The 115343-nt window shown below is 38.7% G+C and carries 100 protein-coding genes and 1 pseudogene (2 of these 101 cut by a window edge); 53 read left to right on the top strand and 48 right to left on the bottom strand.

What is annotated here, in order from left to right:
* Together GQR54_RS00480 and GQR54_RS00485 are read left to right on the top strand one after the other, a co-directional pair.
* Window positions 1-180: the 3' portion of an HU family DNA-binding protein gene (locus tag GQR54_RS00480; protein WP_007375441.1), read on the top strand. It extends 90 nt beyond the left edge of the window; the window shows 180 of its 270 coding nt (coding positions 91-270); its start codon lies beyond the left edge, outside the window; it ends in the stop codon at window positions 178-180.
* Between the two features lie 373 nt (window positions 181-553).
* On the top strand, window positions 554-1132 hold the full coding sequence (locus GQR54_RS00485; protein ID WP_007582489.1) for a type 1 glutamine amidotransferase domain-containing protein: 579 nt from the start codon (window positions 554-556) through the stop codon (window positions 1130-1132).
* Window positions 1133-1250: 118 nt separating this feature from the next.
* Here the strand turns inward: GQR54_RS00485 and trpA are convergent, their stop codons facing one another.
* The 6 genes from trpA to GQR54_RS00515 are packed head-to-tail and all read right to left on the bottom strand — an operon-like array spanning window position 1251 to window position 7839.
* Window positions 1251-2072, bottom strand: a complete 822-nt coding sequence (gene trpA, locus GQR54_RS00490; RefSeq protein WP_166376205.1) for a tryptophan synthase subunit alpha — start codon at window positions 2070-2072, stop codon at window positions 1251-1253.
* Window positions 2069-3253, bottom strand: coding sequence for a tryptophan synthase subunit beta (trpB, locus tag GQR54_RS00495; RefSeq protein WP_166376206.1), 1185 nt, complete (start codon window positions 3251-3253; stop codon window positions 2069-2071). The genes trpA and trpB overlap by 4 nt, the downstream gene beginning before the upstream one ends.
* Window positions 3254-3260: 7 nt before the next feature.
* Window positions 3261-4625 carry a bifunctional indole-3-glycerol-phosphate synthase TrpC/phosphoribosylanthranilate isomerase TrpF gene (trpCF, locus tag GQR54_RS00500; RefSeq protein WP_166376207.1) on the bottom strand — a complete coding sequence of 455 codons (1365 nt, stop codon included), beginning with the start codon at window positions 4623-4625 and terminating at the stop codon, window positions 3261-3263.
* On the bottom strand, window positions 4618-5655 hold the full coding sequence (trpD, locus tag GQR54_RS00505) for an anthranilate phosphoribosyltransferase (protein ID WP_166376208.1): 1038 nt from the start codon (window positions 5653-5655) through the stop codon (window positions 4618-4620). The genes trpCF and trpD overlap by 8 nt, the downstream gene beginning before the upstream one ends.
* 11 nt (window positions 5656-5666) lie before the next feature.
* Complete coding sequence (locus GQR54_RS00510; RefSeq protein ID WP_166376209.1) at window positions 5667-6269, bottom strand: aminodeoxychorismate/anthranilate synthase component II; 603 nt, start codon at window positions 6267-6269, stop codon at window positions 5667-5669.
* A gap of 1 nt (window position 6270) precedes the next feature.
* Window positions 6271-7839 (bottom strand): anthranilate synthase component 1, encoded by a 1569-nt coding sequence (locus GQR54_RS00515; RefSeq protein ID WP_166376210.1) that lies wholly within the window; start codon window positions 7837-7839, stop codon window positions 6271-6273.
* A 464-nt stretch (window positions 7840-8303) separates the two neighbouring features.
* Between GQR54_RS00515 and GQR54_RS00520 the strand changes: the two genes are divergently transcribed.
* From GQR54_RS00520 to GQR54_RS00540, 5 genes are all read left to right on the top strand, one after another.
* Window positions 8304-9158, top strand: coding sequence for a PHP domain-containing protein (locus GQR54_RS00520; protein WP_166376211.1), 855 nt, complete (start codon window positions 8304-8306; stop codon window positions 9156-9158).
* The gene (locus GQR54_RS00525; RefSeq protein ID WP_166376212.1) at window positions 9155-9775 is read left to right on the top strand and encodes an L-threonylcarbamoyladenylate synthase; all 621 of its coding nucleotides are present in this window, start codon (window positions 9155-9157) and stop codon (window positions 9773-9775) included. Before GQR54_RS00520 ends, GQR54_RS00525 begins: the two co-directional genes overlap by 4 nt.
* A gap of 6 nt (window positions 9776-9781) precedes the next feature.
* Window positions 9782-10618 (top strand): ScpA family protein, encoded by an 837-nt coding sequence (locus GQR54_RS00530; RefSeq protein WP_166376213.1) that lies wholly within the window; start codon window positions 9782-9784, stop codon window positions 10616-10618.
* 362 nt (window positions 10619-10980) lie between these two features.
* Complete coding sequence (locus GQR54_RS00535; RefSeq protein ID WP_002961572.1) at window positions 10981-11532, top strand: cytochrome b; 552 nt, start codon at window positions 10981-10983, stop codon at window positions 11530-11532.
* 1 nt (window position 11533) lies between these two features.
* Window positions 11534-12115 carry a YceI family protein gene (locus tag GQR54_RS00540; protein ID WP_166376214.1) on the top strand — a complete coding sequence of 194 codons (582 nt, stop codon included), beginning with the start codon at window positions 11534-11536 and terminating at the stop codon, window positions 12113-12115.
* 83 nt (window positions 12116-12198) lie between these two features.
* On the opposite strand, the gene GQR54_RS00545 is transcribed toward GQR54_RS00540, so the two are convergent.
* Together GQR54_RS00545 and GQR54_RS00550 are read right to left on the bottom strand one after the other, a co-directional pair.
* On the bottom strand, window positions 12199-13041 hold the full coding sequence (locus GQR54_RS00545) for a transporter substrate-binding domain-containing protein (RefSeq protein ID WP_166376215.1): 843 nt from the start codon (window positions 13039-13041) through the stop codon (window positions 12199-12201).
* Between the two features lie 139 nt (window positions 13042-13180).
* Window positions 13181-13348 carry a hypothetical protein gene (locus tag GQR54_RS00550; RefSeq protein WP_002961566.1) on the bottom strand — a complete coding sequence of 56 codons (168 nt, stop codon included), beginning with the start codon at window positions 13346-13348 and terminating at the stop codon, window positions 13181-13183.
* Between the two features lie 370 nt (window positions 13349-13718).
* On the opposite strand from GQR54_RS00550, the gene GQR54_RS00555 reads away from it, so the two are divergent.
* Window positions 13719-14270, top strand: coding sequence for a hypothetical protein (locus GQR54_RS00555; RefSeq protein WP_166376216.1), 552 nt, complete (start codon window positions 13719-13721; stop codon window positions 14268-14270).
* Here GQR54_RS00555 and GQR54_RS00560 read toward each other — a convergent pair.
* Window positions 14267-15067: a hypothetical protein gene (locus GQR54_RS00560; RefSeq protein WP_166376217.1), complete on the bottom strand. Its 801-nt coding sequence runs from the start codon at window positions 15065-15067 to the stop codon at window positions 14267-14269. The genes GQR54_RS00555 and GQR54_RS00560 overlap by 4 nt on opposite strands.
* A gap of 277 nt (window positions 15068-15344) precedes the next feature.
* Between GQR54_RS00560 and GQR54_RS00565 the strand changes: the two genes are divergently transcribed.
* Window positions 15345-16085 carry a glycosyltransferase family 2 protein gene (locus GQR54_RS00565; RefSeq protein WP_166376218.1) on the top strand — a complete coding sequence of 247 codons (741 nt, stop codon included), beginning with the start codon at window positions 15345-15347 and terminating at the stop codon, window positions 16083-16085.
* Window positions 16086-16196: 111 nt separating this feature from the next.
* Window positions 16197-17465: an NADP-dependent isocitrate dehydrogenase gene (gene icd / locus GQR54_RS00570; protein WP_166376219.1), complete on the top strand. Its 1269-nt coding sequence runs from the start codon at window positions 16197-16199 to the stop codon at window positions 17463-17465.
* A 12-nt stretch (window positions 17466-17477) separates the two neighbouring features.
* Here the strand turns inward: icd and GQR54_RS00575 are convergent, their stop codons facing one another.
* From GQR54_RS00575 to GQR54_RS00595, 5 genes are all read right to left on the bottom strand, one after another.
* Window positions 17478-17909: a hypothetical protein gene (locus GQR54_RS00575; RefSeq protein WP_166376220.1), complete on the bottom strand. Its 432-nt coding sequence runs from the start codon at window positions 17907-17909 to the stop codon at window positions 17478-17480.
* A gap of 417 nt (window positions 17910-18326) precedes the next feature.
* Window positions 18327-18533, bottom strand: coding sequence for a hypothetical protein (locus tag GQR54_RS00580; RefSeq protein WP_008169332.1), 207 nt, complete (start codon window positions 18531-18533; stop codon window positions 18327-18329).
* Between the two features lie 29 nt (window positions 18534-18562).
* Window positions 18563-19006 carry an N-acetyltransferase gene (locus tag GQR54_RS00585; RefSeq protein WP_166376348.1) on the bottom strand — a complete coding sequence of 148 codons (444 nt, stop codon included), beginning with the start codon at window positions 19004-19006 and terminating at the stop codon, window positions 18563-18565.
* A gap of 519 nt (window positions 19007-19525) precedes the next feature.
* Window positions 19526-19858, bottom strand: coding sequence for a hypothetical protein (locus tag GQR54_RS00590; RefSeq protein WP_133120254.1), 333 nt, complete (start codon window positions 19856-19858; stop codon window positions 19526-19528).
* A 306-nt stretch (window positions 19859-20164) separates the two neighbouring features.
* Window positions 20165-21112, bottom strand: coding sequence for a LysR family transcriptional regulator (locus GQR54_RS00595; RefSeq protein WP_166376221.1), 948 nt, complete (start codon window positions 21110-21112; stop codon window positions 20165-20167).
* A 476-nt stretch (window positions 21113-21588) separates the two neighbouring features.
* Between GQR54_RS00595 and aceK the strand changes: the two genes are divergently transcribed.
* The 3 genes from aceK to GQR54_RS00610 all read left to right on the top strand — a co-directional run bounded on the left by aceK (window position 21589) and on the right by GQR54_RS00610 (window position 24744).
* Complete coding sequence (gene aceK, locus GQR54_RS00600; protein WP_166376222.1) at window positions 21589-23361, top strand: bifunctional isocitrate dehydrogenase kinase/phosphatase; 1773 nt, start codon at window positions 21589-21591, stop codon at window positions 23359-23361.
* A 64-nt stretch (window positions 23362-23425) separates the two neighbouring features.
* Window positions 23426-24388: a zinc-binding dehydrogenase gene (locus GQR54_RS00605; RefSeq protein WP_166376223.1), complete on the top strand. Its 963-nt coding sequence runs from the start codon at window positions 23426-23428 to the stop codon at window positions 24386-24388.
* Window positions 24389-24492: 104 nt separating this feature from the next.
* Window positions 24493-24744 (top strand): DUF2999 family protein, encoded by a 252-nt coding sequence (locus tag GQR54_RS00610; protein WP_008131476.1) that lies wholly within the window; start codon window positions 24493-24495, stop codon window positions 24742-24744.
* A gap of 81 nt (window positions 24745-24825) precedes the next feature.
* Here the strand turns inward: GQR54_RS00610 and GQR54_RS00615 are convergent, their stop codons facing one another.
* Window positions 24826-25326 carry a fasciclin domain-containing protein gene (locus tag GQR54_RS00615; protein ID WP_166376224.1) on the bottom strand — a complete coding sequence of 167 codons (501 nt, stop codon included), beginning with the start codon at window positions 25324-25326 and terminating at the stop codon, window positions 24826-24828.
* Window positions 25327-25510: 184 nt separating this feature from the next.
* Here GQR54_RS00615 and lepB point away from each other — a divergent pair, with 184 nt between their 5' ends.
* Window positions 25511-26161, top strand: a complete 651-nt coding sequence (gene lepB, locus GQR54_RS00620; protein ID WP_166376225.1) for a signal peptidase I — start codon at window positions 25511-25513, stop codon at window positions 26159-26161.
* Window positions 26162-26185: 24 nt separating this feature from the next.
* Here lepB and GQR54_RS00625 read toward each other — a convergent pair whose 3' ends face one another.
* On the bottom strand, window positions 26186-26866 hold the full coding sequence (locus tag GQR54_RS00625) for a flagellar brake protein (RefSeq protein WP_166376226.1): 681 nt from the start codon (window positions 26864-26866) through the stop codon (window positions 26186-26188).
* 319 nt (window positions 26867-27185) lie between these two features.
* On the bottom strand, window positions 27186-29207 hold the full coding sequence (metG, locus tag GQR54_RS00630; protein WP_166376227.1) for a methionine--tRNA ligase: 2022 nt from the start codon (window positions 29205-29207) through the stop codon (window positions 27186-27188).
* A gap of 187 nt (window positions 29208-29394) precedes the next feature.
* Between metG and apbC the strand changes: the two genes are divergently transcribed.
* Window positions 29395-30471 carry an iron-sulfur cluster carrier protein ApbC gene (gene apbC / locus GQR54_RS00635; protein WP_166376228.1) on the top strand — a complete coding sequence of 359 codons (1077 nt, stop codon included), beginning with the start codon at window positions 29395-29397 and terminating at the stop codon, window positions 30469-30471.
* Between the two features lie 6 nt (window positions 30472-30477).
* The gene (gene dcd, locus GQR54_RS00640; RefSeq protein WP_007582539.1) at window positions 30478-31062 is read left to right on the top strand and encodes a dCTP deaminase; all 585 of its coding nucleotides are present in this window, start codon (window positions 30478-30480) and stop codon (window positions 31060-31062) included.
* 229 nt (window positions 31063-31291) lie between these two features.
* Here the strand turns inward: dcd and GQR54_RS00645 are convergent, their stop codons facing one another.
* The gene (locus tag GQR54_RS00645; RefSeq protein ID WP_166376229.1) at window positions 31292-32215 is read right to left on the bottom strand and encodes a helix-turn-helix domain-containing protein; all 924 of its coding nucleotides are present in this window, start codon (window positions 32213-32215) and stop codon (window positions 31292-31294) included.
* A gap of 99 nt (window positions 32216-32314) precedes the next feature.
* On the opposite strand from GQR54_RS00645, the gene GQR54_RS00650 reads away from it, so the two are divergent.
* Window positions 32315-32878, top strand: coding sequence for a cysteine hydrolase family protein (locus GQR54_RS00650; RefSeq protein ID WP_010554235.1), 564 nt, complete (start codon window positions 32315-32317; stop codon window positions 32876-32878).
* Between the two features lie 48 nt (window positions 32879-32926).
* Here GQR54_RS00650 and GQR54_RS00655 read toward each other — a convergent pair whose 3' ends face one another.
* Together GQR54_RS00655 and GQR54_RS00660 are read right to left on the bottom strand one after the other, a co-directional pair.
* Window positions 32927-33709, bottom strand: coding sequence for a CLCA_X family protein (locus GQR54_RS00655; RefSeq protein WP_166376349.1), 783 nt, complete (start codon window positions 33707-33709; stop codon window positions 32927-32929).
* A 24-nt stretch (window positions 33710-33733) separates the two neighbouring features.
* On the bottom strand, window positions 33734-34330 hold the full coding sequence (locus tag GQR54_RS00660) for a tRNA-uridine aminocarboxypropyltransferase (protein ID WP_024590433.1): 597 nt from the start codon (window positions 34328-34330) through the stop codon (window positions 33734-33736).
* A 137-nt stretch (window positions 34331-34467) separates the two neighbouring features.
* Here GQR54_RS00660 and GQR54_RS00665 point away from each other — a divergent pair, with 137 nt between their 5' ends.
* Entirely contained in the window at window positions 34468-34812 is a 345-nt protein-coding gene (locus GQR54_RS00665) for an Hpt domain-containing protein (RefSeq protein WP_007582543.1), read from the top strand.
* Between the two features lie 105 nt (window positions 34813-34917).
* Window positions 34918-36135 carry a pyridoxal phosphate-dependent aminotransferase gene (locus tag GQR54_RS00670; RefSeq protein WP_166376230.1) on the top strand — a complete coding sequence of 406 codons (1218 nt, stop codon included), beginning with the start codon at window positions 34918-34920 and terminating at the stop codon, window positions 36133-36135.
* A 73-nt stretch (window positions 36136-36208) separates the two neighbouring features.
* Here the strand turns inward: GQR54_RS00670 and GQR54_RS00675 are convergent, their stop codons facing one another.
* The 4 genes from GQR54_RS00675 to GQR54_RS00690 all read right to left on the bottom strand — a co-directional run bounded on the left by GQR54_RS00675 (window position 36209) and on the right by GQR54_RS00690 (window position 39285).
* Complete coding sequence (locus tag GQR54_RS00675) at window positions 36209-36676, bottom strand: glycine zipper 2TM domain-containing protein (RefSeq protein WP_166376231.1); 468 nt, start codon at window positions 36674-36676, stop codon at window positions 36209-36211.
* 178 nt (window positions 36677-36854) lie between these two features.
* A complete protein-coding gene (gene lpoB / locus GQR54_RS00680) occupies window positions 36855-37475 on the bottom strand; it encodes a penicillin-binding protein activator LpoB (protein WP_166376232.1) in 621 nt (206 codons plus the stop codon).
* 11 nt (window positions 37476-37486) lie between these two features.
* Window positions 37487-37912: a YcfL family protein gene (locus GQR54_RS00685; protein WP_007582549.1), complete on the bottom strand. Its 426-nt coding sequence runs from the start codon at window positions 37910-37912 to the stop codon at window positions 37487-37489.
* 8 nt (window positions 37913-37920) lie between these two features.
* Window positions 37921-39285 carry an adenine DNA methylase gene (locus GQR54_RS00690; protein WP_166376233.1) on the bottom strand — a complete coding sequence of 455 codons (1365 nt, stop codon included), beginning with the start codon at window positions 39283-39285 and terminating at the stop codon, window positions 37921-37923.
* Window positions 39286-39793: 508 nt separating this feature from the next.
* On the opposite strand from GQR54_RS00690, the gene GQR54_RS00695 reads away from it, so the two are divergent.
* Entirely contained in the window at window positions 39794-40663 is an 870-nt protein-coding gene (locus tag GQR54_RS00695) for a DMT family transporter (RefSeq protein WP_166376234.1), read from the top strand.
* 23 nt (window positions 40664-40686) lie between these two features.
* Here the strand turns inward: GQR54_RS00695 and GQR54_RS00700 are convergent, their stop codons facing one another.
* From GQR54_RS00700 to GQR54_RS00730, 7 genes are all read right to left on the bottom strand, one after another.
* A complete protein-coding gene (locus GQR54_RS00700; protein WP_166376235.1) occupies window positions 40687-41373 on the bottom strand; it encodes a M15 family metallopeptidase in 687 nt (228 codons plus the stop codon).
* Entirely contained in the window at window positions 41373-42503 is a 1131-nt protein-coding gene (gene dapE / locus GQR54_RS00705; RefSeq protein ID WP_166376236.1) for a succinyl-diaminopimelate desuccinylase, read from the bottom strand. The genes GQR54_RS00700 and dapE overlap by 1 nt, the downstream gene beginning before the upstream one ends.
* Window positions 42503-42847 carry an ArsC family reductase gene (locus GQR54_RS00710; RefSeq protein ID WP_024590441.1) on the bottom strand — a complete coding sequence of 115 codons (345 nt, stop codon included), beginning with the start codon at window positions 42845-42847 and terminating at the stop codon, window positions 42503-42505. The genes dapE and GQR54_RS00710 overlap by 1 nt, the downstream gene beginning before the upstream one ends.
* A gap of 4 nt (window positions 42848-42851) precedes the next feature.
* Window positions 42852-43349: a PTS glucose transporter subunit IIA gene (locus tag GQR54_RS00715; protein WP_166376237.1), complete on the bottom strand. Its 498-nt coding sequence runs from the start codon at window positions 43347-43349 to the stop codon at window positions 42852-42854.
* A 3-nt stretch (window positions 43350-43352) separates the two neighbouring features.
* On the bottom strand, window positions 43353-43739 hold the full coding sequence (locus GQR54_RS00720) for an ACT domain-containing protein (protein WP_007582563.1): 387 nt from the start codon (window positions 43737-43739) through the stop codon (window positions 43353-43355).
* A gap of 226 nt (window positions 43740-43965) precedes the next feature.
* A complete protein-coding gene (gene pta, locus GQR54_RS00725; RefSeq protein WP_166376238.1) occupies window positions 43966-46125 on the bottom strand; it encodes a phosphate acetyltransferase in 2160 nt (719 codons plus the stop codon).
* A gap of 1 nt (window position 46126) precedes the next feature.
* Window positions 46127-47341, bottom strand: a complete 1215-nt coding sequence (locus tag GQR54_RS00730) for an acetate kinase (protein WP_166376239.1) — start codon at window positions 47339-47341, stop codon at window positions 46127-46129.
* 284 nt (window positions 47342-47625) lie between these two features.
* On the opposite strand from GQR54_RS00730, the gene yfbV reads away from it, so the two are divergent.
* Entirely contained in the window at window positions 47626-48072 is a 447-nt protein-coding gene (gene yfbV / locus GQR54_RS00735) for a terminus macrodomain insulation protein YfbV (RefSeq protein WP_007582569.1), read from the top strand.
* Here yfbV and GQR54_RS00740 read toward each other — a convergent pair.
* From GQR54_RS00740 to xthA, 3 genes are read right to left on the bottom strand one after another with little or no spacing between them, the layout of a single operon-like run.
* Entirely contained in the window at window positions 48069-48884 is an 816-nt protein-coding gene (locus GQR54_RS00740; protein WP_166376240.1) for a putative RNA methyltransferase, read from the bottom strand. The genes yfbV and GQR54_RS00740 overlap by 4 nt on opposite strands.
* Window positions 48881-49528 carry an energy-coupling factor ABC transporter permease gene (locus GQR54_RS00745; RefSeq protein WP_166376241.1) on the bottom strand — a complete coding sequence of 216 codons (648 nt, stop codon included), beginning with the start codon at window positions 49526-49528 and terminating at the stop codon, window positions 48881-48883. The genes GQR54_RS00740 and GQR54_RS00745 overlap by 4 nt, the downstream gene beginning before the upstream one ends.
* A 5-nt stretch (window positions 49529-49533) precedes the next feature.
* Window positions 49534-50340 (bottom strand): exodeoxyribonuclease III, encoded by an 807-nt coding sequence (gene xthA / locus GQR54_RS00750; protein WP_010554249.1) that lies wholly within the window; start codon window positions 50338-50340, stop codon window positions 49534-49536.
* Between the two features lie 240 nt (window positions 50341-50580).
* On the opposite strand from xthA, the gene GQR54_RS00755 reads away from it, so the two are divergent.
* The 4 genes from GQR54_RS00755 (at window position 50581) to rluB (ending at window position 53372) form a co-directional block, all read left to right on the top strand.
* Window positions 50581-51012: an exonuclease III gene (locus tag GQR54_RS00755; RefSeq protein WP_166376242.1), complete on the top strand. Its 432-nt coding sequence runs from the start codon at window positions 50581-50583 to the stop codon at window positions 51010-51012.
* 227 nt (window positions 51013-51239) lie between these two features.
* Entirely contained in the window at window positions 51240-51761 is a 522-nt protein-coding gene (locus GQR54_RS00760) for an EF-hand domain-containing protein (protein WP_166376243.1), read from the top strand.
* Window positions 51762-51912: 151 nt separating this feature from the next.
* A complete protein-coding gene (gene scpB / locus GQR54_RS00765) occupies window positions 51913-52503 on the top strand; it encodes an SMC-Scp complex subunit ScpB (protein WP_166376244.1) in 591 nt (196 codons plus the stop codon).
* Complete coding sequence (rluB, locus tag GQR54_RS00770; protein ID WP_007582584.1) at window positions 52500-53372, top strand: 23S rRNA pseudouridine(2605) synthase RluB; 873 nt, start codon at window positions 52500-52502, stop codon at window positions 53370-53372. Before scpB ends, rluB begins: the two co-directional genes overlap by 4 nt.
* 81 nt (window positions 53373-53453) lie before the next feature.
* On the opposite strand, the gene GQR54_RS00775 is transcribed toward rluB, so the two are convergent.
* Window positions 53454-54200, bottom strand: a complete 747-nt coding sequence (locus tag GQR54_RS00775; RefSeq protein ID WP_166376245.1) for a YciK family oxidoreductase — start codon at window positions 54198-54200, stop codon at window positions 53454-53456.
* 206 nt (window positions 54201-54406) lie between these two features.
* Between GQR54_RS00775 and GQR54_RS00780 the strand changes: the two genes are divergently transcribed.
* Both GQR54_RS00780 and sohB read left to right on the top strand, forming a co-directional pair.
* A complete protein-coding gene (locus GQR54_RS00780) occupies window positions 54407-56863 on the top strand; it encodes a VolA/Pla-1 family phospholipase (protein WP_166376246.1) in 2457 nt (818 codons plus the stop codon).
* Between the two features lie 100 nt (window positions 56864-56963).
* Window positions 56964-57980: a protease SohB gene (gene sohB, locus GQR54_RS00785; protein WP_166376247.1), complete on the top strand. Its 1017-nt coding sequence runs from the start codon at window positions 56964-56966 to the stop codon at window positions 57978-57980.
* A gap of 96 nt (window positions 57981-58076) precedes the next feature.
* Here sohB and GQR54_RS00790 read toward each other — a convergent pair whose 3' ends face one another.
* Window positions 58077-59411: a dicarboxylate/amino acid:cation symporter gene (locus GQR54_RS00790; RefSeq protein ID WP_166376248.1), complete on the bottom strand. Its 1335-nt coding sequence runs from the start codon at window positions 59409-59411 to the stop codon at window positions 58077-58079.
* 193 nt (window positions 59412-59604) lie between these two features.
* On the opposite strand from GQR54_RS00790, the gene GQR54_RS00795 reads away from it, so the two are divergent.
* Window positions 59605-62316, top strand: coding sequence for a hypothetical protein (locus GQR54_RS00795; protein ID WP_166376249.1), 2712 nt, complete (start codon window positions 59605-59607; stop codon window positions 62314-62316).
* Between the two features lie 252 nt (window positions 62317-62568).
* A complete protein-coding gene (topA, locus tag GQR54_RS00800; protein ID WP_166376250.1) occupies window positions 62569-65289 on the top strand; it encodes a type I DNA topoisomerase in 2721 nt (906 codons plus the stop codon).
* Between the two features lie 225 nt (window positions 65290-65514).
* Here topA and GQR54_RS00805 read toward each other — a convergent pair whose 3' ends face one another.
* Complete coding sequence (locus GQR54_RS00805) at window positions 65515-65757, bottom strand: hypothetical protein (protein ID WP_007582596.1); 243 nt, start codon at window positions 65755-65757, stop codon at window positions 65515-65517.
* A 198-nt stretch (window positions 65758-65955) separates the two neighbouring features.
* On the opposite strand from GQR54_RS00805, the pseudogene GQR54_RS00810 reads away from it, so the two are divergent.
* Window positions 65956-66153: pseudogene (locus tag GQR54_RS00810) on the top strand (TIGR00645 family protein); the annotation flags it as partial.
* Window positions 66154-66245: 92 nt separating this feature from the next.
* Here the strand turns inward: GQR54_RS00810 and GQR54_RS00815 are convergent.
* A complete protein-coding gene (locus tag GQR54_RS00815; protein ID WP_166376251.1) occupies window positions 66246-67868 on the bottom strand; it encodes an alpha-glucosidase family protein in 1623 nt (540 codons plus the stop codon).
* Window positions 67869-68530: 662 nt separating this feature from the next.
* Here GQR54_RS00815 and GQR54_RS00820 point away from each other — a divergent pair.
* The 6 genes from GQR54_RS00820 to GQR54_RS00845 all read left to right on the top strand — a co-directional run bounded on the left by GQR54_RS00820 (window position 68531) and on the right by GQR54_RS00845 (window position 80637).
* On the top strand, window positions 68531-71314 hold the full coding sequence (locus tag GQR54_RS00820) for a TonB-dependent receptor (protein ID WP_166376252.1): 2784 nt from the start codon (window positions 68531-68533) through the stop codon (window positions 71312-71314).
* Between the two features lie 109 nt (window positions 71315-71423).
* A complete protein-coding gene (locus GQR54_RS00825; RefSeq protein ID WP_166376253.1) occupies window positions 71424-72917 on the top strand; it encodes a tryptophan halogenase family protein in 1494 nt (497 codons plus the stop codon).
* A 2-nt stretch (window positions 72918-72919) separates the two neighbouring features.
* Window positions 72920-74770, top strand: coding sequence for a glycoside hydrolase family 13 protein (locus tag GQR54_RS00830; protein ID WP_166376254.1), 1851 nt, complete (start codon window positions 72920-72922; stop codon window positions 74768-74770).
* 90 nt (window positions 74771-74860) lie between these two features.
* A complete protein-coding gene (locus tag GQR54_RS00835) occupies window positions 74861-76720 on the top strand; it encodes an alpha-amylase family glycosyl hydrolase (protein WP_166376255.1) in 1860 nt (619 codons plus the stop codon).
* Window positions 76713-78218, top strand: a complete 1506-nt coding sequence (locus GQR54_RS00840; RefSeq protein ID WP_166376256.1) for an MFS transporter — start codon at window positions 76713-76715, stop codon at window positions 78216-78218. The genes GQR54_RS00835 and GQR54_RS00840 overlap by 8 nt, the downstream gene beginning before the upstream one ends.
* Before the next feature lie 10 nt (window positions 78219-78228).
* Window positions 78229-80637: a glycoside hydrolase family 15 protein gene (locus GQR54_RS00845; protein WP_166376257.1), complete on the top strand. Its 2409-nt coding sequence runs from the start codon at window positions 78229-78231 to the stop codon at window positions 80635-80637.
* A 254-nt stretch (window positions 80638-80891) separates the two neighbouring features.
* Here GQR54_RS00845 and GQR54_RS00850 read toward each other — a convergent pair whose 3' ends face one another.
* Window positions 80892-81911 carry a LacI family DNA-binding transcriptional regulator gene (locus GQR54_RS00850; RefSeq protein ID WP_166376258.1) on the bottom strand — a complete coding sequence of 340 codons (1020 nt, stop codon included), beginning with the start codon at window positions 81909-81911 and terminating at the stop codon, window positions 80892-80894.
* Window positions 81912-82202: 291 nt separating this feature from the next.
* Between GQR54_RS00850 and glk the strand changes: the two genes are divergently transcribed.
* The 6 genes from glk to GQR54_RS00880 all read left to right on the top strand — a co-directional run bounded on the left by glk (window position 82203) and on the right by GQR54_RS00880 (window position 89418).
* The gene (glk, locus tag GQR54_RS00855) at window positions 82203-83195 is read left to right on the top strand and encodes a glucokinase (protein ID WP_166376259.1); all 993 of its coding nucleotides are present in this window, start codon (window positions 82203-82205) and stop codon (window positions 83193-83195) included.
* 38 nt (window positions 83196-83233) lie between these two features.
* Complete coding sequence (locus GQR54_RS00860; protein ID WP_165740595.1) at window positions 83234-84247, top strand: LacI family DNA-binding transcriptional regulator; 1014 nt, start codon at window positions 83234-83236, stop codon at window positions 84245-84247.
* 336 nt (window positions 84248-84583) lie between these two features.
* Window positions 84584-86434 carry a phosphogluconate dehydratase gene (gene edd / locus GQR54_RS00865; RefSeq protein WP_166376260.1) on the top strand — a complete coding sequence of 617 codons (1851 nt, stop codon included), beginning with the start codon at window positions 84584-84586 and terminating at the stop codon, window positions 86432-86434.
* Between the two features lie 33 nt (window positions 86435-86467).
* Window positions 86468-87088 (top strand): bifunctional 4-hydroxy-2-oxoglutarate aldolase/2-dehydro-3-deoxy-phosphogluconate aldolase, encoded by a 621-nt coding sequence (gene eda, locus GQR54_RS00870; RefSeq protein WP_002959756.1) that lies wholly within the window; start codon window positions 86468-86470, stop codon window positions 87086-87088.
* 9 nt (window positions 87089-87097) lie between these two features.
* A complete protein-coding gene (gene gap, locus GQR54_RS00875) occupies window positions 87098-88102 on the top strand; it encodes a type I glyceraldehyde-3-phosphate dehydrogenase (protein ID WP_165727417.1) in 1005 nt (334 codons plus the stop codon).
* Window positions 88103-88293: 191 nt separating this feature from the next.
* A complete protein-coding gene (locus GQR54_RS00880; RefSeq protein ID WP_166376261.1) occupies window positions 88294-89418 on the top strand; it encodes a sterol desaturase family protein in 1125 nt (374 codons plus the stop codon).
* Window positions 89419-89511: 93 nt separating this feature from the next.
* Here the strand turns inward: GQR54_RS00880 and GQR54_RS00885 are convergent, their stop codons facing one another.
* The 5 genes from GQR54_RS00885 to GQR54_RS00905 form a co-directional block, all read right to left on the bottom strand.
* Complete coding sequence (locus GQR54_RS00885) at window positions 89512-90801, bottom strand: leucine-rich repeat-containing protein kinase family protein (RefSeq protein WP_166376262.1); 1290 nt, start codon at window positions 90799-90801, stop codon at window positions 89512-89514.
* Between the two features lie 79 nt (window positions 90802-90880).
* Entirely contained in the window at window positions 90881-91594 is a 714-nt protein-coding gene (locus GQR54_RS00890; protein WP_024592923.1) for a YebC/PmpR family DNA-binding transcriptional regulator, read from the bottom strand.
* A gap of 266 nt (window positions 91595-91860) precedes the next feature.
* The gene (locus tag GQR54_RS00895) at window positions 91861-93939 is read right to left on the bottom strand and encodes a M13 family metallopeptidase (RefSeq protein WP_166376263.1); all 2079 of its coding nucleotides are present in this window, start codon (window positions 93937-93939) and stop codon (window positions 91861-91863) included.
* Between the two features lie 240 nt (window positions 93940-94179).
* Complete coding sequence (locus GQR54_RS00900; protein ID WP_166376264.1) at window positions 94180-95958, bottom strand: ABC transporter ATP-binding protein/permease; 1779 nt, start codon at window positions 95956-95958, stop codon at window positions 94180-94182.
* 118 nt (window positions 95959-96076) lie between these two features.
* Entirely contained in the window at window positions 96077-98140 is a 2064-nt protein-coding gene (locus tag GQR54_RS00905) for a hypothetical protein (protein WP_166376265.1), read from the bottom strand.
* A gap of 464 nt (window positions 98141-98604) precedes the next feature.
* On the opposite strand from GQR54_RS00905, the gene GQR54_RS00910 reads away from it, so the two are divergent.
* The 6 genes from GQR54_RS00910 (at window position 98605) to GQR54_RS00940 (ending at window position 106126) form a co-directional block, all read left to right on the top strand.
* Window positions 98605-99066 carry a hypothetical protein gene (locus GQR54_RS00910; protein ID WP_165721524.1) on the top strand — a complete coding sequence of 154 codons (462 nt, stop codon included), beginning with the start codon at window positions 98605-98607 and terminating at the stop codon, window positions 99064-99066.
* Between the two features lie 108 nt (window positions 99067-99174).
* A complete protein-coding gene (gene secD, locus GQR54_RS00915) occupies window positions 99175-101013 on the top strand; it encodes a protein translocase subunit SecD (RefSeq protein WP_165727422.1) in 1839 nt (612 codons plus the stop codon).
* Entirely contained in the window at window positions 101006-101941 is a 936-nt protein-coding gene (secF, locus tag GQR54_RS00920; protein ID WP_166376266.1) for a protein translocase subunit SecF, read from the top strand. The genes secD and secF overlap by 8 nt, the downstream gene beginning before the upstream one ends.
* Window positions 101942-102127: 186 nt before the next feature.
* Window positions 102128-102604 carry a GreA/GreB family elongation factor gene (locus tag GQR54_RS00925; protein WP_166376267.1) on the top strand — a complete coding sequence of 159 codons (477 nt, stop codon included), beginning with the start codon at window positions 102128-102130 and terminating at the stop codon, window positions 102602-102604.
* Window positions 102605-102933: 329 nt separating this feature from the next.
* A complete protein-coding gene (locus tag GQR54_RS00930; protein ID WP_166376268.1) occupies window positions 102934-103941 on the top strand; it encodes a DUF4238 domain-containing protein in 1008 nt (335 codons plus the stop codon).
* 679 nt (window positions 103942-104620) lie between these two features.
* Window positions 104621-106126, top strand: coding sequence for an oleate hydratase (locus GQR54_RS00940; protein ID WP_277344591.1), 1506 nt, complete (start codon window positions 104621-104623; stop codon window positions 106124-106126).
* A 188-nt stretch (window positions 106127-106314) separates the two neighbouring features.
* Here GQR54_RS00940 and GQR54_RS00945 read toward each other — a convergent pair whose 3' ends face one another.
* Entirely contained in the window at window positions 106315-106653 is a 339-nt protein-coding gene (locus GQR54_RS00945) for a zinc ribbon domain-containing protein YjdM (protein WP_166376271.1), read from the bottom strand.
* Window positions 106654-106959: 306 nt separating this feature from the next.
* Between GQR54_RS00945 and GQR54_RS00950 the strand changes: the two genes are divergently transcribed.
* From GQR54_RS00950 to GQR54_RS00960, 3 genes are read left to right on the top strand one after another with little or no spacing between them, the layout of a single operon-like run.
* On the top strand, window positions 106960-108354 hold the full coding sequence (locus GQR54_RS00950) for a RimK family protein (protein WP_166376272.1): 1395 nt from the start codon (window positions 106960-106962) through the stop codon (window positions 108352-108354).
* Window positions 108355-108358: 4 nt separating this feature from the next.
* The gene (locus GQR54_RS00955; RefSeq protein ID WP_166376273.1) at window positions 108359-109471 is read left to right on the top strand and encodes a GNAT family N-acetyltransferase/peptidase C39 family protein; all 1113 of its coding nucleotides are present in this window, start codon (window positions 108359-108361) and stop codon (window positions 109469-109471) included.
* Between the two features lie 8 nt (window positions 109472-109479).
* Entirely contained in the window at window positions 109480-109992 is a 513-nt protein-coding gene (locus GQR54_RS00960) for an MgtC/SapB family protein (RefSeq protein WP_002960746.1), read from the top strand.
* 140 nt (window positions 109993-110132) lie between these two features.
* Here GQR54_RS00960 and GQR54_RS00965 read toward each other — a convergent pair whose 3' ends face one another.
* Window positions 110133-110669: a hypothetical protein gene (locus GQR54_RS00965; protein ID WP_166376274.1), complete on the bottom strand. Its 537-nt coding sequence runs from the start codon at window positions 110667-110669 to the stop codon at window positions 110133-110135.
* 149 nt (window positions 110670-110818) lie between these two features.
* Complete coding sequence (locus GQR54_RS00970) at window positions 110819-111829, bottom strand: helix-turn-helix domain-containing protein (RefSeq protein ID WP_166376275.1); 1011 nt, start codon at window positions 111827-111829, stop codon at window positions 110819-110821.
* Window positions 111830-111955: 126 nt separating this feature from the next.
* On the opposite strand from GQR54_RS00970, the gene GQR54_RS00975 reads away from it, so the two are divergent.
* Both GQR54_RS00975 and GQR54_RS00980 read left to right on the top strand, forming a co-directional pair.
* Window positions 111956-113863 carry a beta-ketoacyl synthase gene (locus tag GQR54_RS00975; RefSeq protein ID WP_166376276.1) on the top strand — a complete coding sequence of 636 codons (1908 nt, stop codon included), beginning with the start codon at window positions 111956-111958 and terminating at the stop codon, window positions 113861-113863.
* A 181-nt stretch (window positions 113864-114044) separates the two neighbouring features.
* The gene (locus GQR54_RS00980; RefSeq protein WP_166376277.1) at window positions 114045-115070 is read left to right on the top strand and encodes an energy transducer TonB; all 1026 of its coding nucleotides are present in this window, start codon (window positions 114045-114047) and stop codon (window positions 115068-115070) included.
* A 107-nt stretch (window positions 115071-115177) separates the two neighbouring features.
* On the opposite strand, the gene GQR54_RS00985 is transcribed toward GQR54_RS00980, so the two are convergent.
* On the bottom strand, window positions 115178-115343 hold the end of the coding sequence (locus GQR54_RS00985) for an MgtC/SapB family protein (protein WP_024590122.1). Its footprint extends 251 nt past the window's final position; the window shows 166 of its 417 coding nt (coding positions 252-417); the start codon falls outside the window, past its right edge; the stop codon is at window positions 115178-115180.

Raw genomic sequence — 115343 nt, forward strand, 5'->3', positions numbered from 1 at the left:
GTAATTACTAAATCGCTCTCTGAGGGTGATCAGGTTCAAATTAATGGCTTTGGTACGTTTGCACTAAGTTACTATCCAGCGCGTACTGGGCGTAACCCGCAAACAGGCGCAGCAATTGAAATAGAAGGCGCAAATAAAGCGGTTTTTAAACCGGCTAAAGCGTTAAAAGATCTGCTTTAATTTTATTTAAGGCTTTAAACCCCGTATTGATAGATAAGTTACATGAGCCCGAAGTAAATTCGCACCTACGGGTATATGTTGTAGGTGAGGTTTTATACCTCGCTTTTGGTGGCGTTAAATTACATGAGTTGGAAATCGATTCGCACTTATGTACATTATTCATAATCTCTAAATAATTTACATAGCATCATAAACTCTATTCTAATTTACTCCTTAATTTTCAACCGCTTGTAATAGGCATGCATTATGCTGTTTAACTGTGTGTTTCGAACATATTTTTAAACAATACCAGTCCGCTTATATATGGGGTCTATTTAACGACGTTAAATTGCTCAAAGATTTATGCAGGTTGGTATAATATAAGGAGATCTCAATGAGTACATTACAAACAAGCACACGTTTACAAGGCAAAAAAATTGCAATTTTAGCCACTGATGGGTTTGAGCAAAGTGAGCTTTTATCTCCACGCAGCGCATTACTTGATGCCGGTGCAAACATCGAAATAGTATCAATTAAAGAAGGCCAAATTACGGGCTGGGATGAAGACAAGTGGGGCGATAAAGTAACAGTAGATAAACTAGTTACAAACGCAGACCCTGCTGATTACGACGCGCTTATGCTTCCTGGTGGTTTATTTAACCCAGACAGTTTACGCCAAGATAAAGATGCTAAAGCCTTTATTGATGGCTTTTTTGGGGCAGAAAAAAACAAACCCGTTGCTGCTATTTGCCATGCGCCGTGGTTGTTAGCTGAAATTAATAAATTGCGCGACCGTACCATTACCTCTTTTCCAAGTATTAAAAGCGATTTAATTAATGCAGGCGCTAATTGGGTTGACCAAGAAGTATGTGTAGATAAAGGCTTAGTAACAAGCCGAAGTCCCGCCGATTTAGAAGCATTTAATGCTAAATTTATTGAAGAGATTTTAGAGGGTAAACACCAAGCTCACTAATTTTTTTAAAACGTTTGGATATTGATACAGCGTTTGATTTTAAAAAACAAAAAAGGGCATTTTAAATGCCCTTTTTTAATGCGTATAAAACACGCCCTAGTTAGCTTATAGCGATGGCTTAAAGCGATGTAGCTGCTTTCATATCGGCTACAAATGCTTTTAGTTGCGCGGTCATTGTTGGTAAATCATTAAGGTTAGCTTCAATAATTTTAACCACAGCAGAGCCTGAAATAGCACCGGCTGCACCTGCATTAAGAGCCGCTTTTACATCATCTGGCGTTGAAATACCAAACCCTAAAAGAGCAGGGGCTGCATGGTATTCTTTTAATTTAGTAACAATATTACCCGCAGGCATTTGTGCCTTAGTATCGGTACCGGTAACACCTGCGCGCGATAGTAAATACGTGTAACCACGACCGTAAGAGGCGCATTGGCGAAGTGTGTCGTCATCTGCATTTGGTGTTGCAATAAAAATTGGGTCTACACCGTTATCCATAGCTGACTTTCTAAACATTTTAGATTCATGTAAAGGTACATCAGCCACTAAAATTGAGTCTACGCCTACCGCTTTTGCATCTTTATAAAATGCTTCTATACCGCGCTTAAACACAAGGTTTGAATACAATAATAAGCCAATTGGAATATCGGCATTATACTCACGTATTTCTTTAATAATATCAAAGCAATCTTGTGTGTTAATGTGCACATTGAGTGCGCGAATATTAGCTTTTTGAATTACTGGGCCATCTGCAATTGGGTCAGAAAACGGAATACCAAGCTCAAGCGCATCAGCGCCGCCGTCAATCAGACTTTTTATAATCGCAATACTTTGCTCTTTACCTGGGTCGCCAATCGTTACAAATGGTACAAACGCACCTTGTTTTTGCTCGTTAAGCGCTGCAAACATTTTGCCGTAACGATCCGTTTTTACTTGGCTCATAGCTGACCTCTTTCAGTTAGTACATTGTGAACGTGTGCTAAATCTTTATCGCCACGACCACTTAAATTAATCACTATAACACTTTCCTCGGTTAGCTCCTCTGCGTACTTAAGCGCATAAGCTAACGCATGGCTTGATTCAAGTGCCGGAATAATCCCTTCATTTTTAGCAAGCGACTGAAACGCATCAAGCGCTTCTGTATCGGTAATAGCTACATATTGAGCGCGACCAGTTTCGTGTAAAAATGCATGCTGAGGACCAACAGCTGGGTAATCAAGACCCGCTGATACAGAGTAAGACTCTTCAATTTGGCCATCGTCATTTTGCATAATATACGTATAAGTACCGTGTAATATGCCTTTAGTGCCTTTACAAATTGTTGCACCGTGCTCATTTGTATCAAGACCTTTACCAGCAGGCTCAACACCAATTAATTTAACGCCTGGCTCGTCAATAAAGTCAGTAAACATACCAATTGCGTTTGAACCACCACCAACACAGGCAATAACAGCGTCAGGTAAACGACCTTCTGCTTTAAGTACTTGTTGCTTAGCTTCTTCACCAATAATTTTTTGATACTCGCGTACAATTGTTGGGAATGGGTGAGGACCCGCAGCTGTACCTAGTAGGTAGTGCGCGTCTTGGTAATTTGCTGACCAGTCACGCAGCGCTTCATTTACGGCATCTTTTAATGTGCCAGAACCTGCTGTTACCGGAATGACTTCTGCGCCCATTAACTTCATTCTAAATACGTTAGGTTGCTGACGTTCAACGTCTTTTGCGCCCATATAAATACGACATTTTAAACCCAGTAGTGCACATGCAAGCGCGGTTGCAACGCCGTGTTGACCGGCACCTGTTTCAGCAATGACTTGTTTTTTACCCATACGCTTAGTAAGTAACGCTTGGCCAAGTACTTGGTTCGTTTTATGTGCGCCGCCGTGTAATAAGTCTTCACGCTTTAGATACAATTTTACTTTTGGGTTTTTAACTAAATTGCGCGTTAAAGTAAGTGGGGTAGGACGACCCGCATACTCGTTTAATAATTTACTTAGCTCTGCCTGAAACTCAGGATCTTTTTGTGCTTTGTTAAATTCGTTTTCTAACTGCTTAAGCGCAGGGACAAGTAACTCGGGTACAAACATACCGCCAAACTCGCCAAAATAAGCTGGATTTTGCATTTTAACCTCAATAATTTCTGATGCTTGTAAAAGCATTATGTAATTTGTTAGGGCACTTTTTACCCGCAGATTCTTCAACGCCTGAGTTTAAATCAAGGCCTAAGGCACCTTTAAAAAGCGCATCTTTAATATTGTCTGGATTTAAGCCTCCAGCGAGCATAAATGGTGTAGTTGCATTACCAAGCACTGACCAATCAAATACTATACCTGTACCGCCAGCTTGTGTATCGCTGTGCGTATCGTAAAGGTGTCGATCAACCCCATTTACAGGCGTTGGCAATGCATCTTTTATTGCTTGGGCTTTCCAAATTTCGCAATTAGTTGGTAACTGTGTACGCAAGTCAGCAATGTAATCGTCACTTTCTTGGCCATGTAATTGAACTGCCGCTAATTTTAACACACTTGCGTATTGAGCAACTTGCTCAATGGGGGCGTCTACAAATACACCAACAAAGTTAAGTGGTGCGCTTTGGCTCAGCTCCCTTGCACAATCTAAATCGACATAGCGCGGCGATTTAGGATGAAAAATTAAACCACCATAAACAGCACCATTTTGATATGCCGTGAGTACATCTTGGCTACGTGTTAAACCACATACTTTATTGTCGCCTAAAATAACACGGCGACATGCTTGCTCTAAATCACGCTCGCTCATAAGTGAGCTGCCAATTAAAAAGCCATCGCATAATGGAGCTAAACGTTTTACGTCTTGATGGGTGTAAATACCCGATTCCGAAATAACCACTTTATCAGCCGGAATAAGCTTTCGTAGTTTTTCAGTAGTGGCTAAATCGGTGCTTAAATCGCGTAAATCGCGGTTATTAATACCAATAATTTGTGCATCAAGTGCAAGTGCGCGGTGTACTTCTTCTTCATTACTTACTTCGGTTAACACCGACATATTAAGTGAATCGGCAACAGCATGCAGTGCTTTATAGCTTTCGTCATCGAGTACCGAAAGCATCAGTAATATAGCGTCACCACCATAAATACGTGCCATATACACTTGGTACTCGTCTATAAAAAAGTCTTTACAGATAAGCGGTTGTTCTACTTGGCTGCGCACAAATTCAAGATAGTCAAAGCTGCCTTGAAAATATTTAGCATCAGTTAACACACTCATGCAGGTAGCATATTTTTTATAAACTGAAGTAATTTCGGTTAAATCAAACGGCTCTCTAATTAACCCTTTTGAAGGCGATGCTTTTTTACACTCTAAAATAAACTGTGTGCCAGGTGCTGCAAGTGCTTTATAAAAGCTACGGCTTGTAGGCACTGCAAGGTGCTTAAAGCTTTCAAGCGGACGCGCAGCTTTACGCTCAATTAGCTCTAATTTTTTATCAGCAACAATTTTGTCTAATACATTAGCCATTACTTACCTCAATAATTGCACTTAGTGTGTTCATGGCTTGCCCTGAACTTAATAATGTTTGTACTTGTTTTGCCCCTTCTTTTAACGTTTCTGCTTTACCTGTTAGGTATAAAAGGGCAGCTACGTTAACCACAATAGCAGCATTATGTGCATCTGTGCCTTTGCCTTGCAAGATGGCGAGGCTGGCATTTGCGTTGTATTGTGGGCCTTCACCAGCGAGTTGTTCAAGTGAATAGTTTGCAAGGTCAAAGTCGCTTGGGTTTAGTGTGTACTGCGTAATCTCGCCATTATTTAGCCCAACTACCGTTGTTGGGCCGTGTAGGGCTATTTCGTCAGTGCCCGAGCCGTGAACAATCATAGCGCGCTTTGTGCCAAGGGTTTTAAGTGTTTGTGCCATTGGCATACACAACGCTTCGTTATAGACGCCGAGTAATTGCACTTCAGGTGCTGCAGGGTTAGCAAGCGGACCTAAAATATTAAAAATAGTGCGTGTTTTAAGCGATGTTCGTACGCCCATCGCATGGCGTACGCCACTGTGATAGTGCGGTGCAAACAAAAAGGTAAAATTGGTTTGCTCAAGACATTTTGCTGCTTGCTCTGGGCTCATATCTATATTAATGCCCAGGGCTTTGAGTAAATCGGCTGAGCCTGAATTACTCGATACACTGCGATTACCATGTTTTACCATGTTAATACCGGCAGCAGCGGCAACAATTGCAGCCGTTGTACTTATATTAATTGTGTTTGAACCATCGCCACCAGTACCACAGCTATCGGCAAGTTGCGTACTGCTGGTAGTAAAAGCAACGGCGTTTTCGCGCATTGAGGCTGCAGCGCCTGCAATCTCGTCGCTTACTTCGCCTTTAATTTTAAGGCTTATAAGTAGGGCGGTTAGCTCAATTTCACTCATATTACCTTGCATTATTTCATCAAAAAGCGCTTTGGCGTCTGCGTAGCTTAATGATTGCCCAGTAATTAGTTGCTCAATAGCGTGTTGAACATTTATGGGTTGTTTTGGTTGTGTACTCATAATGTCCTCTTTTATTTAGCGCGTGTTAAGTAAGCGACACTTTGCTGGAGTAGCATTGCGCCGTTTGGCGTTAGTATTGATTCTGGATGAAACTGATAACCTAACGCATTGTCATCATGATGATAAATAGCCATAGGGATATCTTCGTACTGGGCAATTACTTCAATATTGTCAGGTACTTTTGTTGCCATTAATGAATGATAACGCGCAACTGGCATTGTATTGCCCATACCATCAAATACAGGATGCTCGCCTAAATTAATAATTGAAGACTTACCATGTACGGTTTCACCCGCGTGACCGATTACTCCGCCATAGCTTTGTGTTAATGCTTGTTGACCTAAACAAATGCCTAGCATTGGGAAGTGGCCTTTAGAGATCTCAATAAGCTCCATTAAACAGCCTGCATCGCTTGGTGTTCCAGGACCAGGCGAAAGTACTAATAGTACTTGGCCTTGCTCTTGGCGCATTTTGTTAAAGATAACCTCAGCGCTAATGTTGTTTCTGTAAACAACCAGTTCGCAGCCAAGCATCGTCAGCTCATCAACAAGGTTATATGTAAATGAGTCAAAGTTATCTAAAAAATAGATTTTGATAGGATTCGCTTTACTCATTTTATACCGCCTTATACGTAGATTTTATGGCGGTGATAACCGCTTGTGCTTTAGCGCGAGTTTCGTTTGCTTCTGAAATAGGATCTGAGTCAAACACTACACCGGCACCTGCTTGCACATATGCTTTATTATTTTTAACAAAAGCTGAGCGAATAACAATACAGCTATCCATTGCGCCATCGCCCGTTAAGTAACCTACAGCGCCGCCATAGCTGCCACGGCGTTTGCCTTCTGTTTGACGAACAAGCTCAGCAGCACGCACTTTTGGTGCACCAACAAGCGTGCCCATGTTCATACATGCTTGGTAAGCGTGTAGTGCATCAAGCTCAGGTTTAAGAGTACCTACAACGCGCGATACTAAATGCATTACCTGTGAATAGCGGTCTACTTTTAATAGCTCTTTGGCAAAACGAGTACCAGCAACACTAATGCGGGCTACGTCGTTACGCGCTAAATCAACAAGCATTAAATGCTCGGCGCGCTCTTTTTGATCGTTTCTAAGTTCAAGTTCAATGCGGCTGTCTAGGTCTGGGTTTATTTGCCCATTAGCAAATTTGCCACGTGGGCGAGTGCCAGCAATTGGGTATACTTCTACTTGCTGAGATTGCACTGTGTATTTAAGTGCTGATTCAGGCGATGCGCCAAATAAAGCAAAGTCTTCATCGCGCATATAAAACATATACGGACTTGGATTTTGCTTTTTAAGCTGGCTATAAGCGTGCAGAGGGTCAGGGCAAGGTAGTGAAAATGTACGCGACGGCACTACCTGAAAAATATCACCATCTACAATATTCTTTTTAAGCTTAACCACTTGCTCGCAGTAAGTGTCATCGTCAATATCAACGCTTACATCACATTCGCCACTTTGCATATCCGCACTAAATTCTGAAGCGTTATCGCACAGCGTATTTAAGCGCTCTAGTTCTTTACCTACTTCAAAGCAGTTAGCGTGTACGTCTGGGCCATTAAATACATTACCAATGAGTTCGGTTGTTTGTTTTTGATGATCAATAACAACTAAGGTTTCGGCTAAATAAAATACGTAATCTGGGCAGGTATTTTCGCCATCTGGTACATCACTTAACTGCTCAAAGTTTGCTACCATATCGTAGGCAAATACACCGCCTAAAAATAACGAAAATGGATTGTTAGTTGTGCTTTTAATACTGTTAATACAAGTACGAAGGGCGCTAAATGCATTATCTGCAACTAGTTTACTCGCTTCGTCAGTATCGCCGCTTGTGTCTAAATAACACAGGGTAAGCGTTGCGCCGTCTAAAGTGGCATCACAGCTTTTAACATTTTCCTGCAAGTAGCTAAGTAGTTGTTGCCCATTATTAGATTGAGCAGTGATAGTAACTGTTTTACCTTGGCATACGATGCGCAGGGCACAGTCGACTAAAATTAAACTTTTAACACTGTCTTTAGAATCAATCTCAGCCGATTCAAGCAGTAGTGAGTTAGGCTTATCAAGTGCCGCGTATAATGCAAGTGGACTACTTATATAGTCGCGTACTTGCGTAATGCTTGTTACTTCGCCTGGTGTGGTAGTTATATGACTAAAAATCAAACCTCATTCCCTCAAAAAATTAAACCCCGCAATGCTTTAGCAATGCGGGGTTTGAATAACGATATCTAAATTACAAACAGATCATTACCGTCCCGCTATATCAGGCGCCACCACCAACGATGTGTAAGAGTAAGACCGTTATTCATGTTTTTCTGCCTCAAAATTTATTAAATATTTTTAACGTATACGTTTCGTAAAATTTAGTTATAAAAAAACCCGCATAGTTGCGGGTTTTGAATTTTTGTTAGACACGACAATTCATCACCCGATAATTACGAGTGCCACCACCAAATAGTGTTTAAGTTTGAATTGATCATTATTGTTAATTCTTAATGTGTCTGAAAGTGGCTACAGTAAAACGTATCTTATGCTTTTGTGTCAAGTGTTTATTTAAAACAATTTAGTCAAAAAACTTGTTATACTTACATAAACACCATTAACCCTTAATTTTAAGCAGTTTTCTTTTGATAAAATACGATTTACATAGCCACACCACACACTCAGACGGGCGTTTAACGGTTGAAGAATTATTGCATCGCGCTGTTGATAAAAATATTGATGTGTTTGCTATTACCGATCACGACACTGTGGCAGCCATTAAACCTGCCCAGCAATTTATTGAAGCTGAAAAATTACCGCTTTCATTAATAACGGGTACAGAAGTGTCGACTAAATGGGAAAGCTTCGAAATTCATATTGTTGGTTTAAATATTGATATTGAGAATATTGACCTTACCTCTTTATTATCTGCTCAGCAGCAAAAGCGAGAAGAGCGCGCGCTAGAAATTGGCGCACGTCTTACAAAAAACGGTTTTGATGGCATTTATGAGCAGGCTAAAGAGCTTGCAAAAAACGCGCAAATCACACGCGCACATTTTGCACGTGCATTAATTGAGCGCGGCGTAGCAAAAAACTTTCCCGGTGTATTTAAAAAGTATTTAGGTCGTGGCAAAACAGGTTATGTACCAAGTTGTTGGTGCACCATGCAAACTGCTATTGAGGCTATTCATGCCGCTGGTGGAGTTGCTGTACTTGCGCACCCAAGTAGTTATCAAATGTCGAACAAATGGTTACGCAAGCTATTAGTAGAATTTAAAAGTGTAGGAGGAGACGCAATGGAAGTTGCACAACCTCAGCAGGCGCCAAGCGAACGTCAATTTTTAGGTGAACTCAGCCGTGAGTACGGGCTACTTTGCTCGCAAGGGTCTGATTTTCATTTTCCGACAAGCTATTTAGAGCTTGGCAAAAATTTATACTTACCGAAAGACTGCCAAGGTGTTTGGCAAGCCTGGGAAGGACAAGAAGGGGCATTATTATGAGTCAATTATTTCACATTCATCCTGAAAATCCGCAACCGAGATTGATTAGTCAAGCCGTTGATATTATTAAACAAGGCGGCGTTGTTGTTTACCCAACAGATTCTGGCTATGCAATTGGCTGTAACATTGGTAACAAGCAAGCCAAAGAGCGCATAGAGCGAATTCGTGGCATTGAAAAAAACGATAATTTTACGCTAGTTTGTCGTGATTTATCGGAGTTATCTACTTATGCACGCGTAGATAACCAGCTATTTAGATTAATTAAAAATAATACGCCAGGGCCTTATACCTTTATTTTTAAAGGCACAAAAGAAGTCCCTAAACGTTTATTAAACGACAAGAAAAAAACCATTGGCATGCGTGTAATTGAGCACCCAATAGCCTGTGCGTTACTTGCCGAACTTGGCGAGCCGTTAATGTCGTGTTCTTTAATTTTACCAGGTGAGCAGTTTACAGAATCAGATCCTGATGAAATATTAGAGCGTTTAGATAAACACGTTGATTTAATTATTCACGGTGGCCACTTAGCCGAGCAAGCAACCACGGTAATCGATTTGTCGGAAGATGAAGTCAAGATTTTGCGTGTTGGCTGTGGTGATACAAGCCCATTTGAATAATAAGTAATGAGCGAAAGCACTGCAAATACAAAAAATAGTGAAAAGCCAGTGCAGCAAAAGCTGCCACTGGCTTTTTTGCATGGTAAAGCGGTTGTAGACAAACCAGAAGATTTATACATTCCACCTGACGCGCTCGAAATAATATTAGAAACCTTTGAAGGCCCGCTCGATTTACTGCTCTATTTAATTAAAAAGCATAAGCTTGATGTACTCGAACTTTCTATTTTTAGTATTACAGAGCAGTACGTAAGTTATGTAGAAATGATGACCGAGTTTCAACTCGAACTTGCTGGCGAATATTTAGTAATGGCTGCGTTACTTGCGCAAATTAAGTCTCGCTTATTATTACCTGTACACGAAGAGCTTCAAGAGGAAGAAGATCCTCGTGCTGAGCTTATTAAACGTTTGCAAGAGTATGAGCTGTTTAAACAAGCCGCCGAAAACCTCGACGATATTCCTCGTGTTGGTCGTGATATTTTTATAGCGCATGCCGCTATGCCAATAAGTGAAGATACAAGTCAAAATCTCCCCGATATTGAACTTAAAGACTTAATGCTGGCGCTGAGTGATGTAATGGCGCGAGCAAAAACGTTTGAGCATCATCAAATTACTGCCGAAGTACTCTCAACCCGAGAGAGAATGAGCCAAATATTACAGCAACTATCGCAAGCAAACTCGGCAGTGGTATTTAATGCGCTTTTTACCCCAAATGAAGGGCGAAGTGGTGTAGTGGTTAGTTTTATAGCTATGCTTGAGCTTATTAAAGAAGGGCTTGTTACCTGTTTGCAAGTAAGCCCTGAGAGCTTAATTTATGTCAGCTTAAGCGAACAATCTACCCTATAAAACTATCTGTTTAATCATCTCATACCAACCTGCATGAATATTTGAGCAATTTAACGAATTAAATTGCACTATTACGTTGTTAAAATTTTTTATTTACGACTGCATGGATGCAGGAGGTAGGAGGTAGAGCAATGCAGGGAGCAATTGCCGAGAACAACTAGATACAAAAATTTCTGCCTAGTTCTAGCGTAATTTTCTTAACGTTAAATAGACTCCATATACAAGCAGAACTTTATTATTTGCAAAACTGACTTTAAATAATAAAGTTCTGTGCGTATACGCACGTAAAGTGTTTGTAAATGTTATTTTCATTTATGGCTGTGCACTATATTGTAACGTCATAGCATTATAGGAAGTTACACATGTTTAAAAATACACCTTCATCCTACGGACTTGTCGCCATTATTTTACATTGGCTCATGGCGCTGACTATTTTTGGCCTGTTTGGTTTAGGTTTATATATGGTTGAGCTTACTTATTACGATAGCTGGTATAAAGGTTCACTCGATTTACATAAGAGTATTGGTATTACGCTTGTGGCCGTATTTTTATTTAGAATTTTATGGCGTGCTTTATCTACACAACCTAAACCATTAGGTGAGAGTAAAGGCATGAACCAATTAGCACATACTGCGCATATTGCTATGTATATTATTTTGGCCGTTATTGTTGTTGCTGGGTATTTAATATCAACCGCAGACGGACGTCCAATAGAAGTGTTTACCTTATTTAACGTATCAGCGCTTGATTTTGCTTTTGATGACCAAGCCGATATTGCAGGAAAAGTACATTATTATGGCGCGTGCACATTAATCGGGTTTGCAGTATTGCATGCACTAGGGGCGTTAAAACATCACTTTATCGATAAAGATAAAACCTTAATTAGAATGATCAAACCATTAAAGGATGATTAAAATGAAAAAATTATTAGTAAGCACAGCCGTTTCGGCTGCAATGATGTTATCGGCAACAGTCGCCAATGCAGCTGATTATGTAATTGATACAAAAGGTGGGCACGCATCTGTTAATTTTAAAATTAAACACTTAGGTTACAGCTGGTTATATGGTCGTTTTAATACTTTTGACGGCACATTTAGTTACGATGCTAAAAACCCTGATGCGTCAAAAATTATGGTAAACATTGATATCACAAGTCTTGACTCTAACCATGCAGAGCGCGATAAGCATTTACATGGTAAAGATTTTTTAAATGTAGATAAATACCCAAAAGCGACATTTAAAAGCACGAGTATTAAATTTGATGAAGACGGCGAAGAGGCTGATGTAACCGGTGAGTTTACGCTGCACGGCGTAACTAACACTATTACCTTTGAAATAGATAAAGTGGGCGAAGGTAAAGATCCGTGGGGCGGCTACCGCGTAGGTTTTGAGGGCGAAACCAGCCTTAAACTTACCGACTACGGTATTGATTACAACTTAGGACCTGCATCTACTCATGTTGATATTATTTTATCAATAGAAGGCGTTCGTCAGTAATACCATTATTAAATATAAAAACGCCACTTACTGTGGCGTTTTTTTGCTTAACAGAAACTCAAATTAAGCGACTTCGAATTTGCTTATTTTGCGCTATTAATACGTGACTGTAATAGCGGCCTTAAATGCTCGGGTAACCAGCGCATGAGTAAATCATTATAAGCCTGCGTTTTTTTAATAACTTTGAGCTGCTCATTAAGAATAGCAATGTCTTCTGCGCCTTGCTCGTTTTTAGTACAGCCAATAAAACCATAACTTAACGCGGGTGATTCGGTTAATGGACGCTGCGTTAAGTTTTCTTCAAAGTGCATTGATTTAGCTAAATAGTAATGCTCGCTTGGGTAACCCAGCAAAATATCAATTCGTTTTAGGTTAAGCATATATGTGAGGCTCGCTAGGCTATCGCGAGTGGGTCTAATTACTAAATCTATATTAGGCGTACTGTTTATCAATGTATCTATCTCTTGGCCATAAGATCGGCTCATAGAGATCCCAATAGTTAGTTTTTTATCTTGTATTAAATCTAATAGTGATACTTCTTTTGATTCCGCTATATTTAGTGCTTTGGCGAGTCTTTTGTGCATTGCTATTGAAGGCGAGAGGCCCGTTGTTGAGCTTTCGTCTGTAAAATAAATATGCTCTTTTCTGTAATCATTTTTATAAAGCGATAACGCACAAACATTATTTGAAGTATTAGATAGCTCTTGGATTACTTTACCTGAAGGGATAAGCATGCGGTTAAAGGTAATATTAGGAAGTTGTTTTTCAAGTAATGAAATTATGCTTTCGTCACGGCCTTGGTGTTGATATTGACCATTTAAAATATAATAGGGTGCAAAGTCGTGCGCTAGCCAGTTTATGGTTCTAGCATTGCCTATTGAACTCAGACAGAAAAAAAGTAAGAAAGTTAAAAATATACGGAGCATTACAACAGCTGCCAGTAATTATTATTGTAAAACTATTGTAACCAATAAAGAGCTAAAAAGTAAAATGCCAGCAACAAGGCTGGCATAATATCTTATCAATAATTGCAATAATAAAAGGGCAATTAAAGTTATGTGTTGCTTAGTTAGCTTTTAGCCACTTAACAAACTGGCGTGCATCACTCGCTTTTTGAAACAATGCATTTTTTAAACCTTGTGTATCACTAAAGATTACACGATGTTTGTTTACTGAAATTGATTGCACTGGATGTGCGATTTGGATCATAGACCCATTATATTTATAAGACATAATAAAACTCACTTTATTCTTGTTATTTATTCTGCGCTATATTTTTATAGCAAATTGCAGTTAATAAATTAACGATGTTGTGTTTAGCTTCATTACAGTGTTGACGATCTTTATGACACTTTTGCGATGATAGTAAAAAATCATCTCGGTATTATTCAAGGGGTTCTCGCCGTACAATAACTTAGCTTTCAAATATACGTTTTGCGGGGCTTACTGGATCAGGGTAAATGGTTAACCGCGGCGGTTTCTTTAAACCAGAGAGGGAAGGTAACTTATATATAAATTGTGCGCAAGCTATTTTTGTAAAAATATTTATAATAAATCTTATCAACTGCTTACAAAGCCCATTTTTAGTTACCAAAGGATAAGTATGAATTACCTAATAGTGAGTGATATTTATGGTTTAACCCCTGCTTTAAGGAGGTTATCACAGGCAATTAGTTCAAATTTAGTGATTGTTGACCCTTACAATAACAAGTTTCAAGCTATTGAAAGTGAACAAGATAGTTACAACAATTTTATACAGCAGTGTGGCCATGATAAATACACCGACAAAGTTCAAAAATGCTTTGAGAGTTTAAAATTGCCAACGACGTGTATTGCTTTTAGTGCAGGGGCAAGTGCAGCATGGCGGGCACAGTTATTAACAGGCAATACACACCTTAAAAAGTTAATTGGCTTTTACCCGTCGCAAATTAGACATAATTTAAATTTAAGCGCAAAAGTACCCTGTGAGTTCATATTTCCAGCAAGTGAGAGTCACTTTAATGTTGATGAAGTTATTAAAGCTTTAAGCACCAAAGCGGATGTTAAGTGCTATAAAACCAATTTTTTGCATAGTTTTATGAACGAGTACTCAACCAATTTTAACGCGCAAGGGCTTGTTGAATATAGTAACTATATAAAACAGAGCAGCCGTTAAAGCGTGTTTAGCTGCTCTTTACTAATATCAGGAAAATCGGTGCGGGTATTATATTTTGCATACAGCGTTGTAAAAACGCTACTACCGGATAGCTTATCTAACTCTTTTATAAAGGTTTTAGCACTAGAGCGAGCGGGTCTACAGCATACTTGATACTGTTTTATTATACCCGCGACAGATAAACCTTGTTTTTGTAGCTTCAAATCGGCCTGTGCAAAAAAAGCCGCACCCGTCCAATAAACACGTTGCTGGGCTCGTTGTTTCCACATATCGGCAGAGAGCTTATTAAGTGGCTGTGTTTTAGTTTTAGTTTGCAGGCGGGCACGATCAAATCCTGCATTTAAACGTTGTACAAATTGCGGCTGGGTAATTATACCGCTGTCACGCATTATTACGTTTTGCATGTAACTGGCAAAACCTTCGCTTAGCCAAAAACCGGAGTAGGGAAGTAGCGGCAAATATATATGCGAAAGTTCATGGTATAGCGTCCAATCTTTAGTTAATGCATTTAAACTGGCGTAGCGATCTATATGTAGTTCAAGCCCATCGGGGTTATTGCGCTTAACTGTAGCCCAAGGTACAGGCTCAAAAGCAAAGTATTGCGGTTTTAAATAAATAGGCAATGTAGCTTGTTTTAAAGGTCCCAGTGTATTTTGTGTTTTTTCAACACTTTGATTAACCCATGTAGACACTGTATTTTGAGCATTACTTGAGAGCGAGCTAAGATTATGTATGACTACTTCAGCTGCATTTATGTTACACGTAATAAATAGTGGCAATATCAATAATATCTTCATGTTATTTAATCTATTTTTTAACTAATCATAAAGACTATACCAATAAAAGTTAAATATTGAATGATCGGAATTAAGCGTGTGATTAACGGGAATAATTGAGTTGTGGTTTAGCCGTTATGAATTTTTAATGCGATTAAATTACGTATAGGTTTCACTGTTTTTTTGCAAAAAATAGGTTTGTTAGATTTAAAATCAGTAAAAATTCAACAATTGCATTATTTAGCTATCTAATCAGTTTATAATGATGGCGCTATGTTAATTAATAAAAGGAAAGTCCGTGAAATTATCTGTTTGTATTATTTGTAAAAATGAAGAAAGTACACTTGAACGATGCTTAGAGTCGGTAAAGTGGGCTGATGAAATTATTGTACTTGATTCAGGCAGTACAGATGAAACATTGGCAATAGCTAAAAAATACACAGATAAAGTATTCATTCGTGCCGACTGGAAAGGGTTTGGTGAGCAACGCCAAAGAGCAGAAGCTTTAGCAAGTAACGACTGGATTTTTGCAATTGATTGTGACGAAGTTGTTAGTGATGAATTAGGTGCTGAGATACGAGATAATCTTGCTAAATGTAAAGAGAAAGACGTACTAGTACTTAATAGATTAACGCACTTTTGTGGTCAATTTATTCGTCATAGTGGGTGGTATCCAAGTTGTATTTCTCGTATCTACAATAAAAACACAACGAGTTACAATAATAATTTAGTACACGAATCGGTAGTAGTTAAAAGCTGTAACTTGATTAACTTAAAGGCTGATTTATTACACTTTCAATACGAAGATATTTTTGCATATATAAATAAAAGAAATAACTATGCCAATATTGGTGCAGATCAAATGATTAGGAAAGGCAAAAAATCGTCCATATTAAAAGCAATAAGCTCAGCAACATTTGCTTTTATTCGCCATTACTTTTTACGACTTGGCTTTTTAGATGGAAAAGCTGGTTTTGTAATTGCAGTAATACAAAGCCAATACAGTTTTAATAAATATTTATTTGCTACTTATAGATAAAAATAAAAGCTCTATATTTTTTAAACTAATAGTAACTATAAAAAAGTGAATACAGACACACCAAACTGATCATGCTTTAATGATATTAATAAAGCTTTGTAGGTGTTAGCAATGCAGTACCAACATATAAACGTACCAGAGCAAGGTCAAAACATAACAATAGATGAGCGCGGGGACTGGCAAATCCCGTTAGAACCTATCATTGCTTATATTGATGGCGATGGCGTGGGTCTAGATGTTATGCCGGTAATGCGCCACGTTGTTGATAATGCAATTGAGCATTGTTATAAAAGCGCACGGAAAATTCATTGGATGCAGGTTTATAATGGCGAGCAGGCCGCAAAGCTGTACGACGGTGATTGGTTTCCACAAGAAACAATTAACGCGGTACGTGCCTGTAAAATTGCCATAAAAGGGCCGTTAACCACACCACTGGGTGGTGGCTTTCGATCTCTTAATGTTGCACTCAGGCAAGAAATGGATTTGTTTGTAAATATGCGCACTATAAAAGGCTTTAGTGCACTCCCTTCTCCTTTAAAAAACCCTTTTTTAACAAACATAACAGTGCTTCGTGATAGTAGCGAAGACGTGTACTCAGGTATTGAGTGGCAAGCAGGCAGTGTAGAAAGTGAAAAAATGCTCGATTTTTTATGTGAGGAAATGGGCGTAACCCGCCTAAGGTTTTCACAAGAGTGCGGAATTGGTATTAAAAATATATCTAAAGAAGGCTCTGAGCGACTAATGCGCTTTGCAATTAACTATGCACTTAAAAACGATAGTGAATCATTAACGCTAGTACACAAAGGTAATGTACTTAAATTTACCGATGGTGCATTTAAGCGTTGGGGGTTTGCACTTGCACAAAACGAGTTTAATGCCACCGCACATGAAAATGGGCGTTGGTTGCAAATAGAGCGAGCACACCAAGCGCCCTTAATTATTAAAGAAGTCATAGCCGACAACATGCTGCAGCAATGTTTAATGCATCCAGAGCAATTTGATGTAGTGGTGACTACTAACCAAAATGGTGACTTTTTAGCGGATATGCTCAGTGCACAAGTTGGTGGTGTTGGCATAATGCCCGCTGCAAATTTAAATAACGATGTCGCATTTTTTGAGCCTACACACGGCACGTTTGAACGTATAGCAGGGCAAAATAAAGCAAACCCAAGTAGCAGTATTTTAAGTGCGGTATTAATGCTTAAATTTATGGGATGGGACGAGGCCGCATTACTCATAGAAAATGCGTTAGAGCAAACATTTAAAAGCGGTGAAGTAACCTTTGATTTAGCGCAAGAGCAGAGCGATAACTCAAGTATTCATAACTCGATAACCTTAACTTGTACTAGCTTTGCAAAGAAGGTTATCGAGCACTTTTAAATACATCCATTATTAAGCTGCTGAGGCAGTTTTTACTCTGTGCATACAAGGACGGTTGGTTAACTGCGCTGCACGATGATAAATCTCATGTGCTTGGGGTTCATCGCACTGCGTACCACTAAGCGTATCCATTAACGCAACAACAATAATTGCAGGAACTTGGCAGCAATATTCGTCTAAAACGGCTTCCGTAGTTTGTGCATCAACATGGCAAAGTGGATGATTTTTAAGTTGGTATGCATTTAATAATGTATCAACTTCTAATACATCATCTGGTTGATGTTTTGTTTTACGGCATTTACAACCAAACTCATCAACTAAAGTAGCTAACGCTTGGTAAGCTTCAGTGGTGTTAGCTTTGGTGCATAACTGCTCTTCAATGAACTGATGTAAGTTAGCATCGATGAATAATCCGTCTTGGCGTGTGAAAGAAGCTGTTGTCATAATAATTACTCTTAGTTTGTTGGCTTAACATCACTCTAGCGCTAAGTGTATTATTAATAAAATTGTTGTTTTCAATAACTGATATTGATTTTATCAATAGTAAGTTTTAAAACTAAATAAAAAATAGAAAACATATCTAAATAATACTAATTAATTTGGTGCAATGCGGTGAAAGTGTGCACAAAACTGGAACAAGGGGAGGAGTTAAGGAATAAAGAAGGAATTTTAGTTAATTGTTTTTATTGAATTTTAATTATTTTACGAAGTTGGTACTAAGCTTGCTTATAATACGCTGTAGGTAGATTCCTATATCGACGATTTCCAAAAGCGCCACGGTATTTTCCCAAAGTTGAATACCATGGCGCTTTTTTATTTTCACGTGTATTTTATTTAGCCGTCACAATAGCAATAACAATGTTAAATTTTAATAAAGTAGGGAATAGCCACTAAAATAGCGCCTACAATCAGTAGCATGCTAACACTGGTCATAAAGTACGGAAACACCAATAACGATAAACCAATACAAAGTGGCACTACGGCTTTTTTTCTTCGCCCGTAAGTAAGGTAGCCAATACCTATGCCGCCAAACAAAACACTCCACGCAATTATTGATGCACTATCCATTTATAAATTACCTATTTTGAAATACTGATTTAAATTACGACCGACATAGCCAGTTTTTCAATACCATGTGAAGGAGTCCATCTTTTAAATTCCACGAAGCCATGCTTTTTATATAAATTTATTGCAGGAGTATTAGCAACCGCAGTCTCCACTATTGCATGAGAAAAATCATCCATTGCTAAAACATAACTTATTAGCTTACTTGCGATACCTTTTTTAAAATGACTAGGATCAACGGTTAAACTACAGATATCTAAACACTCGTTGTTTGTATCTACTTCAATAACGGCTGCTAAACATTCATTTTCGCTGTAGCCATAAAAAGTTGTTTCTGACTTTTTTATACCTTTAATATTACGCGCTAAAGGAGAGAAGTTATGCGCGCCGATCAGTTTAGCCTCAATAGCATAGGATTTTTGAAAGACAGCAAAAATTATATTTGCAGTATTCTTATTATTAAGTTTGTTTATCATTATATTCTTTTTTAAAAATAAAGTATGAATACCATATGCCGTAATAAAACCTCCGGCACCAATTGTGAAAAAAAGAAATAAATAAAACTTTTTCGGACTACTTTCTAAAGATGCCACTGCCGGCTCATTGTATCTCTTATAAATGACACCACTTTCGTAATTAAAATAGCTGCGTAAAAGAATAAACAAACCTAAAACAATACACAGGAGCGCTTTACTTACTTTCTTAGTGTTCTTTTTAGCTATTACTATTTGTTGCGCAGCTTTTGGCTCAGTACGACTTGGTTTAGCTAATTCATCTTTAAGGCGTTTGTAGTTCTCTGGATATTTATGTGAGTCAATACTTTCAAGTGCTTCGTTTAATTCACTAAGTGAATAAGCAGAGTAATCAATATTTATAATAATCTTCCTTAAAAGGCTCTTAAATAACATTTACACAGTAGGGTTTTTAAGTTGTTGTTATTTAATGGTATTTTTACAATCCGATTAAGTTTATTTTAATGTAGCAAAGACTTGAGGTTAGTCACTTTTACTTTCATATTTAAACTCGAATGAAACTATTGCAGCCAATATACCTCCAGTCGCTAATATAGCAGCGCTAAATAACATCTCCCATAATAATTTTTTCAACAGTAGAGTCTGATGAATATTTGTAAATATTACGCTCCAAGTTTGTTCAAAGTTGTATAAATTAACAACTTCATGAACATCATATAAAAAAGTACCTAACCCATTCAAAAAGTATGCAAGAGCTATATAAACAAAAAATCGTGCAGTAAATAAGAGGGTTTTTAAATTATCAGTTTCAACTTTAGAGAAAGGAAGAAAGCTAATTTTGGTGACCTTGCTCATTATAAGTGAACACTTCAAATATAGGTATTGGTACATAAAATTCCATTTTTTAATATGTCTTAGGTTATTGATAACGAGTATCTAAAGTTATTGACTTTATATTACTAATTAAGAATAACGCAGTACCTATTTTGATTCAATTCTTCAGCGAACATTGTATTTGAGTTCTAGCTATTTCATTAGGTAGTTTTTAACTCAATGTATTTAAAATGCTAACCAAGCTATTAGCTCAAAATAAGATGATTCATTACATAGCACAGGCACTCGCATTAGGCTCTTGAGTAATAATCAAAGGTTTGCTCTTAATTACCTATCTGCAATCGTTTTAGCAAACGCTAATAATTCACGCCTTAACCATTGGTGTGCAGGCGCGTGGTGTAGTAGCGGGCTCCATATCATTTTTACCTCAATAGGCACTATTTGAAATGGTACAGGGCTGATTACTAAATCAGTATGAGAGGTTAACAATTTAGCCTGCCTGCGCGGTAGGGTGGCAATAAGTTGCTCTGATTGGCAAAGCAGGCTTGCGACCATGTAGTGGCGAGTAAAAACACGTATTTTACGGGTTTGCTCTAGTTGCCAAAGCGCTTCGTCTACCCAGCCTAATTTTTGCTTTCCCGATTTATTAGTAACAGCGGCCTCCGGCCCCCAACCTGCACGGTTTACCCAAATATGTTCTTTTTGTAAGTAGTCGTCTAACCCTGAATGTTGTAAAAATGTATTTTTAGGATGCGTTAAACAACAGTAGTTATCGCGCCAAACACTGGCCTGATGAAACGAGCGAGGGAGACCGTTAAAGCGGTTTATGGCTAAATCTATAGTGCCTTTTTCCATATCTTGTAGGTTTACGTCGCTTGGGCTCAATACATCAAAATTAATACCGGGGTTTTTACTAAGCTGCGCCGTTATAAAAGGGGCTATTAAGGTCGACTCTATATAGTCGTTTGCCATTATTCTAAACGTAACTTCAGCAGTTGCAGGGTTAAACTGCTCACTAGGCTGCGTAATAGCTTCAGCCATTTTTAATAGGGCCTCAACTTCAGGCTTTAATGAAAGTGCCTTTGCCGTTGGCGTCATAGAGCCTGCGGCACGCACCAGTAGCGGGTCGTCAAATAAATCGCGCAAACGTTTTAATGCGTTACTCATAGCCGGTTGAGTAAGAGCAAGTTTATTTGCAGCTTTGGAAACACTTTTTTCATCGATGAGTACATTTAAGTAAACTAACAAGTTGAGGTCGACGTTTCTTATATTCATATGGGCGTGTTGGCCTTTCAGGGTTGAAATTTGTTCAATGTAGGGGCGATTTAATCGCGGCGCGAGGTTTGCCACCTAGTGGGCTCGATAACTGCTCCTGCGTTATTCTACTGGCTTACATCCATGTAAGAATAAGTAAAAATCGAGCAAAGCTTCCGCGTCCTGCTCACGCCCCTTACCGACATCCATGTAGGCAACAAAGAGTTAATCGTCCCTAGAAAGAACCCTATGGGCAGTGTGTATTTGGCCTTTATGCAGCGTTAAAGTACATTTATGGGGAGTAACCACACTGCATGTACTTTGCCTTGCTTAAAAACCAAATACACGGCTGCAAAATTAACCTCGAAAGGTTAATACGCCCAATAAATGCTATTTATATACTTTATTAATTATCTAAATTAAAGCCTGCTTGCTAAGGTGTAAACCATTAATAAAAAATAACCGCCATAACTGGCATCAATATAAGTGCTGTATTTATGCAAAATAGGCTAACAAATCAATCTAATAATGCGCTACAACACGTAGTAGCCAGTAAGCTTGCACGATCTGTTTTTGCTGGATTTGAGGCGATGTTTTCGCAATTTTTAAATATTACACTGGGTGCACAAAGCCGGTTTGAGCAACAACAGTATCACAGTGTACAAAGTGCTATGCGTGAACGTTTACAGGTATATGAGCGCGAAGTAAAAAACGTGAGTGAAGCCGTGAGAGTTATTGCTTACGCTGAACTTACTTGCCCGCAAATGTGGCAATTAGCTAAAAATATTTACGGCGATATGGTACAAAATCACGAAAATAAACCCATTGCCCATACCTTTTTTAACTCAACGTTTGGGGCAATTTGGGACGATAAAAAGATTCGTACTGTGCATTTGTTTGTATTAAAAGCAAAGTATCGTAGTGAGCCACGCTCTTATGAAAGCTTAGTGAGTAGGGTATCGCTACATAATGGGTTTAATAACGCCGTTAAAACGCTTATCACTAATCAAGTATTTAGAGTGCTGTTTAGTAATTTAGAACGCGATGTAGCCACATTACAAAGTACGTTAATGCAAGGCGCTAAGCAGCAATGCAAACAGGTGTACGAACTTATAAATTTAAACGACGGTTATATTGAATACGCCAACTCATTATTTTTTAGAAACAAAGCCTGTTATTTAATTGGGCGCTGCATTGCTAAAAATGGCGACAACATGCCTTTTGCCATTGCTATTTTAAATACCGATGAGGGACTAAAGCTTGATGCTGTAATGATGGGCGCCGATCAATTAAGTTTATTATTTGGTTTTGCACGCACCTATTTTATGGTTGATACCGATAAGCCCGCTCGTTATGTAGATTACTTAAGTGTGTTAATGCCACATAAACAACGCTTTGAGTTATTTAACGCCATTGGTTTTATAAAGCACGCCAAAACTGAGTTTTATCGACACAAGGTTGATACGACTAAAAATAGTCCAGCCAACTTTAAGTATGTTACAGCAGCAGGGACGCCAGGTATGGTAATGCTGGTATTTACTATTGAAGGGCTAGATTACGTTTATAAAGTAATTAAAGACAAATTTAGTGCGCCAAAAACAGCCACCAAAGCACAAGTGAAAGAAAAGTATAACTTTGTAAAACAAGCCGATAGGGTTGGTCGTTTGGTAGACACACACGAATTTAGATATTTAGCGTTTGATTTAAGCCGTTTTAGCGATGAACTGCTTGAGCAGATGAAAAGCCAAATTGGCAGCAGCATGGTTATATCTGGCAAGGCACTTATTTTAAAGCACGTTTATGTTGAGCGTAAAATGACCCCGCTTAATTTATATATTAACCAATGCGATAACAAAACCTTAGAGAGAGTTATGCATGATTACGGTAAAGCAATTAAAGAATTAGCCGGTGCTAATATATTTCCGGGCGACATGCTAATGAAAAACTTTGGCGTAACGCGATGGGGGCGAGTGGTGTTTTACGACTTTGACGAAATTTGCCCACTAACCGATTGCAACTTTAGAGAGGTGCCACAAACCCAAAATGCACTTGAAGAGCTAAGTAGTAACTCGTATTTTGATATAGCTGAAAACGATATATTTCCGAGCCAATTTAAGGTGTTTTTTAGCGCCAACGAGATTGCGTTTAATTATTTTAATAATGAGCACAGTAACTTGTTTTTAGCGACGTTTTGGCAAGGTTGTCAGCAACAAGTACACAATGGTTATCTACCCGATGTTTATCCTTACAAACAAAGTTGGCGCTTTTGAGGTTGTTTGAATCTGTGTTCATCCCCATCTATATGTTATTACAGTTTTTAAACTTGGAGCAACAATGAAATATATTTCTCATGAAGATGGTAATCTTGCATTTAGTGAAACCGAAAAGCCGGTTTTAAAGAGCCATGAAGTACTTGTTAAAGTTGCAGCAATAGGTGTAAACCGTGCAGACAGTATGCAGCGCCAAGGTAAATACCCGGCCCCTGCGGGAGATAGCCCTATTTTAGGTTTAGAATGTGCCGGTGTTGTTAGCGATATTGGCGGTAAAGTTGATAGAGTTTGGCTTAATAAGCGTGTTTTTGCCTTGTGTTCTGGTGGCGCTTACAGTGAATATGTAGCCGTTGATGCAAAGCAGCTTATGGAATTACCCGATGATGTAACAATGGCTGAAGGCGCTGCAATAAGCGAAGTGTACCTAACAGCATTTGGCGCGTTATTTGAGCTTGGTAAATTGCAAAAAGGGCAAACAGCGCTCATTCATGCAGGTGCTAGTGGTGTGGGCGGTGCCGCAATTCAAATGGCTAAAAGCGCAGGTGCTACCGTAGTTATTACTGCCGGTACGGATGACAAATGCCAACACGCAAAAGAACTCGGTGCCGATCATGCAATTAACTACAAAACTACCGACTTTGTAGAATATATGAAAGCAAATGAGTTAACAGCAAATGCAATTGTAGATCCTGTTTCGGGGAGTTACTTAAATAAAAATGCCGCTATTGCAGCGATGGATTGCCAAATTGTAATGCTTGCATTTTTAGATGGACGTTTTGCAGAAGTTGATTTTGCCGCGCTTTTACGCAAACGTATTTCGTTTCATGCCTCAACGCTTAGAAATCGTAGTATTGAGTTTAAACGCCAAGTACGCGACGACTTTGTAGCACGCTTTTACAATGATATTGCCACTAAAAAGTACGACTTTAATTTGTATAAAACATTGCCTTGGAGCGACGCAAACGAAGCCCATGCTATTTTAGAGCGTAATGAAAACGCAGGAAAAGTGATTTTACTTGTAGAATAACCATGAAATATAACACTGAGACGTGTGTTGACGTTGTTAATGCATGGCTCAGCTAATATAATTTAGTAAATATAAAATACGTACAAAAACACACAAGGTTAAAAATGAACCCAATTATTGCAATTTTAAAAGAGCACAACGTAAGCGACGAAAAAGTAAAAGCATTGTTTGAAGCGTTTACTCAAAACCCAATGATGGCAATGGCGCTTGTTCAAGAGCTTGGTATTCCGCCAGAAAAACTACAGCAACTAATGGCAGTCGTAATGACTCAACCGCACCTTATTAAAGAAGCGACTGACGAACTTGGTTTAGATTTTGAAAAAGTAAAAGAAGCGAAAGAAAAACTAAATCAATAATTTGTTATGTGATGAAACAAAAATAAATAAAAAAGCATAAGTATTTACTTATGCTTTTTTATTTGGCTTATTCTTTTATGACTACTCTTTTGGAAGTAGTACGGTGTCGATAACATGAATTACGCCGTTGCTTGCTTTTACATCAGCTTTTACAACTTTAGCGTCATTTATCATTACGCCCATGCTGTCGGCTTTAACCATAACTGATTGGCCTTGTAATGTTTTCGCACTATCTACCTTCATTACATCGGCTGCCATCACTTTTCCAGACACTACATGATAAGTTAATATCGCCGTTAGCTTGTCTTTGTTTTCAGGCTTGAGTAGCATTTCTACAGTGCCTTCAGGCAGTTTTGAAAATGCAGCGTCTGTTGGTGCAAAAATAGTAAAGGGTCCTTTACCTTGTAGCGTTTCAACTAAACCTGCGGCTTTAACAGCGGCAACAAGAGTAGTGAACGAACCATTTTCAACGGCTACTTCAACAACATCTTTTTTCATACCATGATGATCAGCATAAGCCATTGTAGTAAATCCAAGGCTTGCAGTTGTAAACAATAATGCAGTAGTAATTTTCTTAAACATTTTATTTTCCTTTAAGTTAATACCCGTTGGTTTCATTAAATGTTACGGCGCTTTAAATTTAATCGATCAATTAAAATTAAGTAGTAAACATGTTTTGTTACATCCTTAATTGAACTGCTGCTTATTAGTAAAGTCATATAAACACTTACTCAATTAAAGACTTGTTAAATTAAAAGGATTAGGCATGAAACCAGTTTATAATTTTTGGAAAAACAATCGTTCTCTCATCGTATTTATTGCACTAATGAGCGTATTTAGAAGCGCTGTTGCCGATTGGTACGAAGTGCCTACAGGCTCAATGAAACCGACCATTAAAGAGGGTGATAGGATTCTTACTGATAAAATGGCTTACGACTTACGTATTCCTTTTACGCACATACCGCTTTTTAAATTAAGCGATCCGAAAACTGGCGATATTATCGTGTTTGACTCACAAGCTGCCGATAATCGTTTAATTAAGCGTGTAATTGGTGTGCCAGGAGATACCGTGGCGCTTGAAAATAATGAGCTCGTTATTAATGGTAAAAAGCTTAATTATGCGGATCAGCGCAGCAACATAGATTCGCTTGATAAAATTGAAGATTTAAACGGATTAGAGCATTCGATAAGAGTGGCGAATATTCCTTCGCGTTTATCGGGGTTTGACGAAATAACAATTCCTGATGATTATTATTTAGCAATGGGCGATAACCGGGATAATAGTGCAGACTCTCGTGTAATAGGTTTAATTCCGCGAGATGAGTTATTGGGAAAAGCAGAGCGCGTTATAGTATCGCTTGATTACGATAACTACTACCTACCAAGAAAAGGCAGGCTATTAACGCCATTAAAGTAAAAATATATTTAGATTAAATAGAATTTAATCAGCATCTATAGAGTATGCATCGAGTAATTCGTGCAGCTTAATTTGTTCTTCAGGAGAAAATTCTATACCAACATTTAATTTATTATCTTTCATTTGATTGTTTCTTATGAAGGATCTGATTATTACTGGTTTACTATCTAGTGGTGAAATAATGTGCACGAACACTTGTCGCCTTTTTAAAGCTAAAAATCCAGAGCTTACATGGATAACAAAGCGACAACCACTGGGAGATATATCAATTATTAATCCGTGTAACAAACTTTCGCTTTCTGAATCATAGTCTTTAGTTAAGCTTATTTTAGCTGGAATGTGAGTTCTAAGCCGACTTATTTCTCTAAGCTGTCTACTTTCAATGTTTTTAGGGTAGGCTAGATAAATCAACCTTTCTGGGCGAAAAGAAATTGCAAGTATGTTTGTAGAAAATGCTATACATTCGCCTCGTTCATCTTCAATAATATATCTAACAATTGCTCCATTACCTTCAGTAAGAACATCTTTATAATCGTTCTTACCAGCTTGAGCTGGGTACTTTAAAATTAAGTACTTACCCACATCATAACCAATAAGTGTTAGTTTAAAACGCACTTGAATAGGGTTATTTAATTGAATGTCGATCAGTTTCCCTGGCAACAAATCTAAGAAAAACTTTTTATTTTTATCAGGTAAGTTCTCCACTACATTGCCCCCTCTTCACAAGTATATGTTTCATATGGTTATTTTATCTTTGCAGTAATATCTAGCACTAATAACTTTAGCACGTTGTCTAGTTTATCTTGTTTAAATTTTTCAGGAAAGATAAATGCTATAAATTCTGAATGAATCCGCGTTATTATAACGTTTATGCCTTTTATTGAAATGGATTTATAGAAGGTGCTTTAAACTATTCGTATTTACTGGCCTTATAAAAAATTTAATTTAGTAAAAGTTGGAGACTTTTTATTCATAAAAAAGCCGCTGAATAATCAACGGCTTTCAGTTTATAAAAAGTACTAGCTTACATTACACGCATACCAGGCTCTGAGCCGTCATCTGGGTTAAGAATATAAATTTCTTTTCCGCCAGGACCTGCTGCTAATACCATGCCCTCAGACATACCAAAGCGCATTTTACGAGGCTTAAGGTTAGCGACCATAACGGTTAACTTACCTTCAAGATCCTCTGGTGCGTAAGCCGATTTAATACCCGCAAACACTTGGCGAGTTTCGCCGCCTAAATCAAGTGTTAGCTTAAGTAGTTTATCGGCGCCTTCTACGTGCTCTGCTTTAGCAATTTTAGCTACGCGCAAGTCTACTTTTGCAAAGTCATCAAATTCTATTTCGTCGCTAATCGGCTCTTTTGCAAGTGGGCTGTTAGGGTCAATAGTTACTTTTGGCGCTAAGCTTTCTTTAGATTCTTCAACCATTTTATTTACTTTATCCATTTCAACACGTTGCATTAACGGTTTAAATTTATTGATAGAGTGGCTTACTAGTGCTTTTTGAACGCTGTCCCATGCAAGGTCGTCATTTAAAAACGCTTGTACGTTGTCGGCCATTTCGGGTAGCACGGGTTTTAAGTAAGTAATTAAAACGCGGAATAAGTTAAGACCAAGAGAGCACACTTCGTGTGCTTCTTGTTGCTTAGTTTCGTCTTTAATTAATACCCAAGGTGCTGCGCCATCAATAAATTGGTTTGCTTTGTCGGCAAGCGCCATTATTTCGCGAATTGCGCGGCTGTAATCGCGGTTCTCGTAGTGTGTTGTAATGCTAGGGGCAGCCGCTTGAAATTCAGCTAACAGCTCTGGTTGCATAATAGTGCTGCTTAGCTTGCCATCAAACTTTTTAGTAATAAAGCCAGCACAACGGCTCGCTATGTTTACTACTTTACCTACTAGGTCTGAATTTACGCGCTGTGCAAAGTCTTCTAGGTTTAAATCAAGGTCAACAATACCGCTGCTTAATTTTGCTGCGTAGTAGTAACGTAAGTACTCTGGGTTTAAGTTATCTAAATAAGTACGCGCTTTAATAAACGTACCCTTTGATTTAGACATTTTTTCGCCATTTACAGTGACAAAACCATGAGCGAATACGTTAGTTGGCTTTCTAAAATTAGCACCTTCTAGCATTGCTGGCCAAAATAAGCTGTGGAAATAAATGATATCTTTACCAATAAAGTGATAAAGCTCAGCGTCTGAACCTTCAGCCCAAAATTCATCAAAGTTGATGCCTTTTTTGTCACACAGGTTTTTAAAGCTCGCCATGTAACCAATAGGTGCATCTAACCAAACGTAAAAATATTTGCCCGGTGCATTTGGAATTTCAAAACCAAAGTAAGGCGCATCACGGCTAATATCCCACTGCTGCAGGCCATCGGTAAACCATTCGTCTAGCTTGTTAGCCATTTCTTGTTGAATAGTGCCCGAGTGTAACCACTCTTTTAGCATGCCTTCAAATGCTGGCAGGTCAAAAAAGTAATGTTCAGAATCTTTAAGTACAGGCTCAGCACCCGACATTACAGAACGCGGATTAATGAGTTCGGTAGGGCTGTATGTAGCACCACACGAATCACAACTGTCGCCGTTTTGGTTTTCAGACTTACACGTTGGGCAAGTACCAGTTACAAAACGATCGGGTAAGAAAATACCTTTTTCTGGATCGAATAATTGTGAAATAGTGTGCTTTTTAATATGACCGGCATCGTTTAGGCGGTTATAAATAAGTTCGCTTAATTCTTTGTTTTCTTGGCTATGCGTACTGTGGTAGTTATCAAATTTGATATTAAAGTCAGCGAAGTCGCGTTGGCGCTCTATGCTCACTTGTTTTACCATTTCTTCAGGCGTGATCCCTTGCTTTTGCGCATTAAGCATAATTGGCGTGCCGTGGGCATCGTCTGCGCAAACATAATAAGCTTCGTGGCCCTGTAGTTTTTGAAAACGTGACCAAATATCAGTTTGAATATATTCCAATAAATGGCCTAAGTGAGTAGGGCCATTTGCATAAGGTAATGCGCTGGTAATCAGGATCTTTCGCTGCGTCATAATCATTCCGAATTGAGGATAAAACGCCGTTTTTATTATACAAACGGCAATTATCATTAATTTATCTACAAGCTATCTGCTTAGAGTGCGCACAGCTTATGGATTTTTATTAATTGACTGGTGTTAATGCCCTGAATGTTACATAATTCCGTGGCACTTTTCATCAAAGAAACGCTATTTAATTGCTATGTTTGGACTGTCGAAACTATTCTCTTCTAAATCGGTGCAAAAACAACCGATTATTACTGCCTTAGCGGCATATCGTAGTGCGGCTTTTGCCGTCGGTATTGACGAAAGCTTCATTGATACTATTACTCAAAATGACGATAAATCACTACACATTAAATTAACCCTGCCATTTGCTGGGCAATCAGAAATGCCTTTAGTTGAGCAACACGTAAGTGAAAGCTTAAATGTGCCTGTAACAATTAGCGCCAAGGTTATCATTAAAGAGGCAGCTAAGTTTAAGGTGATTAAACATATTGTGCTTATTGCCTCAGGCAAAGGCGGAGTAGGTAAGTCGACTACTGCCGTTAACTTGGCGGGCGCGCTTAAAAATGAGGGCGCAAAGGTCGGTATTTTAGACGCTGATATTTATGGCCCATCTATTCCAATGCTTTTAGGCTTGGTGGGCGCAGAGCCCGTCACTAAAGATAACAAACAGCTACAGCCTTTTGATGCAAACGGCATTAAAGCGCAATCTATTGGCTTTTTAGTCCCAAGCGATGATGCCACCGTATGGCGCGGGCCAATGGCTTCAGGCGCGCTTAGCCAATTGCTTAACGAGACTGATTGGGGCGAGCTTGATTACTTAATTGTGGATATGCCACCGGGCACTGGTGATATTCAACTTACAATGAGCCAAAAAGTACCAGCGAGCGGTACTGTTATTGTCACTACACCGCAAGACTTAGCCCTAGCCGATGCGCAAAAAGGCATTGCTATGTTTAATAAAGTAAACGTGCCAGTGCTGGGCTTAATTGAAAACATGAGTTATTACATTTGCAGCCACTGCGGTGAAGCTAACCACGTATTTGGTAAAGACGGCGCACAAAAACTGGCGCACAAGCACGGCGTACCCGTACTTAGCCATATTCCTCTTGCAATAGATATACGCGAGTATTCTGAGCAAGGAAAACTTATTGCCAACGATAACGACGCGGCAATAAGCAAAACATACAGCGCAGCAGCGAGGCTTATAGCCAGCACGCTCTATTATCAACAGCATCACAATGCAATTGAAATTGTGATTACAGAAGATTAATAAATAATGAGACTTTCAGACACACATATTAATGAATACCTAAGCGATGGTCGCATTGTTATTGAGCCTGCGCCAACAAGTGACATGATTTCAGGTGTAACTGCCGATTTGCGATTAGGTAATAAATTCAGAACTTTTAATGCACACAACGCGGCATACGTCGATTTAAGTGGTCCAAAAGATCAGCTAAATAAAGCCATGGAATCAATCATGAGTGAAGAAATAGTGCTTGATGAAGGTGAAGCATTTTTTTTACACCCAGGTGAACTTGCTCTAGCTATAACACACGAAAAAGTAACTCTGCCAGCAGACATAGTAGGGTGGTTAGATGGACGCTCATCGCTAGCACGTTTAGGTTTAATGGTGCATGTAACTGCGCACCGAATCGACCCAGGCTGGAGCGGTAATATTGTTTTAGAGTTTTACAACTCAGGTAAATTACCACTGGCGCTTCGCCCACTGATGAAAATTGGGGCTATGAGCTTTGAAATGCTATCGGGCCCGTGTGAAAACCCATACAACATCCGTAAAGATGCAAAATATAAAGATCAAAACAGTGCAGTAGCAAGTCGTATTAGTGACGATAAGTAATCACCAAATATAGACATTACTCGTCTATTTTATGAAGCGCATAACCCAGTAGTTCAAATTACTGGTTAAGCGCTTCATTTGCTTTATTAAGCGGGTGCAACAAGTTTGCTAAGTATAAAGATGAAATTTTTATACCTTTAATTCAATATTTACAATAATAGCCATTTATTTTAATAGTGAAGTGAGAATACAACGGTAATTAATGATTCTTCCCTTTGGTACTATCTATTCAAACAAATCTTTCTTTAAACGCCGTAGGGCTTAATCCGATTATCTTAATAAATACTTTGCGAAAACTGTTTACATCGTCATAGCCAATATTCAGAGCCACTCGCTCAAAACTGTGAGTGGTCGATTCTAATAGCTCACATGCCTTTTGCACTCTTATTTTTTGAATATACTGTATCGGCTTTAATGTTGTGGCATGGGTAAATTGTCGAAGAAATGTTCGCTCGCTCATACAGGCCAAAGCAGCTAGTACAGAAACATTCAGTGTTTTACTATAATTTGCTTGAATGAAATGCTGAACTAGTAATATTTGTTTATTCCCGTGATTAAGTTTTGGCGAAAAACTACCGTAATAGCGTTGTTCTCTTTTACCCGTATCAACGATAAGAAACTTTCCAAGTGTACGCATAACGTGTGGTTTTGTGAATTGAGCCACGATTTCTAGCCCTAGATCAATCCATGACATCAGCCCACCTGCGCTAATAATATCACCGTCATTAATTAGTAAACTTTCAATCTCAAGAGATACTTTGGGGAATGCCTCATGAAATTCATCAGCTAATTGCCAATGTGTTGTAGCAACACGATTATCTAATAAGCCTGTGCTGGCAAGTATGAATGTACCGGCGCAAGCAGAGCATAATATAGTCCCTTTTCGATGAGCCTCATTAAGATATTGCAACAATCTGGGTTGCGGTGTGTAGTAATAATCACCATCTAAGTTTGGTGGGAGAATAATAATATCACTTTGGCTCATCCCATCTAAATCTATATCGGGCTGAATGACCTTTACAGAGAACTGAACTTCAAGCTGGCTTTCTATAACTATTCTGTTTGCCAAAAAAAATAACTCTTTAAAGCCTTGTACTGCACTTTGTAGGGCGTTGGGGTAGTCGATAATTGTGATCTGAACATGCTTTGTCATTTTTAAACTGATTTATGGCTATTTCGCCATCGGTGTAATGAGTTGATGTTTTGCATAATAGTCTCAACAGATAACCTAAACAACATAAGAGAGATTATTATGTCTAACATAGCATTACTACTTATTGATTTACAAAACGATTATTACTCTACATTCGAAGGAGCTAAATGGCCTCTGTCTGGAACTGAAAAAGCCTCAGAAAATGCAGCAATACTACTAGCTCAATTTCGTGATAATGGTATGCCTGTAGTTCATGTTCGTCATGAGTTTCCTTCTGACGAGGCTCCGTTCTTTGTGCCTAACTCTGATGGTGCGAAAATCCATCCTACGGTTACTCCAATTGAAGGTGAGCCGGTCGTTTTAAAGCATCAAATAAATAGTTTTCGTGATACTGATTTACAAAGAGTACTAGAAGAGCTCAACGTTGAAAGGTTGATTATTGTTGGTGCTATGAGCCATATGTGTATTGATGCTGTCACTCGTGCTGCAGTAGATTTTGGCTATGAATGTCATGTAGCACATGATGCTTGTGCTACATTAGATCTTGAATTTAATGGGGTGGTAGTATCTGCACATAATGTTCATCATGCATTTATGGCTGCATTGAGCTTTGGTTATTGTAATGTTCAGAGCACAAACAAATTACTAGATTTAGTTCGCTAACCATTAGTACAGGTAATGGTTTAGCTAAGCATCACTTTATGAGCTGATTTAATCCATTTTATGAAGCGCATAACCCAGTAGTGCAAAATACTGGTTAAGCGCTTCATTTGCTTTATTAATATGCTCAACATTTGGGTATATTAAATTACTACTTTGTAAGCCCCCCACTAAAAAGCTATTTTTTATATTTGAATGCTGCTCAATACAGGCTTCAAAACAACGTGCGGCAAGCTCCTCTGGCATACTCATATAATTCATATTGTGAGCTTTATCGTGTTCTATGCATGTTTGTACAAAGTTATTAGCATCAACGCCGTGCTCATCTAAAAATACATTTTTATAAAAACTGTTCAAAGCATTATTAAGTGGGTGCGATAAATTAGGCGTGTTTGAAAGCCATAATTTTGAGGCAAAACCAAATCGTGGTTTTGCTGCAAATAAATGCTCGCTTATATGATGGTCAAACGCATGAAACCATTCGTGAGCAAGTGCACCACCGCCTGCATTTTTTGCAAGGGCAAGCGTTTGAGAAGCTGCATTATAATGCGCTTGTACACCTTTTTGACCGCCATGACCAAATGCAAAATTAAGTTTGCCACGAAGGCCAATAGCTTTGGGCGGTAAATGCAGTATTTGTGCAAGGTCGGCCAGTGCATCGTAAATTAAATTAGCGCTAATGTAGCGCTCTTCTTTAGTTACCCATTTACCAACGACCATTGACCTAAAGCCAAAGGTATCTCTTATATCGCTAAAGTCGACTTGGTCGTCAAAGCGATAGTCGGGGCCTTGGCGGGTAAAGCCACGTTTTAGCCTGTTAGGGTAGTTACGCATTGCAAGTTTCATATAGTAACGAATTTAATCTAAGTAACGTGCTTTTACGTGCTCGGGCATGTGTTGGGTTTGTTTTTGTATTAATTCATCAAGCACATTATAAAGTGGTGCAGGATTTAACTGCTCTATTAAAAACAAACTATGCGCTACGGCTTCAAGTGTGGATAGGCTGTCGGCCCTAGGGGCTTTACGAATAGCATAACGATTTTTAGGTAACTGTTTAAAACTGACCGTTTTGAATTGATTTAGCAATGTGGTGAGCTGCAAAATTTTGTAGGCTTTTTTCCATGTACCATCAACCACGATTAAATGGGTGATGTTTTTTATATTAGATTGCTCAGCGCTATCGTCTAAATTAATAGCGTTTTCGTTAGGGTAGAGCAAAACAGTTGAGCTTACGGGCAGTGATTTAAGAATAGAAAAGTCGTCATTATTTTCGCCTTTGACTATTTGGCAATCAGTTAGACACAAATTGAGTAGTTTAGCGGTATTTTTTGCTATTTTTTCTTCGCTTGGGTGCTGTAGAATAATAACCTTAACTTTGTTGTTTATATTTGTAATTGCGCTGCAAATACAGGTGTTAAGTGCAAAGTTACAATGATTACAAAGTGTGCGTGCCATTTAATAAACTTTTTGTTGCCAGTATGATCCTCGCAATTATACATTTATGAGGTAATTAAGTTGGTTTTTTTTACGCATCAATATAAAGTAGTACTATTAAACTGTAATTTACATGGATTGTTTTAAGGGCTTAAAATATGACAGAAATAAATATTGATACATCAGCATTAGAGAGTATGGAATCGTTATTGGGTGAGCAGTTTGCTGATACACTTGATTTTTGCTGCTCGGAGTTTGAGCGTTTAGGCTCTGAAGTTTTAGCAACCATTGGAAAAGACAGAGAAGCGGCGATTCGTCATTCTCATAGCTTAAAATCTAACGCTGCTCAGTTTGGTGCTTCAAGCCTTGCTGAAGTATCTCGCGTTATTGAACAAAATTTAAACCTAGATAACTTAGCTGAAGCCATCGACGCATCTAATAGCTTAATGGCTCAAGTAACAGGCTCTCAAGCTAAGCTAAATGAATGGTTAGCATCTCGTTAATTATTGAAACTGAAACGTGAATTTATTTCAGTACTAAGTCATCAAATACACTGGCATTTTGCGCCTTTACTAGGTTAGTCTAAAGACTCACTAGTCGAGGTAAAAATGTCTGATATTAAAAAGAGTCACAAATTAGAAGGTGTATGTTATGACATTCGTGGGCCGGTTTTAGCGCAAGCTAAAAAAATGGAAGACGAAGGTCAAAAAGTATTAAAATTGAATATAGGTAATCCGGCTGCTTTTGGTTTTGATATGCCAGAAGATATGCACCGCGATATTATTCGTAACTTATATTCAGCCCAAGGTTACTGTGACTCTAAAGGCCTCTATTCAGCTCGCGTGGCTATTTATCAACACTACCAACAACGTGGATTACATAATTTAGATGTAGATAACATTTATATTGGTAATGGCGTAAGCGAACTTATTCAGATGATCACCCAAGCGCTATTAAATAATGGTGACGAAGTGCTTATTCCTGCTCCAGATTATCCACTTTGGACTGCTTCGGTCACGTTATCGGGTGGTAATCCGGTACATTATTTATGTGATGAAGAGCAAGATTGGTTTCCGGACATTGCCGATATAAAAAGTAAAATCACGTCTAAAACTAAAGCTCTGGTATTAATTAATCCTAATAATCCTACGGGTGCGGTTTACAGTGATGATTTGTTAATGCAATTAATTGATATAGCGCGTGAACATAAACTGCTGTTATTGAGCGATGAAATTTACGAAAAGATTTTATACGATGGTATAACGCATACTTCAATCGGCTCACTTTGCGACGATGTGCCTATTATTACTTTTAATGGTTTAGCTAAAACCTACCGTGCAGCGGGGCTGAGAATGGGGTGGATGGTTCTAAGCGGTCGTACCTCGGTAATGGATGATTTACGCAAAGGCCTAGAAATACTTTCATCTATGCGTTTGTGCGCCAATGTACCTGCACAGTATGCGATTCAACAGGCTTTGGGCGGCGTGCAATCAATTGATAGTCTAATAAACCCGGGTGGGCGCTTGTATGAGCAGCGTGATATTGCATGGCGCGGATTAAATGATATTGAAGGCATTAGTTGTAAAAAACCTAAAGGCGCACTCTATGCGTTTGCCAAAGTAGATACAGCACTTTTTAACATCAAAGATGATGAAAAGATGATGTACGATTTGCTAAAAGCCGAAAAAATATTACTTGTACATGGCAGGGCGTTTAATTGGCCAGATCCTGATCATTTTAGGTTGGTCTTTTTACCAAACAAAGATGATTTGTCGGATGCGATGATAAAAATGAAACGCTTTTTTAAAGATTACCGCCAAGTTTAATTTAAAAATAAATAAACAAAAAACGAGCCAGTTTAGGCTCGTTTTTGTTTTAAACGTCAATAGACATAACTATTTAATACGCGCTATCTACCCGAACAGTGTTGTCGGTTAAGTATACTAATCTTACGTTGTCACCTTTGCTAAAACGCATTGATTGGTCTTGATCTTGAACGACCATAAATTGATCTCCATTTTCAACTTGTATCAACAACTCTACAAAATGACTTTGTTCGTAATGACTTTTTTTCTGACTATTATGCGCTACGTTACCACCTATTATAGAACCAAGTATGGTGGCAACAGTGCGTCCGCTTCCGCCACCAAACTGATTACCTACAACACCGCCCAGTAATGCGCCGCCAAAGGTTTTCCAGCCGTTGTTTTTGTCTTGAATGATTTCTTGTTCGGTAATATTGCGTACCGATTTTACATCACCAAATAAAACTTGCTGAACAGGCACTGCTTTGTTGCGCTCGTATTTAGCAAATGTAGGTGCGCTAATTGTAAGTAATACGCACATTAATACAGTAATTGCTTTCATAACTTGCTCCTTTTATACCAACCTGCATAAATCTTTGATCAATTTAACGAATTAAATTGCGCTATAACGTCGTTAAAAATTTTTTATTTAGAACAACTAAATACAAAAATTTTTGCCTAGTACTAGCGTAATTTTCTTAACGTTAAATAGACCCCATATATAAGCTGATTGGTATTAGCTACCAGCCAAAGGTTGATTTTTCTTTAGTTTTACGAATTTCAGTTTCGTCTGCCCACTCAACTAGGCCGCTTTCCATATCCATTAAACGCATTGTAAATTTGTAGTATACGTCTGATTTATCGGCATTTGATTTAACGATGCTTGATAAGTTTCCGTATAACATATATTGCGCACCAATTTGTTTACCAAATGCAACGGCTGTTGCAGGGTTAACAAGAGCATCTTCATTTTGAAACGTTAATTGCTCACGTACTGACTCAACACGGGTCATATCTACAAAACGGAACTTACCGCTGCGTAGCATTTGTGTTGAGATTGAATCGGTGATTGATTCTGTATCAATGTGCTCGCTGGTTTTATTTTTAATACGTTCAACAAATACTACAGGGCGTTTATTAACGGTCATTGTGCCAACAACAGGTGAGCTGAGTAATGAGTCGGTCATTTGGCTCGCTACTTTTTGTAAGTCGGTAGAACCAAAATTAATATCTGTTGTTTCTACTGCTTGTGCATCGCCATAACTTACTACGGCTTTATTAGCACAGCCACTTAATACTAAAGCGCTCAAGCCAACTAAAGCGTAAGTTGATGCTGTTTTAAATTTGTTACTGATGATCATGGTTGTTTCCTTTAATCTTTAAATTCTTGTGATTCGGTAGACACTTCTCTTACTGCTAAAGAAAAGGTAACCGCATCAGAGCTAGGTGCTAAGCCCGGTAATTGTGTTTTTGCAAAACCAAATAAGGTGAGTGCTTGCCAAGGTGAATGATTGCCTTTAATAACAAAGCCGTCTTTATCAAACCAATTAAATTGATACTGCAAATACTGTGATTTTTTATACTGGCTCGAAAGTGTCACTACTACATCGGTTAACTGGTTGGTTTGACGTGTTTTAACATCAGTAATGGCCAGCTTTTTACCGAGCTCTGGGTTATCTACACGTAATTGCTCATTAAACTGATTTTTATTTTGTTCAACAGAAATACCCGATGTAACCGGTTTGCTGGAACATGCACTGAGCATTAAGACTGCTAATAATGGCGCTATGTATTTCATGATGGCTCCTAAAGTTGAACTACGTGGTAATTAAAGTAGTTATTAACGGAGGTTAAGTAAATTAACGTTAACCCTTGCTTACTAACGGTAAAATTTATAGGTGCTTGTGTGCCTATATGCAGAGAATGCTCACCTGTATTTAGGCTTTGCCTTGCAACACTTATTTGATTTGGAAGTGTAAGCCAGCTACGTGTATCAGCTTGCTCAGACGCCAAATTATAAATATTAGCAAGTATGTTGCCTACATCACCGGCACTGCGAGCAAGTTCTGCACGCACTTTCTCTTTAGCTACTAATCTAAGTACTTGGCGAGCTACTTTTGCAGGTATTTGATCTTCTAATGTTTTTGCTGCAAGTGCTTCAATGTGTACTAATGGGCTCAGCTCTAAGCTTTGTGCATCTATGCTTATATTATTAAGGCGGCGTACATAGGCATTATCTTTATATACTGGCATTGCAAGGCTGTAAAAGCGTGCATCGCCGCGTGATGAATAAATTGGTAAGCGCAGTTTAAATTCATCTTGTTTTGGTACTAAGCCTTGTTCAAATAAAACAATTACTTCGCCTTGTGTTGCAGAAATTGTGGGTGCATCACTAAAACGTTTTTTCAATTCGCTTAGGTCTTGGTCAAACCCTTGTTTTTTAGCAAGGCGCATTACGTCCTGCTGTAAATAAATATTGTTAGGTTGTATAGCCAGTGCTTTTTTATAATCAATATAAGCATCATCATACTGTTTAGCACTTTGGTAAAGCAAAGCAGATAAATAAAATGTGTAGGCATTTTGAAAGCCATTTTTCACGTCTCTGGTCACATTGCCCATGCTAGGGTAGTGCTGTTGCGCTTCCTTAACTGTTGAGTCGCCATCTGTTTTATTTTCGCTTAGTGCATCAACTTGTACTTTATTAGCGCGGCGAATTTCGACCAAAGCGCCTTCTACATCATTTTTATATACGTAGTTAAGTGCTTTATAACTATGAAGCATACTCATTTCGTAAGCCGGTGGCACATAAGTTATGGCTGAGTCGTTAGTAAATAACGCATTGCTTTGCTCAAGCCCCGCACTTACTTGTATTTTGGCGGCTTCACGTTTTTTTTGCATTTGCGTATACACGTTCTCAAATTTACTTTGTGCCTCTTGTGGCGTATTGGCTAAGTCGTTTAAGCGAGCTTGCTCAAGTTGGTTGAGTAAGTAGCTGCTGTGCATGGTGCTATTATCGGCAATAAGGGATTGCGCTTCTTCGATATTGTTTTTCTCGATCGCATTTCTTATTGGTGTCATTTGCGTGGCATAGTCATTAAATAGGTCATTAAAGCCCATTGTGCTACACCCACTTAAAATACAACAAAAGCTTAAAATTATACTTAGGCGCACTGCGCACTCCTCTCAATTTACCTGCATACATTAACATACTATTTTTGGCTAAATGTGTGAAATATTGTAAAAAATCGTAGAGTAAAACTGCCTGCTAATAAAGAAATATAAAATGACATTGGTGAACAAAGTGTGAATTTTTCTTGTTGAGTAACAATAGTGAAATGCTTAAGGTACTTTATTGGTCTTATTGAATACAATGATCCCTAAAGCGTAACGATAAATGAATTTTTTAAATGAAGTAATTGCTACTCATTAAGTCGTATATGAAAAATACTAAAAGGATATCTTTTGTTGTAGACACCGTATTTTGCAAATGCGGCTAAGATTTGAGTATAAATGATCTAATTTATTAAAACTAAATACTCTCTTTGCACAGTTATACCAATCCTGTTTAAATGTGCTGCTCATTTAGCGGTTTTATAGGCGCTTATGACAATGTTTTTAGCTTAGTAGGTTAATTAATTGAAATAACGCTGTAATTTGTTTTTATTGCTAAGGAATTTTTTTGAAAGCTACGTTGTACACAATCATTGCTTTAATTGCGTTTGCTGCAAACTCTCTTTTTTGCAGAATGGCTTTAGCCGAAGGCTATATAGATGCTTGGAACTTTACAGTTATTCGCTTACTCAGTGGTGCTGCGTGTTTGGGCATTATAATGGCTATTTATACCCATAACTTAAAGCGTAAAGGTGCATTTAACTCTGCAATTTTAAGCGATAAAGGAAGCTGGCGAAGCAGTATAAGCCTATTAGTTTATGCACTTTGTTTTTCGATTGCATACGTAGAGCTGGATACAGGCACCGGTGCACTGATTTTGTTTTCAGCCGTGCAACTCACTATGATTGGCTGGGGTATATATCAAAAAGAGCAGTTGAGTGTGCTTCAGTGGTGCGCGTTTATAGTGGCGCTAGGTGGGTTTGTATATTTAATGCTGCCATCTGCTGCTGTACCTTCATTATTAGGTGCATCACTTATGGCACTCAGTGGTGTGGCATGGGGTATTTACAGTATTCGCGGTAAAGTGTGCGTATCGCCACTACGTACTACGGGGTTTAACTTTATAAGAAGCTTAGTGGCTATCCCTGTTTTATTACTTGTTGGTATGAGTTATTTAAAAAATATGAGTATTGAAGGGGTTTTGCTTGCATGTGCCTCGGGTGCGATAGCGTCTGGAATTGGTTACAGTGTTTGGTATGTGGCTATGCCACTGCTTAAAAGTACCCAAGCTGCTGTTGTGCAGCTTTGTGTACCTGTACTTGCAGCCGTTGCCGGGGTCTTGTTTTTATCAGAGCAGGTAACAATGGAATTTATAGTAGCAAGCTCGTTAATATTAGGCGCTGTGCTGGTATTTATTTTAAATAAAAAGAAGGTTTAATATCATTTAAGTTAACCTTCTTTTTAAGGGGGACTCACGTTTGTTACAAAGCGTGTATAAATAGCGGGTAAGTTATCAAGTATTGCCTGCTTACCCTGTAGTTCACTGTTTTTTATGCATTCAAAAAGTACTTGCTCGCTAAGCTTATTCACTAATAATTGCGATCGCTTAATATGGCTTATATGCCAAAGCTCAGGTGCTACGCCGCCTAAATCATGCTGGTAAGGGCGATAAAAGCCAAATTTATCTAAGTTAGTATCAAGCCAATTACTTAAAGGCGCAAACGGCCCACCTAGCAGGTATTCATCAGGTGTTAGCTGTAGTTTATAATCATCACTTACCGCAGCTTTATCAAACACATCTAAATCGGTGCCTAAATGGTGCCTGCTTGCCCCAGGTAATGCAGAGTAGAGCATTATTGCTATGCATTTATCTACATCATTTAATTTAGTTAAATCTACAACCTTTTGCTGTTTATTATAAACAGGTCGAATACCTAAAAACTTATTATTCCAAATAATTGATTGACGATTAAAGTCGCGAAAACTTGAGGCAATAGTAAGCTCAAATCCTGCTTTTTGTGCTGCACTTTGCAGCGCTAAAAAGTCGTTAATAATAGCGCTGTGCAAGCGATGATTTTGTATATCAGTTAAATGTGTATCACTTTGCCCTGTGATACACATCATTGGTGTTGGTTTAGTTACATCCATTATGCTAAAAGTTGCTCTAATATTTGCTCGTAAATGTCGGTAAGGGCTATTAAATCATCGGTACTTACGCATTCATCTACTTTATGAATAGTGGCGTTACGTGGGCCAAGTTCAATTACTTTAGCGCCTGTTTGTGCAATAAAGCGACCGTCAGATGTGCCGCCGGTAGTTTCTAGATTCGTGGTTAAACCGGTTACTGATTTAATTGCGTTAACTGTGGCATCAACAAGCGGGCCGTGCTCGGTAATAAAAGGTAAGCCATTTACTATCCAGCTTAATTCATAATTTAAGTTATGCTTTTGTAGAATGTCATTTACACGCTGTTGTAATTGCTCATGCGTTACTTGCGTGCTAAATCTAAAGTTAAACTGTACTTCTAGATCACCCGGGATCACGTTACCAGCACCTGTGCCGCCATTAATATTCGAAATTTGAAAGCTGGTAGCAGGGAAGTATTCATTTCCGTTATCCCACACCGTTTGGCTAAGTTCAGTAAGGGCAGGCGTTGCTAGATGAATTGGGTTTTGTGCTAAATGTGGGTAGGCGACATGACCTTGTACGCCTTTAACCGTTAGGTAAGCGGTAAGTGAACCTCTGCGGCCATTTTTAACAACATCACCTAATACATCTCGTGATGAGGGTTCGCCTACTAGGCACATATCAATTTTTTCACCACGGGCTTCTAGTGTATCTATTACACGTGTTGTGCCGTTTATAAACGGTCCTTCTTCGTCAGAAGTGATTAAAAAAGAAATCGAGCCTTTATGATCTGGATGTTTAGTAACAAAACGCTCTGTTGCTACAAGCATTGCGGCTAATGAGCCTTTCATATCGGCAGCGCCACGCCCGTGCAGTAGGCCATCTTTTATTAATCCTGAAAACGGCGGGTGTTGCCAATTTTTTTCAGGGCCTGTTGGTACAACGTCGGTGTGACCTGCAAAACAAAAGTGCGGCGATTGTGTGCCTTTTCGAGCCCAAGTATTAAGTGTGTCGGTAAAAAATAATGATTCTATATTAAAACCAACTGCAGCAAGGCGATCGTTCATCATTTGTTGGCAGCCAGCATCTTCGGGCGTTACCGATTCACGTTGGATTAGCGCTTGGGCGAGTTGAATTACGTCATTAGTCATTATTTAAAAATCTCGTCGTATTGGGCTGCTTTAAAACCTAAATGGTAACTGCCATTGTTTACCAGTACTGGACGTTTGATCATGGCAGGTTGTTCAACCAACAATGGGATAGCACTTTCTTTAGTTAGGCTTTGTTTTTGCTCATCAGTTAATGCGCGATAAGTTGTTCCACGTTTATTAACGAGTTGTTCCCAATCGAGCTTGTCTGCAAAATCACTCACCATTTGCTCATTTACACCATCTTTGCGGTAGTCATGAAACGTAAATTCGATGTTGTTATCAGTTAAATGTTTTTTAGCTTTTTTTATCGTATCGCAGTTGCTAATGCCGTATAGAGTGATCATAAATCTAGTTCTTCTTAATAATAGTTAATAGTGTGTCTTCACCCGCATTTACATGCGAATGCGAGTAATGAAATGTGCCAAGGTTATGGCCGTTTAGTAAAATTAAACTAGCAAGCATTGGAGTATCAAGTTCTCGTAAATCAAAATAAGCAAGGCGTTGACCTTTGCATATTTTGCTACCATTGAGTTGCGCAATATGGGTATGCGTAATTGATTGCGAATCAAAAATAGTTAAGTTAATCAAGATTTTTAGACCATTATTAGCTTGTAGAATAAACTCAGTACCTGCATTTTTTACTTGTAATAAAGTTCCATCAAACGGTGCTAAAATTTTATGACTTGTTAGTTGCACCATAATACCAGGGCCCAGAGTGCCAAAACGAAAAAAAGGTTCTGGGTGCTCATTCAGTTCAATTACTTTACCTGTAAATGGGCTGGTAATATTTATTGCATTAAGAGGCGTTTTATTTTGAGCTAAATAGTCAATTTTTTGAGCTTTCATAAGTTAATTTACCACCACGTTATAACCCTCTTTTTTTAAAGCGGAAATAGCATTTTCTGCAGTGTGTTTTTTTATGAGAATATAATCAGTATCGTAGGTTGAGATTGAAAAGATAGAAATTTTAGCGCGCGCTAATACCCCTGAAATATTAGCCATAATTCCGGTTAACGAAAAGCCAAGTGGACCTACAACCTCTAAAGCTTGCCAGTCGGGTTCGGTATCCAGGCTTTTTACTTCAAAATCGCTTGGGCATACAATTGAAAGTTCATCATGAGTTTTAGAAATAAAAAACAAAGATTGCTTTAAAAGTGCCGCAGGTATGTCGGCATCTACATCTAAACTGTGTATAGATAAAATGGTGCTGTGTAATTGTAATGTTTGTTTTGACATTAAAAGCCTGCGAACAGCAATATTGATAGCTTTATAGTATAGATTATTGGCTTTAAATTAAAGGTGTAACAACGACTAACTCAGCAGTAAATAAGTAGATAAAAGAAGGGAGTAAAAACTTACCCACAATTTCTGTGGATAAGTATGGGGGTTGCAGGGTATAAATAACCTAACTAGTTAATTATTAAATAAATAATAGCTAGGCTATAAAAAGCACACGTTACGTTTAATGAGTAATTAGCGCTTCTGTTTGAGCTGCCTGAATGGCAGTTAAGGCGATTGTATACACAATATCATCAACTAATGCACCACGGCTTAAATCGTTTACAGGTTTACGCATACCTTGCAGCATAGGGCCAATACTTATCAAGTCGGCACTACGTTGTACTGCTTTATACGTGGTATTACCCGTATTTAAATCTGGGAATATAAATACGGTCGCTTTACCGGCTACAGGGCTGTTAGGTGCTTTTTTAAGTGCTACGTTTTCCATTATAGCGGCATCGTATTGTAGTGGGCCGTCGATAATTAGATCAGGACGTTTTTGTTTTGCTATTTTTGTGGCTTCACGTACTTTTTCAACATCGGCACCTGTACCAGACGTACCCGTGCTGTAGCTGATCATGGCAACACGCGGCTCTATGCCAAATGCAGCTGCAGAGTCGGCAGATTGAATCGCTATGTCTGCGAGTTGTTCAGCATTAGGGTCTGGGTTAATCGCACAGTCACCGTAAACTAATACTTGGTCAGGCAGTAGCATAAAAAATACAGATGATACTAGTGATGACCCTGGTGCTGTTCTAATCAATTGCAGTGGTGGGCGAATTGTATTTGCCGTAGTGTTTACTGCGCCCGATACTAAACCGTCTACTTTACCTTGCTCAAGCATCATTGTACCGAGTACGACGTTATCTTGTAGTTGCTCTTGTGCTACTACGGCAGTTAGGCCTTTGCTTTTACGAATTTCGACCATAGGCGCAATATAATCATTAATAATGCTTTGAGGCTCGATAATACCTACATGTTCGTTTAGCTCAATACCTTGCTGCTGTGCAATACGCATTATTTCTTCGCGATCGCCTAGTAATATAGTTTTAGCAATTCCGCGTTGACCACAAATAGCAGCCGCTTTAATTGTACGAGGTTCATTACCTTCTGGTAGAACCACGGTTTTACCTGCTTTACGCGCTTTAGTGGTAAGTAAGTAACGAAATGCGGGTGGTGATAACTTACGAGTTTTACCTACACTTTTAGCTAGAGTATCTAGCCAGCTTGAATTGATATGCTCTGCGTTGTGATCTTTTACTTTTTCAATACGTTGGTCATCATCATTTGGTACTTCCATATTAAAGTTATGCAGTAGTAATGATGTACGCCACGTGTCTGCATCGGTTGCGAGTATTGGCAAACCGGTTTTCATGGCTTGCTCACACAAGGCCATAATACGTGGCTCTGGCTCAAAACCACCGGTGAGTAATATAGCGCCAAGTTTAGTGCCGTTCATAGCAGATAAGCACGCAGCAACAAGTATGTCAGAGCGATCGCCCGGTGTTACTAATAAAGCGCCTGGCGTAAAATAATTTAAAATATTTGAAACCGTACGAGCACAAAAAGTAATACGGCGCAGACGACGATGAAGCATATCGCCTTCGTTAATAATCGTGGCTTTTAAGTATGCGCTTAAGTCTTTTACGCGCGGCGCTACTAAGTCAAAATCCCACGGGATTGCACCAAGTAACATAAACGGATTTTTTTTAAAAATAGGTAGGGATGCTAAACGATTTAACTCGTTTTCAAGCTCTTCAGGTTTATAGGCATCGACTAAATCGGCGCGTGCACGACCTTCTTCATCAAGTGGCGCATTTACTTTATTAAAAATACAGCCCAGTACGCGAGGATGATCGATACCACCGTAGTTACCTGCTGCAATTTCAAGGCGGTCTTCTATTTGAGTAATGGTGTAATTACCTGGAGTAAGTACAAATACAATTTCGGCGCCGAGGGTTTGCGCAATTTCGCGGTTTACACGCCCAGCATAAGGTTGGCGACGAGTAGGTACCATACCTTCAATAATAGCGACTTCGTCGTCGTTTATTTTACTTTCAAAGCGTTCAACAATTTCCTCTAGTAGGTCATCACCTTTACCGTCGCCAATCATTTGCTCAGCATAATCAAGTGCAAAAGGCATTGGTGGGTTAATAGGTGAGCCTTGAGTAACTATTTGCGTTGATTTTTCAGGGCCTGTTTCACCAGAACGAGGCTGAGCTATTGGTTTAAAAAAGTTAACTTTAACTGTTTTTTGTTCAAGTGCACGCACTAAACCAACTGATACCGACGTTAAACCCACACCGGTAGAAACAGGAATTAACATAATACGACGTGCCATATTAAAGCTCCTTTACAATATTTGCAGCATCGCTTGCTATTACCCACTCTTCGTTTATAGGTATGACGATAACTTTAATTTTTGTTTTTTTAGCGCTAATAATCCCTTGTTGTCCAAATCGCGCATTAAGGTTAGCTTGCTCATCACAATCAATGTTTAAAAAGGCAAGTTGAGAGATTACTTTTTTACGAATAAGATCTGAATTTTCGCCAATACCACCAGTAAAAATTACAGCGTCTAGGCGCTGTAATGGCACCATGTAGGCTGCAATTTGTTTGGCTAGCCGGTAGCAAAACATATCAATTGCTAGAGTTGCTCTTTGATTCCCAGAAAGCGAAGCTTCTTCAATTGTACGGCAATCGTTAGAAAGCCCACTTATGCCCAGTAAACCGCTTTCTTGATTTAGTAAATCGTCAATTTGCTGCGCGCTATAGTTTAGTTGTGTATTTAAAAAGTTAAATAAACCGGGATCGATATCACCACTACGCATACCCATAATTAAGCCTGCAAGGGGAGTTAAGCCCATACTTGTATCAACACTTTTACCATTTTTTATTGCACATACAGAGCAGCCATTACCTAAATGAGCACTAATAAAATTACTTTCTTCAAGGGATTGATTTAATAGCTGAGCGGCTTGATCTGCAACATAGCAGTGGCTTGTACCATGAAAACCATAACGCCTTACGCCAAACTCGGTATATAACTTATAAGGAAGAGCATAAAGATAAGCGACTTCATCCATAGTTTGATGAAACGCGGTGTCAAATACCGCGACTTGGGGTAATCCTTTAAAAGTTTCTTTTGCAGATGAAATGCCTAATAAGTTAGCATGCCCGTGGAGTGGAGCAAGTGTTGCAGCTTGTGTAATTCCCGAAATAACATCTTCGTCTATAAGTATTGATTGTATAAAATGTTCACCACCGTGAACAACACGGTGACCTACCGCTATTAAGTGCTCATCTAATTTATGTGATTTAATTAATGCCACTAGGGTATTGATTGCTTCAGCATGAGCTTCGTTAGCTTTCAAATTAATAGCGGTCTTAGCCCCATTATATTTATATTTTATTGAAGGTGCTTCGCTTCCCAAGCGTTCAGCCAAACCAGAGATGACCTCGTAACCATTATTTGGATCTATAATGGCAAACTTTAAGCTAGAGCTACCACAATTTAAAACTAAAACGTGTTGTGATTCAGGAGGGGTTGTTGGCATAGATTCAATTCCCATAAACAAATTTAGTAAGTAAACGTTAATACGTAATCGTTACACTTACGGTATTAAATAAAGCAAAAACAATTGAGTGATCAAATGCAGAACAGTTAACGTAATGTTAAATACTTTACCTTAATTAGAGGGTTTTAGTTAGAACTGTATGCTATTTAATGGTAAATTTAAGCTCTTTAGCGCGGACAGTGTAACTCCTTCATTTTGTGTTACACTTTGCGTATAGCTCGTTTTTCCATTGTATTTAAAAGCAGTATCTGTGAGGAGTCATGATGCAAAAAAGTGTGATGTCACAACTACAAACAGGCCGTTTGTATGGTAAAAAATGGCCAATGCGCAAAGAGCTTGCGCCCTTATTTTTAGAGTTTAGAGTAATTAGAGCGACTGAGCTTGCCATTACAGTAATGCCAATCTTAGCCATGCTAACATTGTTTTTTCAGCTAAATTACTTGGGTTCTGATTTTTTACCGCAAGCCATTGCAAGTGCATTATTTTTTATATCGCTACCATTACAAGGTTTATTTTGGTTGGGTAAGCGAGCGCAAACGCCTTTAGAGCCTGCGATGCAAAAATGGTATAACGAGCTGTACACTAAAATGGCAGCTAATGGATATCAAACGCAGTTAAGTGAAAACAAGCCCCGTTATATGGAGCTTGCCAATTTACTTAAAGATATGTTTGATAAAATGGACAGGGCGTTTACTAAAGAGCAGTTTTAGAGAGTTACATCATTATCTATTTTGGTAAACTGAGTAATATAAAACGATAAGGTGACAGTGTGTTCACCTTTTTCTTCGAGTGCTTTCCAGTTCTCGGGTCTAAACTTCCATGCAAATGGCGTCATCATTATTAAGTTTTTAATATCAGTAAAGCTAAGCGCTATATGCTCTGTTAAAAGGATCTGCTCTGATTTTTGAAACCCTTTTGGAGTGGCTATTTCAGTATGTTCGTTTACTTCTGAATATATATACGATTTTAGTTCTTTTAAATGACAAGGTCCTGGGCTTGCAACTACTAATGTTGCGTTTTGATTTGCTAGGCGTTCAAGCTCTTGCTCAAACAAAGGTGCAAATACACTTATAAGTACATCAGCAAATTGGCTTTTAAAGGGCGCTTGGCTGATTGATGCCACACTAAATTGGCAATTAGGGTAGCGCTTAGCTGCATATCTAACCGCTGATTTTGAAATGTCGACACCGTATACAACAGCATTTGTTTTATTCGCGATTGCTTGGGTATAAAACCCTTCACCGCATCCTAAATCAATAATAGTATTCGCACTTATATTACTGATTATATCACTAAGGCTTTGCTGTAAAAAACGATAATACCCACGCTCTAAAAATGCACGTCTGGCTTGTACCATTTCAAGTGAATCACCCGGTTGTTTTGAATTTTTCTGTTGCACAGGCAGTAAATTAACATAGCCTTCTTTAGCAAAATCAAAGCTGTGGTTGTTAGCACAACGAAGTGTTGAATCAGTTTTCAAAAGTGCTAGGTTACACAGCGGGCATTGATATTCAAGACTCATGAGCCTAGGTAGTCCTTATCGTAAAAAGTTTTTACCCAATGTGGGCGATAGGTGATCATAATTGTTATAGCCATGCCATTGAGCATAGCTTCAGGAAACCAAATAATAGCACTTAAATAAACGTAGTTATCTGCAAGTTCTTGCCAATTGTATTGCCCTATAGCTAAGTAAAATAAAGCACCTAGGCTTATTTTTATACAGGCTATAAATCCTGCGGTTATAAACGCGCAAACAAATATATAAACAAAAAAATGACGAGGTAAATATTGGTAACTAATTATAAAGCCAAGATAGCTCAATATTATAGGAACAAACGCACCAATAAGCAGTTGTACTGGTAACAGTTCAAGCTCAATTTGACCAAAGGCAGCCAGTAGGGCTGTGGCAAGTAAGCTACTTAAAATAGTCAATCGCCAGCCTAAAATTAATGTAGCTGCCGTAACACCTAGTATGTGTAAATCAAGGCCAGTTAAAATGCCAGCCTTTATTCGCCAAAGTACTGCAAACACTAACGCACACGCAAGCACACCAGTTTGACGGACTGGCGTATTAAGCAATGTTTTATATGTTTCTCTATCAAAGCTTAAAATAGCAATGATAATTACAAGAGCCCAAAGTAGCCCCTGCATTGTTAGGCTGAGCATAATAATTACTTAAATGTTGACCATATAGGGGCATGATCTGACGGTTTTTCAATACCGCGAAGTTCGTAATCAATACCTGTATCTATGCAGCGTGCTGCAAGCTCATTGGTTGCAAGCACTACATCTATACGAAGTCCTCGATTATCTACAAACCCTTTAGAGCGATAGTCAAACCACGAGTATTGATCGTCTGTTTCGGGGTTTTGCTCTCTAAAGGTGTCTTTAAAACCCCAATTAAGTAATGTTGCAAGCCATTCACGTTCTACCGGTTGGAAAGAACATTTACCCGTTTTTAACCAACGTTTAGCATTTACGTCGCCAATACCAATATCTAAATCGGTAGGTGATATGTTGATATCACCCATAACGATGACGTCTTGATCGGGTGTGTGATTGGTTTCAAGGTGTGTCATTAAATCTTTATAAAATTGACGTTTATAAGGGAATTTAGTTTCGTGATTAATATTATCACCTTGTGGGAAATAGCCATTCATAACAGTAAGGTCGCGACCGTTTTCTTGTTCAACAGTGACGCTTATCATGCGTTTTTGCGATTCATCTGTATCGGTGGCAAAACCTTTTAAGACCGACTTAGGCTCTTTTTTGCATAACATAGCTACGCCATAATGCGCTTTTTGACCATGAAAGTAGACGTGATATCCCATTTTTTGTACATCTTCTAATGGGAATGCTTCGTCGTGAACTTTAATCTCTTGCAAGCCAATAACGTCTGGTTGATGCTTGTCGATAATTGCTTGTAATTGGTGAAGACGAGCACGCAGACCATTGATATTGAAAGAAATCACTTTCATAAAATTTACCTTAAAATTGGTTCTATTTAATAGATTAAATTGTATCAGTAAATACGCGTACATAACATGACTGAATTGAGATAATAGCTGCACAAATGTTGATCAATTGGTGGGTAAAGTTTAAACATTGTGAATACAATATTAATTATTTAAATAAATAAAAAATTCAATTGAACTTAACTTTATTGAATATATAATGCGCGAAATTCACTTGTTTAGCTCGTTCAAATAGGATCTCTCATGAAAACTCAACTACTTTTAGCCACTGCTTTACTAGCATCTGCAACTGCGTCAGCTCAAAGCAATACTTACTTTAGCCAAGATAACAAAATTGAGTCTAAGTTATGTGTACTAAGTGCAAACGAAGGCTTTAGCGTTGCTCGTAAAGAAGCTGCCCAGCACGGTGTTTACCTATCTCGTTTTTCTAAAAGCATTTTATGTAATGGTGAAGATATTCGTGATATTGCTAAAAAAACGACATTACGCAACGCATCAGTTGAGAAAGTAGAAGTATTTGCAAAAGACGCTCAGCAAGAAACTCAATTATGTATGACGGCTTTAAAACAAGGTTTAGCACCTGTTCGTCAAAAAATTGGTAACCTAAACTCATTAAAATGTAATGGTCAAAACGTTACTGAGTTTGTTAAACGCTACCAAAACGCAGCAATCTAATTATTAGTTTAACTATATAAGTAAAATTGAAATACCTGGTTTTTACCAGGTATTTTTTTGCAAAAATTACAAGGGTGTTTGCAAAGCTTGCAGGCTTAACTTATTGAAAGTGTTTAATAAACATACTATAAAATCGTTAAGCTGTTGATTTATTTGGTTTAACTATTGTTGGCATCCGAATTGTATTAACTAGGGTGACATTTAATTAATTACGAAGGATACGTCTTATGAAAAAGTTAACATTAGCAGCCACTATTCTAGCATCATTAAGCCTAGCGGCTTGTTCATCTAATCAAGGTCTTGAAAGAATAGACAGTGACTTTGCAAGTTTAGATAATGATAGCGATGGCTACATCTCAAAAGTTGAAGCTGATGACGATAGCATTTGGGGCCATTTTTCAAATATTGATACCAATATGGATAACGAAATTAGCCGCAAAGAATTTAACACTTATATGAAGCTTAATAATGGCAAAGTAGCCACTGATTCTGAAGTAAGTGAGTCGGCATTTAAAGCTGAAATTACTAAATTCGATAAAATTGAAAGCAGCTTTGCAAGTCTAGATAACGACAGCAATGGCTATATCTCGGTAGTTGAAGGTAACGATGATGATATTTCAAATCATTTTGGTTACATGGATAAAAACCAAGATAAGCGCATCAGTAAAAGCGAGTTTATGGGTTACATTAAAAAATACGGTAACGCAGTAGCTGAAGATGATGCATTAGAAGCTTTTAAAAGTAACTAATAGTTACCATTTTAGTAAGTAAGATTAAAGCCAGTGCTAGTCACTGGCTTTTTTGTGTTTTAAATTTAGTTATTTGATAGATATATTTTCCTAGTTTGGTGTTGTTCTGTCATAATAGATGGCTGTGTATTTTTATTTGTTAAGAGTGTGTATGGCGGGTCGGCGAATTAGTGATGAACAACTAGTTGAGATCATTGAAGCAGCTATTTTTGTTGCAGATAAGCCTGTTAGTAAACGCCACCTCAAAGACATCGTATTAATAGATTTAGCTATTTCTATGGTGCGAATAAATGAAGCAATAGATACAATACAAGAGCATTTTCAAACTCGTGGTATTCGCTTAGTTGAAGTTGGTAGTGGGTATCGGTTTCAGGCATGCAGTAGTTTAAGCCCTTGGTTAAATAACTTGTGGCAAGAACGCGCACCAAAATACTCGCGTGCTTTACTGGAAACATTATCACTTATTGCATACAGGCAGCCCATTACACGCGGCGAAATTGAGCAAGTAAGAGGTGTTACTACGGGTTCGAATATTATTAAAACCTTACTCGAAAGAGAGTGGGTTAAAGTGGTAGGGCATAAAGAGGTTCCGGGAAAGCCGGCTTTATATGCAACTACTAAGCAATTTTTAGATTATTTTTCGTTAACTGGGCTTGAAAATTTACCTGCGTTGCCAACAGAGCAGCAAAGTAAAATTAACCAGTTATTGAGCGATCCTTCTGTGAGAGAACCATCCGAATGAGTATTATACAAGGTGAAAAGTTACAAAAAGTCTTAGCCCGTGCAGGCGTAGGCTCACGCCGTGAAATGGAAAAATACATTGACGCAAACCGCGTTAGTGTAAACGGTAAAGTGGCAAAGTTAGGTGACCGTGTTGAAGAAACCGATTTGATTCGTGTTGACGGACACAGTGTAAAAATCGAAGAAAAAGCAGACCGAATCTGTCGTGTGATTATGTATAACAAACCAGAAGGTGAATTAAGTACACGTAAAGATCCTGAAGGGCGTCGTACTGTATTTGACCGACTTCCGCGTATTGATGGCGATCGCTGGATTGCGGTCGGTCGACTAGACGTTAATACATCGGGTTTAATGCTTTTTACAAACGATGGTGAACTGGCAAACCGTTTAATGCACCCAAGCTATGAAGTAGAGCGTGAATACTCTGCACGTGTATTTGGTGAAGTAACCAACGAGACGGTTAAAAACTTACTACGTGGTGTTGAACTTGAAGATGGTCCAGCCAAATTCACGACTGTAACCCCTATGGGTGGCGAAGGTGTTAACCGTTGGTTTAACGTAACGTTAAATGAAGGGCGTAACCGTGAAGTTCGTCGTTTATGGCAGTCCCAAGATGCGGAAGTATCTCGTCTTATTCGTATTCGTTACGGTAAACTAGAGCTTGATAAGCGCGTGCCACAAGGTGGTTGGATGGAGTATGATTTAGAAACAGTAAACTACTTGCGTAAAACCGTTAAATTAGGCCGCGAAACACAAACTAAGCTTTCTGTTATGCCTGAAAAACGCAAAGATAAACGCGCTAAAATCAACCAAATTCGTAAAGCAGTTAAAAAACACAATCAGCGTGTTAAGCCGACTAAACGTAAATAATCAATTAGTTATTTATTGAACACAAAAAAGCCGCTAATTGCGGCTTTTTTAATGTGCTGTTTAAATTATTTAAACTCTAAATTACTTTTTTACTTGAGCATCTAACGATTCGCCATTAACTTCACTAGAATCGTCACTCATTAGATATAAATATGTAGGCATTAAATCCTCTGGTGTAGCAAGCGCGTCTCTATCTTCACCTGGATATGCAGCAGCTCGCATTGAAGTGCGAGTAGCGCCTGGGTTAATACAGTTTACACGAATATTCGTTTTACCTACTTCACATGCCCATGTTTGCATCATACCTTCCACTGCAAATTTTGAGATGGCATAAGGCCCCCAAAATTCACGACCTTTGCGGCCTACACCTGATGACGTAAATACTATCGATGCATTATTAGACTTACGAAGAACAGGAAAAAGTGCTTTAGTGATCATTGCTTGTGCAGTCACGTTTACTTTCATTATGTTTTCGAACGTAGATGAGCAAAAATGTTCAAGCGGACCGAGTGACCCTAAAATACCTGCATTATTAAGCAACCCATCAAGGCGTCCAAACTGATATTCGATTGTTGCAGCAAGGTCACGGTAGTTTTGCTTCGTTGCGCCTTTTAAATCCATAGGGACTATTGCAGGTTTAGGGTAGCCAGCATTAACAATTTCATCGTAAACACATTCAAGTTTATTAGTTGTTTTTCCTAATAAGATAACTGTAGCGCCGTATTTTGCATACGTAATTGCTGCAACTCGGCCAATACCATCACCGGCGCCTGTTATTAAAATAACTTTATCTTTAAGTGCGTTTTCAGCTGCTTGATATGTGTGCATAAAAGTACCAATTCATATAATTTTTTTGATTTTAACATAGCGAAACGTGAAGTAATCGAATTTATTGTAAAATTAGGTGGCGAAAATAGAAACTTTACGTTAAGTTTAACTGGTCTAATGTCTCATTAATAACCTGATTACATTGTTTTAACTTAATATACTGATTAAACACACTATAAAAATAAAATACGTGCGGAGCCAACAATATGAAAAAAATGCTACTTTCACTCTCAGTTACAGCTGCTTTAGCAGGTTGTGGCGGTGGAGAAACGTTAACAGATGTCAAAAATGACACAGCACCAGTTGTCCCAACAGCAACAGTTACATTTGATCCTGCAGCAGGTATCTTATCGGTACCTAACGATTTACTACTCAGTGGTACTTTAGACGGGACTCTAAATCTGCCAGATGAAACAGATGATAATAATATTTTTGTTTCTCGCGCGGCTTATGCAAACCCTCAACTTGCACTAGGTGCGCTTGACGGTTGGTCTTCGCAGGTTCCTTATAAAATTGATTTAACATTTCCACCAAATGTTAGTTTAGATGAAGCGTCTGCGGGGACCCCTGGTACAGTAAGGATTTTTGAAGTTGTAATGGGTGCGAGTTTAACCGACGCAGAATGTTCTGTAGTCGCTGCTGGAACAGCTTGTAAACTGGTTGGCGAGCTTACTTTTGGCGTTGACTTTGTAACTCAGGCCTCAGGTGATGCCGTTGCCATTATTCCTTTAAAACCATTTACAGCCGGTAGCTCATACATCAATGTATTAACTACAGGGCTTAAAGATTCTTTAGGTCGTTCTATTGAGCCTTCATCTACTTATGCCTCCGTGAGTGAAGAAGCGCCATTAATTACAGATGCTCAACTTGGTTTGCAAGGAGCTGTAAATAGCTACGAAAATGTAGTGGTTAGTTCAGGTGACATTTCAAAAGACGATATTATTTTTTCTAGCGCAATGACTATTCAGTCTGCAGGGCCAGTGCTTGGTACCATTAAACAATTATTAGCTGGTAGTTTGAGAAATCCTGCAACCATACCAAAAATAACTATCACAGAGTCTGAAGAAACGGTTAAAGATTTTTTAGATTTTCCAGATATAGCTACTTTTGCACCATTTGATGCTGTTGAATACATTAAAGGTGAAATTACTTTACCAATGTATCTAGGCACACCAACAGGTACAGATATAAGTGCTTTGAATGACACATACTGGAAAGCAATGTGTTCAAGCCCTGTTGCAGTATTAAATCAGTTAGCCGCGGATCAAAAGTTACGAGATGAGGGTAAAGAAGAAGATATTGATGCAACTATGTTTGACGAAGGGCCTTATGAAGACGTTTGTCAGCAAATAAATACCCGTCTACATGACTATCCAAAAATAGATATTACTCGGCATTTAACTAAATATAACCCAGTTCCACTAGCTCAAAGCAATGAGACTATACCTGTACAAATCACAAAGCCAATTTTAGCTGATATAAATATTTATCGTTCAGTTTATGGTTTACCTGAGCTTGAAAGTATCCCAGAAGGTGGTTGGCCTGTTGTTATTATGCAACACGGCATTACAACACAAAAAGAAAGTATGCTCGCTTTAACGGCGCAGCTTTCAATTCAGGGCTTTGCTACAGTTGCAATAGACCATCCTCGCCATGGTGAGCGTGGAATAGATGCTGATGATGATGGAACAGACGATTTTAATGCTACAACGGGCTCTGTGCTTAGTTACATGAACTTAAGTTCATTACTTGTTGCACGTGATAGCTTACGTCAATCGGCTGCTGATTTATTAGGCCTTCGTTTAGGCTTAAACTTTATTAACGATACAACTATTAATAGTAAAGACGTTACCTACATTGGGCATTCGTTAGGTTCTATTGTTGCTCCAGCATTTATTGCTCAAGCTAATACGCCAATGGCAGAAACGCTTGATCCGCTATTTAATGTAAACACGGTAGCTCTTGCAAGTGGTGGTGGCGGTATAGCAAGCTTCTTACTTGAATCTGCTGCGTTTGGTCCATTTATTCAAGGTTCAGTACTTTCACAAGCGGGTACGACAGAAGCTGATGAATTTACTGCATACTTACAAGGAGATGCAGTTTCTAACTGTGGCTCATTAATACCAGACATGGAAGCTTACTTGACATGTGGTTACAACGAATATATTGCATCACTTACCACTGCGGGTGAAACGACTAAACTTACTAACATTCAAGGTGTATTTACACAGTTTGCTTTTGCGGCGCAAACAGCTCTAGATAGTGGCGACCCAACGAACTACGCAGCCACTGTGAAAGCATTAGGTACTCCTGTTTATACTAATGTTGTTGTGGGTGATGGTGTTGATAACAAGCCTGACCAAGTGATACCACCAATGGCAGCTAACAATCCTATTTCTGGCACAATTCCATTAGCTAACTTGATGGGTCTTGAAACAGTAAGCTCTTCGCAAGCCTTGAGTGAAGCACCGGCAAGCTATTTAGTTAAATTCACTAAAGGGCATCATGGTTCTATATTAACACCAGCTCAAGATGCTGCACAGGCTGCAACTGTTGAAGGCAGTGCTGCCGCTAATGCAGAAATGCAGTTGCAAGTAGCTGTTTATTTAGCTTCTCGTGGACGGATGTTATTAGTTTTCAACCCTGAGGTTGTGACTGATTAATAACCAGTAAAATAATTAACCTTTAAAAGCCACTGAAAAGTGGCTTTTTTTTGCTTTAAAGCATGCTAAATTAGCTGAAATTTATAAATGGAGAAACCAGTTGGAATTTTTATACGAATACGGTTTGTTTTTTGCTAAAACAGTTACTTTTGTTATCGCTATAGCAGTTATTTTAATGCTAATAGTTGGCGCTGCAGTTAAGCCAAAGGCCAAAAAAGGTGAAATACAAATTGACGATATATCAGAGCAGCTAGTTGAACTTAAAGAAAGCTTCTTACAAAATACGCTGGGTAAAAAAGAGCTTAAAGCGCATCAAAAACAACTTAAATCAAAGAGTAAAAAAGCAGATAAAGATGAGCCTAAACCTCGTTTATATGTAATTGACTTTGTGGGTAGTATGGACGCTCACGAAGTAGAAAGCTTACGAGAAGAAATAACGGCTATTATCTCTATTGCCGATCCAAGTAAAGACAAAGTACTTATTCGTTTAGAAAGTGGTGGCGGTGTTGTACATGGCTACGGACTTGCTGCATCTCAGTTACAGCGTATTAAAAGTGCGGGTATTCCTCTGAGTGTTGCAATTGATAAAGTGGCAGCAAGTGGTGGTTACATGATGGCGTGTGTCGCGGACGAGATACTTGCAGCGCCTTTTGCAATAGTTGGATCTATTGGTGTGATAGCTCAAATACCTAACTTTAATAAAATATTAAAGAAAAATGATGTTGAATTTGAGCAAATAACAGCAGGTGAATTTAAACGCACACTTACTTTATTTGGTGAAAACACAGATAAGGCCCGTGAAAAATTTCGTGAAGAAATTGAACAAACACATGATTTATTTAAAACGTTTGTAAGCACTCAACGCCCAAGGTTAGATATAAACTTAGTTGCGACAGGTGAGCATTGGTTTGCAACTCAAGCGATTGATAAAGGCTTGGTAGATGTTATAAAAACAAGTGATGATGCATTGCTAGAGCAGCAACATGAGCGCCAAATTTATAAGATTAAATACAAAGTTAAAAAAGGGTTGAGCGATAAGCTAGCTCTTGGCTTGAGTAGTGGTGTAAATAAAGTGGGAATAAACTTACTTTCTAAGTTTAAGTCGTTAAATCCTTAGATTAGAATCTTTTTTAGGATTCAGTTTAATTATTTTGACTCGAAAAAAAACCTTGATGGATTGCATCAAGGTTTTTTATAGCTGTATAAATGTAGCTTATGAGTCAATAGATTTATGATAATCTTCTAAGTCTTTAGCTGCATTAGGGTCGTTAAAGATGCTCTCATCAAGCTCCCCTTCAGATTTAGCTACAACACAGGTAACCATACAATCCCCGGTTACATTAACTGCTGTACGTGTCATATCAAGTAATCTATCTACACCGATAATGATTGCAATCCCTTCTACAGGTAAGCCAACTTGGTTAAGTACCATTGCCAGCATTATTAAACCAACACCAGGTACGCCTGCTGTACCTACAGAGGCAAGTGTTGCCGTTAATATAACCATAAGGTAATCAGAAATTGTTAAATCGACACTAAACACTTGTGCAATGAACACGGTAGCCACACCTTGCATAATAGCGGTGCCATCCATGTTAATGGTAGCACCCAGTGGGATAGTAAATGAGGCAACAGAGTTATTAGCGCCTAACTTTTTAGTGGCAGTTTCAAGTGTAATAGGCATAGTTGCGCTTGAGCTTGAAGTACTAAATGCAAATAAGCATGTGTGCTTCATTTTTGCTAAGAAAATAAGTGGGTTTAAGCCTGTAAGCACTTTTAGTAATAAGGTGTAATTTACAAGCGCATGTAATAACAGCGCCAATACGACCACGCCAAAATACTTCGCTAAGCTCACAATTAAGTTAAGCTCAATTGTGGTAAACAGTTTTGCCATTAAAAAGAACACGCCATAAGGGGCAATATTCATTAAAAGCGTAACTAGTTTTAAAATCACTGTGTTTAAATCTTCAAATACAGCAGCAACGCGTTTTCCCGCTTTACCACTTAATGCCATTGCTACACCAAATAAAAGTGCAAACACGATAACTTGAAGCATATTGCCTTTGGCCATTGCTTCAAAAGGATTCGTAGGAAACATATCTATAATTACACGAGCAAGAGTCGGTGCTTCTTTCGCATCGTATGTTGCATTAGATGGTAAACTTATACCTTCACCGGGGCTAAATAATAAGGCAAGCGTAATTGCTACTGTTATTGCAATAGCCGTAGTTAATAAATATAAACCAATAGATTTACCACCTAGGCGGCCTAGTTTTTTAGGGTCACTTAAGCTACAGGTACCACAAACAAGCGATACAAAAACAAGAGGAACAACTAACATTTTCAAGCTTGCAATGAATATTTGACCACCTACATGGAAAATACCATCCACAAAAAAGGCTTTAATTGGCAAAGAGAATAACCCAAGTGGTATTAGATAATCGTCTTCACCAGCTAATATAGCCTGAAATATAAAACCTACTGTAACCCCAAGCGCCATACCAATCATGATGCGAGTGGTCAAACTCATTGAACGGATTTTTGACATATTTCCTGATCTACATTTTATAAATTTGCCATAGACTACCAGCAAGGAAATATTTACTACAGAAAAAGTTAGTATTTATTTAAAAATATTTTGCATAAAAAAGTAATAAAAAACTATGATTTTAGACTAAGTTATAGGTTAATATTAAGTAATAATTAATACTACATATAATAACAACGCTAGGGAGAGGTTCATGCCTTTAATGCGACTACTCAGCATCTTATTGCTCAGTTTTTTACTTACAGCCTGTGGTGGCGGCGGGTCACTTGAAAAAGATGGCGAGACATTAAGTGATGATACAGGGAATACTGGTGGAGACACTATTGTACAAGCAGCGAATATCGAAATTTCCTTTGAAGATCGTCCTGTCACTGCAGATTCACCATTAGAAATCACAGCGACAGTTGTAGGTACTGATGGGCAGCCAATACAACGTCAAGAAGTGAGTTTTACAACTACATTAGGCTCATTTATACCCGCAACAGGTAGTGCTCTAACTGACACTAGCGGGGTTGCAACTATTGAGCTAGCAGCTGGAAGTGTTGAAGGTGCAGGTACCGTTATAGCAACGTATGAAGAGACTAGCAGTAAACTCGGTTTTTATACTACCGGAGATGAAGCTCCATCGGATGATTCTAGCGCTAAAATTGACATTAAAATTTTACAAAACTGCCCCGATAATTGGCTTAGCATTGACCGTGACTCGATTGAGCTTAACTCCTCTGATTGTTCAGAAAATAGTAACCTTGTAGCTCAGCAAGCTATTATCTATGCAAAAATTACTAAAGCAGGGACGAATACCCCAGCAAGTAATGTGCTAGTTAGCGCTACGACGACATTAGGTGTTTTATTGCCAGAGAGCTTAACTGCAAAAACGGATGCGTTTGGTATTGCAGTTTTAAATCTATTACCTGGAAGTAGCTCTGGTGTAGGTCAGGTTGAATTGACATCACAAAGTAGCATCGCCTCTGCTTTATTTGAGATTAATGCTGTTCAAGTCAGTGTCGATTTAAGCTCGGGTATTGATTCGTCTGATATATTATCAGCGGGTTCTACTACAGTAATTACTGCGAAAATTGTAGATAGTAATAATAATTTATTTACGACACCCCTTGAAGTACAGTTTACGTCTGCATGTGCTCAAGAATCAACGCCTAGAGCAACTATTGATAGTGTTGTAAGCAGCATTGGAGGCATAGCCAGCACAACATATAAGGCTGATGGGTGTAATGGTGTTGATACAATCACGGCCACAGTGGTTACTGGTGGCAATGTTGCAACACAAACAATTAATATTAATGTAGCAGCAGCTCAAACGGGTTCTATTGCTCTTATGGGTTCGACCAATCAAGTTTTAGCTATTAAAGGAGCTGGGGGACAAACCCTCACTGAAAATTCAGAGTTAACCTTTAAACTTTTGGATATTAATGGAAATCCTGTAGGTCAAAAGCAAATAGATTTTGCACTTTCACAAAACCCCGGTGGTGCTTTATTGGGTAGCGTATTTCAATTTACCAACAACGAAGGTTTAGTAACTGTAAATGTGCGCTCAGGAAGAGCCGCCGGGGTTTTATCTGTTATTGCTTCTCATCAAGTAGTAAGTACAGATAACTCTCAAAACAGTGTTATTTCAATCGTTTCAAACGATATTACTATTACTACAGGGGTACCAGATCAAGACAGTTTCACTCTTGCAGTGCAATCGTTTAATACTGAGTCATTAAATGAAGCGGGAGTAACTACCGATTTAACCGTATTTGCCGCAGATCACTTTAATAATTTCGTACCTGATAATACGGCAATTTATATTGCCAGTGAAGGTGGGGCAGTAGGTACTATTGATGGGCAGCAGTTTTCACCTTTATTACTGTGCCGTACGATTGATGGTGTATGTAGTGCACAGTGGCGTAGCCAAAACCCTATTCCTTATCATTATAGTATTTACCAGAACTCTGTAGTAGAAAAGTGTGATCGACATTTTGGAAAAGCAGCACCTTGTTCTTTAGGCATCAGGGAGTCGCAATTAGATGCAAGTGGTAATTTAATCACTTATCTTGACAGTAGTGGTAATCCTATAGCGTTTAGTGATGCACCAGCACTTGCACCGATTGATTACCCTCTTGGAGGACGAGTAAGTTTGTTGGCTTATTCTGTGGGTGAGGAGTCATTCAATGATGTATCAGCAAATGGCGAATTTAATCAAAATGAGTTTGACTCTACATTACAAGACTTACCGGAAGCATTTATAGACTTTAATGAAAATGGCGTATTTGATGGTAATTCTTCGGCACCAGTTAACCCTATTGACTCCAATGGTGGTGAAAATGAATGGTATATTGAGCGTTCTGGCGCACTAGATAATGGACAATACGATTTAGGTGATGGTATTTATAATGGTTTACTGTGTAGTGATGAAGCACTTACAGCTAATGCTTGTACAAGAGAAACCATAAATGTACGTGCTCGTTCAGAGTTAGTTATGTCTGGTAGTACCCCCTATATTAGAGCTGTAACATCCTTAAATGATTGTACCTTAAATAGTGGAATTAGTTTAGAAGCCTCTGATATGGCTGGTATGTGTGATATTAACCTGATCGATATTAGTAATTCGACGCCTTACAGTGCAATTTCGGTTACCATTTTCTTTAGTGATATCCATAACAACCCATTACCTGAGGGTACTACTGTTAAAGTAACATCTGATAATGCTGTGTTGAAGGGATTGACTGACTACACTGTAGCTAACACCGCGCAAAAAACTCCTAATTCAGTCACTGTCAATATTACTAAAGAAACAGCTCCAGATGAAGTTGATTCTGGCTTTTTATATATCGAGTTTGAAACACCAGGCGGGGTCAAAACTCAATATACTGTGATGTCGATTTTGGATGAGCCAAAGCCTTAGAGCAAATAAAGTATTTAAAATGCCAACCTTTGGGTTGGCATTTTTGTTTCTGTTCTATATATTCCACATCAATTAATCTAAAAACACCAGTTTGTTTAATTTAACGACAAAAATTGTTCGTTTATTCAGTAAATACTGAAAAGTTTGTATTAAAAGCTTGTAACAACTAGTGTTTGTAGATATACCTATAAATATTCGCGCCGCTTATGTCGGCAAAACACATTTTTAATATTTGGTTAGAAATAGGCAACTATGGGCAAATCGCTAGTAATTGTAGAGTCTCCTGCTAAGGCTAAAACAATTAATAAATATTTAGGTAATGACTTCATCGTAAAGTCCAGTATTGGACATGTGCGAGATTTACCTACTTCAGGTTCGAGCAAAGCTAAAGTGCCGGCAACTAAAACGCCAGCAGAAGTTCGTAAAATGGAACCAGAAGAAAAAGCAGCGTATAAAAAGCAACGAGATTATACAAACTTAGTCGCGCGTATGGGTATTGACCCAAACCAAGGCTGGGATCCGCATTACGAAATACTGCCTGGTAAAGAAAAAGTTGTTCAAGAATTACAAAAGCTGGCAGAAAATGCAGACCAAATATATCTCGCAACGGATTTGGATAGAGAAGGAGAAGCAATTGCTTGGCACCTTCAGGAAATTATTGGCGGTGAGCCTTCAAAGTATAAGCGCGTAGTTTTTAACGAAATTACTAAAAACGCAATACAACAAGCATTTGAAACACCAGGCGAGCTTAACACCGATATGGTTTATGCTCAGCAAACACGTCGCTTTTTGGACCGTGTTGTTGGTTTTATGGTATCACCTTTACTTTGGGCTAAAGTGGCCCGAGGACTTTCTGCAGGACGAGTTCAGTCAGTAGCAGTACGTTTATTAGTAGAGCGTGAACGTGAAATTAAAGCATTTATTCCAGAAGAATTTTGGGATATTCACGCTGACGTTAAAAATACTGAGTCTGAGTTACGCTTAGAAGTAGCCAAACAAGCAGGAAAGCCATTCAAGCCTGTAAATGAAGCTCAGGCTAGCGCAGCGGTTAAAAGCCTTGAGAATGCAGAATATAAAGTAATTAGCGTTGAAGAAAAGCCAAGTAAAAGTCGCCCAAGTGCGCCATTAATTACTTCAACCATGCAACAAGCGGCAAGTACACGTTTAGGTTATGGCGTTAAAAAGACCATGATGCTTGCTCAGCGTTTGTATGAAGGCGGTTATATTACGTATATGCGTACCGATTCAACTAATCTTTCAAAAGATGCGGTTGAAATGTGTCGTGAGTACGTAACGAACGAGTTTGGTGCTAAATATTTACCAAAAGATCCAATTAGCTACAGCTCTAAAGGTAATGCACAAGAAGCGCATGAGGCTATTCGTCCTTCAAGCGTTACCGTGTTATCTGGTCATGTTGAAGGTGTAGACGCCGATGCTAAAAAACTGTACGAGCTAATTTGGCGTCAGTTTGTAGCGTGCCAAATGGTACCTGCCGAATACGATTTAACAACGCTTACAGTTGAAGCTAACGACTTCCAACTTAAAGCAAAAGGCCGTGTGCTACGCTTTGATGGTTGGACTAAAGTACAGCCTGCAATACGTAAGAAAAACGAAGAAGATCAATCATTACCAGCTGTTAAAGAGGGTGAAGTCCTTACTTTAATCGAACTTGATCCTAAGCAACATTTTACTAAACCGCCAGCGCGCTTTAGTGAAGCAAGTTTAGTAAAAGAGCTTGAAAAACGCGGTATTGGTCGTCCATCTACTTATGCGTCAATTATATCAACGATTCAAGATCGTGGTTATGTACGTGTAGAAAATCGCCGTTTCTTTGCTGAAAAAATGGGTGAAATAGTTACCGATCGTTTGGTTGAAAACTTCACTGATTTGATGAATTTTGATTTTACAGCAAAAATGGAAGGCCGTTTAGATGACATCGCTGAAGGCGAGCGAGTATGGACTGAAGTTCTTGATAAATTTTATGCTGATTTTTCAACGCAATTAACTGTCGCTAAAGATGAGCCAGAAAATGGCGGTATGCGTCTCAACGAGATGGTTGAAACGGATATTGAATGTCCTACGTGTAGCCGAAAAATGGGTATACGCACAGCATCAACTGGTGTTTTCTTAGGGTGTACTGGTTACAGTCTTCCGCCTAAAGAGCGTTGTACAACGACAATGAATTTAGTGTCGGGCGATGAAGCGGTTGCAGCCGATGTCGAAGATGAAGAAACTGAAAAGCTAATGCAGATGAAACGTTGTCCGATTTGTGAAACGGCAATGGATTCATACCTAATTGACGAAACCCGTAAATTACATGTGTGTGGTAATAATCCAGCATGTAAAGGGCATATAGTTGAAGAAGGTACCTTTAAAATTAAAGGCTATGACGGACCAATTATCGAATGTGATAAATGTGGCTCTGACATGGAGCTTAAATCGGGTCGCTTTGGTAAGTACTTTGGCTGTAATAATGACGAGTGTAAAAACACACGTAAACTACTTAAAAGTGGCGAAGCTGCTCCACCAAAAGAAGATCCTGTTCACATTACTGAGTTAGAATGTGAAAAGTCAGATGCGTATTTTGTATTACGTGATGGCGCAGCGGGTATATTTTTAGCTGCAAATACTTTTCCTAAGTCACGAGAAACACGTGCACCTAAGGTAGAAGAATTAAAACGCTTTAGAGACCGTATTTCGCCTAAGTTTTATTACCTAGCCGATGCACCAGCAAAAGATCCTGATGGTAACCTTGCTGTTGTACGCTACAGCCGTAAAAATAAAGCTCAGTATGTTATGACTGAAGTTGACGGTAAAGCAACTGGCTGGACTGCTCATTTTGATGCAGGTAAATGGACAGAAGAAGCGAAGAAAAAAGCTGTGCCTAAAAAGAAAGCCGCAGCAAAAAAGGCACCAGCTAAAGCAAAACCTAAAGCTAAAGCAAAGCCTAAAACTAAAAAAGAGGATGAATAAGTAGGTATTTCTTATTCATAGCTTTTTATAGTTTTAAAAAGTCATAAAAAAACCGGAATGCACAGCTTGTGTCTATTCCGGTTTTTTTGTGCCTAGTTAAATGTTTTCGCAACGGCTTTATTAGCAGTACATTTAACTAAGTGTATTGGGTATATCAATTTTTATTAAAAAACATAGTCATTTTATCGCACTAAATAGATCGCTAATTTAATGCAATTGGTATGATTAAATTTTAACAGAAGATACTTTTTTATAGCCTTCAGATTCAAGCTCATCATTTACGCATTTTAATACGTAGGCATTTAGCTCTTCATTGCTTACGTCATCATCTTTAGCCCAGTTAACACACATCTCTGTGTATTCTTTTACCATTTCGGCTGAAGCTGTTGGCGCATCGTCTGCTACCGCGTAAGTCGCAGATACTGCAAATAGTGGTGCTACGATTAATGCTAGCAATGCTTTTTTCATTCGTTTATTCCTAAAAAAATGGTGTGATGACTGATTTACCCAGTTTAAGGTTAGGTTTAAACCAGTAGTGCCCAATCCAGAACAACTCTGTTGGTATATTGATTTTTAAACGAAAACGAAATAAAAGATAACGAAATATTTTTATCGTAAGGATGAGTAATTTGCTTGTCGGTATTTCGCGGTATTGTGTTGTATTGGTTTTTAGGTTTAAAGATGAAGTTAATAAGTGCAATAATCGCTATTTCTACTGTTGAGTTATTAAAAGTATTTAATAACTCCAGCGTACATCCAAGTCATGAACTATTTTGGAAAGTGATTATTCATGTCACGTTTGTAATATCAGGTGTTTGGCTTGCTTTAACTAACTATTTAAACGGCAAAAATCATAGTCACTAAAAAGATAAAATACATAAAAAAGCCCAAGTAATTAACTTAGGCTTTGTTGTCTTTATAGCTTAATTATAAAATTAAACGTAATTTTTATGTGATTAACACTTTGCATAAAAGCAAGCGAAAGGCTCAAGCGTTAATGTGTCTTGGCTTAATTTTGCTCTGTGGTGGCTAAGCTCGTTGTATTCTTTAATGATTGATGTTGGCATATTAATAGCTGTTTGTTGCGAACTTAGATTAAACATGCAGAGCATTTTTTGCGTTCCAAGCGTTCTATGAAAAGCAAGCACAGGCTCAGGCGTTTTAATAAACTCAATATCACCCTCAAGTAGCACAGGTTGGTTTTTGCGCCACGCCATAAACTCACGGTATGCGTTTAAAATTGAGTTGCTATCATTCGTTTGTACAGCGACTGATTGCTGTTTGTGTGCATCATCAACAGGTAGCCAAGGTTTTACGTCACTAAAACCCGCATTAGGTGAATCAGCTTGCTCCCAAGGCATTGGCGTTCTACAGCCATCGCGCCCTTTAAAGTTAGGCCAAAATGTAATGCCGTATGGGTCTTGTAAATCTTCAAAAGCAACAGATGCTTCACCTAAACCAAGCTCTTCACCTTGGTACATACACACACTGCCACGAAGGGAAGCAAGTAGGGCGGTTAGCATTTTACATTGCTGAGGATTTATCTCGCCGTTTTTACTCCAACGACTTGCTACGCGCTCTACGTCATGGTTACTAAATGCCCAGCACGGCCAGCCTTCCGTCATACGCTGTTCAAGAGTTTGAACCGTAGTTCTGATATATTCACTTGAATAATCATTTGTTAATAGCTCAAAACTATAACCCATGTGCAGTTTGTCACCGCCTTGGGTATATTCTGCCATAGTCGCTAATGAATCCTCTGATGAGATTTCGCCGAGCGATACAGTACCTGGGTATTTATTAAGTAATGTGCGAATGTCTTGCATAAACTCAATGTTTTCTGGCTGAGTGTTGTTGTAGTAATGATATTGAAACGCATACGGATTATCTTCGCTAAAGCCGCGACCTTGGCGTTTGTCTTTTGGTTTAGCAGGGTTATCGCGAAGTAATGCATCGTGGTAGCAAAAGTTAATAGCATCGAGTCTAAAGCCATCGACGCCTTTTTTAAGCCAAAACTCTACGTTATCAAGTACAGCTTGTCTTACGTCAGGATTATGAAAGTTTAAATCGGGTTGTTCGGTTAAAAAGTTATGCAAATAATATTGTCCACGGCGAGGTTCCCACTGCCATGCGCCACCACCAAAAATAGACAGCCAATTGTTAGGAGCTGTTCCATCTTCTTTAGCATCGGCCCAAACATACCAATCAGCTTTGTCGTTTGTTAAATTATCACGACTATCTAAAAACCACTGGTGTTGATCAGAGGTGTGGCTTAAAACCTGATCTATAATTATTTTAATATCTCGATCATGGGCTTGGCTTATTAGTTCATCAAAATCGTTTAAGTCACCAAAAAGTGGGTCAATGTCGCGGTAGTCGCTAATATCGTAACCAAAGTCTTTCATTGGCGATTTGAAAAAAGGTGAAATCCAAATTGCATCAACGCCTAAGCTTTTAATGTAATCAATACGATTAATAATCCCTTTTAAATCACCAATGCCATCGTTGTTGCTATCTTGAAAGCTACGCGGATAAACTTGATAAATAACCGCACCTTTATACCACTGCTTTTGGGTCATGCTTTTCTCCGTCATTCCACACAGTATTTAGACTATTCTTTATTGTGATTACGATTAATCACGTTATTTGCAAAAAGCATACGTGAAGCCTTTAATCCTGTAAAAAGTCTGCATACGTATGCACTGAAAATAATACAATAAATTTATTAAAAATAAGCGCTTAGCGTAGCTTTAACAGTGTTCATTTTGTGTGTCTATTGTTTACCAATTACGTTATTCATTCACTTTTTAGTTAAATTAAACCTAACAGACTGTACTGTAAGGAAAATATACCCCAGGCTTTATATTAAATGGTCTGACCAATTTAACGCTTGGTAAATATGGAATAATTTAAACTTTATATAACAGCGATAATTAATTTCACCTTGTTTACATTTAAGTGAAGGTGCCATTAAGTTTCAGTAGAATTGATTTAACTATTTATGTTTGCTTTGTGTTTTTTATTTTATTTATTTTTAATAAAATCATGATGTTAAAATAATATTTGTGAGTTTTATGTTAATGTTAAAGAGTGCTTTAATTGTTGAATACGTATGCATAAAGTTGTTAATAAAATAAATCTGGCGTTAATATTCGTCCTGACAACAAAATTAGCTCGCCTTGTTTAACTATCACTTAAACATTGAACGCGGGTATCACAATATGGGTAACGGGAAAACATTATGTCTATGTTCAAACCAAGTATATTAACTTTGGCATTAACAGCTGCAGGCTTATCGAGCTTTGCTACACAGGCTGCTCAAGAAAATACAATAAAAAAAGATGATGTAGAAGTAATCGAAGTTAAAGGCTTTCGTGGCAGTGTGGTTGAGTCTATTAACACTAAACGCTTCTCCACTCAGGTTGTAGAATCTATATCAGCTGAAGACATTGGTAAACTACCAGACTCTTCAATTGCTGAATCGATTGCACGTTTACCGGGCTTAACAGCGCAGCGCTTAGATGGCCGAGCAAGTCGTGTCTCTATTCGTGGTTTTGGCGAAAACGAAAGTGGTACTACGTTTAATGGTCGTGAACAAGTATCGATTGGTGATAACCGCGGCGTAGAATTTGACCTTTACCCATCAGAAATAATGAGCGGTGTAACTGTTTATAAAACGCCAAATGCAAGTATAGATGCTGAAGGCATTGCAGGTGTTATTAATATGCAAACCGTGCGCCCTTTAAGTAAAGGCGAGCGTGTTGTGCAAGTAAATGGGCAGTATGAGCAAACCAGCTTTGGTAAATTAAATCCAGACGGTAACGACGACGGTTACCGAGGCACTATCTCATACATCGATCAGTTTGCAGACGATACAATTGGTGTTGCATTTGCTTTAAATACGATGAGTTCACCAAATCAAGAAAAACGTTGGAACTCGTGGGGTTATCCAGAATTTAATGAAAATGGTAACGATTATTCAATTTTAGGTGGCGCTAAACCTTACGTGCGTTCATCAACGCTTGAGCGTGACTCGGCAATGCTTGTTTTAGAAGCGGCACCTACAGACAATCTAAGTATGACGTTTGATGCGTTATATGTAGATTTTACAGATGAAAAAATTCTACGCGGTATTGAAGTTCCATTCGCGTGGGGACAAGGTAGTATCGACTCAAACAGTGTAGTAGTTGATGAAGCGTCAGGCTTTATAACAAGCGCTGTAACCGAAGGTCAGCGTGTTGTAGTTCGTAATGACTATGAAGAACGCGAAGCAGAACTTACAGCTTTTGGTTTTAATACTAAATACGATATTGACGATTCGTGGTCAGTAGAGTTTGATGCAAGTTATTCACAAGTAGAGCGTAAAATCTGGAGTGTTGAAAGCTATTCAGGCACAGGTCGTGGCGATGCTCGCGGTGTGGCAGATAACTTGGGTTATACATTTAATGGTGGTAACACTGGGGCTACTTTTTCACATGATTTAGATTATAGCGATTATGGTTTGATTCAGTTAGGTGGCCCGCTTTCGTGGGGTGCAAGCTCTGCACTTAACGATAAATACGGTTTAACTGGTACTGAATATGAAAACCAAGCGCAAGACGGTTTTATTAATGCACCGACCATTGAAGATGAGCTATCAACATTAAAAATAGCGGCTTCAAAGGTATTAGAAAACGAGTACATAAGCTCTATTGAATTTGGTATGTCTTACAAAGAACGTGAGAAAACAAAAGATTCAGAAGGTTACTTCATGACGTTATCTAGTTTCTCATTAGATAACCCAGGCATGCTTAGCGTGCCAGAACAGTACCGTAACGGAAGTGTTGATTTAGGCTTTATAGGCATGGGCGATATGATTGCTTATGACGTAAATGGCTTAGTTAACGACGGTTATTACGACTTACTGGCAGAGAGCTTAACAAATACAAGTCATGCGACTAAATCGTGGACTGTAAAAGAAGAAATTACTTCTGCATTTGTTCAAGCCAATATTAATGCTGAAGTAAGCGGCCTTGCATTAACGGGTAACGTTGGCGTGCGTTATGTACAAACTGATCAATCGTCACAAGGTAATGCATTTAGTACTGTTGATGGTGTGGTTGTTACATCACCTACAGACATAAGTCATGATTACTCACACGTATTACCTAGCTTAAATCTGTCACTTGCGATTGATGAGCAACAAACAATACGCTTTGGTGCTGCTAAAACAATTTCTCGTGCACGTTTAGATGAAATGAATTCATCAGTTAATGCGTCATATAATCAAACGCCAGATGAAAATGGTAACTACTGGTCTGTATCGGGTGGTAACCCAAATTTAGAGCCTAAAGAAGCAACCGGTTACGATTTTACTTACGAGAATTACTTTAGCGATGAAGGTTACTTCTCTGCTGCGTTTTTCTATAAAGATTTAACTCAGTGGATTTTTGACGGTACTTACGCAATAGATATGTCGGGTGTTGCAGATCCATCTACCGGAGAATTACCAGCAACATCATCGGGTACTGGCAGTGGTAAAATAAATGGTGGCGGTGGCGATTTATATGGCTACGAGCTATCACTGGCATTACCATTTAAAATATTTCATCCGTCTCTTGAAGGCTTTGGCTTAATTGCTAGCCATACAGGTATTGAGTCTGATATTGAGGACCAAAATGGTAACGAATACGAACTACCGGGTCTTTCAGATAAAATTCAAAGCTTAACGGTTTACTACGAAATGCATGGCATGCAGTTACGTACCAGTATGCGTAAACGTAGTGCCTTTAAAGGCGATGTATATGGCTTAGGCTTTGACACGGAACAAGTTGATATTTTAGGTGAAACTATTTGGGATGTTCAAGCGGGTTACGACTTTAGTGAAGCGGGTATTGAAAGCCTTGAAGGTTTATCAATTCAGTTTCAAGTACAAAACTTAACAGAAGAACCGTTTACGTCGCTTTCAGGCGACAATGCTTTACAAGTACGTGATTACCAAGATTACGGTCGTACTTACTTGTTAGGCTTTAGCTACAAGCTATAATAAAAACTGTGTGTAGAAGCCCTTGTAATGTGTGTTACAGGGGCTTTTTTATAGCTAGTTTACCTAACTTTTTAACCGTACTTAAATTTAATAAAACGTGGATAATAATATGAAACCAATAAAACACGTGGTAATTGCAGGCGGTGGTACTGCAGGGTGGATAACAGCAGCACTGCTTAATAAAGTGTTAGGTAAAGTAATTAATATCACGCTCATAGAATCATCGGCTATTGGGTCAGTGGGAGTGGGCGAAGCAACAATTCCGCCTATTATTCAACTTAATAACGCGCTGGGTATAAACGAGCAAGATTTTATTAATGCCACAAATGCTTCAATAAAATTAGGTATTGAGTTTGAAAACTGGAAAATGCCAAAGCATAGTTATATGCATGCGTTTGGCTCGTTTGGTAAAGACTTTCCTTTTTGTGATTTTTATAACTTTTGGTTAAAAGGCCAAGTTACGGGTTGCGAAGACGACTTATGGGATTTTTCACTCAATTACCAAGCGGCTAAACAGCATAAATTTGCGCCACTCAATACAATTCCTAATACCCAACTACCCGGGCTGAGTTACGCATATCATTTTGATGCGACGCTTTACGCCGAATATTTAAAAAAGTTGGCTATATCGCGCGGTGTTAAACATATAGATGCAAAAATAGACCATGTTGAGCAATGCTTAACTACAGGCAATATTAAAAGCCTAGCACTTGATAACGATAGTCAAATTAGTGGTGATTTATTTATAGATTGCACAGGGCTGCGTGCCTTGTTAATTGAGCAAACACTTAATACAGGGTTTATTGATTGGTCTCATTACTTACCCTGTGATAGTGCAGTGGCCGTTCAAACACACAGTACCAATGAGTTAAAACCTTATACACGATCTATTGCACATAGTGCAGGCTGGCAATGGCAAATACCGCTGCAAAACCGTATTGGTAATGGCCTTGTTTATTGCAGCCGATATTTATCAGACGATGATGCTAAACAGCTGCTTCTTCAAAAATTACCCGCTGAGCCAATTACAGAGCCGCGCGTCATAAAATTTAAAACAGGCCGACGCTTAAAACAGTGGCATAAAAACGTGGTCGCGGTTGGTTTATCAAGTGGTTTTTTAGAACCGCTTGAGTCAACCAGTATTCATTTAATTCAAACTGCGGTTACACGCTTAATTAAGCTATTTCCACACAACGGCATTAGCGATGCGTTAGTAACTGAGTTTAATAAACAAAGCGTAATAGAAATAGAGCACATACGTGATTTTATTATTTTACATTACAAACTCACCGAGCGAGAAGACTCCCCGTTTTGGCGCCAATGTAGGCAAATGGATATACCTGACTCCCTGAGCCAAAAAATGAAATTATTTAAGCAAACTGGCAAGGTAGTACGCGAAGACGACGAGCTATTTGCTGAGGTTGCTTGGCAGCAAGTAATGATAGGGCAAGGGCTTATCCCTGATGACTACAATAGTATTGTGGATTCGCTAAGTGATGAGCAACTGAGCGATTTATTTTCCACCTTAAAAACATTGATAAACTCAGCAGTTGCGCAACTACCAACTCATCAAGATTTTTTAGCCAGTATTAAAAAGGTTTAATAATGCGATTTTTAAACACACTTTTACTAGTAAGCGCATGTAGCTTACCAAGCTTTAGTTATGCACTTAATGTAGAGCCTGCCAATTGGTGGGTAGGCATGAATAAAAATAATATTACGGTACTCGTGCACGAGAAAAATATAGCTAACGAAAAATTTAAATTAGACAAGTATAAAGGGGTTGAACTTAGTAACGTAACGCGCACCGACAACCCTAATTATGCTTTTCTACATTTAAGCATTAGCGATATGGCTAAAGTAGGAACGCTACAATTTAAGAGTAGCTACCCGGAACATAGCTTTGAATTTCCTTTACTTACCCGAGATAAACATAGCGCGCAACGTCAAGGTTTCACAAGTGCAGATACTTTGTATTTAATTAATCCAGATCGCTTTGTAAATGGTGATGAAAAAAACGATACAGTTAAAGGTATGTTAGAGGGTGCAAATCCAAGCTTTAAAGGCGGGCGACATGGCGGTGATATTAAAGGCGTAATTAATGCGCTACCGTATTTAAATAATTTAGGCGTGACACAGCTTTGGCTAACGCCAGTACTTGAAAACAACATGCCAGATTATTCTTATCATGGTTATGCGATCACAGATTTTTATAACGTTGATCCACGTATGGGTTCAAACCAGTTGTACAAAACGTTATCAAAAAAGGCTAAAGAGCAGGGCATTGGTCTTGTTATGGATATGGTACTTAATCATTTTGGCTCTGAACATGTTTGGGTTAAAGACAAACCCACCCAAGATTGGATTAACTTTAATGGCGAATTTAAAAATGGTAAAAATGCGACAAGCCATGCGCGCCAAACAATTCAAGACCCGCACGCTAGCAACTACGATAAACGCCAATTTAGCGATGGTTGGTTTGTTGCTAGCATGCCTGATTTAAATCAGCGCCAACCATTATTAAGTGAATATTTAATTCAAAATGCTATTTGGTGGATTGAATACGCGGATTTGAGTGGTATTCGTGTTGATACTTACTCTTACTCAGACAAAGCATTTTTAAGTGATTGGACAAAAGCCATTATGGACGAATACCCACACTTTAATATTGTTGGTGAGGAGTGGACTTCAAACCCTGCAATAGCGTCGTATTGGCAACGCGGCAAAGTAAATCAAGATGGGTACACATCAAGCTTACCCAGTGTAATGGACTTTTCGTTGCAAGAGGCAGTAATTCAAGCTTTAAATGAAGATGAAAGCTGGAGTACAGGCTGGGTTAAAGTATATCAATCATTAGCTAATGATTTTTTATACCCAGATACCAATAACATTATGGTGTTTGCTGATAATCACGATATGAGCCGAGTATATACAGAGCTTGGGCAAGACTTAGCTAAAACTAAAATGGCGATGACATTATTTTTAACAACGCGCGGCATTGCTCAAATGTATTACGGAACGGAAGTAATATTAGATAACACGCCGAGTAAAGATCATGGTGATATACGTATTGATTTTCCTGGTGGGTTTAAAAATCAAAAAACTAATGCGTTTACAGGTGCTGGTTTAAGCGAAGAGCAGCGCGATATGCACAAGACCATTAGCACGCTACTTAACTTTAGAAAGCAAAGCCCTGCGCTTACAAAGGGTAAGCTCGTTCATTTTAGTCCGCAAAATGGTGTTTATAGTTATGCTCGCGTTAGTGACACGCAAACTGTATTAGTTTTTATGAATAAAAACAAAGTAACACAAAAGCATAATCTTGATTACATGCAAGAAGTTATACCAAAAAATGCCAATGCGCAGGCATTATTCACACAACACACTTTTAAACTAACTAACAGTATTAACTTAGAGCCAATGGCTGCCACGGTATTAGTGATTAATACGCCGTGAATGTTTAAGTGAATACGTATGCAGCAACTGTATGCTTGCTGCAGTTATCTTTAGTATAAAGCTATAACACTACTGACAAAAAGACACACAATGAAAAAATCAGTTTATGTACCCGCATTACTGTTTAGCGCACTTATAACAAGTGCCTGCTCAGATAATAATAAAACCGAACCGCAGCAAATGCCTAAGCAGGCTCAAAACGAGTTAACAAAGCCTGTTGTATACCAAGTATTTACACGTTTATTTGGTAACACACAAACCGCAAATGTACCTTGGGGTACAAAAGAGCAAAATGGTGTAGGCAAATTTGCCGACTTTAACGATGCTGCACTAGCTGGTATTAAAGAGCTAGGGACTACCCATGTTTGGTATACCGGTGTTTTACACCATGCGTTAGTGGGCGACTATACACAGTACGGCATTAGCCAAGACGACCCGGATGTAGTAAAAGGCCGTGCAGGCTCACCTTATGCAATCAAAGATTACTACGATGTTAACCCCGATTTAGCCATAAATGTGACTAATAGGTTGGGTGAGTTTAGTGATCTGATTGAGCGCACTCATCAACATGGTATGAAAGTGGTTATTGATATTGTGCCTAACCATGTTGCGCGTAATTATAAATCAGCAGCAAAACCCAAAGGAGTTAAAGACTTTGGTGAGCAGGACGATAAAAGTAAAGAGTACGATAAAAACAACAACTTTTATTATGTACCTGAGCAGTCTTTTCAAGTACCAGCGTCAGAAAGTTACTCCGTTTTAGGTGGCAACACTCATCCATTAGCTGATGGCTTTTTTGACGAAACACCCGCTAAATGGACGGGTAATGGTGCGCGTGCACCAAAGCCAGATATTAACGATTGGTATGAAACCGTAAAAGTTAACTATGGTGTAAAGCCTGATGGCAGCTATGACTTTCCTGTATTACCTAAAGAGCTAGAACACCAAGATTATCGCGCTCATTATGCGTTTTGGCAAAATAAAGATCTTCCTAATAGTTGGTATAAATTTAGAGATATCACATTGTACTGGCTCGATAAAGGCGTAGATGGCTTTAGGTACGATATGGCCGAAATGGTGCCAGTTGAATTTTGGAGTTTTTTAAATTCATCAATAAAAATGCAAAAGCCCGATGCATTTTTATTGGCTGAAGTTTATAACCCGCAAATGTACAGAGCCTATATTCAGCAAGGAAAAATGGATTACTTGTATGACAAAGTCGGTTTTTACGACACATTAAAGGCCATTATGCAGGGTAAGCAAGCTGCTAATACTATTTTTGCAGCCCAAAGCCAAGTTACTGATATTGAATCGCACATGTTGCACTTTTTAGAAAACCACGACGAACAACGCATTGCGAGCTCTGATTTTGCAGGTGATGCACGCTGGGGGAAACCAGCAATGGTAGTTTCTAGCTTAATTAGTCGCGCACCTACTTTATTATACTTCGCTCAAGATTTAGGGGAGGACGGCTCAGAAAACGCAGGTTTTGGCACGCCTACTCGTACCAGTATTTTTGACTACATTGGTGTACCCGCGCATCAAGCATGGATGAATAACGGCAAATTCGACGGCGCTAACTTAACGAGCGAGCAAGCATCACTTCGTGATTATTATAAATCAATAATGTCGCTCAATAGTTTGCCGGCTGTTGTAGGTGGAAATATGACAGCGCTTTCGCTTAGTGGTAGCGAACGCGTTGCTGGTTTTGTACGCACGTTAGGCCAGCAATCGATTTATGTATTTAGTAATTTTAGTGAGGAGCCACAAACGGTGGTTATTAACTTAACACCACAGCAAGCCAATACCTTTGAAAAAAATAAACCGCTACACGACTTACTTGAACAAAATACAACGAAGCTCATTACCGACGGGCAAGTTACAAAGCTTACGCTCACGCTAAATGCATTTAGTAGCGCAGTGTTAACTAATAAGGCTAATCATGAATAATCAAAATAATAATTATGACAGCAACAAACCAAATCTGAGCTTTTGGCAAATATGGAATATGTGCTTTGGTTTTTTAGGCATTCAATTTGGTTTTGCACTGCAAAACGGCAATGTGAGCCGTATTTTTCAAACGCTTGGCGCACAAGTTGATGATATTCCTATTTTATGGGTAGCAGCACCTTTAACGGGTTTAATAGTGCAACCAATAATTGGTTATTGGAGTGATAAAACATGGGGGCGTTTTGGTCGTCGTCGTCCGTTCTTTTTTATAGGGGCGGTACTTACTACTATTTCACTCTTTATTATGCCCCACTCGCCAACGCTTTGGATTGCTGCAGGTATGTTGTGGATTATGGATGCGTCAATCAACGTTACTATGGAACCTTTCAGAGCACTTGTAGGCGATAACTTGCCAGAAAAACAACGTGCTACAGGCTACGGCTTACAAAGCTTTTTTATTGGTATTGGTGCTGTACTAGCCTCAGCATTACCATGGATGATGACTAATTGGTTTGATGTTAGTAATACCGCTGCTGCAGGAGAAATACCTGAGTCTGTTAAATATTCATTTTATTGGGGTGGGGTTGTATTACTAGTTGCAGTTCTTTGGACAGTTATGCGAACCAAAGAATATAGCCCTGAGCAATTAGCTGCTTTTGAAAACCAAACTACCAAACCGACTAACACCGCATTAGTAGATATCAATTTCAATAAAGGTGCCATTATTTTTGTGGTGCTAGGTTTAGCAATCCTTGCTTTACTTATGGGCTTAGCGCTAGAAAAAGAGCTGTATTTACTTGCTGGTGGTTTATTAGTGTTTGGTATTGTGCAGTGGATAGCGGGTGCTTTAAAAGGCGCTAATAAAACACAAGGCGGCTTTTATCAAGTAGTACAAGATGTATTTACTATGCCAGAGGCAATGAAGCAGCTAGCGTGGGTACAGTTTTTTAGCTGGTTTACGTTATTTGCTATGTGGATATACACCACAGCCGCAGTAACAAGCTTTCATTATGGTAGCAGCGATGCAACCAGTAAAGCATTCAACGATGGTGCCGACTGGGTCGGTATTTTATTTGCCGCTTACAATGGTTTTGCGGCCATTGCCGCTATGTGTATTCCGTTTTTAGTTAAAAAGATGGGCTTAAAAGGCGCACATTGCTTTAACTTATTACTAGGCGCATTAGGCCTTGCGAGCTTTATGTTTATAACAGACCCTAAAATGCTAATTATACCTATGATAGGCGTTGGCTTTGCATGGGCGTCTATTTTGTCGCTTCCTTATGCCATGTTAAGTAACGCACTACCGAGTAATAAAATGGGCGTTTATATGGGGATATTTAACTTCTTCATCGTCATTCCACAGTTATTAGCTGCCAGTATTTTAGGGCTTATTTTACGCCACGTATTTTCGAACCAGCCTATTTACGCATTATTAATTGGTGCCGCATCATTTGTTGTTGCTGCAATTGCTGTAATGCGCGTTAAAAATTCAAACTAAGGGTCACACAATGAAAAAATATAACCTTATTACCGCTTCTCTTTTAACTTTGGGTTTAACGGCCTGTGGCGTGCAAAATACTAATAATGAAAATATTGATGCTACGATTGCATCAGCTCCTGGCGCACCAGGCGCTGAACCATTTTGGGCTTATGCAGGTAAAACCGGAATTGGTACTTCCTTTGAGCAATACCAAAACGGCCAATATAATAACAACGCTGCGACAGGTGAAGTATCAAAGGTCTGGTTTTCAATTGCTAAAGGTATGATCACCGAAACTATGTTTGGACTCATTCACCAAGCGCAAATTAAAGATATGCAGTTTGTGATAACCGGTAAAGATTTTACAGTTACTGAAGCAGACGATTTAGACGTTACAATTGATTACTTACATAAAGACGATAAAGGCAGACCGCTCTCGCTCGCTTACAAAGTAACAAGTACAGATAAGCAAGGGCGCTTTACCCTCGAAAAACACATATTCACCGACCCTGACGGACAAACATTGTTTATACGCAGTATTTTTAATACATCACTTAAAGGCGTGAAAGCGTATGTTGCTGTTAACCCTTATATAAACAACAACGGCTTAGGTGATTTTGCAAAAACCACTGAGCAAGGCTTAGTTGCTTGGGAAGACGATAACTTTTTAACACTGCAATCATCTACGTCATTCAAAATGAAAAGCGTAGGCTTTGCAGGTGTAAGCGATGGCATTACGTCACTTAAAACTAAACAACTACTCAGTGAACAATATGCAAATACAGGGAGTGAATCGGGCAATGTCAGTATGCTTGCAGAGCTTGGCAATATAAGTAGTAATACCACATTTGATTTAGCACTAAGCTTTGGTAAAACGCAGATACAAAGCCAGCAACAAGGTGCACAGAGCTTATCTAAAGGTTATCAAAATGTGCTCGATGCCTACAACGGTAAAGGTGAAGCGCTAGGCTGGGAAGATTATCTACAAAGCCTTGAGCCATTAAATACAATGGTTAAGCAAACAGCCGATGACGGTAAGCTACTTTACACCAGTGCAATGGTGTTAAAAGCGCAAGAGGATAAAACTAATGCGGGTGCGCTAATTGCCTCACTTTCTAATCCTTGGGGTGAAACTGTTTCAGCCAAAGAAGGGTCAACGGGTTATAAAGCGGTGTGGGTTCGTGATTTTTATCAAGTAGCTATGGCATTTATGGCCTTAGGCGATACAGCGACTGCAAAAACGGCCTTCGAATACCTTGAAAAAGTACAAGTTACTAGCAAAACCCCGGGTAACAATGGCGACACTGGCTGGTTTTTACAAAAAACACATGTAGACGGTGAACTTGAGTGGGTAGGGGTACAGCTTGATCAAACGGCTATGCCGATTATGCTTGCGTGGAAGTTACATCAAGCAAACGTACTAAGTGATAACGAACTTAAAGATTGGTACGCACGCATGCTAAAACCGGCAGCTGACTTTTTAGTTGATGGCGGAAGAGCTAAAATTTTATGGAACGACATGCAAATCACTCCACCCGCAACACAGCAAGAGCGCTGGGAAGAGCAAAGTGGTTATTCTCCCTCTACAACGGCTGCCGTTGTTGCTGGCCTTATAACAGCCAGTGACATAGCAACACTCAGTGGTGATACTCAAAATGCAGATCGTTATTTAGCAACGGCTAAAAAGTACAACAGTGATATAGAATCGCAAATGTTTACCACCGAAGGTAATTTAAAAGGTGATAGCACCGATGGCGAGTATTTTATTCGTATAGGTCAAGACACCGACGCTAACTCTAATACTAAAATTAACGCCAACAATGGCCGTGAAGGTTTTAACAAAAAGCAGATTTTAGACGGTGGTTTTTTAGAATTAGTCCGCTATGGAGTAAGAAGTGCCAACGATTCAAGTATAGTTAAAACCCTGCCTGAGTATGACGACGAAACGCTTGAAGATAACTTACAAGTTAAATACAGCTTTAACTTTACCGATGGTAGCGGCACATTTGTAGGCTATCGCCGTTATGGCAACGACGGTTACGGCGAAGATGTAACCACAGGTACTAATTACGCCGAAAGCGGGAGCAACACGCCAGGCCAACGTGGTCGTGTATGGCCATTTTTTACAGGCGAACGCGGACACTATGAAATAGCGGCCGCAAACGCAAATAATACGCTAGATGATGCAAAACAAGCGGACATTAAAAATAGTTACGTAAAAGGGCTAGAGCAATTTGCTAATAGCGGAATGATGCTACCTGAGCAAGTATGGGATGGCGTGGGTGTAAATAAAGCAGGTTATGCGTTAGGCGAGGGTACAAACTCAGCAACACCTCTAGCTTGGACACATGCAGAATACATTAAGCTTGTACGCTCACTCAGTGATAAACAAGTTTGGGATTATTACCCGGTGGTTGCCGAATCGCTTAAAGACTAATATATAATACCAATTCGCTTAATTAAGTGAGCTATTTTGAGGCAGGAAAAACGTGTTGTTAGCTAGGCAAAAAATTCGCTATTTAGTTGTTCTAAATAAGGATTTTTTAACGCAGTTAGCGACACGTTTAGCCCCGCAAAATGATTAAGTATTATTGCGGATTGGTATAAAATGCTGTAGTTATTAAAAAAAGGCTTCTAAATAAATTTAGAAGCCTTTTTATTATGTTGAAGTCTTATTAGGATATTTGATTTTTAACTGCTACTTTTTCGAGAAATTAATACAGGTGGAAGTAAGGTACTTTGCACTTCTTCACCACGTATCAGTTTTAATAAGTTCTCTACAAGCATTTGCCCAGCAACAGTGGTGTTTTGCTCTATCGTCGTCAGCGGTGGATTTACATAACTAGCAATGGCTATATTATCAAAGCCGACTACCGCAACATCTTTTGGCACGTTAATATTTGCTTCTTTAAGTGCACGTATAGCGCCAATAGCAATTAAGTCGCTTGCAGCAAATAAAGCGTTAAATTTAATATTATTAGCGATAAGCGAGCGAGTGGCGTGATACCCAGATTCTTCAGTGGATATAGCATTAGCCATTTTACGTTCGTTTATTTTAACATTGTTAGCCAATAGCTCATCTTTGAAGCCCTGAAAGCGACTAAAAAATTCGGGGCTGTGATCAGATGCATCACCAATAAAAGCGCAATCAGTTCTGCTATGAGCAATAAAGTGCTCAGCGGCAAGCTTACCGCCACCGTAATTGTCACAACAAACAGTTAAATCGGGACGGTTATCAACGGTTGCACCCCAACAAACAAACTTCGTATTTTGTTCAAGTAAGGTGCTAAATTTTGGTTGGTAATCAATGTAATCGCCATAACCGAGTAAAATAATACCATCAGCTCTGTGGCTATCTTCGTAGTCTGCTTGCCAATCTGCACTGGCCGATTGAAATGAAACTAATAAATCGTAACCTTCTTTAGCGCAAGCACGGGTAATGCTGCCAAGCATGGCTAAAAAGAAAGGGTTAATTTGTGATTCGTCAGAAGTAGGGTCTTCAAATAAAAGCAATGCAAGCGTACTACTTTGCTGAGTACGTAAGTTACTGGCATTTTTATCAACTTTATAATTAAGTTTTTTAGCTATATCAAAAACACGCTTACGTGTTTCCTCATTAACAAGATGGCTGTTACGTAAAGCGCGAGATACAGTTGATTGAGATACCCCTGCATAGTGGGCAATATCAAATGAGGTGGCTTTACCTTTCATTGTTACAACTTAATTAGTTTGATAAATAATTGTGTCATTTTCGTTTATTAATGAATAATTTCAAGCTTTTTGTGAATTAACGTATATTTTTATTGATAAACGGCTGACACCGGTGTCATAATGTCAATGTTTTATCATTTTGTTGTCAAAACGTATTCGCTGTCTATATCTTTATAGGCAGCATTTTTTTACTGTGATAGCTACTTTGAGGTGATAGCTCAAAGTATAAATAACAATGGTACACCATTGTAAAATAATAAGCATGAGTCGCTTAACAAAAGAGATAATACTATGAGCCCAAACGCTTCTGCACAATTTGATCCCATCTTAGTTGCTGATGTTGGCGGCACTAATGCCCGCTTTGCTTTAATCACTGCTTTTAATGAACACACCAACCAATTTGTAATAGAGCACATTAATATTTTTCCTAGTGCTAATTTTGGTTCTCTTGAAAGTGCGCTTGAGCAATATTTACAAACAGTCCCGCATATTATACCTAAACGCGCATGTTTAGCCGTTGCAGGCCCAATCAAAGCCGGGCAAGTGCATTTAACTAATTTAGGTTGGCATTTTAGTGTCAGTGAATTTAAAACTCATTTTGATTTACAACAACTAGAAGTTATAAACGATTTTGCTGCCTTTGCATACGCAGCCCCGTATTTAGATCCTAAACAAAATGTCATTGTTAAATCGGGTCAAGCTGATGACAATGCAAACATTGGTGTTATAGGTCCAGGTACTGGCTTTGGTGCAGCGTGTTTAGTTAGAACGTCGCAATCTACCGCTGTTTTAAGTTCAGAAGGAGGGCATATATCGCTTGCACCTGTTAATGAGCTCGATACTTTACTATTAAATGAGTTACGTAAAGATCATCCGCATGTTTCTATCGAAACAGTATTTTCAGGCCCTGGCATTGCGCATTTGTACAAAGCCATGGCTGCAGTTAAGGGTGTAACAGCTAAAAATTTAGACGCGACGCAAATAAGTAGTCTAGCAAATAGCGGTGAATGTGCTGTGTGTGATGCAACGCTTAACCAATTTTGTGATTGGATTGGCAGCGTAGCCGGCGATTTAGCCGTTGTTTACGGCGCTTTAGGCGGACTATTTATTGGCGGTGGAATACTGCCTCGTATGCAAGCAAGACTTTTAGAGAGTCGTTTTGTTGAACGATTTTCGCAAAAAGGTATTATGTCGCAGTACGCAGGGCAAATCCCTGTAACACTTGTAACACAAGACAATATACCGCTTATTGGCGCTGCTGCGTGTTTACACAATAGCAAATAGGGCTTTGGCCTTATTGGTTGTATTTGGATAATGGATAGATGAAAAAAGTAACCATAAATAGTGTAGCAAGCCATGCTGGGGTTTCTAAAAAAACCGTTTCGCGTGTTTTAAATAATGAGCCTAATGTAAGTGCCGCTACCCGAGAAAAGGTACTCGCGGTATTTAAAGAACTTGATTACACACCTAATCCTATTGCGCGTGGCCTTGCACAAAATCGTAGCTTTATTATTGGTTGTCTTTACGATAATCCCAGTAAAAGTTACATCACTCGGGTGCAAACGGGCGCTTTAGAAGCATGCAAAGAAAATAACTATAACTTATTGATACACCCTTGTGAGTTTCGTGGTGAAGCCCTTATTAATAATATTGAGCAATTACTACAGACTTCTCGATTAGATGGCATTGTATTAACACCTCCTTTTGGTGATTTTGCTGAACTCGTTTCTTTTTTAAAATCTAAAAAAATTCCTTACGCAAGAGTTGCATCGGCTTTACTTCAAGATGACTCAATTTCTGTGCGTAGCAACGATGAGCAAGGCGCATTTGAAATTACCGAGCATTTAATTAGTCTTGGTCATAAATCAATTGCGTTTATTAAAGGTCACCCAGATCACAGTGCCACGCAACAGCGTTTTAAAGGCTACAGGCGTTCACTTGCAAGCCATGGGATAGAATTTGATGAGCGCTTAGTCGAGGAGGGTAACTTTAGCTATCACTCAGGCGTCGACAGTGCACGCAGTATTTTAGATTTATCACCTAGGCCAACCGCTGTATTTGCATCAAATGATTACATGGCGGCAGCGGTGTTAAAATTAGCTACCCAGCGCCAACTTAAAGTACCTGATGATATCTCTATTGCGGGCTTTGATAACGCACCTATTGCGCGTCATATTTGGCCTGGTTTAACGACTATTGCACAGCCCGTTGAGGAAATGACAAAACAAGCCGTAACACAGCTTATATCTCATATAGCTCAGCCTCAAGAACAACCATATCAGGTAACGCTTGAATCGCGCTTAATTACACGTGAGTCTACCTCTGCGATAAAATAGTGAGTTAAAAACACTTTCACAGTAGCCCGAATATGAGTGACGCTTATTCGGGCTTTTTTTTGCTCTAAACTTGCTAAAATATACTTTGTGCCTAAAAATCAAATAGGTCATTATTCGGTCATGTTAAAATATTAAACTATTTTTGTTACCCGGGGTTGACACCGGTGTCATTGCTATGCGTTAATACAGTGACACCGGTGTCAGGGTTGTTGTGAGAGGCTCCCTGGTAGCGTACCTTTGAACGGGTAAATCAAAGATGCTCAGTACAGTTATTTACGTGGAGTCTGTAGTTGCTACTGAGCCTTTATCCTCTAACTAATAGAGATGAGTTAAATTATGTTACATCCTCGTATTCAAGAAGTTACCCAGCGCGTTATCGAACGCAGTAAAAATACCCGTCAAGATTATTTACAACGTATTTCGCACGCAAAAAAACAAACAAGAGTTCGTGCCGGTTTAGGTTGCGGAAATATAGCCCATGTTATGGCTGCTTGTAGCAGTGATGACAAAGCGCGCTTAAAGGCTGATGAGCAGCCAAATCTTGCTATTATCAACTCATATAACGATATGCTTTCGGCTCATGTGCCATACAAAGATTACCCAGATTTAATTAAAGACATTGCTACAAAATTCGATGCTACAGCACAAGTCGCTGGTGGCGTTCCTGCAATGTGTGATGGTGTTACGCAAGGGCGTGACGGCATGGAACTTTCGCTTTTCTCTCGTGATGTAATTGCTATGTCTACGGCAATTTCTCTTTCGCACGATGTGTTTGATGGCGTTTTTTGTTTAGGTGTTTGTGACAAAATAGTCCCGGGTTTATTAATTGGTGCATTGTCGTTTGGTCATTTACCTGTGTTCTTTTTACCAGCAGGTCCAATGCAATCAGGTATTCCTAATAAAGAAAAAGCACGTATTCGTCAAAAATTTGCACAAGGTCTAGTAAGTCGCGAAGACTTATTAGAGGCTGAAAGCGCGTCTTACCACAGCGCAGGTACTTGTACGTTCTACGGTACTGCAAACTCAAACCAAATGTTAATGGAAATAATGGGCTTACACCTTCCAGGTAGTTCGTTTATTAATCCTTACACTGAGCTTCGCGATGGTCTTACAGGTAATGCTGTAGAAACTATGCTTAAGCAGCTTACAGATGATAAAGAAAGCCCGTGTTTGGCCGATGTGATCAGCGAAAAAACGATTATAAACGGTTTAGTAGGCCTGCTTTCTACAGGTGGTTCTACTAACCATGCAATTCATATTGTTGCGATAGCAAAAGCTGCCGGCATTCAGGTTACGTGGAAAGATATGTCTGATTTATCAGAAGTTGTACCACTACTTACACGTATTTACCCTAACGGCTCTGCAGATGTAAACCACTTCCAAGCAGCTGGCGGTATGGGTTTCTTAATGCGAGAGCTAGCAAGCGCTGGTTTCCTTCATACTGATGTTAAAACTATGCTTGGTGATGGTCTTGCTCCGTATATGACTGAGCCTCGTCTTGATAAAGACGATAGCCTGATCATGAGCAACTCAACCGGCCCAACTAAAGTTAAATGGGTAGATTGCCCAGCAAATTCACACGATGAAGAAGTACTTCGCCCAGTGAGTAACCCTTTTAGTAAGCAAGGTGGTCTGCAACTTCTAACGGGTAACTTAGGTAAAGCTGTTATTAAAGTGTCAGCTGTTGCTATTGAACATCAGGTTGTTACTGCTCCTGCAAAAGTGTTTAGCTCACAAAGTGCTCTGCAAGATGCATACACGCGTGGCGAATTAAACCAAGACTTTATTGCCGTGCTAAAAGAGCAAGGTCCTAAAGCGAAAGGTATGCCAGAGCTACATAAATTAACGCCAGTAATGGCAACGCTTCAAGATGAAGGCTTTAAAGTAGCCATTGTTACTGACGGTCGTATGTCGGGTGCATCAGGTAAAGTACCAGCTGCTATTCACTTAGCACCAGAGGCAGTAGAAGGCGGCATTATTGCTAAAATCCGAGAAGGTGATTTAGTGACACTTGATGCGCCAAACGGAATATTAAAAGTACACGTTAGCGACGAAGAACTTGCTAAACGTGAAGCAGAACTTAGCCAACCAAGTGCCACATTTGGTACAGGCAGAGAATTATTTACTGGATTTAGAAATATCGTAAGCAGTGCCGATTTAGGCGCGAGTGCTTTTGGACTTGAATAAATATTAGCCATACTGGGTAATGAGGAACAAGTAATGAGTATTGAAAAAATCTTAGCATCGGCACCCGTGGTGCCAGTGGTTGTAATCGAAAAATTAGAAGATGCAGCACCACTTGCAAGAGCGTTATATAACGGTGGCTTAAAAGCCTTAGAAATAACACTACGTACACCTATTGCTGCAGAAGCTGTAAAGCTGATGAAAGCAGAAGTACCTGAAGCCTATGTAGGTACTGGTACGGTAGTAGATAAAGCAAGTTTTGATCTTTCGGTTGCCGCTGGTGCAGATTTTATGGTGAGCCCAGGCGTGAGCGATGAGCTTATTGCTTTGGCTAAAACATCAGATATACCATTTTTACCAGGCGCTGCAACTGCAAGTGAAGTTATGCAACTTGCGTCGCACGGTTTTAAGTATTTAAAATTCTTCCCAGCAGAAGCTGCAGGTGGAACGGCTATGCTCAAATCAATCGGTGGCCCATTACCACACATTACTTTTTGCCCAACTGGCGGCATTAGCTTAGCAACCGCACCTAATTATTTAGCGCTTAATAACGTTATATGTGTTGGTGGTACGTGGATGCTAGATAAACAACTAATTGAAAATAAAGACTGGCAAGCAATTGAAGCGCTTGCTCGCCAAGCAAGTGAACTTAAATAGGAGTCTAAAATGATTAATGTAGCAATTAACGGTTACGGCCGTATCGGTAGAAATGTTTTACGTGCACTTTATGAGTCAGCTCAAAACAGCGAAATTAAAATTGTAGCAATTAACGATTTAGCACCTGCTAACGTTAATGCACATTTAACGCAGTATGACTCAGTTCATGGTCAATTTTCTAAAAAAGTAACACTTGAAAATAACACGATGCTAATTGACGATGACGTAATTACGTTAACGCAAGAGCGTGACCCTGCAAATTTACCGTGGAAAGCACTAAACGTAGATATCGTTTTAGAATGTACTGGTTTTTTCACTAAACGCGAAGATGCAGCTAAACATATTACTGCAGGCGCTAAAAAAGTAATCGTTTCTGCTCCAGGTAAAGATATGGATGCAACAGTGGTTCATGGTGTAAATAGCGATGTAATTAACGCTGATAGCCACATCATCTCAAATGCTTCTTGTACTACTAACTGTTTAGCACCGCTTGCAAAAGCAATTAACGACACAGTAGGTATTGAAAAAGGTAGCATGACTACTATTCATTCTTATACGAATGATCAAAATTTATCTGACGTATACCACCCAGATCTATACCGTGCTCGTAGTGCAACTCAATCTATGATCCCAACTAAAACAGGTGCTGCGGCAGCTGTTGGTTTAGTATTACCAGAACTTGCTGGTAAATTAGACGGTATGTCGGTACGTGTACCAACAATCAACGTATCTTTAGTTGATTTTACGTTTATTACTAAGCGCGATACGACTGCAGAAGAAATCAATGCAATCATGAAAGAAGCGTCAACGGGTTCAATGAAAGATATTTTACAATATAATGAGCTTCCGCTTGTTTCTATCGACTTTAACCATAACCCTGCGTCATCTATCTTTGATGCAACGCAAACTAAAGCCGATGGCAATCTAGTAAAAGTAATGGCTTGGTACGACAACGAATGGGGTTTCTCAAACCGCATGTTAGACCAAGTTAAAGCATTAGGTGCATTTTTATAAGCCCTAGTGTTGTAAAGTTTTAGCTTTATCCAACCAAGCCACGCATTGCGTGGCTTTTTTGTGTTTGGCTTATCTGTATATTTGCAACTCAGACTATGGAGGGAACTATTTATATTTTTTATATCCTAGATTTTGTTAATATTGGCGCATGGAAATCTCGTTATATTTAAACGACGCAAGGAATAATAACAATGATAAAAGCTTTATCACGAAAGATATTTCGCACAAATCATCTACAAATAGGTGAGGGCAACATAAGCGGCTACATAGCCTGCTTTTTAGCAATACTAAGTTGCTTGGGCGTACTAGCGTTTCATTTTCCTGAATACTTAACCACACCAGAGCTGAGAAAAAGTTACAGCGTCGATTTTTTACGCCAACTTATGTTCGCATCATTATTGGTCTCGGGTAGTTTAGGGTTACTTAACTTTGTACGTAATACCAATAAGCGTTTAGGGGCTACAGCGTGGTTTTTTATTATTCTGGCAATTATGTTTGGTGGACCAAACGTTGAGGTAAACGAGTTTGCAAGCGACACGCCTTACATAGGGCTTGATTGGTTTATTTTAGATTTGCTCGGCTCAACGCTTATATTTATCGTGATTGAAAAGCTACTACCACATCGTAAAGATCAAAAAATATTACGTAGCGAATGGCGGGGTGATTTAAACCACTTTTTTGTAAATCATTTAATTATTGGTTTTGTATTACTCGTTACTAACCACTTTGTGCATTATGGCTTTGGCTGGGCTGTATCATCGACTATTCAAGGTTATATAGAGCAAACACCATTTGTAGTGCAGTTGTTTTTAATAATACTCGTGGCTGATTTAATGCAGTATTGGGTGCATCGTGCTTATCACGAAGTCCCTTTATTATGGCGCTTTCATGGCGTACATCACAGTGCTAAAGAAATGGATTGGTTAGCGGGCTCTCGCCAACATATTCTTGAAATACTCGTAACGCGCAGTTTAGTGCTCACGCCAATATTTGTACTTGGGTTTTCACAGCAAATAATTAGTTTGTACGTAATAATTGTTGGTTTACAGGCGGTGTTTAACCATGCAAATGTGCGCGTTAGGTTTGGCTGGCTAAAATATTTTATGGTTACACCGCAGTTTCATCATTGGCATCATGCGTCAGATAAAGCCGCGATTGACCGCAACTACGCTGCGCACTTTTCGTTTTTAGACTACGCGTTTGGTACTGCTGTTAAAGGTCAAAAGGAGTGGCCAGAAGCATACGGTGTAGTCGGGGATTACATGCCGATAGGTATGCTTAAACAACAAGTTTATCCGTTTAAGCGCACTAAATAAATTCGAATGATCGAATAAATACACAATATAAACTAAAAGGGAGCAACGCGTTATACGCTGCTCCCTTTTGCAATTTATTTAATTAATACTGAATTATATATTTAGCTCTTCTAATAACTCAGTAAATTTAGGCCTTTGATTTAATACAGGTTGCATAGCGCGTTTTGCCATATCGGACATTTCACCAAATAGCTCATTTTGCCTATCATCGCCGGTAACCGTGCCTAATAAGTCTTCAATTAAACAGCCCAAGGCTCTTACTTCTATAAGCTCTAACTGCTTTTGTTGATACTCACTGAGCATTGTTAAATTAGTTGCCGCACCAAAATCACCAAACAAAACATCATGGTCTTGGTTAATCATAGTATTGTGCGCATAAATGTCACCATGGCTCACTTTATTAGTATGCAAGTGGTGCAGTGTGCTTGCCATTTGTTTTGCAATTTTTAAAATAGCCTGAGTTGAGTAATGGCAATCATCATTAAAGGTATCACGCGTGCAGGTTTCGAGGCTTGGAGGCAGGCCTAAATTAGCGAAGCTCTTATCTATTAGCTCCATTACCAAGCCCAGCTGATCACTTTGTTCAATATAAGCAAGTACCTTAATTAAACTAGCGTGGTCGCCTGCTTGTAAACAGCAATTTACTTCATCAAGCGGGTAGCCGTCGCTGGTAATTGCACCTTTAAATAATTTAATTGCTACAGAGTTATCAGCCGATTTTGCTAAATGAATAACGCCTGATGCACCTTGACCAATAACATGCCTAAGAGTGTAATCGTTAAGCGGTTTGTTCTCTAAGCTACACTTTGTAAGGCACTGTGCTTTATTAAAATCGTTACCGGCAAACGCAAGCCAAGCAAGTTTGGGCAGTTCAAACAGCCTGTCATCTACGTGTGTTAAGTTATTAGCAGAGAGCCTAACAAGCTCAAGGTTTTTACACTGCGCCATGCTACTTGGCAGCTGCTTAATTTGATTGCCCGCAAGCGCTAACTTTTTAAGCTGTGTAAATTGGCCAAAACTTTGAGGCAGCTCAGTAATATTGTTATCGGTTAGTATGAGCCATTCAATATTTTTTGGTAAACAATAATCACTAAACTCAGTTATTTTACAGCCTTTAAATGCAGCCATTATCAGAGCAGGGCATTTAGCTAAAACTGCAGGAATATGCTTAAACTGATTAAACGATAAAAACACTCGCTTAAGGCGTGTTAAACAGGCAAATTCATCAGGTAGTGTTGATAAGTTATTATTTGATAAATCGAGCACTTCAAGCGTATCAGCTAAGCTAAAAATTTCTTCAGGAAATGTGGTTAGCTCTTCTACTAATTGCAGGTGAGTAGCACCAACAAGCTTGCCACTTTTAAGCTCTTTAAGGGAGTTCATATATTTATACCACGTTCTAAAAATGAAAAAGCCAACATAGCTGTTGGCTTAAAGTCGTTCTAACTTACTAAATTACTCTTTAGAATTGCGCGTTATGGTAAACGTTTTGTACGTCGTCGCAATCTTCTAACATTGCTAAAAAGCGTTCCATAACTTCAACGTCTTCGCCTTCAATCGGCGTTTCAATTTGTGGCACAAAGCTAATTAGGTCTTCGTCAAATTCAGTCACGCCCATTTCTTCAAGCGCTGTACGTGTGTTGTTGTACTCTGTGTGAGGAGCAAAAACAGTGACTTTACCGTCATCTACTTCTACGTCAGTTACATCAACATCAGCCATCATTAATGCTTCAAGTACTGTTTCGTCGTCATCACCGTCAAATACAAAAATAGCAAGGTGATCAAATAAATGTGAAACAGAGTTTTGAGCGCCAATTTTAGCATTTGCTTTAGTAAAACAAACACGTACATCAGCAAAGGTACGCTTGTTGTTGTCTGTTAAACAATCAACAATAATCATACAGTTACCTGGGCCGTAACCTTCGTAACGTGTTGCTGAGTAGTCTTCACCGCCGCCGCCTTTTGCTTTGTCTATTGCGCGGTCAATAACGTGTGCTGGCACTTGGTCTTTTTTAGCGCGCTCAATTAAACGACGTAATGATAAGTTACCATCTGGGTCTACACCGCCGTTTTTAGCACAAATATAAATTTCTTTGCCGTACTTAGAATAAACTTTAGTTTTAGCACCCGCAGTCTTAGCCATTGAATCTTTTTTGTTTTGGTAAGCTCTTCCCATCTGCGTTTCGCCTTAATATATGTAAATAATAGAATAAAATTATAGTGCGTATTCTAAAGGTAAATGCATTCAAGGGCTAGTAAGTATTAAGGCAGATTAAAACTGTCGTGTTTAAAATCTATCTAAATTGCATTTTATTGAGGCGTTTTGGCGCTGACTTAAAGAGGGGTCTCAGAGCAAATTTAACTCAATAAAAAGGCAACTCATTTAATGAGTTGCCTAAAGGGTAATAAAATTAAACGAGGCTAATTAAAGCCCCATGTTACTTACCAAATACGCACACGTTCATCTTCAGGAAGGTAGAGCGCATCGCCTGGTTTTACATCAAACGCTTTGTACCATGCATCGTGGTTACGTGGCGCTTGTGCTCTAAAGCGACCTGGTGCATGTGTGCCACCACGAAGTTGGTTAAGCATGCTTTGTTCAGTACGTTTTTCTTTCCATACTTGTGCCCACGCAAGGAAGAAACGTTGATCGCCAGTCACGCCGTCTATTAAAGGCGCTTCTTTACCATTTAAACTTAGCTTGTACGCGTGATAAGCCATCGACAAACCACCCACATCACCAATATTTTCGCCAAGGCTATTTCGACCATTAACAAAATTACCTTCAATTGGCTCGTATTTACTGTACTGCGCAGCCAGTTGATCGGCTTTTTTGTCAAATGCAGCGCGGTCAGCATCAGTCCACCAATTACGTTGCACACCGTTTTCGTCAGATTTTGAACCTTGATCGTCAAATCCATGACCCATTTCGTGACCAATTACAGCGCCAATACCGCCATAGTTTACAGCCGGATCGGCATTTGGATCGAAAAATGGCGGTTGTAATATCGCAGCCGGAAATACAATTTCATTAAACGAGCTATTGTAGTAAGCGTTTACGCGTTGTGGCGTCATGCCCCAGCGATTTCGGTCTGTTTTTTGTAGCTCTTTTTCAACACTTTCTGCGTGGAAAAACTCACGCATGTTTTTCACATTACCAATTAAATCGTTTTTAGTAATGCTTAAACCGTCATAAGACTGCCATACATCGGGGTAACCAATTTTTGGTACAAATGCAGCCAGTTTAGCGCGCGCATTTACTTTAGTTGCATCGCCCATCCACTCTAGGTTATCAATACGTTCACCAAGGGCTGTACGAAGGTTTTCAACTAGCTCTGACATTTGTTGTTTTGATGACTCAGGGAAGTAACGCGCTACGTATATTTTACCAATAGCAAAACCAAGCGAACTTGTGCCCGACATTTCACTTATTGCACGTTTCCATCGAGGACGAGGTTCTTGTTGTCCGTTTAATTCTTTACCAAAAAAAGCAAAATTAGTATTAAATACGTCTTCTGATAGTAAACCTGCGTTACCGCTAATAGCGTGATACGTTAGGTAGTCTTTCCATACTGCAATATCTTCTTGATTGATTAGCTCAATCATCGCTTTTATTGGTTCAGGCTGAGATACATTTAACTGAGGTACTTTATAACCTGTTTGCGCAAAATATAAATCCCAGTTAAAACCAGGATAAGCAGTGCTTAAATCGGCACGTTCAACTTGGTTTAGGGTTAAATCGCGATTACGGCGCTTTTCGCGAGGCCAGTGACCTTGTGCAATTTTGGTTTCAAGATCAAGAATAGCTTGAGCGCGCTCAGTTGCATTTTCAGTGCCTGCAAACTCAAGCATGTCAGCAATGTGAGCAACATAAGCTGTACGGGTTTTTACAAAGCGCTCAGCGTCTTCAAGGTAGTAAGAGCGATCTGGTAGGCCTAACCCACCCGCACCTAGTGACATTTCATATTTGTTAGGGTCTAGGCGATTAAACCACATGCCGCCGCCCAAAGGGGCTTTATTACCGGTTAACCAAGACTTACCAAACATTTCAGCTAAATCGTCAGTTGACGCTATATCACTAATTTCACTTAACAATGGCTTAATAGGCGCTACACCGAGTTTATTAAGTGTTTCGGTATCCATATACGCATTGTAAAAATCAGCGACTAGTTTTTCTTCGGCGTTTAAATCTTTACGTGCGGCTATTTCTTCAATAATAGCTTTAACATCGCCTTCGCTGCGCTCAGCTAATCCTGAAAATGCACCGTAGCGGGTTTTATCTGCAGGCATTACGTAGTTGTCATACCACGTGCCACTGGCATACATAAAAAAGTCATCGCCTGGTTTCACGGCTTCGTTACGGGCTGTTAGGTCAACACCAAAACTACCTAACTCTGCTTTTTCTGTTACTGCTGCAGTGGCTACTTTAGGTTGTTGCTCGTCTGTTTTTGTTGTTTGCGGCTCTGAACAACCGGTAATAAATGTGGCAGCTAATGCTGCGGCAATTAAACTCTTTTTCATTACTTACTCCTGAGTATCACTGATTGAATTAAAGCAGCAGTGAATCATTTTTATTGTTACGAATATTTAACTTATCGATTGTTATTGATATTAATCAGACAAACAAACCTTTTGAGGTGAATCACCACAGTGCTCGATAAAACTAATATAGAGGAAAAGAGAAAGGCTAATAGGTGCTATAAAAGCTTTATTTAGCTCGAATACTTGAAAGTATCCGAGCTAAGAGGGGTTACACACTATTTATTTTTTATGCTGAAGCTCCCACATACGGGCATATTCTCCGGCGAGTGTAAGTAACTCATCGTGCTTACCTTGCTCAATAATTTGTCCGGCTTTGAGCACAATAATGGTGTTTGCATCGGTAATAGTGGATAACCGATGAGCAATAACAATACTCGTATGGTTACTGGCAACTTCACGCATTGCTGCGAGTATTGCTTGCTCAGAATGAGAATCGAGGGCTGAAGTTGCTTCATCAAAAATTAAAATAGGGGATTTTTTCAAAATGGCGCGCGCAATAGCAATACGCTGTTTTTCGCCGCCGGATACTTTTAAACCGCGCTCGCCAACCAGCGTTTTATCGCCTTTATCAAGTGTCGCTATAAAGTCTTTTAAATGCGCCATAGCAATGGCTTCGTCAATTTCTGCATCGCTTGCTGATGGTCTACCGTAAGCGATATTTTCACGAATCGTGGTGTTAAACAACACGGTATCTTGCGGGACTATTGCAATGGCTTTTCGTAAACTATTAAGTGTTACTGAGTTTATAGCTTGATTATCAATACTAATTTCACCAGCGCTTACATCATAAAAACGATAAAGCAGTCGCGCTAATGAACTTTTACCTGCACCACTGGCACCAACAATGGCTACTTTGCTGCCAGCTTTAACACTAAAGCTAAGGTTATTAAGGATCGGGCGGTGCGCATCGTAACTAAAACTTACATTGTTAAATGTTATTTCACCTTGGCTAATATTGAGCTCTTTAGCATTAAGTGCATCGGTTATTTGTGGTTTTTTGTTAAGTAGCCCAAGCATGTTTTCAAGGTCGGTTAGGGCGCGTCTTATTTCGCGGTACACAAAACCTAAAAAGTTAAGTGGTAAAAACAATTGAATCATATACGCGTTAATCATCACAAGTTCACCAATAGAGAGTGTACCTGCAACTACCTCGGTTGAGCCCAACCACATTAAAGCGGTAATAGCACAAGCGATAATAAGTGCTTGGCCTGAGTTGAGGGCGAGCAGCGACATTCTATTTTTTAAACGGGCTTTTTCCCAGTTTGCTAAAAAGGTGTCGTACGTTTTTGCTTCAAACTGCTCATTATTAAAATATTTTACAGTTTCATAATTAAGTAGGCTGTCTATGGCGCGGGTATTACTTTGATTGTCGGCAGCATTTGCTTCTCTAATAAAGCGGTTTCTCCACTGAGTAACCACCACAGTAAAGGTAATATAAATAGCAACTGCCAATAATGTAATAAGCGCAAACCAAACAGAAAACAACGTGCCAAAAATAATCGCAACGGTAAGTATTTCAAACAAAGTAGGCACAATGTTAAACATTAAAAAGCGCATTAAAAAACTTAACCCGCTAGTACCGCGTTCTATATCGCGGCTAATACCGCCAGTTTGCCTGTCTAAATGAAAAGCCAGCTCAAGTGAGTGCAAATGCTTAAATACCTTTAAACCAATATCACGCATAGCGTGCTCGGTTACGCGCGAAAATACAGCATCTCTTATTTCACCTAAAAATACGCTAGCAAAACGCAGTGCACCGTACATCAATAACAATAAAGCGGGAATAACTAACAGTGGGTTAATCGACTTATCTACCGAGTCTATAATTTCTTTAAGCGCCCAAGGCATTAAAAGCGTGGCACCTTTTGCGCCTATAAGCGCCATAAGTGCAATGAAAACACGGCCTTTAAATTTTGTAAGGTAGGGCCACAGTGTTTTTACACTTTGGCGTAAATTCATGGCGTCTGGTCGTTTTTCACTGCTTTGTCTGGGCCGCATTCAGTATCTCAGAGTTGGTATATGGGTAAATAAACTAACTTATAAGCTAACAAGCTCAGTAAATTGAAATAAGGAAAGATACTAGTTTAATTTTAAGCATTAAAATGCGTTTACCAAATTAATGTTTTCTAAAATAGCAGTATATGTTTTCTGGTAAAATATATCTCATGTAGCGTTTTCTGAAACCAGCTTTCCATAATGATTTGTTATAGGCTTGCTTAAACTTAATCGGATTAATAAACATTTTTAATGGATCTGATGTTTTAGCAAAGTAACTTTCATGGCTATTTGCACCCACATACTCAGAATGTTTGAGGTTGCCAAAATTTACAGATTCGCTATAGGTAGGGCTGTTTAATAACCGAGATATAGGTTTTATAGCTGTTTCAGGGGCTATATTCATTGTTTTATAATCTCTCTCAGTAGCCATAAAGTCAGTAATAAAATCTATAGCACCTTTTTGAAATTCGTTTATCGTATCTAACTTACCGTTAGAAAAATCATTAGGCTCGAAAACTGGCTCAGCTTTATCATTCTTTTTATCAAATTTAATTACAGAGCCGTGAGGCGCCGAAAAAATAAACTCGAACATGTGTACACCTTTAGATAAAACCTGATGATTTTTTTTAGGTTCCGAAAAGTTACACATATAACCAGACATCGGAAACCCTTTTTTAGCAAACTTCATAGCGGTCTGAAATGTGCCAAGATAATAGCCATTAATATCTATTTCTTTATTTTCTAGTAGCATTAACTTATTTAACGAATTCTGAATTGTTCCTTGCCACCCAATATCAACAATAGCGACTTTTTTTGTATCCATAAACCCAATCTGATGCAAGTATGTTAATAGGTTTTCTCTTTCGACAGCCGCAATATTGCATACATCATTGGCTAATAAATTAAATAATTTAGCTAATTTATTCTTATCGTTATCTGTTTCTATTGTATGTTTTTGATCAGAAAACCCAGCTTCTTTTATTTGGTCAATATGTTTTTTTGCATCTATATCGACTCTATCAAGGTAATTTTCAACGCTTAAATTAGGAACGAAATGACACAGTACTTTTATTGAATGCTCATCTATACCATTGTATATGGTAGGGATATTTATAGCCCTTCTCGATGCATACATGTATTTACTAGGAGGCGTACTCGTTCCTTGGTTCATAAGGGTATAAACTTTATTCATAACATAGCCGTCGCGAGCAAGAAAAAATATATGTTCTATTTCTTGATGCATGACCTGACCAGTAAACCAGCGAGTTAAGCCAAAATATATAATTCCGCAGTAAACATAACCAAAGTCGTACCAAATATTCTCATTGTTATTATTTCTTTGGGTAAAGGTTTTATTAATAATTGTCGCAAAATAAATAGATTCTTCTATGGATAGCTTCGGGGGATATAGCTGTCTTAGTCTTTTAAACGAATTATGGCTCAACGCATATTCACTTGTTTTTTTGTAATAATAAGGCTTTATGCCTTCTTTCATCGCATTGATCACATCGGCGTAATAATAATCCCCAATATGTAAAATTTTAGATGGTTTACAAGATAGGTCATTAATAATATGTGAGTATAATCCACCTTTAGACTTCGATTTACGAATTACAGATGATAAGTATAATTGATGGAATTTTTTGTACCCATTATCGTGAAGGATTTTTTTTATTACATATTCAGGTAAGTACATATCTGAAGTGAAAATAACTTTTTTCCCATTATCAATACAATATTGATAAAAAGAGTACATATATTCGTTTTTGACACAAAATTTTAATTCTATTTCGATCTCTAGTGCTTTTAGTACATTTATTATTTTACTGTCTAAATTATGTATTTTTTGTATATGTGCGTAAATTTCATCTAAGCCAATCGATTGAGTGCTATTTACCTGAGCTAATATTTTAGTTGCTTCTGGTTCGGCTTTACTTCGGATACTTTTAAAGTCTATTTCTAACTTTTTATGTTTATCATTATATAAATTTTCAACTATTGTAAAAATATCAGCTGGTTTGAAGACTTTTCTGAGGATCACTGTATCGAAAATATCAAAAGAGACTATTTCACTGTTGTTTATTAGCTTTTTTAGGTCAGTATCATTACTTAGGGTATTTATTAGCTTTAAGCTTTTATTGTAAAATTTTGAGGTTATTTTACTAAGTATGTTTTTTTTCATAATGACCTTTCCTACCTTATTTACTGTCCATAACATAATTAAGAAAATCAAAATTTAGCTATTTTTTACATTTTATTGTATTAATTTCGTATATTCGCTGTAACTTACGCGTTTATTTAATAGTAAAAAACGTAATTGGTTAGCTGTTATTTTACCAAAAAAAACCACTAAATGAACGTTAAATGAATAATGAAACTGCAAATAATAGATGAAGAGTAACCCTAAATAATTACTCTATTTTTATTTGATAAGGGGAAGGTATGTTACCGAAGAAGTAGATTTAAACGTAACGTGTTTTGTAAATTAAATTTTCAAAATAATATGCAAATAATTCGCTCAACCTAAATCAACGGCAGCGGCCTAGGTTAAGTGGCAAAATCAAACTAAATTACCGAGCAGGCTATTGTATTTTAAATACTAGCCCTTATATACTACGCATCCCTTATTTTAGTTTTAAAACGTGAATGTTTAAATTTAGAGTGTTTTTAACTGCCTTTTTGCTACTTGCTGCACTTTTTAGTGTGCAGAGCAATGCTATGGGCGCCTCTCAAAATTTAAATATCAATATTAGTACGCAGGTTTCGCTTACTGATATTGCCGATTTAACTAAAATACAGCCTATTAGTAAGTCTGTAGATACTTCGCAGCATAAAAAAACGCATCAAACCGATTTTGACGCGCACCAACCAAGGTTAACAGCCAATAATTCATCATTGTTTTTGCACACTGTTCAAAGTGAGCCAGAATACGATGTGGTTTTTGAATTTTTTGCTCAAAATCTTGTTAGGCATATATTCTTACGACCAAGAGCGATTAATCCTATACAGCCTTGGTATACGCTTGTAACTAATAGTAAAAAGTCGCGCTTGAGTGGCTGGAAAGACGTAAACTTACTCTACAGAGCTGTAACTACCTACCACGCTTAATTTTCCTTATTTAATTTTATTAGGTTTTAACTTTTAAAGTTTTAGCCTGCAGATTAATTGTGCTTTTAAAAAGCACGTTGCTAGCTTTGCTGGCAATAAGGATTCAACATGTTAAGTTTTAAAAAAGATAAAAAGCCGTCTTCGGCTAAGTTCAAATTAAGCTATATAGCCATGCTAATAGTATTGGTTTTATTAGCTATCAGCGCATTACCAAACCTATATCCAAATAAATCGTGGTTGCACGTAAGTAGTACGCCGCACAGCGAAACGCAATCTTTACCGAGCACTAAAACGCTAGTTACTTTTTTAAATAAACAAGGGCTAGAGGTTGAGCAGGGTTTAGATAAGCAATCGACTATTAATATACTTTTAAACGAGCCAACTAAAAGCGCTCAGGCGCAAGCGGCTATAAAAGCGCAATATCCAAACACGCAAGTTAAAATTGTTGAGCATGCAACCAGCCCAACATGGTTACAAGATTTTGGTTTATCACCAATAAAGCTGGGCCTTGATTTAAATGGCGGTGTGCTATTTGTACTAGACGTAGATTTAGATAAAGCCGTTGATGAGCAGTTAGTCAGTGCGTATCAACAAGCTAAATCAATTATTATTAAGCAAAAAGCACATGGCGTAAAAGCGCAGCAAACTCAGCAGGGGTTTGAAATAAACGCATTGCCTAATGCAACCGACAAGTTAACCCCCGTTATTGAAGAGCTACAAAGCCGATTTGTTAATTTAGCCGTTGTAACAAGCAATAACGGCAGCGTTAAAACTGCCAAATTTAGTTATTCAGAGCAAGGCCGCAGCAGCTTTGATAAAGAGGTTATGGGGCAAACACTTACAACCCTTCGTTCGCGTATTGAAGAGTTAGGCATTACCGAAGCGGTAACACAGCAACAAGGCAAACATCGCATTCGTATAGAGCTACCAGGCGTGCAAGATCCAACCGAAGCAAAACGTATTATTGGTGCAACAGCATCGCTTGGTTTTTATCAATTAAAAGAAATTGGCGGGCAAACATTTAATATGCAATCGGGCGGAACGATAAAGCTCGATCCTGTGCCAATTTTTACAGGCGATCATATTAATAATGCAAACATAGGCCGCGACGATTGGGGTAAACCATTGGTACAACTAAGCTTAGACGGCCAAGGTGGTGATGCAATGTCGGCGTTTTCAAAAGCCAATATTGGTAAGCCAATGGCGACGGTTTACTCTGAGTATTCTCAAAACGCTAAAGGCGAAGTAGTTAAAAAAAGCGAAGTTATTAACGTTGCCAATATTGCTCAGCATTTAAGTTCACGTTTTAGTATCACCAATATGAAAAGCCAACAAGCGGCAGCCGACCTAGCATTGCTACTACGTGCAGGCTCGCTTACAGCACCCGTTACAATTGTGCACGAACAAACAATAGGACCAAGCCTTGGCAGCGAAAACATAAGTAATGGTTTAGCCGCGCTTATGTTAGGTATGGGTATTACCCTTGCATTTATGGCGCTTTGGTATCGCCGCTTAGGCCTTATTGCAAACGTAGCACTTATATTAAATTTAACATCGCTGGTGGGCTTAATGTCATTATTACCAGGGGTTGTGTTAACGCTTCCGGGTATTGCAGGCCTGGTGCTAACCATAGGTATGGCGGTAGACACTAACGTAATAATATTTGAACGCATTAAAGAAGAACGTCGCCAAGGCCGTGCACCGTATCAGGCTATTCAAGAGGGGTATAAACAAGCCGCAAATACAATATTTGATGCCAATATAACCACCATGATCACCGCACTTATTTTATATGGCATAGGCTATGGGCCCGTTAAAGGTTTTGCCATTACACTCGCACTGGGGCTTTTAACGTCTGTATTTACAGGTGTGTACGTATCAAAAATATTAAGCCAAACGTTGTATTTAAAAATGGGTAAAAAAGCAGGAGTAAAAGCACATGCTTAACACTTTTTTAAAAGGTGAAAAGGGCACACGTTTACGTTTTATGGGCATGCTTTTAAGCGCCATCTTAGTGCTACTATCAGTATTTACGCTTACGCAAAAAGGTCTAAATTTTGGCCTAGATTTTACCGGCGGTTATTTAACTGAGTTTACAACCAGCCAAAGTGTTGAACTAAAAGAGCTTCAATCGTTTATTGCTAAAAATCACAACGGTGAGTTTGAGCTAACCGCGCAAGGTAATAGCCATTTTCAATTAAGAGAAGCGCCAAGTGCATCAACAACAGCTAATAGCCTTGATTGGCAAAGCGCTGTTACACAAAGCGATGATATAAACGCACAGGTTTTATCGTCGGCCTATATTGGCTCGCAAGTGGGCGATGAGTTATTTGATCAAGGGTGTTTAGCCATGTTTGCTGCAATGATTGCGGTAATGCTTTACCTTGCAGTTCGCTTTGAATGGCGTTTAGCGGTTGGCTCTGTGGTTGCGCTAGTGCACGACTTAATACTTGTACTTGGGTTATTTTCACTATTACAAATTGAATTTAACCTAACTGTACTGGCAAGTTTACTGGCTATTATTGGTTACTCACTTAACGATTCAATAATAGTAGGGGATAGAGTACGCGAGCTTTTACGTGTTCAATCAAACAATGTACTTAGCCCTGCGACTATTATTAATAATGCGATTAAAAGTACACTAACACGCACTTTAATAACCTCGGGTACCACACTTGCAACAGTTGCAAGTGTTTGGCTACTTGCAGGTGCACCACTACAAGGCTTTGCTATTGCATTATTTACCGGCATTGTAGTGGGTACGTTCTCGTCTATTTGTATAGCGGCAACCTTGCCAGAACTATTGGGCTTAAGCGCTAAAAACTACGAAGTTAAAGTAGATGCCCACACGCAAACATTATTAGATATGCCATAAGGTTTTTAATAAAGCACAAGCAAAGAGCTGCACCAACCAGTCAATGGCTCTTTGCTTGTTTAATGCTTATTTAAACCCCGCGAGTATTCTAACCAACCTAGCGGGGTTTAAAACAATGGTTTTAAGCCTCGCAAAAATGTTAAACTGGCTGCCTTATTTTTTACAGCCTGTATTGTATTAATCCCCATGAATAAAACCCACGTTATCGAACATCTTCGTTTTGCACTAGAAGCGCAGCTTACAACAGCAAAAGTAGCGGCAAAAACCGCGCACGACACCGCCACACATGAAGAAAACATAGCAGAAAACAAATACGATACCCTAGGGCTCGAAGCCGCATATTTAGCACAAGGCCAAGCCCAGCGCGTAAACGATTGCTATAAAAGCATAGAATTGTTTGAGCCTGCATTTAACGAAAAACCAACCGACAAAATAGCTATCGGTTCGCTGGTGTGTTTAGAAGATGATAACGCAGCCCAAAAATGGTTTTATTTAGGCCCTGCAGCTGGTGGTTTAACAGTAAACGTTAAACAGCACGCAATTGCTGTTGTAACACCCGGCGCACCAATGGGTAAGCAGTTATTAAATAAACAGATTGATGATGAAATTACGTTAATAATCGCAGGTAAAGCCCACGAATACGTGGTGGTAGAGATTTTATAAGGGGTTGGTTTTTTAAGTGGACTGCCATTGCACAAGGCAATTATTAAAACTTTACCTATCAACAATTTAATTGTTGGATGATATTTATTCTCTCTACTATTTAATTTAAATTAAACTGTTTATATATACAGTTTGTGGATTTTGTCCTATAACATTATTAAAAGTCGTTTTGGTGTATTTTAACAACGGTAATTTTATAACATACGTAATTACTTGTTTACATTAGAGTTGTTTGGTGGAATTATTGAGGCATGTAATAGACGCCGTTTTGGGGTGTTATAAACCCCCAAAGTGGTGTTCAATAAGGTTTTATGTTTGCAGGCGGGGTTATGAAGAATCCAACTAATAAGAATCATTTTAGCCCTACTTTCGCCAATCAAAACTGGACAAGCGAAAAGGAAGGTTGGCATTACAGTTATTATTACTTTTGCGAGAATAGACAATGTGTTGTAGAAGCGCATAAAGATAAAGGCAAAACGGCATGGGGTTTTAAATATAATTTATATTCACAATCTGTTGAAGATCGGCTTGATACTGAATTAGAAAACCAAGCCTGTTTGCTTTATGAAAAGCTGTTATTGAATGAGTTTTTGTCGCCAGATGAAAGAATGAAATGGGGACAGTTTATTATTACTCAGACTGTAAGGACTCCAAGTTATTTTAAATATAGAGATAAGTTAGAAGAATTGAACGGTGGTGACGAATCATATAAAGATAAAATAATTGGTTGCCAGTGGTGTGATGAAAACAAGTATATTGCAAATCGAAATTGGGTGATTCTTGAAGCCGCAGAGGATGATTACTTTGTACGAACTGATAACCCTGTTTATATGACTGGTTTTCTCAATAATCCAACTACGACCATATATTACCCCCTTAGTCCTAAAAAATGTTTTGTTGCTTGTTCATTTATTGAAAGTTTTTATATACCTAAAGGTATGGAAATGCCTCCACCTAAACAGGAACTTCACAAACTATCAAAAGGTGATACGTTTAAAATTAACTTTGACATCATAAGATCAACTTCTAATTCATTAATTGTCGCGAAAAGGAATAACGATTGGGCAACTAATCACATGAATCTACAGTTGCTCGGGGTAAACCCTCAAGTCCCATTTATGTTATCCACTGCGGATAATGCAATATCGGAATTAGAGCAAATGAATCGCATTATTAATTTAATGAGTATTACTGATAATGTTGAATATCCACAGAACAGAGAGTATGAATTAAAACCATTTTATGGTGTTGAGTTTTCGATGGGGATTAATCCTTTTTCAGTTTTTGGTGTTACAGATGAGAAATTACGAGAGTTACATCCTGGCATTGAAATATAACAACACGCCCTGAGGTGGACAGCAAGCGCTAAAGCTCACATTCCACCGCAAATTTTAATAGCGGTGAACCCTTACTTTTCAAGCATCTAAATAGGATTCTTATCCACTTAAATACCAATGATCTGATGATGGTATTATGGGGTTTTCCTTTGCTTCTTGCTGCCAACTATCGTGACAAAATTAGGATCAAAATTAGGATCAAAATTAGGATCCAAATTAGGATGACACCCTAGATTCTAATTGGAAGTGCACCACCTAATTCATTATAGACTTCATTTGGTGTTTTAAATCCTAAACATTTTCTAGGGCGATTATTTAGTTGCTCCTCTACCTTTTTTAATTGCTGATGGCTTACTTTGCTAAAGTTTGTTTTCTTCGGATAATATCTTCTAATTAACCTGTACCACTACAAATACAAAAAGCTAAGCTATGCAAACAGTTTTCTCTCAAAACTGACTAAAGTTATTCTATATCATTTAAACTTTAATTTGTGAAAGCAAACATTTGACTGAAAAAAGTCGAAGAGTATATTTTTACTTACTTATTAAATCATTTTTTAACGAAGTACATACTATGAGCAATTCTAAAATTTATTTAAACGGATTAGGATTAGGTTCCTTATCAGCTGCAGTTTACTTAGTGCAGAAAGTTGGTTTCGCCCCAGAAAAAATTCACATTTTTGAAAAAAAACACTGAAACTGATTTAGTCGGTGGGTCAATGGATGCATCTTTTAAAATGATTGATGGCAAGCCTGTTTACATAATGCGAGGCAGCCGTATGTACGAAGATAAAGTATATTGCTGCACTAAAGAATTTTGGTCTTTAATACCTTATGACGAACTTGGATCTTGCCTAGACGATTACGAAGCTAATGCTAAAGAATGCAATATGGACACTGTGGTTAGGCTATTACATGCAAACGGAGAGAAAGATACTGGGCACGATCTTGGATTAGGTGCTACTGAAGCTCTTCAAATGGCTCGATTAATAGAAATACCAGAATCTAAGATCCCAGCAGATGCTAAAATCACTGATTATTTTAGTGACGATTTTTTCAAGAGTAATTACTGGTATATGTGGCGTGCTCTTTTTGCTTTTCAGCCATGGCACTCTGCGATAGAGATGAAACGTTACATGAAACTATTTTATCACCGTATGTCTGATATGGAAAAAATGACCTCTTTAGAACGTACACGTTACACAAACTACCACTCGTTCATTCTACCTGCTATTAAACTCTTAACAAAAAAAGGCGTTCAAATACATTATAATACTTGTGTTACGGATGTTGATTTTAAAGAAAGTGATGATAAACGCTGGGTAGAACGCTTACATTTAAAAAATGCAGAAGATAAAATCTTAGATTCAATAGAAGTTAGACCACAAGACAAGGCATTCTTGACAATCGGCTCAATTGTTTCTAATCATTCTTATGGCTCCCACGATGAGCCAGTATCTACAACACCTGCAGAAAAACCAGGCGAAGCTTACCAGTTATGGCAAAACATAGTATCAAAACAAGCAGACCTCGGCAGACCAGACCGTTATTTACGTGACGTTTCACTTTCTAGAATGATGCACTTTACCGTAACGTTTAGAGGAAATCTTTTTGAAAGAAAATTCCAATGGTTAGTTGAACGACAAATGGGAGGACAAAGCCCATTACCTTTAACACAATCTCCATGGATAATGCATGTACACACCTATCGTCAGCCTTTTTTCCCGTGGCAAGCGGCAGATACTTGTGTAATTTGGGTTTCAGCATTAGGTGAGGATAATATTGGTCAATTTGTAAAAAAACCTATGTATGAATGTACTGGAAAAGAAATTTTAGAAGAGCTTTTAGGACATTTATGGGGGGATTTAGATGAAGATGAAAAAACAGAACTTCTTGAAACATCTTACTGTATACCTTGTAGATTACCTTACGGAATTTCTCAATTTTTACCTAGAACCGAAGGTGACCGACCTCCTGTTGTACCTAAAGGTTCGCAAAACTTTGCGCTGTTAGGACAATTTGTTGAAATACCTGATGGGATAGTGTTCACAACTGAATATAGTGTTCGTGGGGCTATATTAGCCATTAACAAATTAATAGACCCTTCAATAAAGCCACCTGAAATGTACTTTGGTCAACACCATCTATGGGATAACTTAAAAAATGCAAAAGCAATTTTAAATTAATCCCCACGAACACTCGCTTGTAACGAGTGCCATCAGAGAGTTATAAAAAATTAAACAACAAAAGCTATCTATTTAATGAAGTAATTAGGATGACACCCGTCCTAATTACCAACACAATAAACGCTTATTTTTATTCATGAATTAATTTTCGGATGATATGGCTTCTCCATTTATCCGACCTACTCAAACTAGTTAGCCTTTTTCACAAACTTTGCTGTTACCATCATTTCGCCAATGCCTTCTACTTTGCAATCAAGTTCGTGATCTTTTTTATCAAGTACTCTTCTAACTACCGCTTTGGTGCCAATTTTAATTACTTGCGAGCTGCCTTTAATTTTTAAATCTTTGGCTACTGTCACTTTGTCGCCATCATTTAGCACAGTGCCGTTGGCATCTTTAACTAAAATAGCGTCGTCATCGTTTGTATTATTCGGGTTCCACTCATGAGCGCACTCGGGGCAAATAAGTAGCTGTTGGTCTTCGTAAACATATTCACATTGGCATTTTGGGCAAGCAGGTAGCGACATTTTTAAACTCTTATAAGGTACTGTTTTGCATATTTTAATCTGCATTAGGTGGAAAATATAGTTAATCAATATTTTTCATCTTCACGCTAAAAATATCTCGTTTGTGCGTTTTAAAAAAAGGGCATATAAAGCATATGTCGCTTAAGCAATTTAAGCGCTAACTCGTACAGTAGGTACCTGTTAAAGCACCCATCGTATTAAGTGATTCGCGCAATGCCCACTTAGTACGATGGGTGTTTCTATTTATAATGCTTAGTAATGTTACTTAAGCATGCTTTTTATATTTTGACTTAACTAGGAAAAGTCGTGTTTAAAACCTTAATTGTGGTTGATAACAACGAGCAAACGCTTGCTCAATCGTTCGAAAATGTAATTACCTTTAATACTTATTTACGTGATTACCCAAAACAAAATGAACCCAAAACACGCATTATTAATCTGTGCGACTCAAGCCAATACTTGAGCAAAGGTTACTATTGCTCGTTACTTGCTGAGGCGCGCAAGCACCAAGTTTTGCCAAGTGTAAAAACAATAAACGCACTTCGTAGTGGCCAAGCCCCTATGTTAAATGTGGGCCAAATAGATGGCACACTTTACTTTGGTAATGCACTAAACGATTTACAATCAAAAGCGGCAAAGTCGGTATTTAAACAATACCCAGCGCCTATTTTATTTGTTGATGAGCAAGGCTTACTACAGCAAGGATCGTTATCGTCTTTAAATGAGCAGCAGTACAGCGACTTTGTTGCCAAGCTAGATAACTTTACTAAAACGCAGTGGCGTATTGGTGCGGTGCAACGTCGTTTTAGATGGGACATGGCAATACTTGTTGATCATAACGAAAAAGTACCGCCGAGCGATAAAGACGCCATTGCACGTTTTATTAAAGCCGCCGCTAAACACGGGATTAATGCACAAGCATTAAGCTTTGACGAAATTGATAACATTGCTCAGTTTGATGCGTTATTTATTCGCCAAACTACAGCGATTGACCACCCAACATATCGCCTTGCGAGCAAAGCGCAAAGCCTTGGTTTAGTGGTTATTGACGATGCTGAGTCTATTTTACGTTGTTGTAATAAAGTGTATTTACACGATGCATTTAATTATCAAAAAGTGCCAAGTTTAAAAACAGTTGTAGTAGCTGATCAGTCAAGTGAAACGCTTACTCAATTAGAAGAAGCCTTTACGTATCCGCTTGTTTTAAAAATGCCTGAAGGGTCTTTCTCAAAAGGTGTTTATAAAGTTTCAAACCGTGATGAGCTTGATGCTAAGCTTACAGAGCTGTTTGAATTTAGCGCATTAGTGCTTGCACAAGAGTATATGTATACCGAATACGATTGGCGAGTGGGTGTGTTAAATGGTCGTGCTATTTATGCATGTCGTTATTTAATGGCGCGTAACCATTGGCAAATTTATAACCACGACGCTAAACGTTTTTTCTCTGGTGGCTTTGAAACATTGCCAACCTTTGAGTTACCAAAAGCCGTGTTAGATGCTGCTTTAAAAGCGTGTAAAACGGTAGGTAGGGGTTTATATGGCGTTGATGTTAAAGAGCATCAAGGCAAAGCATACGTGCTTGAAGTAAACGACAACCCAAGTATTGATCACAAGGTAGAAGATGGTTATTTAGGCGACGAGCTATACATGATCATTATGGATGAGTTTAAACAACGCTTAGAAGCGCGAGGCCGTGGTTAATAACATGAGCAAGCTTGTTATTCGAAAAGCTATTGGTAGTGATTTAACTGCACTGATTGACGTTGAAAACGCCTGCTTTAATAACGATAAATTGAGTCCACGTAGTTTAAAACGCTGGCTAAGTGCCAAGCACGGTATTTTGCTCGTTGCAGAGTATGGCAAGCAAGTATGTGGTTATGGGCTTGTGTGGTGCCATAAAGGCACGCGTTTAGCGCGTTTATATTCGCTTGCTGTTTTACCAACTATGCAAGGTAAAGGCATTGCAAAAGCACTGCTTACTAGTCTAGAAAAAGAAACGTGTGAGCGCGCTCGACTATACCTTCGCCTAGAAGTGGCTGTAAATAACGACAGTGCAATAGGGCTTTACAAAAGCTTAGGTTACAGGGTGTTTGGTCAATACAGCGATTATTACGATGACCACAGTGACGCACTACGAATGCAAAAAAATATTCGACAAACGAGTGAGTTAAAAGTGGCGCGTTTAACGCCGTGGTATCAGCAAACTACCGAGTTTACTTGCGGGCCTGCTGCGCTATTAATGGCTATGGGTGCACTTGAGCCTACTACTGAGCTTAACCAATCGCATGAGTTGGCACTTTGGCGTGAAGGCACCACTATTTTTATGACATCGGGTCATGGTGGTTGTCATCCGTTTGGTTTGGCACTTGCTGCTAATAAGCGTGGTTTTAAAAGCGAGGTCATGGTTAATACCACAGAGCCTTTGTTTTTAGATGGCGTACGCAACGAGAACAAAAAAGTGGTGTTAGCTACCGTGCACCAGCAATTTGTAGATGGTATAGCGCAAGCAAACATACCGCTTACGCATAAAGATGTAGAGCTTGAGCATATTGAGCAGTGGTTAAGTAAAGGCTTTAGCGTGCTGTTATTAATTAGTACCTACAGTTTTGACGGTAAAAAGTCGCCACACTGGGTGTGTGTTACTCACCTTGATGAGCACTGCGTTTATGTTCACGACCCGTTTTGCGAAACCGATAACGACAAGCAACTCGCAATAGATTGCCAATATGTACCTATTGCACGAAGTGATTTTAGTAAAATGTCAGCATTTGGTAGCCAACGTTTAAGAACGGCGGTGGCTATCGCTAATAAAATATAAGGTTAACAGTGACTTTTTTAGATTTAATTGATGTAGCCCCGTATTCGTGGGCGGCTATTGGTACTGCAGCTTTTTGCGGTGCTATTATTGGTATAGAGCGCCAATTACGCGGCAAGCCTGTTGGTATTCGTACCTCAGCGTTAATAACTTTGGGTACGTATTTGTTTTTATCCACTGCGTTTAACTTACAAGGGGATGTAATTGATCATTCTCGTGTAGTGGGGCAAATAATTACAGGTATTGGCTTTTTAGGCGCAGGCGTTATGCTCGCAAAAGATGGTGCGGTAGTGGGCGTAACCTCTGCTGCAACCATTTGGGTGCTAGCATCAATAGGCGTTATGATAGCGACTGAAAACTTAGGCGCTGCTATAAAGCTCTCGGTACTGGTGGTGGGTATTTTATATGGTGTAGACGTACTCGAAGCTAAATTTAAAAGCTTAAGTAAAGGCGTACACACTAAAGTAAAAAACTATCAAAAGCGCTATTATCGAAAAGAGTTTAACGAGTCAGAACGCCACTAAAAGTGGCGTTTTTTCAGTGTTATTGAAATAAGTACAATTCGAACAAGCACATATTTAAGCTAGCTTAAAAGCTCAAATATGAACCCTAATAGTGTAGTGACACACTATTATTTCTTTACATTTCGTACGTATATACTCTATTACTTATCAAAAATATTAAGATTTAAATTTTGTAAAATAGTCGTATAAATAAAAGGTTGTGTCCCTACTTGCCTTTCAAACTCGAAACGTACATCTTCAGTGAGACTCATATAGTCAATTTTGTATTGTAAGAATTTTTTTGGTTCGTATAAAAGTTGTCCGCTACTATTTCCGTATTTAGAGACCTTTAAACCGAGTTCAGCACGAGTGAAGTCAAGTTGACCAATTGCAAAAATGAGGTTACCGCGTTCCTGACTGTCGCACAGATCTCGATTACGCATCCTTAAATAAAACAAAGATTTTAGGAATGTTTCTTTTGATACATTGAGTGTTCTGAATTTATTTAAATTTAGCTCTAATTCAGAAGATTTTGCAATATCGTTACATTTAGATACAGAGTCAGCTAAAAGAGTTATTTTATTTAATACATCTTTGTCTAGCATCTCCAAAACTGGACTTTCTGATCCTAAACATTGGTTAGAATATACAGCCATTAAAATTGGTAACAAAAATACTAATTTCTTTTTATTTCTCATGATTCTTTTACTTGCTTTGATAGTTTTATAATAGAAATAGGCAGAAGTGGTTGTCGCACAAGTAGAGAAAATGTGAGTAAGTTAGTGATATCCATATGTGTACCTATTTTTAGAGGGTTCTATTATATTGATTTTACATTTTTTAAATATTAACCAAATAATTTTCGTCTTACTACTTTTCTGTAACCACTGGGCGTCTGACTTAATACCTTTTTAAACACACGCGTTAAATGCCCTTGGTCGTTATAACCAACCTCTAAAGCCACTTCTTGAATTGACAAATTTGATGACGCTAGTAACTCCTTCGCACCTTCTACGCGTAATTGTTGCCAATACTCAATAGGGCTTTGATTGGTAGCAGCTCTAAAGCGACGAGTAAAAGTACGGTAGCTTAAGCTAAATTGGGCAGCGACTTCTTGAAGGTTTAACTCGGTGGCTAAATTTGTTTTTAGCCAAAACTGAATTTGCGCAATTAGCTCGTCGGGGTGGCGGTCAACTGCACCCTCGAGATAGCGTTGATCTTCGTAGGGTTTACGTATTTCGTGCGAAAAGTTTCGCTCTACATGTTGAGCGGCGGCTTTTCCATAGTACTGACTAATAATATGTACGATCACATCTGCAAGGGCATTAAGGCTTGCTACAGTATACATGCGTTCTGACTGGGTTATAAAAAAGTCGGGTTTTAGGCGCACTAACGGGTAGTCGTGGCTAAATTGATTGGCGTAGTGCCAATGGGTGGTGGCAGGGTGCCCATCAAGTAAGCCAGCCTCAGCTAGTAAGCAGTTGCCAGTGCCTACACCAATTATATGGCTGCCTGCGCTAAAGCTCTCACTTAGCCAGTCAACTACGTCTTGATTTGTACGCACCACTGGGCGCGGATTGCGCCAAATACCAGGCACTATGATTAAATCGCTGTAGGGCGCACTAGTTGTTATGCAATCAGGAATTATCGCAAGGCCAGCGCGAGTAGCTATAGATTCTGCATTTTTAGCCACTAAATTTATAGCAAGTGGTCTAAAACTTTGCTTATCAATATGGCCTTTAGCAAAGGCCTCGCCGGCTCTTAACATCTCAATTGGCAGCGTTAAACTAGTCACTAATAAGTGCGGATAAACCGCTATAGCAATGTTTAGTGGTGGATTAGTGTGTTTATCAGTCATATAAATGCTCCGACCAGTACATTTTGGCCTTTTGTGCTGAATATTTGGCTATTAAAGCACAATGTATAGTGCGTAATCCATTTAAACTGCCTGTTCTTCTTATAACACGTTTTTTAAAGGTAAATTATGACTGCATTACCCGTTATAGTAGGCATGGGTGGTATTAACGCCGCTGGCCGTACTTCTTTTCATCAAGGTTATCGCCGTATCGTGTTAGATAGTTTAAACGCTCAAGATCGCAGTGAAACATTTTTAGGCCTCGCCACACTGATGAATCTAGTAAGTGTTGTAAACGGCCAATTACAAGATACTCAAGGTAATAATGTTGAGCAAAGCGACATAGAAGCACGTTTTGGTGAGCAAATTATTGCTGGTACGCTTATTCGTAAAATTGAAAAAGAACACTTTGATGCCGATGCCACACCGTGGCAGCAAAAAATGACGCTAAACGCATCAAGCGATAACGCAATTGTGTTTGAAACGCGCGCTCGCGACTTACCTACACCTGTTCCAGCTAGCTGGCAAGTTGAAGAACTTGAAGGCAAAAAAGTAAAAGTAACTATTGCAGCCGACTTAGATGTTAAGCATGACTCAACACGTGATAATCCAATTAAATCTGCAGGGCAATTCCCAACTGGTTTTGATCCGTCTGTTATGTATAACAGCCGCTATCAGCCTCGTGGTTTGCAAGCTACTATTTTTGCAGCTACCGATGCTATTAAATCAACAGGGCTTGATTGGCAGCATATTATGAATAGCGTAGAGCCAGATAAAATTGGTACCTATTCAGCATCGGTAATTGGCCAAATGGACGACAAAGGCCTAGGCGGTTTAGTAAAGGCGCGCCAACAAGGCGACCGTGTTAGTACTAAGCAGTTAGCACTGGGTTTAAATACAATGTCGACCGACTTTATTAACGCGTATGTTACGGGTAATGTAGGGACTACGTTTTCGACCTCGGGGGCCTGTGCTACGTTTTTATACAACTTACGTGCAGCGGTTAACGACATACAGGCAGGGCGTACACGCGTTGCGGTTGTCGCAAGTGTTGAGTGTGCTATTACACCAGAAGTGATTGAAGGCTTTGGTAACATGAGCGCACTTGCAAATGTCGAAGGTTTGCGCCGTTTAGATAACTTATCAAGTGATGAAGAACCAGATTATCGCAAAAGTAGCCGACCATTTGGCGACAACTGCGGCTTTACATTAGGTGAAGGCGCACAAGTTGCTATTTTAATGGACGATGCTTTAGCCCTTGAACTAGGCGCCGACATTATGGGCTGCGTACCGGATGTATTTGTAAATGCAGATGGCATAAAAAAATCAATTACGTCACCTGGCCCTGGTAACTATATTACCATGGCTAAATCGGCTGCTTTAGCAACGAGCCTTTTAGGCAAAAAAGCCTTGCAAGAACGTAGCTTTATTTTAGCGCATGGCTCAAGTACACCGTTAAACCGCGTAACAGAGTCGCTGATATATCACAAAGTGGCACAAACGTTCGCTATTGATAATTGGAAAGTGACAGCGCCAAAAGCCTATGTTGGTCATACTATAGCTCCTGCAAGTGGCGACCAATTAGCGATAGCTCTAGGTGTATTTAGCCATAATATTATGCCGGGTATTACCACAATTGATAAAGTGGCTGATGATGTTTACACCGATCATCTTGATATTCGTAATAGCCATTACGAATGCGCCGATATGGATATTGCTTTTATAAATTCAAAAGGCTTTGGCGGTAATAATGCAACAGCTACCGTACTTTCACCAAAAGTAACAATGCAAATGCTCGCTAAGCGCTATGGCGATCAAGTTATGACTAGTTACGCGCAGAAAAACGTGGCAATTAAAGCCGCGCAACAAACGTATCAAGCTCAAGCTGATTTAGGCCAATATGAGCTTATTTACCGCTTTGGCGACGGACTTATTGACGACAACGACATTGTAATAGACGAGCAAAGTATTCAGTTACCTGGCTTTGAAAAAGCAATTACGTTTAGCACAACAAATTCCTATCAAGATATGTTTTAAGCACTCATACTTGTTAGCAAGGCGCTTTTTAAGCGCCTTTTTTAATGTCTCAAATATATTTATCTATTAAGTTTTTTCTAAGTGAAGCTCATTAAATGAACTAATTTTTTGTATTTACACTTGCTTTTATGTTGATCGTTTGTTTCTATTATATAAACACTGTCTAGGATGGATAAAACTGATGAAAAAACTCATATTAGCGCTTTCTTTAACTTGTACTTTTACTCAACTCTCTGTTTTTGCAGACGACTTTGTTCCTGCAGAAGTGATTAATAAAAACTACGATCAGCTTACTAATACTTCTTCGCGCGCTTCGAGGTTAGAGGGAATTAATTTGAGCAGTTACGTGGTTGATAAAAGCGGGCAGGTTAGTGATATAGAAATTGTAGCTACGGTTGGGCAAAAAAAGTACCAAAGAGAAGTAATGGATTACGTGTCTAAGCTCAACTACAAAAGTGCAAAATTAAATGGTGAGACTATACCTGTAGCAAAAACCATAACTGTGAGTTCGCAAAATTTACATATTAATTTTTCAAACGATAAAGCGTCTCGCGGCTTTTTTAATGATTATGAGCAAGCTAGTAAATTAATCGACGAAAAGAAATACGATGAAGCTAAAAGCCGTATCGATGAATTAGAAAATGAACATACAAAAAATACGGTTGAGATTGTTTTGCTTGCATGGCTTAAAAGCCAGCACAGTTATTTTGTGCAAGATTGGAAGAGCTTTGATCAGCATATCTACGAAGCGTTTTTATTTAGAGATAATCTACCAGATCAAATTCAAAAACGTGTGATTAAAAACGCTTTACAGTGGTTTATATCAAAACAAGATTATGTACGTGCTTATGATGCAATAGATGCACTAGGCAATATTGAATCCATAACCTTTACAGAGCAAAACAAGGAACAGTTGTTAACTCAAGTGAACGATATTTATAAAAACTCGGGAGATATTAAGCAACAATTTAATTTAGCTTCAGAACAAGCTGTAATGCCTATGATGTCGAAGTCTGAAGTTAAATTAGAATCAGAATTACCACTGAGCAAAGTGCAACTTAGATGCGAAAACAAAGTCGTTGACTATGACACTAATACAATTGATAAAATTGTTATTTCGAAAAATGATTTGCGTTGTGGATTATTAATAAAAAGCGCTCAAGCACAAACAATTACACTTAAGCAAAGCGGTGAAAGCTTTTTATAAAAATTGTAACTCCCCACATATAAATTATGGGGAGTTATTGCATTAATAAGTTTTGGCTATTCAAATAATGCATTGGAATTTTGCTGCAATACTTATTAAAAAAACTGTTACTTAAACTTTTTTACATACCTAAGCGTTATAAAATTAATAATGGCAAGTAAAATGGCTATTTCGTAACGGCTGTAGGCTACAGCTATACCAATTAAGCCCATATTCCAAATACTGGCTGCGGTTGCTGTGCCGGAGGTTGATTTGTTATTTTTCAAAATTGCG

Origin of the sequence: Pseudoalteromonas sp. Z9A4, assembly GCF_011378845.1 — a bacterium.
Classification (GTDB): Bacteria; Pseudomonadota; Gammaproteobacteria; order Enterobacterales; family Alteromonadaceae; genus Pseudoalteromonas; species Pseudoalteromonas arctica.

Excerpts from the sequence above, each read along its gene's own strand:
- GQR54_RS00485 (WP_007582489.1), top strand. The coding sequence starts at position 554 with ATGAGTACATTACAAACAAGCACACGTTTACAAGGCAAAAAAATTGCA.
- trpA (WP_166376205.1), bottom strand. The coding sequence starts at position 2,072 with ATGAGCCAAGTAAAAACGGATCGTTACGGCAAAATGTTTGCAGCGCTT.
- trpB (WP_166376206.1), bottom strand. The coding sequence starts at position 3,253 with ATGCAAAATCCAGCTTATTTTGGCGAGTTTGGCGGTATGTTTGTACCC.
- trpCF (WP_166376207.1), bottom strand. The coding sequence starts at position 4,625 with ATGGCTAATGTATTAGACAAAATTGTTGCTGATAAAAAATTAGAGCTA.
- trpD (WP_166376208.1), bottom strand. The coding sequence starts at position 5,655 with ATGAGTACACAACCAAAACAACCCATAAATGTTCAACACGCTATTGAG.
- GQR54_RS00510 (WP_166376209.1), bottom strand. The coding sequence starts at position 6,269 with ATGAGTAAAGCGAATCCTATCAAAATCTATTTTTTAGATAACTTTGAC.
- GQR54_RS00525 (WP_166376212.1), top strand. The coding sequence starts at position 9,155 with ATGAGTCAATTATTTCACATTCATCCTGAAAATCCGCAACCGAGATTG.
- GQR54_RS00530 (WP_166376213.1), top strand. The coding sequence starts at position 9,782 with ATGAGCGAAAGCACTGCAAATACAAAAAATAGTGAAAAGCCAGTGCAG.
- GQR54_RS00535 (WP_002961572.1), top strand. The coding sequence starts at position 10,981 with ATGTTTAAAAATACACCTTCATCCTACGGACTTGTCGCCATTATTTTA.
- GQR54_RS00540 (WP_166376214.1), top strand. The coding sequence starts at position 11,534 with ATGAAAAAATTATTAGTAAGCACAGCCGTTTCGGCTGCAATGATGTTA.
- GQR54_RS00545 (WP_166376215.1), bottom strand. The coding sequence starts at position 13,041 with ATGCTCCGTATATTTTTAACTTTCTTACTTTTTTTCTGTCTGAGTTCA.
- GQR54_RS00550 (WP_002961566.1), bottom strand. The coding sequence starts at position 13,348 with ATGTCTTATAAATATAATGGGTCTATGATCCAAATCGCACATCCAGTG.
- GQR54_RS00555 (WP_166376216.1), top strand. The coding sequence starts at position 13,719 with ATGAATTACCTAATAGTGAGTGATATTTATGGTTTAACCCCTGCTTTA.
- GQR54_RS00560 (WP_166376217.1), bottom strand. The coding sequence starts at position 15,067 with ATGAAGATATTATTGATATTGCCACTATTTATTACGTGTAACATAAAT.
- icd (WP_166376219.1), top strand. The coding sequence starts at position 16,197 with ATGCAGTACCAACATATAAACGTACCAGAGCAAGGTCAAAACATAACA.
- GQR54_RS00575 (WP_166376220.1), bottom strand. The coding sequence starts at position 17,909 with ATGACAACAGCTTCTTTCACACGCCAAGACGGATTATTCATCGATGCT.
- GQR54_RS00580 (WP_008169332.1), bottom strand. The coding sequence starts at position 18,533 with ATGGATAGTGCATCAATAATTGCGTGGAGTGTTTTGTTTGGCGGCATA.
- GQR54_RS00585 (WP_166376348.1), bottom strand. The coding sequence starts at position 19,006 with ATGATAAACAAACTTAATAATAAGAATACTGCAAATATAATTTTTGCT.
- GQR54_RS00590 (WP_133120254.1), bottom strand. The coding sequence starts at position 19,858 with ATGAGCAAGGTCACCAAAATTAGCTTTCTTCCTTTCTCTAAAGTTGAA.
- GQR54_RS00595 (WP_166376221.1), bottom strand. The coding sequence starts at position 21,112 with ATGAATATAAGAAACGTCGACCTCAACTTGTTAGTTTACTTAAATGTA.
- aceK (WP_166376222.1), top strand. The coding sequence starts at position 21,589 with ATGCAAAATAGGCTAACAAATCAATCTAATAATGCGCTACAACACGTA.
- GQR54_RS00605 (WP_166376223.1), top strand. The coding sequence starts at position 23,426 with ATGAAATATATTTCTCATGAAGATGGTAATCTTGCATTTAGTGAAACC.
- GQR54_RS00610 (WP_008131476.1), top strand. The coding sequence starts at position 24,493 with ATGAACCCAATTATTGCAATTTTAAAAGAGCACAACGTAAGCGACGAA.
- GQR54_RS00615 (WP_166376224.1), bottom strand. The coding sequence starts at position 25,326 with ATGTTTAAGAAAATTACTACTGCATTATTGTTTACAACTGCAAGCCTT.
- lepB (WP_166376225.1), top strand. The coding sequence starts at position 25,511 with ATGAAACCAGTTTATAATTTTTGGAAAAACAATCGTTCTCTCATCGTA.
- metG (WP_166376227.1), bottom strand. The coding sequence starts at position 29,207 with ATGACGCAGCGAAAGATCCTGATTACCAGCGCATTACCTTATGCAAAT.
- apbC (WP_166376228.1), top strand. The coding sequence starts at position 29,395 with ATGTTTGGACTGTCGAAACTATTCTCTTCTAAATCGGTGCAAAAACAA.
- dcd (WP_007582539.1), top strand. The coding sequence starts at position 30,478 with ATGAGACTTTCAGACACACATATTAATGAATACCTAAGCGATGGTCGC.
- GQR54_RS00645 (WP_166376229.1), bottom strand. The coding sequence starts at position 32,215 with ATGACAAAGCATGTTCAGATCACAATTATCGACTACCCCAACGCCCTA.
- GQR54_RS00650 (WP_010554235.1), top strand. The coding sequence starts at position 32,315 with ATGTCTAACATAGCATTACTACTTATTGATTTACAAAACGATTATTAC.
- GQR54_RS00655 (WP_166376349.1), bottom strand. The coding sequence starts at position 33,709 with ATGCGTAACTACCCTAACAGGCTAAAACGTGGCTTTACCCGCCAAGGC.
- GQR54_RS00660 (WP_024590433.1), bottom strand. The coding sequence starts at position 34,330 with ATGGCACGCACACTTTGTAATCATTGTAACTTTGCACTTAACACCTGT.
- GQR54_RS00665 (WP_007582543.1), top strand. The coding sequence starts at position 34,468 with ATGACAGAAATAAATATTGATACATCAGCATTAGAGAGTATGGAATCG.
- GQR54_RS00670 (WP_166376230.1), top strand. The coding sequence starts at position 34,918 with ATGTCTGATATTAAAAAGAGTCACAAATTAGAAGGTGTATGTTATGAC.
- GQR54_RS00675 (WP_166376231.1), bottom strand. The coding sequence starts at position 36,676 with ATGAAAGCAATTACTGTATTAATGTGCGTATTACTTACAATTAGCGCA.
- lpoB (WP_166376232.1), bottom strand. The coding sequence starts at position 37,475 with ATGATCATCAGTAACAAATTTAAAACAGCATCAACTTACGCTTTAGTT.
- GQR54_RS00685 (WP_007582549.1), bottom strand. The coding sequence starts at position 37,912 with ATGAAATACATAGCGCCATTATTAGCAGTCTTAATGCTCAGTGCATGT.
- GQR54_RS00700 (WP_166376235.1), bottom strand. The coding sequence starts at position 41,373 with ATGGATGTAACTAAACCAACACCAATGATGTGTATCACAGGGCAAAGT.
- dapE (WP_166376236.1), bottom strand. The coding sequence starts at position 42,503 with ATGACTAATGACGTAATTCAACTCGCCCAAGCGCTAATCCAACGTGAA.
- GQR54_RS00710 (WP_024590441.1), bottom strand. The coding sequence starts at position 42,847 with ATGATCACTCTATACGGCATTAGCAACTGCGATACGATAAAAAAAGCT.
- GQR54_RS00715 (WP_166376237.1), bottom strand. The coding sequence starts at position 43,349 with ATGAAAGCTCAAAAAATTGACTATTTAGCTCAAAATAAAACGCCTCTT.
- GQR54_RS00720 (WP_007582563.1), bottom strand. The coding sequence starts at position 43,739 with ATGTCAAAACAAACATTACAATTACACAGCACCATTTTATCTATACAC.
- pta (WP_166376238.1), bottom strand. The coding sequence starts at position 46,125 with ATGGCACGTCGTATTATGTTAATTCCTGTTTCTACCGGTGTGGGTTTA.
- GQR54_RS00730 (WP_166376239.1), bottom strand. The coding sequence starts at position 47,341 with ATGCCAACAACCCCTCCTGAATCACAACACGTTTTAGTTTTAAATTGT.
- yfbV (WP_007582569.1), top strand. The coding sequence starts at position 47,626 with ATGCAAAAAAGTGTGATGTCACAACTACAAACAGGCCGTTTGTATGGT.
- GQR54_RS00740 (WP_166376240.1), bottom strand. The coding sequence starts at position 48,884 with ATGAGTCTTGAATATCAATGCCCGCTGTGTAACCTAGCACTTTTGAAA.
- GQR54_RS00745 (WP_166376241.1), bottom strand. The coding sequence starts at position 49,528 with ATGCTCAGCCTAACAATGCAGGGGCTACTTTGGGCTCTTGTAATTATC.
- xthA (WP_010554249.1), bottom strand. The coding sequence starts at position 50,340 with ATGAAAGTGATTTCTTTCAATATCAATGGTCTGCGTGCTCGTCTTCAC.
- GQR54_RS00755 (WP_166376242.1), top strand. The coding sequence starts at position 50,581 with ATGAAAACTCAACTACTTTTAGCCACTGCTTTACTAGCATCTGCAACT.
- GQR54_RS00760 (WP_166376243.1), top strand. The coding sequence starts at position 51,240 with ATGAAAAAGTTAACATTAGCAGCCACTATTCTAGCATCATTAAGCCTA.
- scpB (WP_166376244.1), top strand. The coding sequence starts at position 51,913 with ATGGCGGGTCGGCGAATTAGTGATGAACAACTAGTTGAGATCATTGAA.
- rluB (WP_007582584.1), top strand. The coding sequence starts at position 52,500 with ATGAGTATTATACAAGGTGAAAAGTTACAAAAAGTCTTAGCCCGTGCA.
- GQR54_RS00775 (WP_166376245.1), bottom strand. The coding sequence starts at position 54,200 with ATGCACACATATCAAGCAGCTGAAAACGCACTTAAAGATAAAGTTATT.
- GQR54_RS00780 (WP_166376246.1), top strand. The coding sequence starts at position 54,407 with ATGAAAAAAATGCTACTTTCACTCTCAGTTACAGCTGCTTTAGCAGGT.
- GQR54_RS00790 (WP_166376248.1), bottom strand. The coding sequence starts at position 59,411 with ATGTCAAAAATCCGTTCAATGAGTTTGACCACTCGCATCATGATTGGT.
- GQR54_RS00795 (WP_166376249.1), top strand. The coding sequence starts at position 59,605 with ATGCCTTTAATGCGACTACTCAGCATCTTATTGCTCAGTTTTTTACTT.
- topA (WP_166376250.1), top strand. The coding sequence starts at position 62,569 with ATGGGCAAATCGCTAGTAATTGTAGAGTCTCCTGCTAAGGCTAAAACA.
- GQR54_RS00805 (WP_007582596.1), bottom strand. The coding sequence starts at position 65,757 with ATGAAAAAAGCATTGCTAGCATTAATCGTAGCACCACTATTTGCAGTA.
- GQR54_RS00815 (WP_166376251.1), bottom strand. The coding sequence starts at position 67,868 with ATGACCCAAAAGCAGTGGTATAAAGGTGCGGTTATTTATCAAGTTTAT.
- GQR54_RS00820 (WP_166376252.1), top strand. The coding sequence starts at position 68,531 with ATGTCTATGTTCAAACCAAGTATATTAACTTTGGCATTAACAGCTGCA.
- GQR54_RS00825 (WP_166376253.1), top strand. The coding sequence starts at position 71,424 with ATGAAACCAATAAAACACGTGGTAATTGCAGGCGGTGGTACTGCAGGG.
- GQR54_RS00830 (WP_166376254.1), top strand. The coding sequence starts at position 72,920 with ATGCGATTTTTAAACACACTTTTACTAGTAAGCGCATGTAGCTTACCA.
- GQR54_RS00835 (WP_166376255.1), top strand. The coding sequence starts at position 74,861 with ATGAAAAAATCAGTTTATGTACCCGCATTACTGTTTAGCGCACTTATA.
- GQR54_RS00840 (WP_166376256.1), top strand. The coding sequence starts at position 76,713 with ATGAATAATCAAAATAATAATTATGACAGCAACAAACCAAATCTGAGC.
- GQR54_RS00845 (WP_166376257.1), top strand. The coding sequence starts at position 78,229 with ATGAAAAAATATAACCTTATTACCGCTTCTCTTTTAACTTTGGGTTTA.
- GQR54_RS00850 (WP_166376258.1), bottom strand. The coding sequence starts at position 81,911 with ATGAAAGGTAAAGCCACCTCATTTGATATTGCCCACTATGCAGGGGTA.
- glk (WP_166376259.1), top strand. The coding sequence starts at position 82,203 with ATGAGCCCAAACGCTTCTGCACAATTTGATCCCATCTTAGTTGCTGAT.
- GQR54_RS00860 (WP_165740595.1), top strand. The coding sequence starts at position 83,234 with ATGAAAAAAGTAACCATAAATAGTGTAGCAAGCCATGCTGGGGTTTCT.
- edd (WP_166376260.1), top strand. The coding sequence starts at position 84,584 with ATGTTACATCCTCGTATTCAAGAAGTTACCCAGCGCGTTATCGAACGC.
- eda (WP_002959756.1), top strand. The coding sequence starts at position 86,468 with ATGAGTATTGAAAAAATCTTAGCATCGGCACCCGTGGTGCCAGTGGTT.
- gap (WP_165727417.1), top strand. The coding sequence starts at position 87,098 with ATGATTAATGTAGCAATTAACGGTTACGGCCGTATCGGTAGAAATGTT.
- GQR54_RS00880 (WP_166376261.1), top strand. The coding sequence starts at position 88,294 with ATGATAAAAGCTTTATCACGAAAGATATTTCGCACAAATCATCTACAA.
- GQR54_RS00885 (WP_166376262.1), bottom strand. The coding sequence starts at position 90,801 with ATGAACTCCCTTAAAGAGCTTAAAAGTGGCAAGCTTGTTGGTGCTACT.
- GQR54_RS00890 (WP_024592923.1), bottom strand. The coding sequence starts at position 91,594 with ATGGGAAGAGCTTACCAAAACAAAAAAGATTCAATGGCTAAGACTGCG.
- GQR54_RS00895 (WP_166376263.1), bottom strand. The coding sequence starts at position 93,939 with ATGAAAAAGAGTTTAATTGCCGCAGCATTAGCTGCCACATTTATTACC.
- GQR54_RS00900 (WP_166376264.1), bottom strand. The coding sequence starts at position 95,958 with ATGCGGCCCAGACAAAGCAGTGAAAAACGACCAGACGCCATGAATTTA.
- GQR54_RS00905 (WP_166376265.1), bottom strand. The coding sequence starts at position 98,140 with ATGAAAAAAAACATACTTAGTAAAATAACCTCAAAATTTTACAATAAA.
- GQR54_RS00910 (WP_165721524.1), top strand. The coding sequence starts at position 98,605 with ATGTTTAAATTTAGAGTGTTTTTAACTGCCTTTTTGCTACTTGCTGCA.
- secD (WP_165727422.1), top strand. The coding sequence starts at position 99,175 with ATGTTAAGTTTTAAAAAAGATAAAAAGCCGTCTTCGGCTAAGTTCAAA.
- secF (WP_166376266.1), top strand. The coding sequence starts at position 101,006 with ATGCTTAACACTTTTTTAAAAGGTGAAAAGGGCACACGTTTACGTTTT.
- GQR54_RS00925 (WP_166376267.1), top strand. The coding sequence starts at position 102,128 with ATGAATAAAACCCACGTTATCGAACATCTTCGTTTTGCACTAGAAGCG.
- GQR54_RS00930 (WP_166376268.1), top strand. The coding sequence starts at position 102,934 with ATGAAGAATCCAACTAATAAGAATCATTTTAGCCCTACTTTCGCCAAT.
- GQR54_RS00945 (WP_166376271.1), bottom strand. The coding sequence starts at position 106,653 with ATGTCGCTACCTGCTTGCCCAAAATGCCAATGTGAATATGTTTACGAA.
- GQR54_RS00955 (WP_166376273.1), top strand. The coding sequence starts at position 108,359 with ATGAGCAAGCTTGTTATTCGAAAAGCTATTGGTAGTGATTTAACTGCA.
- GQR54_RS00965 (WP_166376274.1), bottom strand. The coding sequence starts at position 110,669 with ATGAGAAATAAAAAGAAATTAGTATTTTTGTTACCAATTTTAATGGCT.
- GQR54_RS00970 (WP_166376275.1), bottom strand. The coding sequence starts at position 111,829 with ATGACTGATAAACACACTAATCCACCACTAAACATTGCTATAGCGGTT.
- GQR54_RS00975 (WP_166376276.1), top strand. The coding sequence starts at position 111,956 with ATGACTGCATTACCCGTTATAGTAGGCATGGGTGGTATTAACGCCGCT.
- GQR54_RS00980 (WP_166376277.1), top strand. The coding sequence starts at position 114,045 with ATGAAAAAACTCATATTAGCGCTTTCTTTAACTTGTACTTTTACTCAA.